The organism is Microvirga aerilata, from assembly GCF_016743775.1.
Taxonomy (GTDB): domain Bacteria; phylum Pseudomonadota; class Alphaproteobacteria; order Rhizobiales; family Beijerinckiaceae; genus Microvirga; species Microvirga aerilata.
The window spans coordinates 1-115343 of sequence record NZ_JAEQMY010000013.1 but is presented as its reverse complement, the minus strand read 5'-3'; the positions used below and the strand labels follow the sequence as shown (position 1 = coordinate 115343).

The following is a 115343-nucleotide window of genomic DNA, read 5'->3' as shown; positions in this document are numbered from 1 at the left end:
TCCTTCATCTCCCGCCGCTTCCTTTCGGCGATCCCCACGCTGTTCATCATCATCACGATCTCGTTCTTCCTGATCCGGCTCGCTCCAGGCGGACCGTTCGATCTGGAAAGGCCGCTCGAGGCCAAGGTGATGGAAAACCTCAATCGCATCTACCAGCTCGACAAGCCGCTGATCGAGCAATACTGGCTTTATCTGGCCGCGGTCATGCGGGGCGATTTCGGCCCCTCCTTCATCCTGCGCGACTTCTCGGTTGCCGAGCTGTTTGCCCGTGGACTGCCGATCTCCATGACCCTGGGAGCCCTGGCCCTGTCCTTCGCCATCATCGTCGGCGGCACCCTGGGGGCGATCGCCGCGCTGCGCCAGAACAGCACCATCGACTACATGGTCACCGGCATGGGCGCGCTTGGCCTGACCATTCCCAACTTCGTCGTGGCGCCGATCCTCCAGATCGTCTTCGGCTTGGCCCTGGCCTGGCTGCCCGTGGCCGGCTGGGCGAACGGCAACCTGCGCAATCTCATTCTCCCGGTAATCGTCCTGGCCCTGCCGCAGATTGCGGTCGTGGCCCGCATGACCCGTGCGGCCATGATCGAGAACCTGCGCTCGAACCACATCCGGACCCTTCGCTCGCTGGGCCTGCCGACGCGGGTGGTCCTGGCCCATGCCCTGCGCGGCGCGGCCCTGCCCGTGGTGTCCTATCTCGGCCCTGCGGCAGCGGCGCTGCTCACCGGCTCGGTGGTGGTGGAAACCATCTTCGGCCTGCCGGGCATCGGACGCTACTTCGTCGAGGGCGCCCTCAACCGCGACTACACCCTCGTCATGGGCACGGTCGTCGTGGTGGCCGTCTTCGTTCTGCTCTTCAACCTCGTGGTCGATATCCTTTACGCCCTTATCGATCCGCGCATTCGCTACGAGTGAGGCCTCCCATGGCTGAAGGCGCCGTACTTCCCGTCGAGACCATGACGGGTCCCATCACCGGACGCTCCCTCTGGGCCGAGGCCCGCGGGCGTCTCATCCGCAACCGGGCCTCGCTCACCAGCATTATCGTGCTGGCGTTCATCGCGCTTGCCTGCATTTTCGGACCCTTTCTCACGGGCCATCCCTTCGACCGGGTCTACCCGGATTACGTGAAGGTTCCGGCGAGCCTCGAGGCCTATCCGAAGGCCGACCAGATCGAGCCGCAGATCGAACGCATCGGGGCTCGCGTCCGGGCCAAGACCGAGAACGTCGCCGTCGACGGCGACGTGGTTCATATGAACCTCGTAAGCTCCAGCACCCGCCCGATCGACGAGCGGTTGCTGGCCTATTTCGAGCGCTCCGACCTCTTCGGCCCCGCACGGGTGGTCGAGCGGCAGGAGGAGGGCCGGCGCCTCGTCGTCGATGTGCCGCTCAAGCGGCAGTACTTCCTTTTCGGCACGGATACCAACGGGCGCGATCTCCTGACCCGCACCATGATGGCGGGCCAGGTTTCGCTCGCCATCGGGCTGCTGGCAACTTTCGTGGCGATCCTCATCGGCGTGATCTACGGCGCCACATCCGGCTATCTCGGCGGGCGGGTCGACCTGGTGATGATGCGCATCGTCGACATCCTCTACTCGCTGCCCTTCATCTTCTTCGTGATCATGCTGGTGGTGTTCTTCGGCCGCAACTTCGTGCTGATGTTCATCGCTGTCGGCGCCGTCGAATGGCTCGACATGGCCCGCATCGTCCGGGGCCAGACTTTGTCCATCAAGCGGCAGGAATACGTGCAGGCCGCCGAGGCTCTGGGCGTCGAGACGAAGGGCATCATCCGCCGCCACGTGATCCCCAACACCCTCGGGCCGGTGGTGGTCTACATGACGCTTCTGGTGCCGAAGGTGATCCTGCTGGAGAGCTTCCTGTCCTTCCTCGGACTGGGTGTCCAGGAGCCCAACACCAGCCTCGGCGTCCTGATTTCCGAGGGCGCCAAGAACATCCAGGGCGCCACCTGGATGCTGCTCTATCCCTCCCTCACGCTCGTCGCCATCCTGTTCTGCCTGAACTTCATCGGCGACGGCCTGCGCGATGCTCTCGATCCGAAGGACCGCTGACATGGCCGAACCTGTTCTCTCGGTCCGAAACCTCGATGTCCGTTTCCGCACCGGCGACGGCATTCTTCACGCGGTAAAGGGCATCGATCTCGATATCAATCCGGGTGAGACCGTTGCCATCGTGGGCGAGTCCGGGTCGGGCAAAAGCCAGACCATGATGTCCGTGATGGGCCTGCTCGCCTCGAACGGCTGGGCCGAGGGCTCGGTCAAGTACAGGGGCGAGGAGCTGGTCGGCCTCTCGCCCGGCACGCTCAACCGCTATCGCGGCTCCAAGCTCACCATGATCTTCCAGGAGCCCATGACCTCGCTGGATCCGCTCTACCGGATCGGCGACCAGCTCGCCTTACCGCTGACCACCCATGGCGGCTTGAGCAAAAGCGCGGCGCGCAAGCGCGCCATCGAGCTTCTGGAGCTGGTTCGCATCCCGGATCCGGCCCGCCGCATCGATGCCTATCCGCATGAGATGTCAGGCGGCCAGCGCCAGCGCGTGATGATCGCCATGGCGCTCGCCAACAACCCGGACGTGCTCATCGCCGACGAGCCGACGACGGCGCTCGACGTGACGGTGCAGGCCCGCATCCTGGAGCTGCTGGCGGATCTCCAGAAGCGCCTCGGCATGTCCATCGTGTTCATCACCCACGACCTCGGCGTCGTGCGCCGCTTCGCCGACCGCACTTACGTGATGAAGCGCGGCGAGGTCGTCGAAAGCGGCCGCACGGAGGATCTCTTCGCGGCCCCGAAGCATCCCTATACGCAGATGCTGATCGACGCCGAGCCGACCGGGCGCAAGGAGCCTGTTGCGGCCAATGCCCCGGTGGTGCTCGAGGCCAAGAACATCGGGGTTCAGTTCAGCCTGGAAAAAAGCTTCTTCGGCAAGACCACCCATGTGCTTCGCGCCGTCGACGACGTGAGCCTGACCGTGCGCGCCGGGGAGACGGTGGGTGTCGTGGGCGAGTCCGGCTCCGGCAAGTCGACGCTGGGCCGCGCCATCCTGCGGCTGCAGCCGGCCTCCGGTCTCGTGCGCTTCGAAGATCGCAATCTCATGCCCCTCGACCGGGGCGGCATGCGTCCCTTGAGGCGCCACCTTCAGCTTGTGTTCCAGGATCCTTTCGGCTCGCTCTCGCCCCGCATGACGGCGGGCGAGATCGTGACGGAGGGGCTTCTCGTTCACGAGCCGGGCATCTCCCGCAAGGAGCGGGACCGGCGCGCCGCCCAGGCCTTCGAGGAGGTGCGGCTGGATCCGGCCTGGCGCAACCGCTTCCCGCACGAATTCTCGGGCGGGCAGCGCCAGCGCATCGCCATTGCCCGCGCGATCATCCTGCATCCGAAGCTCGTCGTTCTCGACGAGCCGACCTCGGCTCTCGACCGTTCGGTCCAGAAGGAAGTGGTGGAACTGCTGCGTGACCTCCAGAAGGCCCACGGATTGGCCTACGTGTTCATCAGCCACGACCTTGCGGTGGTACGCGCCCTCTCGGACGAGATCATGGTGATGAAGAGCGGCAAGGTGGTGGAGCGCGGCAACGCCGAACAGATCTTCGACAATCCGCGGGAGGAATATACCCGCGATCTGATCGCCGCCGCCTTCCTGACCGAGCGCGGCATCGTCGAGCCGAGGACCGAGCCCCTCGCCGGATAGGCTTGGAACCAGACTGCCGGGCGCGGATTTGACTCCGCGCCATGGCAAAGCTCGCAGCCTATCGCGCCAAGCGCGACTTCACCAAAACCTCCGAGCCGGCGGGCAATGCGGCCCGGCGGCAGGGATCGTCCTTCGTCGTCCAGAAGCACGACGCCTCGCGGCTGCACTATGATTTCCGGCTCGAGCTCGACGGCGTCCTGAAGAGCTGGGCGGTGTCGAAGGGCCCGAGCCTCGTCAAGGGCGAGAAGCGCCTTGCGGTCCATGTGGAGGATCACCCGCTCGACTACGGGGATTTCGAAGGGTCCATTCCCGAAGGTCAGTATGGCGGCGGCACGGTCCTGCTCTGGGATCGCGGAACCTGGGAACCGGAAGGCGACCCTAACGAGGGGTATGAGAAAGGACGCCTCACCTTTCGCCTGAACGGCGAGAAGCTGCAGGGCACCTGGCATCTGGTCCGCATGGCGAAGCGCCCGCGTGAGCGCCAGGAATCCTGGCTGCTGATCAAGGCCGAGGATGGTTTTGCGCGCTCTGAGGACGCCCCCGATATTCTTGAAGAAGCGCCCCTCTCGGTGAAGACCGGCCGGTCCCTGGAGGAGATTGCACCGGGTCGTGCCGGCAAGAGCCCGGCCAAGAAGAGCCCGGCCAAGCAGGCCGCGCCTGCGAAGACGAAAAGCCCGGCTCAACCGTCCTCAGCCGCCAAGGACAAGAAAGCCAGCGGGATCGCAGTGGCGGGCGTGCCCCTCACCCATCCGGAGCGCGTGCTGTGGGAGGATCAGGGCGTCACCAAGCAGGAGCTGGCCGCGTTCTATGCCGGCATTGCCGACTGGCTTCTGCCGCATCTGGTCAACCGCCCGCTGACCCTGATGCGCTGCCCTGGAGGGGCGCTGAAGAAATGCTTCATCCAGCGCCATTCCTGGGCCGGCATGAGCGATCTCATCCACCGCAGCATGGTGAGCGACGGCGAAGGCGAGCAGGAGGTCCTGTCCGTCCGCGACATCCGGGGCGTCGTCGCCCTCGTGCAGGCCGGCGTTCTGGAAATGCATGTCTGGGGCGCGACCCTGGCCGATCTGGAACGTCCCGACCGCCTCATCTTCGATTTCGACCCCGGCGAAGGGGTGGAGTGGCCGCGCGTCGTTGAGGGAGCGCTGGCCGCTCGCGAGCGCCTGAAGGCGATGGGGCTGGAAAGCTTCGTGAAGACCACAGGCGGCAAGGGCCTGCATGTTGTCGTGCCCTTGAAGCCGAAAGCGCCATGGAAGGACGCGCTCTCCTTCACCCGGGAGATCGCCGAGGCCATGGCGGGGGACGAGCCGGAGCGCTACACGACCACCTCCGTCAAGCAGGAGCGCGAGGGGCGGATCTTCATCGATTACCTGCGCAACAACCGGGAGGCGTCAGCCGTCGCGCCCTACTCGACCCGCTCCAGACCCGGCGCGCCGGTGGCGACGCCCTTGGCGTGGGAGGAGTTGTCAAACAGCATCAAGCCGAACGGCTTTACCGTAGAAAACCTGAGCAAGCGTCTCAGCACGCTCAAGCAGGATCCTTGGACGGGGATTGGAAACGTCGATCAGGTGCTCCCCGAGCGCGGGACTTCGAAGAAGCCGGCACGCAAGCGGTAGGCTTCAGAAGATGGGGGCCTTGAGTCCTTCCGCGTCGAGCGCCGCCTGCACGGCGGGACGCGCCAGCACCCGCTCGGCCAAGGCATTCAGGTTCGGGATGCTGCGCGGCGGGCGCGGCATGCCCCTGCCCCAGCGGATCAGCATGAACAGCAGGAGATCGGCCGCGGAAAAGCGGCTGCCCAGAAGCCATGTCCTGTCGCCGAGCTGTTTGGAGATCACGTCGAACATGCGGTTGAGGCGCTCCCCGGCCGCCTGCTTGACAGCCGGTGCCGCGGCCTCGTCGGCGACGTGCTCATGGGGATAGAACCAGGCGCGATATTCCGCCTGCGGGGTGTTCGTGAGGTGGATCATCCACTTGTAGAACTCGGCCCGCTCCGCTGTGCCGACGGCCGGGGCAAGGCCGGCCTGCGGGAATTTGTCGGCCAGATGCAGCGCGATGGCGGCGGTCTCGAACAGAACGAGATCGCCGTCGACCAGCACCGGAATGCGTCCGTTGGGGTTGAGCTTCAGGTACTCGGCGCTCCTCTGGGCGTTCTGCCCCCGGTCTACGAGGCGCAGCTCGAACTCCTGACCGATTTCCCGCAGCATCATGTGCGGCAGAAGGCTGGCGTTGCCGGGGAAGTAGTAGAGCGCGAGCATCGTTATCGCCTTTCGACTTTTGACGGACCATCGTTGGTAAGAGCCTTCCGACAAACCGTAAAGGGGCTACCGGCAACCATCCCAACCTTCCTTTCATGCCGGCCCGCCCTATCGTTCTGAGACGAACAGGGAGGCCGGAGATGATGACGGAGCAGGCGCAGGCTTTGATCGACAAGCTTCAGGTCAGGCCCGGGGAGAAGGCGAGGCTTCGGGACCGCGATCCACGCGACAAATCCCTCTTCGGCGACCAGGAGCAGACAAAAGCGGAGACGGCGGCCATCGCCAAGGATATCGACGCCCTCCAGGACCGTCTTTATGCGGAAGGATCCCGGGCGCTCCTCGTGATTCTCCAAGGCACGGACACCTCGGGCAAGGACGGCACGATTCGCAGCGTGTTCAACGCGACGGGCCCCTTGGGCGTCTCGGTCCACGCATTCGGGCCGCCCACGAAACTGGAGCTGGAGCACGATTACCTCTGGCGCGTTCATGCCGCCTGCCCCCGGCGCGGCACGATCGGCATCTTCAACCGCTCCCATTACGAGGACGTTCTGATCGGCAAGGTGCGGAAATTCGCGCCGGAAGCGGCCATCGAGCAGCGCTACGAGCAGATCAACGCCTTCGAAAAGATGTTGGTTGAGAACGGCACGACCATCCTCAAGTTCATGCTGCACATCTCTAAGGATGAGCAGAAGGAGCGCCTTCAGGCCCGCCTCGACGATCCCACGAAGAACTGGAAATTCAACCCGGGCGATCTCGACGACAGGGAGCACTGGGACGACTACCAGGAAGCTTATGAGACGATGCTCAACCGCTGCTCGACCGAGTGGGCGCCCTGGCACGTCGTCCCGGCGGACCGGAAATGGGTTCGCAACGCGGCCATCGCCGCCATCGTCAAGGGAACGCTTGAAGCGATGGACCCGCAATATCCGGAAGTCTCCTGGAAACCGGGAGACTTCACGGTTGCATGAAGCGAAGCCGCGCTACTGCTGAAGTCCCGGATAGGCCCAGAGCCCCGAGACGCGCATGAGGTCGCGGTAGACCACCATCCTCTCGTCCTTGGAGACCTTCACGGCTTCCTCCAGCGAGGGCGCATCCAGGGCAACCACCGGCAGGATGGGCGCGGAGAGGTCGTATTGCCGGAAGGCATCCTCGAGCAGCGTGCGGGCCCGCCGCATATGGCTGGAGCTCGTCACCAGGATGACCGCATCGGCGGTGTGGCGCTTCAGGAGATTGGCCACGTTCAGCACGTTGCCCACCGTGTCCTTCGACTTGTCCTCGATCAGGATGCGGTCCCGGTCGATGCCGCGTTCGACCAGCCACTTGGTCATCACGTCGCCCTCGGTGACGCCGGCCTGAGGCTGCCCGCCGGTGACCATGATCCGGGCCGTCGGGTTGGCATTGGCCGCTTTAAGCGCCACGTCGAGGCGGTCGAGGAGCGGCTTTTCGGCGGTGCCGTCCTTGGCAAGCGCATAGCCCAGGGTGACGATCATCACCCGGCCGGGAACCGTCGGCACCTCCGTGTTGGGGCGCTCCGCCATGATGGCCTCCGCCCGGGCAAAGCGCTGGCGATAGGCCTCCGCCCGCCCCCGGTCGAGGCCGGCGAGAGCCTGATCGGCCAACGACGCCTCGTCCGTCCGGCCCTCGATGCGGGCCAAGGCGGCGAGCCAGGCCTGCGCGTCGAAGGAGGCCGGGTGCTTTGCCAGAATGTCCTCATAGGTGGCGCGGGCGCCGGCGAGGTTCTTCTGGAGGATCTGGGACGAGGCGACGGCGAACCGGAAGTCCAGGCGCTCCGGCGCCAGGGACGATGCCTCGGCGAACGCCTTTTCGACCACGTCGTAGCGGCCGTGCAGGGTGATTCCCTTGAACACCTCCGCTTCCGCCTTTTTCACGTCACCGCCCGACCAGTAATACTGCATGCCGGTATCGACGAGCGTCTTGATCCGGCCCGTGTTGCCCGGGTCGAAGGCGCTGGCCGTAAAGGGCGCACACAAGGCCAGCGCGGCGGCTGCGCCAACAATCGCGATCTTCCGCATATCGAACGTCTCCATCAGTTGCCCGGGCATTCAAGCTGAAGCGGGCGACAATCGCATGTCAATCCACCGGAGGCTTGCCCGAACAGGTGAACTCTCGGATGGAAGTGAACTTTCGGATAGAAGTGAACTTTCGGATAGACTTGCCGACGGGGCGATTAAGCGCGACAATAATCCTCATGAAAAGCATTCTTGTCCCGATTGAAGATCACGGCGTCGTGGAGCCTCAGCTGGAGGCCGCCCTCCAGCTCGGCCGGGTGTTCGACAGCTATATCGAGGGGATTGCGATCACCCCCGATTATCCGGTGGTTCTCCCGGTGGATATCGCCATCGGGGTTCCGTCCCCCATCACTCCGGAAAACCGCATCGAGATGGCCCGCGCCTGCCGCGAGCGCTTCGAGGCCTTCATGACCATGAAGCAGGTTTCGCGCTCCACCGCGGGCGTGACCGGGCTGAGCTCCGGCTGGCGGCAGGACGGCCTGATGGAGGACGCTTTCCTGGGGGCCTACGGGCGGGTGTTCGATCTCGTGGTGGTTGGACGGCCCGATGGATCGAACGGCCAGACGCGCCTCTCCACCGTCGAGGCGGCCCTGTTCGAAACCGGCCGCCCCGTTCTGATCGCTCCCACCACCGCGCCCCGCACCCTTGGCGAGACCGTGGTGATTGCCTGGAACCGGAGCACGGAAACGGCCCGCGCGGTGCTGGGATCGATGCCCCTTCTCAGGAAGGCGCGCCGCATCGTGGTACTCGAGCTCGACGACTGGGGCGTTCCCGGACCGTCCGGATCGGAGCTCGCCCGCTCCTTGCGGATGCACGACCTGTCGGCAGAGGCGATCACCGCGCCCGACCCCTCCAACCGGCCTGGAGAGACGATTCTCAAGGAGGCCGCCGCTCTCGGCTGCGACCTGCTGGTGAAGGGGGCCTACACCCAGAGCCGCCTGAGGCAGATGTTCTTCGGGGGCGCCACAAGCCATATCCTGAGCAACACGACCATGCCCGTTCTGATGGCTCACTGACCGGGAGCACCGACCCATCATGTTCAGGGATGTTGCCGTTGTTCTCGATGAGCGCTTCCAGCGCCTGTTCGTTGGATCGGCCCGCCTGGAAAAGCTGACGGAAGGGTGCCGCTGGGCGGAAGGACCGGCCTATTTCCCGGCCGGGCGCTACTTGGTCTGGAGCGACATCCCGAACGACCGCATGATGCGCTTCGACGAGACGTCGAACGCCGTCAGCGTCTTTCGCCATCCGGCAGGCTTTTCCAACGGCAACACGGTGGACCGGCAGGGCCGCCTCGTCACCTGCGAGCACGGCAACCGCCGCGTGACCCGCACCGAGCATGACGGCACCGTCACGGTGCTCGCCAGCCGCTACCAGGGCAAGCGCCTCAACAGCCCCAACGACGTGGTGGTACGATCCGACGGGTCGATCTGGTTCACGGACCCCGCCTACGGGATCGATTCCGACTACGAGGGGCACAAGGCGGACAGCGAGATCGGCGGCTGCCATGTCTACCGCATCGATCCCCAGACAGGCGAGATCCGCATCGCCGCCGACGATTTCGTGCGACCGAACGGGCTCGCCTTTTCGCCCGACGAAACGCGTCTTTATGTGGCCGATACCGGCGCTACCCATGTGAAGGACGGACCGCGCCATATTCGCGTTTTCGATGTCAATGAAACCGGCGATCTGTCCGGCGGGGAGGTGTTCGCCACCTGCACCCATGGCCTGTTCGACGGGTTCAGGCTCGACGAGGAGGGTCGGATCTGGACCAGCGCCGGAGACGGGGTCCACTGCTACCACAGCGACGGCACCCTGATCGGCAAGATCCTGGTGCCCGAAGGGGTCGCCAACGTGGTGTTCGGCGGGCCGAAGCGCAACCGGCTTTATATCTGCGCCACCACATCCCTGTATTCGATCATGCTGCCGGTGAACGGCGCCAAGACGTTTTGAGGCATCGGATCGTGCGGGGTCGCTCCCGTCCGGAGAAGAAAATCCATGGCGCTCGGCGCGTGAGCGGATCCCCTTCCCTCGCCTGCGGCTCGCCGGGGATGACACCGGAGCGCTAATCTTGTGGCGCTGACCTCTCTGTCATTCCCGGCCGGAAGCGGCAGAGCCGCTGGAGGGGAAGGGAATCCACACCCACACGCTCGGCGCATGGATCCCCTTACTCTCGCTGACGCTCGCCGGGGATGGCAGCGCGGCGTGTGCCTCTAATCACTCACACCGCCGCGTCCCTGCACGGTCATGAGAGTGGCGGTCAGCAGGGCGATGTGCTTCTCCTGCCCCTCATGAATGGCGAACACGTCGGTTTGTGCAAGGGTGAGCGTCCTTCCCGCCTTGACGACCTTGCCCCGTGCCACGATGCGCTCGCCGATGCCGGGCGCCAGAAGGTTGATCTTGAACTCGGTGGTCAGGACCCCGGCGTCGGGCGGCATCAGGGTCAGGGCCGCATAGCCGGCAGCGGAATCGGCAATGCTGGCCAGCGCCCCCGCATGCACGAAGCCGTGCTGCTGCGACACGGCCGCAGAGGTGGGCAGCGAGATCTCCACCTGACCCGGAGAAACGCGAATCAGGGATGCCCCCAGCGTCGTCATCAATCCCTGGCGCGCAAAGCTCGCCTGCACTCGTGTCGCGTAGTCGGGATTCTTCGGGGCGGGTCCGCTCATGGTGGTTCCTCGGATGCGTTTCAGCCAAGTCAGCCCTGAAAAGCCTTGGAATCAAGACCGTTTTCCCTCATTGATCCCGCCCATGAGTGATCCTGCATCGTCCTCCGCGCAGAAAGTGCGCTCAGGCGCGCTTGTCGGCATCGGCCTGATGCTGCTCGGCGTCTTTATGTTTGCCATGAACGACGTCATGGGAAAGTGGCTTGTGGCCACCTATTCCGTCGGGCAGGTTCTGCTCCTGCGCAGCGTCTCGGCGCTCGCCGTGCTCCTGCCCCTCATGCGCCGGCAGAAGGTGCCCTTCGCGATTCCGCCCCAGCCGGGGCTTCATGCGGTGCGGATCGTCCTTTCGACGCTGGAGGTCGCCTGCTTCTACTGGGCCGTCACCTATCTGCCGCTGGCGGATGTGATGACCTATTACCTCGCCGGCCCGATCTATGTGGCGGCCTTCGCGGCCTTCTGGCTCGGCGAGAAGATCGACAAGCCTCGCATCATCGCCATCGGCCTCGGCTTCGTGGGCGTCCTGATCGCCCTGCGCCCGTCGACCGCCACCCTGTCCCTACCGGCCCTCATCGCGCTGGCGGGCAGCCTCTTCTACTCGCTGCTCATGATCACCACCCGCAAGCTGCGGGAGACGCACGATGCCACGCTGGTCCTCGGCCAGATCCTCGGCGCGCTGATCTTCGGCCTCGTTGCCGCACCGCTGGCCTGGGTCACGCCCGGGCCGCTCGACCTGGCGGGCCTCTTCCTGCTCGGCATCGTGTCCATGGTGGCGCATGTATGCGTCAACCGCTCCCTGAAGCTTGCTCCCGCCTCCGTGGTGGCGCCGTACCAGTACACCCTGATCGTGTGGGCCATCGTGCTGGGCTATCTGGCGTTCGGCGATGTCGTCGGGTTCTGGACGCTCGTGGGCGCCGCCGTCATCTGCGGCGCGGGGCTGGCTCTCCTGCTCCTGGAGCGCGAGGCCGCGCGCCGCGGGCGCGAGGCTAAGGACATCGAGAAGCCCGTCCTGCCGGAGGCATAGGCGGCCTCGGCAGGCTCATTCTTTTTGACGAGGGATGGTCCGTGAGTCGCGCTTGACATGCTGCACTGCGAAGCCGTCAATGGCGCAATAAAACACGGGGAGTTCGATGCGCCTGAAGCTCAAAATCGCTGCCGCTACGGCAGGAATTTTCTTTGCCTCCGCGGCCTTTGCGCAAGACATCAAGATCGCTCTGATCGCCGGCAAGACCGGGCCGCTCGAGGCTTACGCCAAGCAGACCGAAACCGGCTTCATGATGGGCCTGGAATACGTCACCAAGGGCACCATGGCGGTGAGCGGCCGCAAGATCAGCGTGATCGTGAAGGACGACCAGCTCAAGGCGGATCTGGCCAAGACGCTGCTGGAGCAGGCCTACAACGACGACAAGGTGGACCTCGCCGTCGGCACCTCCTCCTCGGCTGCGGCGCTCGCCATGCTGCCGGTGGCCGAAGAAAACGAGAAGGTTCTGATCGTGGAGCCGGCGGTGGCCGACGCGATCACCGGAGACAAGTGGAACCGCTTCATCTTCCGCACCGCCCGCAACTCGACGCAGGACGCCTATGGCGCAGCAGCGGCCATTCCGGCGAGCGGCGATGTTTCCATCGCGACGCTGGCGCAGGACTATGCCTTCGGCCGTGACGGCGTGGGGGCCCTCAAGAGCGCGCTCGCCCAGATCCGCCCGAATGCGAAGGTGGTGTTCGAGGAATACGCTCCGCAGAACGCCACGGACTTCACCGCCTCCGCCCAGCGCATCTTCGACGCGCTCAAGGACAAGCCGGGCAAGAAGATCATCAACATCATCTGGGCCGGCCAGCATCCGCTGCCGAAGATCGCAGACCTGAAGCCCGAGCGCTTCGGCATCGAGATCGCGCCCGGCGGCAACATCCTGCCGGCCATGCAGATCTACAAGAACTATCCCGGCATGGAAGGCGCCGTGTACTACTACTATGCCTTCCCGAAGAACCCGATGAACGACTGGTTCGTCGCCGAGCACCAGAAGCGCTTCAACGCACCGCCGGACTTCTTCACCGCAGGCGGCTTCGCTGCGGCGTCCGCCGCCGTCACGGCGATCCAGAAAGCCGGAGGCACGGACACCGAGAAGCTGATCGCCGCCATGGAAGGCATGACTTTCGAGACGCCGAAAGGCCCCATGACCTTCCGCAAGGAGGATCACCAGGCCCTGCAGGAGATGTATCACTTCAAGGTCAAGGCCAGCGGCAAGGATGCGAACGACCTGCTCGATCTCGTTGCCACCATCCCGGCCGACAAGATGCCGATCCCGGTTCGCAACAAGCGTTAAGCAGACCTGTGACATCCTTGGCAACGACAACGCCCGCGCTTGAAACGCGCGGGCTTACCATTCGTTTCGGCGGCCATGTGGCGGTCAATGACGTGTCGTGCCGGTTCACTCCCGGCACGCTCACGGCGATCGTCGGCCCGAACGGCGCCGGCAAAACCACCTATTTCAATCTCATCTCCGGGCAGCTGCGCGCCTCGTCCGGGCAGGTGATCGTCGAGGGCGAGGACATCACGGGCCTCGCCCCCTCCGCCCGGACCCGGCGCGGCCTCGGTCGCGCCTTCCAGCTCACCAATCTCTTCCCGCAGCTGACCGCCCTGGAGAATGTGCGCCTCGCCGTTCAAAGCCGGGCCGATGCGGGCTGGTCGCTCTCCCGGGTGTGGAACACCCGCCGGGACCTGATCGAGAAGGCGGAATCCGTGCTGGAGCGCGTGCGCCTTGCGGACAAGCGCCATGTGGCGCCCAAAGCCCTCTCGCACGGCGACCAGCGCAAGCTCGAAGTGGCGCTTCTCATCGCCATGGAGCCCAAGGTCTTCATGTTCGACGAGCCCACCGCCGGCATGAGCGTCGACGAGGTGCCGACGGTGCTCGAGCTCATTCACGACATCAAGCAGCGTAGCGACGCCACCGTGCTTCTCGTGGAGCACAAGATGGACGTGGTGCGCTCGCTGTCCGACCGGATCATCGTGCTGCACAACGGCACCCTCGTGGCCGACGGCGAGTCCGCCGCGGTCATCGCCTCGCCTGTGGTGCAGGAAGCCTATCTGGGCGTGGAGGTCACCCGTGACTGAGCCCCTCCTGCACTTGCGCGACGTGCACACGCATATCGGCCCTTATCACATCCTCCACGGCGTCGATCTTGCGATTCCCCAGGGCGAGCTGACCGTGCTGCTCGGCCGCAACGGGGCCGGCAAGACCACGACGCTGCGCACCATCATGGGCCTGTGGCAGGCCTCCTCCGGCCAGATCCGCTTCGACGGCCGCGACATCACGGCGGCTTCCACGCCCGACATCGCGCGCTCCGGCATCGCCTATGTGCCGGAGGCCATGGGCATCTTCACGGATCTGACCGTGCGCGAGAACATCGTGCTCGCCGCCCGCAGCGGCCCGGTGGACAAGGCCCGGCTCGATTGGATGCTGGGGCTCTTCCCGGCTCTGAAGCGCTTCTGGAACCTGCCGGCCGGCAATCTCTCGGGCGGGCAGAAGCAGATGCTCGCCATTGCGCGCGCCATCTCCGAACCGCGCCGCCTCCTGCTCATCGACGAGCCCACCAAGGGCCTCGCGCCCGTGATGGTGCGCAGCATGATCGAGGCCTTCAAGGCGCTGAAGGCCGCGGGCGAGACGATCCTGCTGGTGGAGCAGAACTTCCATGCCGCCTCGGCGCTCGGCGACAACGTCGCGGTCATGGACGACGGACGCATCGTGCATTCAGGCCGCATGAGCGAACTGGTGGCGGACAAGACCCTGCAACAGCGCCTGCTCGGCCTCTCCCTGGATGCCCACCAATGAGTGACATGGCTGCCCCATCCACCGCGCCGGACGAACTGCCGCGTGCGAAAACCGATTGGCTCCCCCTTCTGCTGATCCCGGCCCTTGGCCTGCTGACGCTGCCCTTCGTCGGCAGCCCCTCGACCTGGGTCACGCTCACCGTGGCGGGCCTTGCCATGGGCATGATGATTTTTCTCATGGCCTCGGGGCTCACCCTGGTGTTCGGCCTGATGGACATCATCAACTTCGGGCATGGGGTGTTCATCTCGCTCGGAGCCTACGCCACCCTCATCGTCCTCGGTCCCCTGTCCGGCTGGGCGCAGGCGGATTCCCTTGGGCTGAACCTGGCCCTGCTGGCGCTGTGCATCCTGGCCGCCATGGCGGTCACGGGGGTGGTGGGCGCGGTGTTCGAGCGGGTGATCGTGCGCCCGGTCTATGGCAGCCACCTGAAGCAGATCCTGGTCACCATGGGCGGCCTGATCGTGGCCGAGCAGGCGATCCACGCCATTTGGGGCGCCTCGCCCATCCCGATCCCGCTGCCGCAATCCCTGCGCGGCGCCTTCGTGCTCGGCGACATCGTCATGGAGCGCTACCGCGTGGTCGCCGTCGCCATCGGGCTCGTGGTGTTCATCGGCATGCAGCTCCTGCTCAACCGCACCCGGATCGGCCTCCTGATCCGGGCCGGCGTCGAGAACCCGGAGATGGTCGAGGCGCTGGGCTACCGCATCCGCCGCCTCTTCGTCAGCGTGTTCGTGGCGGGCTCCGCGCTTGCGGGCCTAGGGGGCGTCATGTGGGCCTTCTACCGCCAGACGCTCACCGCCGGCATGGGCATGGAGGTGATGGTGCTGGTGTTCATCGTGATCATCATCGGCGGCCTCGGCTCGGTCGGCGGCTGCTTCGTCGGCTCCATCCTGGTGGCGCTTGTCGCCAACTATGTGGGCTTCATCGAGCCCAAGCTGGCGCTGATCTCCAACATCCTCGTCATGGCCCTCGTGCTGATCTGGCGTCCCCAAGGCCTCTTTCCGGTAGCCCGTCGATGAGCTCATCCCCTGCCCTCGCCCTTCCCTTCGACGAGACCCGCCGCCGTGGCGGGATCATGAGCCGGGTGCTGTCCTCGGATCTGCCGCGCTCCAAGGCCCTCACGGTCATCCTGCTCGGGATCCTGCTGCTGCTGGCCGCCACGCCGTTCCTGTTCTCCGGCAGCCAGCCGGTGAGCACGGCGGCGAAGATCTGCGTGTTCATCGTCCTGGTGGCGAGCTACGACCTGCTGCTCGGCTATTCGGGCATCGTGTCCTTTGCCCACACCATGTTCTTCGGCATCGGCGGCTACGGCATCGCCATCGCCCTCGAGCGCCTGGGAGCGACCTGGGGCTCGGTGCTGATCGGATTGGCGGCGGCCCTGGCGCTGTCGGCCTTTCTGGCCGTTGCCATCGGGCTCCTGTCCTTGAGGGTTCGGGCGATCTTCTTTTCCATGATCACCCTTGCGGTGGCGTCCGCCGCGGCCGTTCTGGCCTCGCAGCTGTCAAACGTCACGGGCGGCGAGGACGGGCTGTCGTTCCAGCTGCCGCAGGCGCTTCGCCCGGCCTTCCGGCTCCTGTCCGAGCCGGTTTTCGGCACCGCCGTCAACGGCCGCCTGCTGGCCTATTATCTGGTCTTCTTCGTCTCGCTGCTCGTCTTCTTAGGGCTGCTGCGCATCGTGAACTCGCCCTTTGGGCGCGTCCTGCAGGCGATCCGCGAGAACGAGTTCAGGGCCGAGGCCTTGGGCTACCGGGTGGTGGCCTACCGCACGGCCGCCTCCGTGATCTCGGCGCTCGCCGCCACCATCGCCGGCGCCCTCATGGCGCTCTGGCTGCGCTACAACGGGCCGGACACGACGCTGTCCTTCTCGATCATGATCGACATCCTGCTCATGGTGGTGATTGGCGGCATGGGCACCATGTACGGGGCCGTGATCGGCGCGGCCCTCTTCGTCCTCGCGCAAAGCTATCTCCAGGTGCTGATGGGCGCCGGAAGCGCGGCGCTGGCCGGGATCCCGCTTCTTCCCAACCTGATCCATCCGGACCGCTGGCTCCTCTGGCTCGGCGCCCTGTTCATCATCAGCGTCTATGCCTTTCCGGGCGGCATCGTCGGCCGCCTGCGGCAAGCCAGGCAATAGGGACGCCGCGGGAAACTTAGCCGATTGCCGTTCGTTTCCTCCTGAAGAGCGGAGGAAGCGTCAATGAGCCGTGCCTTTGTTCGCGAAGCCGAAGGCGGAGAGGCCTTCGAAGACCTGCCCGACCGGGCGATCAGCCCGCACCATCTCGTCACGCCCGAGGGCCTCGCCCAGATGGACGCGGCCATCGAGACCCTGCAGCAGCGCCTGACCGACGCCCAGGCCGCAGGCGACAAGGCCGAGGTGGCGCGCCTTTCCCGCGACCTGCGCTACTGGTCCGCCCGCCGGGTCTCGGCGGAGGTCGTGCCGCCGCCCACGGACACGGCCCATGTGCGCTTCGGTGCCCGCGTGACCTTCGAGCGCGAGGACGGACGCCGGCAATCCTACCGGATCGTCGGCGAGGACGAGGCCGATCCGGCCAAGGGCAGCCTGTCCTACGTCTCGCCCCTGGCGCAGGCCCTCATGGGCAAGGAGGTCGGCGATGTGGTGCCTGTCGGGCAGACCACCGCCGAAATCGTCGAGATCGGTGTTTGAGGAGATGCCTCTACCGCGCGGCTGGAACGATGGCAGTCGCCTCGATCTCGAGCCGGGCGGCCTTCTCCACGAGGCGCACCACCTGAACGAGCGCCATCGCCGGATAATGGGTGCCGAACACCTCCCGGTAGGCGCGGCCCAACTCGCGCAGATTGGCCAAGTACTCCTCGATATCGACCACGTACCAGGTCAGGCGCACGAGGTGCCGGGGCTCGGCTCCCCCCTCCGCCAGAATGGCCCGAATGTTCTCGAGAACCTGGCGGGCCTGCGCCACGAAGCCGTCGGCGAAAGCGCCCGTCTCATCCCAGCCGACGATCCCGCCGGTGACAAGAACCCTGCCCTCGCCCATCATGCCGTTGGCATAGCCCTTGGGGACGGGCCAATGCTTCGGATTGAGCACTTCAGGCCCGTCGTCGAGACCGGGCATGGGCGTGCCCCCTAGAGCGGCTGTCATTGCTGTTCCTCCGTTCGCTGACGGGCCTCGTGCATCTTCAGGAGTTCGCGCGCGATCACGATCTTCTGGACCTCGGTGGCTCCCTCATAGATGCGCAGGGCCCGGATCTCTCGATAGAGCTCCTCGACCTTCACGCCCTTGGTGACGCCAAGTCCCCCGAAGATCTGCACAGCCTTGTCGATCACCCCTTGGGCGGATTCCGTCGCATTCATCTTGGCCATGGCGGCCTCACGGGTCACCCGCGCCGCGCCCTGATCCTTGGTCCAGGCGGCGCGATAGACGAGGAGCGCGGAGCTGTCCACGCCGGTTGCCATGTCGGCCAAGGCGGCCTGCGTCATCTGCAGCTCGCCAAGGGGCGCTCCGAAGAGCTTGCGTGAGGATGCATGCCGCAAGGCCTCCGAGAGTGCGCGCCGGGCAAGGCCGAGCGCGGCTGCCCCCACGGTCGAGCGAAAGACGTCGAGGGTCGCCATGGCAACCTTGAATCCCTCCCCCGGCCCGCCGATGCGCTGTGCCAGCGGCACGCGGCAGCCCTCGAAGCGCAAGGTTGCAAGCGGATGAGGCGCGATCACGTCGATGCGGTTCTCAACGCTCAGGCCCGGCGTTTCGGCATCCACCACATAGGCCGACAATCCCTTCGCGCCGGGGGCTTCGCCCGAGCGCGCGAACACCACGTAGTGATCCGCGATCCCGCCATTGGAGATCCAGGTCTTCACCCCGTCGATTCTCACGTGGTCCGGCCCGTCCGGCACCGCCGTGGTGCTCATGGCGGCAACGTCCGAACCCGCCTCCGGCTCGGAGAGCGCGAAGGCCGCGATGGCTTCGCCGCGCGCGACTGGCGGCAGATACTGCGCCTTCATCGCGTCGGACCCGAACAGGGTGATCGGCCCCGTGCCGAGGCCCTGCATGGCGAAGGCGAAATCCGCCAACCCGTCCTGGAAAGCCAGCGTCTCGCGCGCAAGGCACAGGGTGCGCACGTCGAAGGCCGACGTGAGGCCGCCATAGGCCTGCGGCACCACGGCCTTGAGCCACCCGCCTTCTCCCAAGGACCGCACGAGGCGGCGGCAGGATTCATCCACGTCGTGATGATCGACGAGGGGCTTGACCGACGAGGCCGCCCATTCACGCAGACCATGGGCGAACTGCCGGTGCCTTTCCTCGAAGAAGGGCCAGGAGAGGAAACTCGCGTCGATCACGTCAATCTCCCTGGAATACCGGCTTCTCTTTGGCCGCGAATGCCCGGTAGGCCCGGGCGAAATCCTCCGTGGTCATGCACAGGGCCTGCGCCACGGCCTCGGCCTCGATGGCCTCCTCGACCGACATGGCCCATTCCATCGCGAGCATGCGCTTCGTCATGGTGTTGGCATAGGTGGGTCCGGTGCCGATCGCCTGCGCCAGGGTTCCGGCTTCCGCCAGCAGCTCGCCGGCTCCGACGAGGCGGCTGAAGAAGCCCCATCGCTCGCCCTCCTCGGCGCTCATGAAGCGTCCGGTGTAGAGCAGCTCCGAGGCGCGGCCCTGGCCGATGATGCGCGGGAGAATGGCGCAGGCGCCCATATCGCAGCCCGCCAGGCCGACCTTGTTGAACAGGAACGCCACCTTGGCGCCGGGTGCCGCAAGGCGGATGTCGGACGCCATGGCGATGATGGCGCCCGCGCCCGCGCAGATGCCTTCGACGGCGGCCACGATCGGCTGCGGCGCGGCCCGCATGGCCTTCACCAGCTCGCCCGTCATGCGGGTGAAGGCGGTCAGGCCCTTCGTGTCCATCTCCACCAGGGGGCCGATGATCTCGAACACGTCGCCGCCCGACGAGAAGTTGCCCCCGGCGCCCACGATGACGATGGCCTTGACGGCGTCGTCCTTGGCGCAGGCGTGGAAGAAGTCCGTCAGCTCGCGGTAGCTTTCGAAGGTGAGCGGGTTCTTCTTCTCCGGGCGATTGAGGGTCACCGTCGCAACAGGCCCCTCCACCGACAGACGGAAGTGCTGCGGCTCATAGCCCTGCAGCGGCAGCGTGACGGAATTGGCGAACTGCCTCACTGGCCTTCTCCCATGATGGTGTTGCGTGCCGAAAGCTTGGTCTTGCCGAGAAGGCGCATGAGGTCGGCCCGGTCCTTGCTCGTGAGATCGCTGAACAGGTCGGCGATCCAGAGCTCATGCTCCGCCGCGATGGCGCGAAACTCGGCGCGGCCGCTCTCCGTCAGCCTGATCACCATCGCCCGCCGGTCCAGGGGCGACACGGAGCGGTCCACATGGCCGGAGGTGACGAGACGGTCGACGAGCCCGGTGAGATTGCCGTTCGACACCATCATGCGCTTGGACAGGTCCGACAGGGTCATGCCCTCCGGGGCCTTGTCGAGCTGGGCCATCAGGTCGAACCGGGGCAGCGTGACGTCGAAGCGCTCCCGCAGGCGGCGGCGCACCTCCCCTTCGATCAGGGTGGAGCAGGTGAGAAGCCGCAGCCAGAGGCGCAGCTCCTCCCGGTGATCCTCCGGCATCTCGACGGCCTTCGTCTCGGCGTCGAGCGGAATGCTCTGGTCGTCCATCCTAAATTTCTCCACCGGCCACCACGATGGCCTGGCCCGTCACCGAGCGCGCTCCCTCGCCACAGAGCCAGAGCACCGCGTCCGCAATCTCCGACGGGTCGATGAGCCGTCCCTGCGGGTTGTGCTTCACGAGTTCGCCCAGCGCCTCGTCGCGCGTTCGGCCCGTCTTGGCCATGATCCGTTCGAGGCTCTCTGCCACAAGGTCGGTATCCGTGAAACCCGGGCAGACCGCATTGACGGTGACGCCGGTCTTTGCCGTCTCCAGGGCCAGGGCGCGCGTGAAGCCGATGACCGCATGCTTGGCGGCGCAATAGGCGCTCACATAGGGATAGCCCTTGAGCCCTGCGGTCGAGGCCACGGCGACGATGCGTCCGAACCCCCGCTCCGTCATGGAGCCCAGCACGGCCTGCGCCATGTTGGTGACGCCGAGGAGATTCACGTCCAGCATCTGCCGGAAGACCTCGGGCCCGGATTTCATGAAGGGCGCCGAGGCGGCGGCTCCCGCATTGGCAACCATCAGGTCGATAGGCCCATACCGGCCGACAGCCTCCTGAACGGCCGCCTGCACGGCACGATGATCCGTGACGTCGGCCACGGCGGCCGCATGGGCGTCACCCTCCACGATGGCCTGTTCCAGGCTTGCAGGACTGCGCCCGAGGACCGTGACGGTCGCGCCCGCCTCTACCAGACGCGCCGCGACGGCCCGCCCGATGCCCCGGCCGCCGCCCGTGACCAGCGCGTGCCGCCCCTTGAGAGTTGTCATGGTCATGTCATTCCGCCGCGAGAGGCTTCTCGCCGGCCTCCATCTTCAGCTCGGCCCGGGTCTTGGGCTTGGCCTTCACCTTGAGGTCTTCGAGATCCTGCCGGTCGCGCACCGCGTTGCGGAAGATCTGGTCCTTGCCGGCGAGATATTGCGGCGGGCAGTGAATATCCTTCGCCCCATACCAGGCCGCGGCCTTCATGGTGAAGAACGGATCGACCAGATGCGGGCGTCCGAGCGCCACGAGATCGGCACGGCCCGCGGCAAGGATCGTGTTCACCTGATCGGCCGCCGTGATGTTTCCGACGCACATGGTGGCGACCCGCGCTTCGTTGCGCACCTGGTCCGAGAACGGCGTCTGGAACATGCGCCCGTAGATCGGCCGCGCCTCCCGCACGGTCTGCCCGGTCGACACGTCGACGAGATCGACCCCGTGCTCCGCAAAGGCGCGCGCGATCTCCACCGCCTCTTCGCCGGTGATGCCGCCTTCGGCCCAGTCGGTCGCGGAGATGCGCACCGACATGGGCTTGTGCGCGGGCCAGGCCTCGCGCATGGCGTCAAACACCTCCAGCGGAAACCGCAGCCGGTTCTCAAGCGAGCCGCCATACTGGTCCGTGCGCCGGTTCGTGAGCGGGGAAATGAAGCTCGCAAGCAGGTAGCCGTGGGCGCAGTGCAGTTCGAGCATGTCGAAGCCGGCGCGCTCGCCGCGCTTGGCCGCATCGACGAACTGCGCCTTGATCAGCTCCATATCCTCGCGCGTTGCCTCGCGCGGAACCTTGCTGTCGGGGAAGTACGGGATGGGCGAGGCGGAGCAGATGTCCCAGGCGCCCTCCTCCAGGGGCCGGTCGATGCCCTCCCACATCAGCTTGGTGGCGCCCTTTCGGCCGGAATGGCCGAGCTGCAGGCAGAACTTCGAGCCCGAATTGGCATGAATGAAACTGACGATCCGCTTCCAGGCGGCCTCCTGCTCGTCGTTCCACAGGCCGGTGCAGCCCAGGGTGATGCGGGCCTCCGGCGACACGCATGTCATCTCGGTGAAAACCAGCCCGGCTCCGCCGGTGGCGCGCGCGCCGTAATGGACGAGATGGAAATCGTTCGGCACCCCGTCCTTGGCCGAGTACATGTCCATCGGCGACACCACGACCCGATTGGCGATCTCCATTTCCCGCAGGCGGAAGGGCTGGAACATGGGCGCGCTCGGGATCTCGACTGAGACGTCGAACCCCTGCTGTCTCACCTGACGGGCGAAGGTGCGGTCCACCGCAGCCACGAAGTCGGGCGCGCGCAGGCGCAGGTTGTCGTACGTGATGGCCTTGGCGCGGGTCATGACGCCGAAGGCGAACTGCACCGGGTCGAAGTCCCAGAAGCGGGCCACGTGCTCGAACCACACGAGCGACACGTCCGCCGCATGCTGGGTCTTCTCCACCTCCTCGCGCCGTCCGGTCTCGTAGAGGGACAACGCGCCCTCGACCGTCCCATCGCGGCGGATGGCCTCGTAGAGCGCGATGGCATCCTCCATGGCGAGCTTCGTGCCGGAGCCGATGGAGAAATGCGCCGAGGCCTTGGCGTCGCCCAGGAGCACCTTGTTGCCCATCACCCAGCGCTTGCTCCGGATCATCGGGAAGTTGCGCCAGATCGAGCGGTTGGTGAGGATGCGATGCCCGCCGAGGAACCAGCCGAAGATCCCCTCCATGAGCGCTGCCGACTCGGCCTCGCTCTTGTGGTTCAGCCCCGCCCGCTCGAAGGTTTCCGGATCCGTCTCGAACACCCAGGTGGAGCGGTTCGCCTCATACTGGTAGGCATGGGCGATGAACGGCCCCCACTCGGTTTCCTGGAAGATGAACGTGAAGGCGTCGAGCGGCTTGGTGGAACCCATCCAGGCGAACTTGTTGGGGCGCAGATCCACCTCCGGCTGGAAGTGCTCCGCATAGCGGTCCCGGAAGCGGCTGTTGATGCCGTCGGCCACGACCACGAGGTCGGCATCGGCAAACAGGCTCTCGTCGTCCACATCGACGTCGTAGCGCAGCCGGACGCCGAGTTCCTCCGCCCGGTCCTGGAGAATCATGAGCAGCGTCCGGCGCGAGCAGCCGCAGAATCCGTTGCCGCCGATCCGGTGCTCCGTTCCCCTGAAATGGATCGCGATGTCGTCCCAATAGGCGAACTCGCGCGTGATCCGCTGATAGCTCGGGAGGTCGTATTTCTCGAAATTGTCCAGGGTCGCATCGGAGAACACGACACCGAAGCCGAACGTGTCGTCGGCGCGGTTGCGCTCATAGACCGTGATGTCCGATTCGGGCCTGAGCTTCTTCAGCAGGATCGCGAAATAGAGTCCCGCAGGGCCGCCGCCGATGATCGCCGTTTTCATGACTACCTTACCTGAGAGGCCTGCCTCCCTGAGAGGCTGGATGAATATATTTTAAGCTTAAAGTAATTTTTGTTCAAGCCGTACGACCGCGGTCAAACCGCCTCCCGGACCCCGGCCGCGCCCGCTTGGCTCCGCTCCTCCTGGGCGATGCGGCGCAGCGCAAACCGCTGGAGCTTGCCGGTCTGGGTGCGCGGCAGGGCATCGGCATATTCGATGATGCGCGGATATTTATAGGGAGCGATCTCCGCCTTCACATGGTCCTGAAGAGCCTTCGTCAGCTCCGTGCCCGGCTCATGGCCCGGGCGCAGGACCACATAGGCCTTGACGACCGCGCCCCGTTCGTCGTCGGGAGCCCCGACCACCCCGCATTCCGCGACGGCCGGGTGGGTCAGGAGCGCCGCCTCCACCTCGGGGCCGGCGATGTTGTAGCCCGAGGAGATGATCATGTCGTCGGAGCGGGCCTGGTACCAGAAATATCCTTCCTCATCCATGAGGTAGGTATCACCGGTGATATTCCAGCCATCTTCCACATATTTGCGCTGCCGCTCATCGGCCAGGTAGCGGCACCCGGTCGGCCCGCGGACCGCCAAGCGGCCGATGCTGCCGGGAGGCAGGGTCCGCCCCTCATCGTCCACCACCCGCGCCTCATAACCCGGAACGGGCTTGCCCGTGGCACCGGGCCGGATCTCGTCCTCCCGTGCGGCGATGAAGATGTGCAGCATCTCGGTTGCGCCGATGCCATCCATGAGCTTGATGTTCGTGGCGGCCTTCCAAGCCTCGAATGTGCCCTTCGGCAGGGGCTCGCCGGCCGAGACGCATTTGCGCAAGCTCGAGATGTCGTAACCGTCGAGCTTCGCCAGCATCGCCCTGTAGGCCGTCGGCGCCGTGAAGCAGACCGTGGCCTTGTACTGCATGATCGCCGGCAGAAGATCGTCGGGGCCGGCCTTCTCCAGCAGAACGGTTGAGGCGCCGACCCTCATGGGAAACAGCACGATCCCGCCGAGGCCGAAGGTGAAGGCCAGGGGCGGCGAGCCGATGAAGCGATCGCTCGCCTCGGGCCGCAGCACATTCCCCGCATAGGCATCGCAGATCGCCAGCATGTCACGGTGAAAATGCATGGTGCCTTTCGGCTCGCCTGTCGTGCCCGAGGTAAAGCCGATGAGGCAGACATCGTCTGCCGCCGTGTCGACGGCTGCGAATTCCGGCGAGGCTTCGGCGATCAGTGCCTCCAGACTGTTGGGCTTGCCCGATCCCCAGTACACCACATGCCGCAGATCCGGCGCTATTGCCTTCGCGCGCTCCAGTTCCTCGGCCAGACGGTGATCGCAAAGCGCAATCGTGATCTTTGCCTTCGTCAGGGGATACGCGATTTCCCTGGCACGCAGCAGAGGCATGGTGGCGACGACCACGCCGCCGGCCTTCAGCACCGCCAGGTAAGCGGCCACCATCATGGGATTGTTGGCGGAGCGCAGAAGAACGCGATTGCCGGGCACGAAACCAAGCTTGTGAACCAGCACATTGCAGATTCGATTCACGCGATCCTGGAGCTCGCGGTAGGTGAGCGTCTCGGCCGGGCTGATCAGGCAGGGCTCATCGCCCCTTCCCTCATCAACCCACCGGTCGAGAAACGCCACGGCGCAGTTGAGGCGTTCGGGATACTGCAGCTCCGGGCGCGTGAACAGGAAAGCCGGCCATTGATCCTGGGGCGGCAGGTTATCCCTTGCGAAGCTATCCACATGAGCCGTGTCCGCCATCGTCCGCTCCTCTGTTCTTTGGTTCAGCAAAAGAACTCCGCGTCGTGCATCCCGGCCTGGATTTCGCCGGTCACGCGCCTGTCGTTCCGCCTGTTTTCCCCTGCGAAACATTCCGCTTGAAGAACCTGGAAAATATTTTAATCTTAAAACAATCCTTGGCAATCCCAAAGATTGGGGACGCCGCCGGGCAAGCTCCAACAAAGGGAGTATTCGGCAGAATTTTTTTGCGGCAGAGTATGCCGCCTTTCCCGGCGAGGCGCCTCAAGTCCCGCCAGGAACAATCACGCAGCACGGCAAAGTGCGCAGGGAACAGCCACTCGGGAGACCATGATGAATGCAACGATCAAAACCCTCGGCCTTGCGGCGGCCTTTGGCCTGGCTGCGGCGCCAGCCCTGGCGCAGGAGAAGCTGAAGGTCGGCCTGCTCCTGACCCTTTCCGGCCCCTCGGCCGTGCTCGGCCAGCATGCCCGGGACGGCTTTCAGCTCGCCGTCAAGGATCTCGGCGGCAAGCTCGGTGGACGCGACGTCGAGGTGATCGTCGTCGATGACGAACTGAAACCGGATGTGGCTGTGACCAAGGTCAAGGGCCTCCTGGAGCGCGACAAGGTCGACTTCGTCGTCGGGCCGATCTTCTCGAACGTGGCGGTCGCCACCCACAAGCCGATCGTCGATGCGAAGACCTTCTACATCAGCGTGAACGCCGGCCCCTCCAACCTCGCCGGCAAGAGCTGCAATCCCTATTTCTTCGCAACCTCCTACCAGAACGACCAGAACCATGAGGTTCTCGGCAAGGTGGCGCAGGATCGCGGCTACAAGAAAGTCTATCTGCTCGCGCCGAACTATCAGGCCGGCAAGGATGCGCTCGCCGGCTTCAAGCGCCACTACAAGGGCGAGATCGTGGAGGAGTCCTACACTCCCTTGAACACGCTCGACTTCCAGTCCGAGCTCGCCAAGATCGCCTCCATGCAGCCGGATGCGATGTTCACCTTCATGCCGGGCGGCATGGGCGTGAACCTGGTCAAGCAATATCGCGCGGCAGGCCTTGCCGATCGCATCCCATTCCTCTCCGCCTTTACGGTAGACGAGACGAACCTGCCCGCGCAGCAGGACGCGGCCATCGGCATGCTCAGCGGATCGAACTGGGCGCCCAACATGGATACCCCGGAGAACAAGAAGTTCGTTGCAGCCTACGAGGCCGCCTACAATGCGGTTCCGGCATCCTACGCCATGCATGCCTATGATGCGGCCCTGCTGATCGACGCCGCCCTCAAGGCAACCGGCGGAAAGACCGATGACAAGGAAGCTGTGCGGGCTGCAATCAAGAAGGCCGAGTTCAAGTCCCTGCGCGGCGACTTCAAGTTCGGTGCAAACGGCTTCCCGGTCCAGGACTTCTACCTGGTAAAGGCCGCCAAGCGTTCCGACGGCAAGCTCCAGACGGAGATCGCCGAAAAGGTGTTCGACGACTACACGGATGCCTATGCCAAGGAATGCACGGCAACGAACTAAGCCTGTTCGCGTGGCTCGGTCTGTCTCACGCTCGGCCGGTGACAGACTGAGCCTCATCCAACCGATTGACGACTACGCTCTCGTCCGGAGGGCGCCGAGCGGAGGCTCGATCAATGCAGGCGTGCTGCCAGTGACGTGCCCATGAATGCGACCCTGCTCTTCGTCCAGGCCCTGAACGGCCTTCAATTCGGGCTCATCCTCTTCTTGATCGCAGCAGGCCTGACCCTGGTGTTCGGGGTGATGGATTTCATCAACCTGGCTCACGGCGTTCAGTACATGGTCGGCGCCTATCTGGTGGCGGCTTTCAGCGCCTGGACCGGAAGTTTCGGCTGGGCCCTTCTCCTTGCCCTTCCCACGGCGCTGGCTTTCGGCCTCCTTCTGGAGCTTCTGATCTTTCGGCACCTCTACGACCGGGATCACCTCGACCAGGTGCTCGCCACCTTCGGCATCATCCTGTTCCTGAACCAGGGCGTCAGGTTCGTGTGGGGCGCCGCTCCCTTGAGCGTGCCCGTGCCCGAGATTTTCTCGGGCTCCGTCGAGATCGCAACCGGCCTGCTCTACCCGGTCTACAGGCTGGCTATCATCGCGGCCGGCTTGGCGGTCGCTGGCCTGCTCTATGTTCTCGTCAGCCACACCCGCGTCGGCATGCTGGTGCGGGCCGGTGCCAGCAATGCCGCGATGGTGTCGGCGCTCGGCGTCAACATCCAGCGGCTGTTCATGGTGGTGTTCGGCTTCGGCGCCATGCTCGCGGGCTTTGCCGGCGCGATGGTGGCGCCGATCCTGTCGGTCGAGCCCGGTATGGGTGACAACATCCTCATTCTCGCCTTCGTGGTCATCGTCATCGGCGGCATCGGCTCCATTCGCGGCGCCTTCCTGGCGGCGCTCCTGATCGGACTGGTGGATACGGTCGGCCGCTCCTTTGCGCCCAACCTGCTGCGTCTCATTCTCGACCCCGCGGCCGCAAGCCAGACCGGCCGGGCCATTGCCCCCATGCTGATCTATATCTTCATGGCTGCGGTTCTGTTCTTCCGGCCTTCCGGCTTGTTTCCCGTGAAACGTTAGGGCGCGGCCATGACCGAACTCGCCGAAACGCCGTCCGCTCCCGCGCCCTCGCTCACCACGCGCCTTGAGCTGATCCCCATCGTCCTCTTCGCAGCCTTTGCGGCAGCACCTCTCCTGGCTACGTCCTCCGGCGCGGAGGGCTATGTTCTGTCCCTCCTCACGCGGGTGATGATCTTCGGCATCGCCGCCATGGCGCTTGATCTGATCCTCGGCTACGGCGCCCTCGTCAGCTTCGGCCACGCGGCCTTTCTGGGCCTTGGGGGTTACGCGGTCGGCATTCTGGCGAGCCACGGCATCGAGGATGCGCTCATCCAGATCCCCGTGGCCCTTGCCGGGTCGGCGGTTTTCGCGCTCGCCACAGGTGCGATATCCCTGCGGACGAAGGGCGTTTATTTTATCATGATCACGCTTGCTTTCGGGCAGATGCTGTACTTCCTCGCCACCTCGCTTGCGCCCTATGGCGGCGACGACGGCATGACCCTATCGTCCCGCAGCCTCGTTGCCGGGTCAGGGATCCTCGAGAACGATTTCGCCTTCTATTGGGTCTGCCTGTTCTGCCTCCTCGGCACCTACGCATTCTCGCGAGCCCTCGTGGCCTCCCGCTTCGGGCGCGTTCTGCGCGGCACGCGGGAGAACACCACCCGCATGGAAGCCGTGGGCTTTCAGCCCTTCCGCTTTCAGCTTGTCGCCTATGTGATCAGCGGCATGATGGCTGGCCTTGCGGGGTGCCTGCTCGCAAATCAGGCGGAGTTCGTGAGCCCCGCCTTCATGACATGGCAGCGCTCGGGCGAGCTGATCTTCATGGTCGTGCTCGGCGGTTTGGGCTCCCTCCACGGCGCGATTATCGGAGCGGCCGCCTTCCTGCTTCTGGAGGAATTCCTGCCGGAAATCCTGCACGCGGCAGGCTTCTTCCTGAGCGAGGAGACTCGATCCCACCTTGCAGAGAACTGGAAGATGGTGTTCGGCCCCCTTCTGATCCTTGTGGTGCTCTTCGTCAGAGGCGGGATCATGGGCCTGCTGCGGAGGCCTCATCATGGCTGAGCCCCTTCTCGAACTCCGCCATGTGCGGAAAGCCTACGGCGCCCTCGTTGTCACGGACGATGTGAGCCTGTCCGTCGAGCCCGGCGAGCTGCATGCCATCATTGGCCCCAACGGAGCAGGCAAGACGACCCTCATCCATCAGATCTCAGGGACGCTGCCCCCGGACTCGGGCCAAGTCCTGTTCGGGGGCGAGGACATCACGCGGCTGCCAATGCCGCGACGGGTCAGGCGCGGGCTTGCCCGATCATTCCAGATCACGTCCATCCTTCCCGGCTTCTCCGCCCTTGAGAATGTCGCGCTCGCGGTCCAGGCACGCTCCGGCTCGAGCTTCCGCTTCCTCGGCAATGCCGCCCAGGAGAAGGCCCTGAACGGGCCGGCCATGGAATGCCTGGATCTGGTTGGCCTCAGTCCCCGCGCTTACGTTCCGGCAGGCCTTTTGTCTCACGGCGAGAAGCGGCAGCTGGAGCTGGCCATCGGCCTTGCGACCGAGCCGAAACTGCTTCTGCTCGACGAGCCTTTGGCGGGTACCGGCCACGACGAGTCCCAGCGGGTGGTGGAAACCTTAAGGCGCTTGAAGAGCCGCCTCACCATCGTGCTCATCGAACATGATATGGACGCCGTCTTTTCCCTTGCCGACCGTGTTTCGGTGCTCGTCTATGGCCGCGTGATCGCGACCGATACGCCGGAGCGGGTCAGAACCAATCCGGAGGTCCGCGCCGCCTATCTGGGCGAGGAGGAGCTGGTCTGATGCTGTCCGTCCGCCACCTCCAAGCCTCCTACGGCGCTGCCCAGGTTCTGTTCGACATTTCCCTTGAGGTTTCTGCCGGTGAGGTGGTGACGTTGCTCGGCCGCAACGGCATGGGAAAAACCACCACTGTGCGCTCCATCATGGGCCTGCTGCGGCCGCGCGGCGGCGAAGTGCGCTTCAATGGAGCCGCCGTCACGGGGCTTGCGCCGTATCGCATCGCGCAGACCGGCATCGGCCTCGTACCGGAAGGCCGGCAGATCTTCCCGACCCTGACGGTAGAAGAAAACCTCGTCGCAACAGCGTCGGCCCGCACGGGCTCACGCCGGTGGACGCTGGACGCCGTCTACGATCTGTTTCCGCGCCTGAAGGAGCGCAGAAGCAATCTCGGTACGCAGCTCTCAGGCGGCGAGCAACAGATGCTGGCAATCGGACGCGCCCTCATGACGAACCCGAGGCTGCTCATCCTCGACGAAGCAACCGAGGGACTGGCCCCCCTCATCCGTGCAGAAATCTGGACATGCTTGAAAAGACTGAAGGGTGAGCGCCAATCGATCCTTGTGATCGACAAGAACGTCAGCGCCCTGGCGAGTTTTGCCGACCGACACGTGATCATCGAAAAGGGCCGTTCGGTCTGGACGGGCACGAGCGCAGAACTCATGACCGATTCCAGTCTGAAGGAGCGGTATCTGCACGTTTAACAGGGGCTGAAGTGATGGAAGCCGAAGAACCGAACTTCGAGGCGGAGTATAACAACCGAGCGCGTGTACCGGATCATGCCGTTCATATTTCCGGCTCCCAGCGGGATGCAGGTGCCTACCGCGAGACGGCGCGCTGCGATTTGGATCTGCCTTATGGACCGGGCGAACGCCATCGGCTCGACTTCTTCTATCCGCAGGGCGGCGACATCGGCGGGCCGATTGTGATGTTCGTTCACGGCGGCTACTGGCAGGCCCTGGACAAATCGTCGTTCAGCCATCTGGCGCGCGGCGCCAACGAGCGGGGACTCACAGTTGCGGTTCCAAGCTACAACTTGGCTCCGGCCGTCACGCTCGCGAACATCGTATCCGATGTCGCGCGTGCGGCCGACTTTGTCATGCAGCGGTCCGGGCGTCCGCTCGTGGCCACAGGCCATTCGGCGGGTGGACATCTGGCTGCCTGCCTGATGGCGCAGCCGGACAGTCTGCCGAGACCCATCCGGACCGCCATGCCGATCTCAGGCCTGTTCGACCTGCCCCCGCTTGTCTCCACCTCGATCAACAAGGCTCTCGGGCTCACGGTCGAGGAGGCCCGGCGCTTAAGTCCGCTTGCGTGGAAGCCACCTGAAAACGGCCGCCTCGTTGCCGTCGTCGGCGGAGCAGAAAGCAGCGAGTTCCTGCGCCAATCGCGCGCCATTGTGGAGCAATGGGGCAAGGCTGGAGTGGCAACCCGATACCACGAGGTTCCACAAGCGCATCACTTCGATGTCATCGCAGGCCTCGCCGACCCATCCGATCCACTCGTGGATACCCTCGTTGAGCTGGCCGCCGAGGCATAGCCCCTCCGCAGGATCTACGGGGAGGTGTGGGCCACGCGGGCGAACCTGGCGACGGGCAGATCGGCGACGGGCTCGGCTGTCCTCTCGCCGGAAGCTGTGATCCAGCCGCGGCCTGCCTGCCTTGCATGGAACACGTGGCCGGTCTGGGCAGGGCTCAGAATCGCGGAAGTCAGGTTGTCGAGCACATATTGACCTTGGGAGGTCGATACCGTGAGCACTGCATGAGCTTCACCTTGTGACGTGGCTCCGACGGTGATCGAAAGCGAAGAAGCCGGCCAGCCCCGCTCGATCAGCATCTTGCGCTTGAGCAGCGCGAAGTCCTCGCAGTCACCCTTGCCGCTGGTGGGTAGTGCCCACACATCCTCGCGGCCATACTGCTCCAGATCGGAGACCTCCCGCACCGTGCTGTTCACATGGCTGTTCACCTGCTGCAGCTGCGCCATCCGCTCTGATGTCAAAGAAACCTGACGGCTCGGCTTCGCCAATGCGGCGCCAGCGTAAAGTCCTGCAATACCGGCGAGCATGATTGCCGCCGACTTCCGCGTCATCGAAGTCATCGAAGTGCCCCTGGTGCGAGTCTTTTAAACTCTGTCGGAACCATGAACCTGGTTCAGCGGTGTATTCTTCTTGCCTGCCTTTAGAGCGGGACTTTAAGCCTATAATGAGGCAGCTTGGCTGTTTAGCGTGGAGGATGGACGATGCCCGGAATTCTGGCTCTCCTGCTGGTGGCAGCAATGCTCTGGGCGGGCCCTGTGCGGGCCTCGGACGAAGCTTGGCAGTCCCTCCGTCAGGGCGGCGCGGTTGCGCTGTTTCGCCATGCCCGGGCACCTGGCACGGGAGATCCGGCAAACTTTCGACTTGAGGATTGCACGACGCAACGCAACCTCTCGGCAGAAGGCCGGCAGCAGGCTAGAGCCATAGGAGAGCGGTTCAGGAGCCGGCAGATCCCCGTTGAGCGGGTGCTCTCAAGCCGCTGGTGCCGCGCCCTGGAAACCGCGCGCTTGGCGTTCGGTGATCGGACGGAACCGTCACCTCCCCTGGATTCGTTCTTCTCGGGGCGTGATCAGGAAGAGGCGCAAACACGGGCTGTGCGCCAGATCATCGAGAACTGGCGCTCCAGCGGCGTCCTTGTGCTTGTCACACACCAGGTCAACATCACAGCCCTCACCGGCGTTTTCCCCGGCGAGGGCGAAATGCTTGTGCTCAGGCCGAAATCAGGGGCAGGTTTCGATCTCGTGGGAAGGATCAAGCTCTGAGGATCAGCTGTCGGCCCTGAGCTGATCGACGACGCCCTGGCTCATATAGGGGTGGCCCGCTTCATTGAGGGCCCTATCCAAAGCCTCGACAGCAACAAGGATTTTTGTGAGCTCCTCCGCCATCTCGATGGAAGGAAGCGGGGCTTCGGAAATTTGCCGCGCCATTTCCCTGCGTCGCTTCACAAGGCTCTCGCGCGCTGCATTCAACTCCTTGATTTCCTCGGACGTCATAGGCTCCTCATCGTCAGGATGGTTTCAACATTAAGTCCTGTGAGCCGAATACGTTCACGGCGGACCGGCCTCAAGCGGATCCTGGCAGATTGACACCCCTTATGCTTGGAGACGGTTCAGCAGTTCGCTGATGCGCTTTTGACGCATCTCCGCTTCTTCCTCCGAGACCGCGAAAATGAGACGCTCGCCACTCCAGCGTAGTGCGCCGTCGGACGTTTCGATCATTTGCTGCAGGGAAAGCTCTTCCGAAGCTCCAGGCCGGAAGGTCAAGGCAATCGCCTGAGGGCCTGCATCGATGCGCGCAATACCGGCGCGCCGGCAGGCTTGCTTCAACTCCGTCAGGCGAAGGAGATGGCGCACCGGCTCCGGCATGGGACCGAACCGATCTTCGATTTCAGCCTCAAGATCGTCGGTCGTCTCCGATTGATCGAAGCGGGCAAGGCGGGCATAAAGATCGATCCGTATTTCGGGCTCATTCACATAAGTCTCCGGGATCATGCCTGTCACGCCGATGTTGAGATCGGGCGTCCAGTCATCGTCGAGAGGCTCACCGTGCAATGCGCGCTTCAGCATGTGCTGATAGAGCTCCGTTCCGATCAGCTTGACATGCCCGGTCTGCTCCTCGCCGAGGATCGCCCCTGCCCCACGCTGGTCGAGATCCCGTGCGCTGATCGCGAAACCGGCCCCGAGCCGGTCGAGGGCCTCAAGAGTACGCAGGCGCTTCTCTGTTGCCTTGGGCAACGCCTGGCCAGGCTCCGTCAGCAGATAGGCGGTGCCGCGGATGCGCCCCCGTCCGACACGTCCGCGCAACTGATGCAATTGCGACAACCCGAACCGGTCCGCCCGCCACACCAGCATGGTGTTGGCGCGAGGCACATCCAGGCCGCTCTCGATGATGTTGGTGGCGAGAAGAACATCACCTTCGCCATCGGCAAAGCGGACCATCGCATCGTCGGCCTCGGCGGGAGGCATCTGTCCATGGGCGACGAAGACCACGAGTTCCGGCACGAGCTTTGCCAACTGCTCGCGTGTGGGCTGAATGTCTTCAACCCTGGAGCAGACCACGAAACTTTGCCCGCGGCGGCGGCGCTCGCGCATGAGGGCCTCCCGAACCGTTGCGGGATCGAAAGGCGTGAGAAAGGTGCGGATCGGCTGCCGGCGGGCCGGCGGCGTCGCGATGATGCTCAATTCCTGCAAGCCCACCAATGCAGCTTGCATCGTGCGCGGGATCGGCGTTGCGGTCAGCGTCAGAACGTGACCTCCTGAGGCCAGCTCCCTGAGCCTCGCCTTGTGGGCGGTCCCAAAACGCTGCTCCTCATCGATCACCACAAGGCCGAGGTCTTTGAAAGTCACGCCTTTGGCCGCCAAGGCATGGGTGCCGATCACGATTCGGACAGAGCCATCCGCAAGCCCCTTCTTGACCGCTCTCGCCTCAACGGGCTTCACGAGGCGGGAGAGATGGCCGATCTCGATTCCAAGCCCGGCAAATCGCCTCTGGAAGCTTCGCACATGCTGGCGCGCCAGAACCGTCGTGGGAGCAATGATAGCCACCTGCTTGCCTGCCAGCGCCACGGCTGCGGCAGCGCGCAAGGCCACCTCCGTCTTGCCGAAGCCAACATCGCCGCAAACGAGGCGGTCCATGGGATGCTCCGACGAGAGATCCTGCAGAACATCCTCGATGGCGCGCACCTGATCAGGGGTCTCGGAAAAAGGAAAGCGTGCAGCGAAGCGCTCGTACTCGCGGCGCGGCGGAACAAGCGGCTCCAGCCTTATCGCCTTTCGAACCTTCACCAGTTCGGACAGGCGCTCGGCTGTTTCCTGGATCTCGGCTTCGATCTTTTCACGACGGGAGGACCATGCATCGCTCTTCAGCTTGTCCAGCGTAATGGATTCGGACATTGCGCCATACCGCCAAACGCGCTCCATCTCCGTTGCCGGGATCATCAGTACGGCATCGCCCGCGTAGCCGAGCCTGATCGTATCGCCTGTACCTGCATCACCTGCCGTTATCGTCTCGATTCCGTCCAGAGAGCCGATGCCATGATCCATGTGGATCACGGCATCTCCGATTTGGAAGCGCGTATCAGTCAATTGGAGGGCAGCGGAACTGACCTCCTGTTCCGGGCCGCTGCTTGCGCGGCTACCCAGAACATCACCTGCCGTGACGACGGCAATGCCACCGCGTTCATCGATGAAGCCGCTCTTGATATCGGCTTGCAGCGCAAACCAGCCTTTTGGCGGTCCATCGAGAACATCGCTCCAGCTGCCCGCGCGCTCGGGATCCGCCTCCAAGGATTGAACCCTGCGCCTCAACCTGCTCAGGTCCGCTTTGGCCGCCGCGACAAGTACGATCTTTCGGCCTTCCTGCTGCTGATGCTGAACAAAGTCCATAAGGGCGCGGGCCGGCCTTGAGGCGGTGACGAATCGCGGCACGGCACTGTTCTTTGCGTCCTCCGCAGAAGCAGCATGGATGAAGATCAGGCGACGCTCGGACAGACGGCTTGTCCATTCGTCATCTTCGATGAAAAGCCGCTCTGGGGAAACGGCAGTTCCTCTGACAGTTCCTTCCACGCGCAGCTTGGTGCGGCTTTCATGCGCATCTGCAATCTGCTCCAGAACCAGCTGGCGCCTCTCCTCGGCTCCTGCCTCAACCACCACCGCAGCACCGGGCCAGTAATCGAACACCGTTTCGAGGGCTGAATAGTAATCAGGCAGGCGGTGCTCCATCCCATCGGATCGTTCAACCGGCTCGGTGTTGTCCGCGGCGTCCTTGAGGAAGATCTCCGATGCAGGCTCCAGCACTAGGCTGTCTACCTCCTCCTCGGTCCGTTGCGACACCGGGTCGTAGGAGCGGATCGCCACGATGGACTGCCCATCATGCTCGGCTCGGTAAGGCAGGAGGCTATTTGCAGGAAAGAGATCGATCACCTGCCCCCGGATAGCCGCCTCGCCCGGCTCATCCACTCGCTCGTCCAGGATGTAGCCCGCGCGGTCTAGATAATCCTCGAGCGCCTCTTGCGAGAAAGGCTCACCTGCCTTGAGGTCATAGGAGGCCACCTGCCAGATGTCCCGCGGGGGCACGCGCTGGACGATGGCGGCAGCGCTCGCGATGAGCAGGCGTGGAGCCTCGCTCGGCTCGGTCATGCGCCGGAGAACGGACATGCGGCGACCCATCGCCTCGCGGGAGGGAGGCGCGCTGTCATAGGGAAGACAATCCCAGGGGGGCAGGAGATAGATCTCCAGATCGGGAGCCAGCCCCCTCAACGCCTCTGCCAGCTGCTCGGCCCGGCGTTCCCCTTCTGCCACGTAGATCATCCCGCCCGGTCCAGCCTCCCCGATCCGTTCAAGCAGGCGGATGGCATGGAGCCCCAGGGATTCCGGCAAGGTCAGATCGATCCGCCGGATATCCTGAGAGGGGGCGGGCGCGGCATGCATGGGGAACTCGTATGATGGAGGCTTTGAACGGGATACAACGCCCGGCCGGGCTGCCAGTTGCAGGCCTTTTATCGCGCGCTGCCGCCGTGAAGCACTTTGTAAACCAAGATCCCCCATAGTTCAGGCATGACCTATGGGAATGTATCGCGCATCTGCTTCTGTTTGGCTCTCCTCTCGTGCTCCGCTCCAAGTGGCGTGTCGGGAGCCCTTGCGGCTCCTGGAATTGCCGCCCCGGGCGGTTTGGCGCCGGCATCGGCAAGCGTTCAGCCGTCATCCGCCGCAGGACCCGCCCTGCCACAGAAAGTGACGACCCCGTCCACGCTCAAAGGTCCTGAGCAGACTGCTCCTGCCCCTGCTGCGGCGCCTGCTGTTGCCATCTCGCAGGACCCTCGCCCAACGCTCGACGCAGGAACCTTCATCAACACGATGCGTGCGGCGTGGACGTACAAGCGCATTGCCGAAGCGGGAGGGTGGCCGACCTTGCCGGCAGGGACAATCCTGAAGGCCGGCGACAAGGGACCCCTCGTCACGAGCCTTCGGCAGCGCCTCGCCATGGAAGGCGACCTTCCCCCAACCTCCAGTGCAAGCGCAGCGTTCGACCCGGAGTTGGCAGCGGCAGTAAAGCGATTTCAAGCCCGCCATGGCTTGCCGGAGTCCGGCGCCGTGCGTGCGAGAACCCTGGAGGCGCTTAATACTCCCGCACTCACGCGCCACCGCCAGCTCACCGCCTCGGCTCAGCGGCTGGCAGGCTCCACATTCTCCTTCGGGGAGCGCTACGTCGTCGTGAACATCCCGTCCGCGGCCGTCGAAGCGGTCGAAGCCGGACAAGTGGCCCGACGCTATGTTGCGGTCGCAGGCAAGGCGGACCGTCCCTCTCCTGCCGTCGAAACCCGTGTGACGGCCGTCAATCTCAACCCGACATGGACCGTTCCGGTCTCGCTGATCAAGAAGGACATCATCCCTCACGTGCGGAAGGATCCGGCTTATCTGGAGAAGATGAAGATTCGGATCTTGGACGCCAAAGGTCAGGAGGTGGATCCCAAGACGCTGGACTGGTCGACCCAAAGCGCCGTCAACTACACCCTGCGCCAGGACCCCGGCGCGATCAACTCGCTTGGACAGATCCGCATCGACATGCCGAACAAGCATGCGGTCTACATGCACGACACGCCCAAGAAACAGCTGTTCGCTCAGGACGCACGCTTCCATTCCTCAGGCTGTGTGCGGGTCGCCGATGTCGGCGACTTCGCGGAATGGCTGCTCCGTGGAACGAAAGGGCAGTCGGGCGCCTGGACGCGAGCGGGAATCGACGCCGCCATCGCCAGCACGACCCGTCAGGACATCCGTCTTGACCGGCCTGTGCCCGTCGCTTGGATCTATCTGACCGGATATGCCACGGCGGACGGCACGGTGCATTTTCGCGACGACGTTTATGGGCTCGACCTGCCGAAGAGCGACCCTGCACCCGAGCCGCAGATGGTCGACGTGCCCGCGACCTCCTCGACTAAGCCGAAGCGCTTGTGAGGCTTCTCGGGTTGTAGGGCCGCGTTAGCCTCAAAGGCTCTTCCTGCGCAGCATTCGTCCGGAGGATGACATAGGCCTGCGGGACCTGCGCCATTCGAAGACGGCATCCTGGAGCATATCGATTGCGGCGTCTGCTTTGACCCGCGATGCTGCAATCGCGGCGGGGTCCCGATCGGCGAAGCGGTCCGCTGCCTGCGCAAGCCGCCTGCAGCGTTCCTCCACGAGGCGTCTTGCCTCCTCCAACCGGGCGTTGGGTTCCTCCGGCTTCACGATCTCGTCGCAATAGCGCAGAACATCGCCAGCGAGGTTCTCGCCTGAATACAGGCCTGAATAGTTATGGATCAGGCTGCGGACGAAACCGAGGGAGTAACGGATTTCTTCCCTTAAAATGTTGTCGTTGCTCATCGCGCACTTTCCGAAAAGAAGCTGAATTCCTGCTTGCTTCGGCGATGGTCCGATATGACGCGGAGATCTTAAATAAGTTGTTAGCTCTGCTTATCCGCTTGCAGACCACCCGAGGGGCTTGGCGGAAGCGGAGCATGTCCAGGGCCATGCTCGGTGACGGTGAGCGTGGAAAACCAGACCTTTTGCAGGAGAGGGCCGGCAACAATTCCGGCGATGAAGGCAAAGGCGGCCATGACGAGGCTAATTCGGCCGCAAAGACTCAGCAAATCCTTCGATGTCATGAATCCATCCTTCGTCTGCTTCGCTCCACGAAACCTTAAGAGAGGTTTGCGCGGGAGCCAATAGACGAAAGCACTAGATTGACTGATCGACCAAGGCGGCGCGCTTGAACAACGAATGAGAACGCCAGGAAATATCAGAGTTTTTCCACAGGACCTTGGCCACAAATTATTTTTGGAAGAAGCCTTCCGGCAGCCCGGCTCACCCGCTGCCGAAACGTTGTATATTCATATGCCTTGAAATCAACTTCGTTCGGTTCAAGGCCGGTCGCCTCCGATCAGCGCCATGCCTGTGTCTGAACATTTCAGCCTCCCTGGAATTGAACATGGGAGCCACGGGATTTGTTCGATGCCCTATTCCACCGCCTATCGTGCCGCGACCCGTCACCAGGAACTCGGACCGGATTTCTACGATGCCGTTCAACCGGCGAAGTTCCCGGAGCACATCCTGCGCTACCGCAACCATTACTGGGCCGAAAGAGTTGGCCTTGGCTCTCTGACGGATGAGGAATGGATCGAGCATTTCGGCCGGTTCACGCCCCTTGCCGGGAGCTTCGAGCAACCGCTTGCCCTGCGCTACCACGGACATCAGTTCCGAACCTACAACCCGCATTTGGGCGATGGCCGAGGCTTCCTCTTTGCGCAGCTCCAGGACGTCGAGGACGGCAGGCTTCTCGATCTCGGCACCAAGGGCAGCGGGCAAACACCATGGTCCCGTCGGGCCGACGGGCGTCTGACGCTGAAGGGCGGCATGCGGGAGATCCTCGCCACCGAGATGCTTGAGGCTCTCGGTGTCGAAACGTCCAAAACCTTCAGCCTGATCGAAACGGGCGAGGAGCTCGACAGGGGCGATGAGCCCTCCCCCACGCGCTCATCGGTCCTGGTTCGCCTCAGCCACTCCCACATCCGCATCGGCACTTTTCAGCGTCTTCTGTATCTCGATGACAAGGACAACATCCGTAAGCTGCTCGATTATACGATTCGAACCTATATGCCGGAGGCCTGGCGTGAGGACGAGGCCGCACGCGCGGCGGCATTCCTTGAGGAAGTCTGCCGGCGCGTCGCCCGCATGGGCGCGCAATGGATGACGGCAGGCTTCGTGCACGGCGTCCTCAACACCGACAACATCAACGTCACGGGCGAGAGCTTCGATTACGGCCCGTGGCGCTTCCTGCCCGTTTACGATCCGGCCTTCACGGCAGCCTATTTCGACGAGACAGGGCTTTATGCCTTTGGGCGTCAGCCAGATACGCTCCTGTGGAACCTGTTCCGCTTGGCGGAATGTCTTCTGCCCCTCGCCGAGCAGAGCAGCCTGGAGCAGGCGCTCGCCGCCTTCGAGCCTGCGCTTCACCGGGAATTCGCAGGCGCAATTCTCCGCCGTCTTGGGCTCCAATCGAGGGGCTTTGAGCAGGATGGTGCCTTGGCAAAGGCTTTATGGACTTTCCTGCATGAAACCAAAGCGCCCTTCGAGCAGACCTTCTTCGACTGGTATGGCGGCCTTGCAAGCCTCGAACGGGCCGGGCAAAGCCCCTCGGCGGGCCTGTACGCCCAAGCGGCATTCGAGCCGGTCCGCGCCTGTCTCGAGGATTTTGCGGCGGCACCCCAGATGCGTCTGGATCACCCCTACTTCTCCCGTACGGAGCCCTGCACAATGCTGATCGAGGAAGTAGAGGCGCTCTGGGCTCCCATCGCGGGCAGCGATGATTGGTCGGCTCTCTTGGGGAAGCTGGCGGATATCCGCCTCATGGCAGAGGCTTATGGAGTGGAGCGGTAAGACATTTTCCGCGAGAGACCCGCACCTCCCGATAAAAGCTCCGGCGCAGTGCCGCGTGCCAATATTCCTACGGCCCTTAGCCGTGCAGCTTGGACAGACACATCCAGCCACCGGGCGTAAGACAGTAATCTGAAGTAGTTCTGCCGGCTCACCCTCTGTAGTGAAGTCTATGCCCCGGCTTGTTCAACTATATATAATAACTTGAGCATTAGCTTGGCCATTGCATAGCAAAAGCCTCAACAAAGTTCCCATTCTCAACAGAAGAGTTTTTTACCTATATACCGGAACGTTATTCCTACACATGCGTCTTCTAGCCAAGCAAGTCGCCTCGACGCGGCTTCTCATCAGAATTGGCTCTTATGTAGGTGAACATCATGAAGCGTTCGCACGCTCTCGCTTTGTCTGGCGCAGCCTTGTTCCTCGCTCTGTCGACCCCATCGTATGCTCAGGTCATGCGGTCGGCTCAACAATGTGTGCCGGCAGTTGCCGACGCATCCATGTATCACAACTGCCGCCTGCGGGTGGTTCAGGGTCAGGAAGTCTGCCGCTGCGCTATCCGCCCTCAGGCTCTCCGCAGGATGGATCGCCTGAACGATCGCGATCAGAGCGACGCCGTGACCGGCTCGATCACTGGCCGCCCCACCATTAATTCCGGTCCGATCGCCGGCCCTGGAACGGCAGGTCCGGGCCGTGGTGGCGCTGGAAACGTCAATGGCGGTGCGGGAAGCCCCGGCCGTGGCGGCGCCGTTGCAGACAGCGGAACCGGCGGCAGCACCGGCGGAACCGGCGGCAGCACCGGTGGGTCCACCGGCGATGGCTCCACAGGTGGCACCGGCGGAACGGGCAGCGATGGCGGCACCGGAGGTAACGGCGGAACTGGTGGCAGCGGCGGCAACGGCGGAAGCGGAGGCAACGGCGGCACCGGTGGAAGCGGAGGCAATGGCGGAACCGGCGGCGGCACCGGTGGCGGAACCGGCGGCGGCGGCACCGGTGGCAGCGGCGGTAACGGTGGCGGCGTCGGCAACGGCAATGGTAATGGCAACGGTGGCGGCCATGGCAACAACGGCCATGGCAACGACCCCGATGGCAACGATTCCTCCAACCCTGGCGGCTCCAATAACGGTGACGGCAGCGACGCGGATGGTCCTGCCGGCAACGGCGGAGGCAATGGTGGCGGCCACGGGAATGGGCATGGCAATGGCAACGGCGGTGGTCGCGGCAACAACGGCCATGGCAACGACGCCGATGGCAACGACTCGTCCAACCCTGGTGGATCCAACAATGGCGACGGCAGCGATCAGGACGGCCCCGCCGGAAATGGCGGCGGCAACGGTGGCGGCAACGGCAACGGCGGCAATGGCGGCGGCAACGGCAATGGCGGCAATAGCGGCGGAAAGCGCTAAAGCCACATAGGTGCTGACCTTCAAGGCCCTTGGCTGCATTGTGCAGCCAAGGGCTTCTCGATAGGTCTAGCAGGCCGCAGCAACGACTGCGGCACAGTCATTCACAAGAGTCTCGTTCGATACGCCAAGACGTCGGACCGAGCGCTTGAACCGGAAGCACCCGGATGGTGAACAGCAAGGAGCATCCCAGTCTCTAGCTTAAAGCGAGAATGAACCCGGTTGCTGCAATGCCGGCGCCGGCAAGACGGACGACGATCGTTCTATTCAGCGCGACCACGCCAGCCGCGATGCCGGCCCCATGAAGCGTCATGCTCGCGAGAGAAAAGCCTGCCCCATAAGCGACCCCATCAGCGTCTGCCGGAATTTCGGCGCCGTGGGCATAGCCATGGAATACGGCGAAAGCACCCACGAGCACCATTGCTGCGCTGACCGGCCACCGCCAGCCCAAGGCGACAACAACGCCGAGGATGATGACGGAGGCGGCGATGCCACTCTCGACGGCAGGAAGCTCAGCCTCGAGCAGGCCTAACCCTCCACCCATCAGCATCATGGCAATGAAGCTCACCGGTAAAGCCCATAGCGCCCGCCCGCTCAGCAACGCGGCAAAGAGGCCGACAGCCAGCATAGCCAGCGTGTGATCGATCCCTCCGAAAGGATGCAGGAAACCTGAGGAAAAGCCCGAAACAGCATGCTCGCCTACGTGAGCGAGAGCGGGTGTCGTGACTGCAAGCAGGATGGCCGCAAAAATAGAACGCCTGATCATCATGAAGACTCCCCTTACGCAGCAGCGGCTAGGCCGCCGGATTGTTCGATGAATTTCGCGACAGCATCCACGCCGACGCCATCGCGGATGTTGCTGAATACATAGGGGCGTTGCCCGCGCATGCGCTTCGTATCCGCTTCCATGATGCCGAGATCGGCGCCCACATAGGGAGCGAGATCGATCTTGTTCACCACGAGAAGATCCGAGCGGGTGATGCCAGGTCCGCCCTTGCGCGGGATTTTCTCGCCGCCGGCCACGTCGATGACGTAGATGGTCAGATCTGCGAGTTCCGGCGAGAAGGTTGCGGCCAGATTGTCACCGCCGGATTCCACCAGCACGATGTCCAGCGCGGGAAAGCGCTTGCGCATGGTGGCTATGGCCGCGAGGTTGATGGACGCGTCCTCGCGGATCGCCGTATGCGGGCATCCGCCGGTCTCGACCCCCATGATCCGCTCCACCGGCAACGCGCCGGCGACCGTCAGAAGACGTGCGTCCTCCTTGGTGTAGATGTCGTTGGTGATGGCGCAGATGTCGTAGCGCTCGCGGAACGTCTTGCAGAGCGCCTCCATCAGTGCCGTCTTGCCTGAGCCGACCGGCCCGCCGATGCCGACCCGGAGGGGTCCCGTATGTGAGATCATGATCGGAAAAGCCTCGTGTATTGGTTTTCGTGATGGAACGAGCCGAGATCAGCTCGAAAGGTCGAGCCGCCGATATCATCGAGCGACAGAACAAGGGCTTGCCGTGCGACCTGCTGCACGGTTCGGGCCAGAGACGCCGTCACACGAATGCCGGTGGTCTGCCCAATGGGTGCAAGCCGGATAGCGGCGGAGACCAGGGTTTGCACAAGCCCGAACAGGTAGGCTTCCGATGTGACCGGCAACGAAATCGCATGCGCCGCCGCCGCCATGCCTATGGCGACCGGAAAGGCAACATCGCCTTCAAGGGACAAGAGCCGCGGCGAAGGCCAAGCAGCGAGCGTGGCGTCGAGAAAGCTGCGCCCCTGCTGGCTTGTTTCGAGATAGAGTTCCGCAGACGGCGACAACGCAAGAGCCAGCTCGTTCGTGGCCTCGAGGGCCGTGCTGTTCCCCGCTTCCACGGCCCGATAGGCGTGGCTCAGGAGAATGGCATCGTTGCGCCCCACTCCCAGGGTCAACAGATCGGTCAGCCAGGTGACGAGCGTTTCCTCGTTGAAAACGTCGCCGGCCTCCACGGCCCATTCGAGGGTATGGGAATAGGCATAGCAGCCCACAGGATAGGAAGACGAGAGCCAAGCGAACAGGGGCAGGACCGAAGTCTCCGCTGCCCGTTCAGGCGCATTGGGCCAAGCCTCATCCATGGGCATGGCCATGATGATGCGCCGCATGAGCCCCATGCTCGTGGTGATGGTAGGCGCCTCGCACGGGACGAAACGGGCGCTCCACGACAGCAACCTTGGCTCCCAATCCTTCAAGCATATCGACCAGAACGTGATCGTACGCGATGTAGATCGCACCAGGCGTAATTTCGGCCGGAACATGCCGGTTGCCGATATGCCAGGCGAGGGTCAGGAGGTCGAGAGGCATCTCCGTCCTGATCTCGACCAGTCGCTCGGGGGCAGCCCTCACCTCGACGAGCCATCCGGTTTCCAGCCGGATGGCGTCGCCATCCTCCAGAACATCGGCTCTGTCGAGATCGAGCAGGAAGGCCGTGCCGCCATCGGCATGGAGCATGATGCGGCGGCGGTGGCGGTCGCCATGATCGAGCGTGATGACGTCGACGATGCGGTCCTGCTCGACGGCATTGCGGCGGATGATGGATGTGGCGCGGATCATGCTAGAACAGGAAGTAGCGTTGAGCCATGGGAAGGATCCTCGCCGGTTCGCAAACCAGCAGTTCGCCGTCGGCGCGAACGTCATAGGTTTCGGGATCGACCTCGATGAAAGGTGTCGCGTCGTTCAAGACCATGTCCCTCTTGCCGATGCCGCCGCGCACGTTCTCGACCGCGACGAGTTGCTTCTGAACCCCCAGCTGCGCCGCAAGCCCATTCTCAGCGGCCACCTTCGACACGAATGTGAGCGAGGTGGCGGCCAGCGCCCGCCCGTAGGCGCCGAACATCGGCCGGTAGTGCACAGGTTGAGGCGTGGGGATCGAAGCGTTCGGATCGCCCATCAGGGCCGCAGCGATAGCCCCGCCCTTGATGACGAGATCCGGCTTCACGCCAAAGAAAGCCGGCGTCCAGACGACAAGATCGGCGAGCTTTCCGGCCTCCACCGAACCGATGTGCTTCGAGACTCCATGGGCGATGGCCGGGTTGATGGTGTATTTTGCTATATAGCGGCGCGCGCGGAAGTTGTCGTTGTTTCCCGTCTCGCCAGGCAGCGAACCGCGCTGAACCTTCATCTTGTGCGCCGTCTGCCAGGTGCGGATGATGACCTCTCCCACGCGGCCCATGGCCTGGCTGTCGGAGGACATCATCGAGAGCGCGCCGATATCGTGCAGGATATCCTCCGCCGCTATGGTCTCCTTGCGGATGCGGCTCTCGGCGAAGGCAAGATCTTCAGGGATCGACGGCGAAAGATGGTGGCACACCATGAGCATGTCGAGATGCTCGTCGATGGTGTTCACCGTGTAGGGCCGCGTCGGATTGGTGGAGGATGGCAGCACGTTGGGAAGCCCTGCCACCTTGATGATGTCGGGAGCATGCCCGCCCCCGGCGCCTTCCGTGTGGAAGGCGTGGATCGTGCGGCCCTTGAAGGCGGCGATCGTGTCTTCCACGAAACCGGACTCGTTCAGCGTGTCGGTGTGGATCATCACCTGCACGTCGTAGGCATCGGCTACCGATAGGCAGCAGTCGATGGCGGCAGGGGTCGTGCCCCAGTCCTCATGGAGCTTGAGCGCGCAGGCTCCTGCCTGGATCATCTCCTCCAGAGCCCCTGGTTTCGAGGCATTGCCCTTGCCGGTGAAGGCCAGATTCATGGGAAAGGCATCCGCCGCCTCGATCATGCGGGCGATGTGCCATGGGCCGGGCGTGCAGGTGGTGGCGAAGGTTCCGGTGGCCGGTCCCGTCCCGCCGCCGAGCATCGTGGTGATGCCGGACATGAGCGCCTCTTCGATCTGCTGCGGGCAGATGAAGTGGATGTGGGAGTCGAAGCCGCCGGCGGTGATGATCTTGCCCTCACCGGCGACGATCTCCGTGCCGGGGCCGATGATGATATCCACATTCGGCTGCACGTCCGGGTTGCCGGCCTTGCCGATGCCTGCGATCAGCCCGCCCTTGATGCCGATATCGGCCTTCACGACTCCCCAGTGGTCTAGGATCACCGCGTTGGTGATGACCGTATCGACGGCGCCCTCGGCCCGGGTCGCCTGGCTTTGTCCCATGCCGTCACGGATGACCTTGCCGCCGCCGAACTTCACCTCTTCGCCATAGGTGGTGAAGTCCCGCTCCACCTCGATCACGAGGGACGTATCGGCCAGGCGAATCCGATCCCCCTTGGTCGGGCCGAACATGTCCGCGTAGCCGGCGCGCGGGAGAGAGGCAGGCTTTCTTCCATTCGACATCAGAGCGCTCCCATCACGCCTTGGCGGAAACCGTAAACCTGGCGCTTGCCCGACAACGGCACCAGGACAACCTCGCGGGTGGAGCCGGGCTCGAAGCGCACGGCCGTTCCGGGAGCGATGTCGAGGCGCATGCCGCGTGCCTTTCCGCGGTCGAACGAAAGGGCCGGGTTGGTTTCGAAGAAGTGGTAATGGCTGCCGACCTGAATGGGCCTGTCGCCCGTGTTGGCGACAGTTACGACCGTGCGCTCGGCGCCCTCGTTGAAGAGGATCTCGCCCTCCTGAGCGATGACCTCGCCCGGCACATCCTTGGATGCGGCGCCGCGGATCGGATGATGAACGGTGACGAGCTTGGTCCCGTCTGGAAAGGTGGCCTCCACCTGCACGTCATGGATCATCTCGGCCACGCCTTCCATCACCTGATCGGCGCCGATCACATGGGCACCTGCCTCCATCAGCTCGGCAACGGAGCGCCCGTCGCGCGCGCCCTCTACCACGGTGTCGATAATCAGCGCAATGGCCTCCGGGTGGTTGAGCTTTACGCCGCGCTCCAGGCGCCGGCGCGCCACCATGGCTGCCATGGAGATCAGGAGCTTGTCTTTTTCACGTGGTGTGAGTTGCATGGTTCGACCCTAGCTGAGCCAGACACGAGGCAGGGGTTCGCCGCGAAAGGCGAGGAGGAACGGGAGGGCAGCAGCGCGCAAGGCGCCGATCGTCTCGGCACAGAAGCGCACGGCCAGAAGCCCGTTCCAGGCACTTGCAGCAGCATCGCAGCCGTTGCCGGATGGCAGATGCGCGCGCACAGGTTCGAGACGCGCTTCGGCATCCGGCGCTACATGGATCATCGTCGCGAGGGCGCGAGCCCCCTTTCCGACGCTTGGCTTCTGCAGCAGATCTGCGATCGGGCCATCGAGACGCAACGTGTCCGCATAGACGAGACGCTGCCCGCGCCTGATGCGCCAGCGATCCTCGAACAGGCCATGCGTGATATGCTCGCTTCGGGCCTCGCGTCCGAACACAACGGCCTCGAACAGGGTCAGGCTCGCATCCCCGGGCATGGACGCATCCAGCCGCCGCGCGAGCCGCGCCCTATCGAACAGGATCGTCTCCTGCGGCAGCCAATCGAGCCTCGCTCCAGCACCCAAGACCAGCCCGACGGAGAGCTCCGCCACGGGCCCGTCCGAGCGGTAGACCTTCTCGGCGGCAGGTGTCGTAACCGTCACGGAGGCGCCCGCCTGAGCCTCGATCTCCACAGAAAAGCGATCACCGCAGGCAATGCCTCCGGCCGTGTTGACGAGGACCCCGTCCAGCCCCCGCCCCTCGCCTTTCGGGAGCCTGATCCTCATGGATCCGCTCTCTTCGATCCGCATCGGGCGGGTGCGACCGTTCAACCCCGCTGCGCTGAAGGCAACGCGGCCGATGGCGCGCTGGCGCTCTGGAACGATAGATCCGGGGACGCCTTCAAAGGGCCAAGCGTTGACGTACATCGTCCCCCTCAAGCGCCGAGCGGTTGCCGTGCTGTACGATTTCGCCGCGCTCCATCACCACGAACCGGTCGGCCAGTTCGCGCGCAAAGTCGAAATACTGCTCGACCAGAAGGATCGCCATGCTCTTGCGTTCACGCAAGTAAGCGATGGCTCGGCCAATATCCTTGATGATGGATGGCTGAATGCCCTCGGTGGGCTCGTCGAGCACGAGAAGACGCGGGCGCGTCACGAGGGCGCGTCCGATGGCAAGCTGCTGCTGCTGCCCGCCCGACAGATCACCACCGCGCCGCCCCAGCATGGACTTCAGAACTGGAAAAAGCTCGAACACCTCGTCCGGTATTCTTCGCTCGCCGCGCCTCAAAGGTGCAAACCCGGTCTCCAGATTTTCCCGGACGGTCAGGAGCGGGAAGATCTCTCGCCCCTGAGGCACATAGGCGATCCCGAGCGCTGCTCGCTCGAAGGGTTTCAACCGTGCGATATCCTGGCCGTCGAACAGGATGCTGCCGCCGGAGATCGGCCTGTGTCCCGCAACTGCCCGCAGAAGAGATGTCTTGCCGACCCCGTTCCGCCCGAGCACGCATGTGACCTCGCCTGTCAATGCGGCCACGGAGACACCTCGCAGGGCCTGAGCCGCGCCGTAGTGTAGAGACAGGTTTTCGACCGAAAGCATCGTCATCGCCCCAGATAGACCTCAACCACGCGCTCGTTGGCGCTGACAGCATCGAGGGAACCCTCGGCGAGCACCGAGCCCTCATGAAGGCATGTCACTTTCACGCCGAGATCGCGCACGAAGGTCATGTCATGCTCCACCACAACAACCGACTGCGTTCTGGCGATATCCCGGAGAAGATCTGCCGTATCGGCTGTTTCCTGGTCCGTCATGCCTGCCGCCGGCTCGTCGATGAGCAGGAGCTTGGGCTGCTGGGCCAAGAGCATTCCGATCTCCAGCCACTGCTTTTGCCCGTGAGACAGCTCCCCGGCCTTTCGGTGCCGGGAACTCGTGAGGCGCACCCGCTCCAGAAGAGCGTCGACCCTCTCCCGCTCCTGCGCCGTGCGCCGCGAAAGCAGGGTTGCGAAGGGGGAGCGCTTCTCCTTCAAGGCCAGGAGCAGGTTGTCCTCGACGGAATGCATCTCGAATACGGTCGGCGTCTGGAATTTTCGCCCGATGCCGAGTTCGGCGATGGCGGCCTCATCGAGGGCGGTCAGATCATGCGAGCCTTCGAACAGGGCGATCCCTTCGTTGGGGCGCGTCTTGCCGGTGATCACGTCCATCATCGTGGTCTTGCCGGCTCCGTTCGGGCCGATGATGGCGCGCATCTCGGCATGGTCTATGGCAAGCGACAGGGCGTTCAACGCCCGAAATCCATCGAACGAAACGGAGACGTTGTCGAGGTAGAGCAGCGCTGGGGTTACAGGTGCTGTCATGGCTTACTCCGCCGCCTGTGCAGTGGCTTCAGGCACGCGGGCTGGCCGAAGCCGCCGGCCTGAACGCTCCCAGATATCCTTGGCAGCCCCGAGGATGCCGCGAGGCATGAGAAGCGTGACGAAGACGAAGAGACCGCCCAGTGCAAAGAGCCAGAACTCGGGCAGAACACCTGTGAACCATGTCTTGCCGGCGTTGACCACCAGCGCCCCGAGTATGGCGCCGGCCAAGGTTCCACGACCGCCAACGGCAACCCAGATCACCACTTCGATGGAGTTGGCAGGCGCGAACTCGCTCGGGTTGATGATGCCGACTTGCGGCACGTAGAGCGCACCCGCCACGCCGGCGAGCATGGCCGAGAGGGTGAAGACGGCCAGCTTGTAGTGCTCGACGCGGTAGCCGAGAAACCGGGTGCGGCTCTCGGCATCGCGCACCGCCACCAGCACCTTGCCGAATTTTGAGCTCACCACCCAGCGGCAGAGCAGATATCCGCCTGCAAGCGCCGCGACAGAGAGAACGAAGAGACCGATCCGGGTCGATGCAGCCTGAAGGGGGAAGCCCAGGATGTCCTTGAAATCGGTAAGTCCGTTGTTGCCGCCAAAGCCCATATCGTTGCGAAAGAAGGCCAGCATCAGCGCGAAGGTCATGGCTTGTGTGATGATGGAAAGATAGACGCCGGTGACCCGGGAGCGGAAAGCAAACCAGCCGAAGATGAACGCCAAAGCACCAGGCACGAGCAGCACCATGAGAGCCGCAAGGGGGAGCCAGTCGAAGCCGTGCCAAAACCAGGGCAGCTCCTTCCAGTTCAGGAACACCATGAAGTCCGGAAGGACCGGGTCGGAATAAACGCCGCGCGGCCCGATCTGACGCATGAGGTACATGCCCATGGCATAGCCCCCCAACGCAAAGAAGGCTCCGTGACCGAGAGAAAGGATGCCGCAGAAGCCCCAGATCAGGTCCACCGACAGCGCCAACAGGGCAAAGCAGATGTACTTGCCGAACAATGGCACCAGATGATCGGACACGTGGAGCACCGAGCCCGGCGCAGCAAGAATGTTCAAGGCGGGCACCAGGATGGCCACGGCGGCGAGCAGCGCCAGAACGACGATGCTTTGCCGGTCAAGCAGAGGTTGGTTCGTCATGCTTCGACCGCTCTTCCTTTCAGCGCGAAGAGCCCGCGCGGACGTCTTTGAATGAACAGGATGATCGCTACGAGGAGCAGGATCTTGCCCAGAACGGCGCCTGCATAGGGTTCAAGCAGTTTGTTGGCGATGCCAAGCGTCATGGCGCCCACCAGCGTGCCCCAGAGGTTTCCGACGCCGCCGAACACGACCACCATGAAGCTGTCGATGATGTAGCCCTGCCCGAGATTGGGGCTGACATTGTCGATCTGCGAGAGGGCGACGCCTGCGATGCCGGCGACACCAGACCCAAGTCCGAAGGCCAGTGCATCGATGCGGCTGGTGCGAATGCCCATGGAGCCTGCCATGCGCCGGTTTTGTGTAACGGCGCGGACATAGAGGCCAAGGGACGTATACCGCAGCACGCCAAGCAGGGCAGAGAAGACCAGAAAGGCGAAGACGACGATGGTGATGCGGTTATAGGTGAGGCTCAAGCCCGCGACGTCCAAAGCGCCGCTCATCCAGCCGGGCGTTCCCACCTCGCGGTTCGTAGGGCCGAAGATCGTGCGCACACCCTGCTGTAGAATGAGGGACAGACCCCAGGTCGCAAGCAAGGTCTCGAGAGGCCGCCCATACAGGAAGCGGATGACCGTGCGCTCGATGAGAATGCCGATTGCGCCTGCGACCAGGAAGGCGAGCGGCAGGGCAATGAAGAGCGAGGCTCCGAACAGGCCAGGAGCATGGGTGCGGATGAGTTCCTGCACCAGGAACGTCGTATAGGCGCCGATCATAACCATCTCGCCATGAGCCATGTTGATGACGCCCATCGTGCCAAAGGTGATGGCAAGTCCAATGGCGGCAAGCAGCAGAACCGAGCCCAGAGACAAGCCGTACCAGACGTTCTGGACTGCGTTCCACAGAGCAAGACGTGTACGTATGCCGTCTGCAGCCTTGCTGGCCGCCTCCGCGATGTCGGAAGGCGCGCCGGGCGGCAACGTGGTCAGCAGGGCCAATGCGTCCTGATCGCCACGGATGTGCAGGGTCTCGATCGCCGCCAGCCTCTCCGATGAGGATGCATCGGGCCTGCTGAGGAGAATGGCCGCGCGTGCACCCTCGAGGGCATCCCGCACGGCGACGGCGCTCTCCTGCGCGATAGCCTTCTCGAGAACAGGCAGCGCCGCCGCATCACGGGAGCGGAACACGGCACGAGCCGCCTCGAGGCGCGCTCCCGCATCGGGGCTGAGAAGGGTCATGCCGCCGAGGGCGGCCTCGATCGCGCGGCGGACACGGTTGTTGACCCGGACGGGCTTGAGGCCGGCGGCAGGCTCCACCGCACCGCCGGTCGCGGCATCGATGAGCCGGCCGGAAACGTCGCGGAGATAGACCCGGCCTGCCGCGACAAGAAGGCGTCCGTCACGCAGCGCCTCGACGACATTCAACGCAAGAGGGTGCCCGCTGCCCGCAACGCCGCTGACAGCCGCCTCGGTATCGGCATAGCTGTCGGCTGCAAACTTCGGCAGCGCATCTTCATAAGGCCCCGCCATGGCGGCGGATGCCATGCCGATCAGCAGGACAAAGGCCTGCAGGATGCTGCGCAAGCTGGTCATCAAATGAACTTCGAACAGAGGGATGTCGAGGGCGGCGGCAAGGCCGCCCTCTTCAGGTTCAGACGATCACGCGCCGCACTTCTTCGTGACGGTGTTGTAGTTGCCGCACTTGAGGTCCTTCCAGTCGGCAATCAGGTCCTTCGAGCCTTCGAGGTACTTGGACCAGGCCTCACCGGAAACGAGACCGTCCGTCTGCCAGACCGTATCGAACTGACCGTCTTCCTTGATCTCGCCGATGAGAACAGGTTTCGTGATGTGGTGATTGGGGAGCATCTTGGAAACGCCGCCCGTCAGGTTCGGAACCTCGATGCCGACGATGAAGTCGATCACCTGGTCGGGATCCGTGGTGCCGGCCTTCTCGACCGCCTTCACCCACATGTTGAAGCCGATGACGTGGGCTTCCATAGGATCGTTGGTGACGCGCTTCTCGTTCTTGGTGAAGGCCTTCCACTTGGCGATGAAGGCCTTGTTGTCAGGCGTCTCGACGGACTGGAAGTAGTTCCAAGCGGCCAGATGGCCGACGAGAGGCTTCGTGTCGATGCCGGCGAGTTCTTCCTCGCCCACGGAGAAGGCCACCACCGGGATCTCCGTCGCCTTCACGCCCTGGTTGGCGAGCTCCTTGTAAAAGGGGACGTTCGCGTCGCCATTGATGGTGGAAACGACAGCCGTTTTCTTGCCGGCGGAGCCGAACTTCTTGATGTCGGCAACAATGGTCTGCCAATCGGCATGGCCGAACGGCGTGTAGTTGATCAGGATGTCTTCGGACTTCACGCCCTGGGACTTCAGATAAGCCTCAAGAATCTTGTTGGTCGTGCGCGGATAGACATAGTCGGTGCCGGCAAGCACCCACCGCTCGACCTTCTCCTCCTTGGCGAGGTAGTCGACAGCCGGAATAGCCTGCTGGTTCGGCGCTGCGCCGGTGTAGAACACGTTCCGCTCGCTTTCCTCGCCTTCATATTGCACAGGGTAGAACAGGATGCTGTTGAGTTCCTTGAACACCGGCAGGACGGACTTGCGCGACACGGAGGTCCAGGCGCCGAACACGGCGGAGACCTTGTGCTGACCGATCAGCTCGCGTGCCTTCTCGGCAAAAAGGGGCCAATTGGAAGCCGGATCGACGACAACCGCCTCGAGCTTCTTGCCGAGCAAGCCGCCCTTCTTGTTCTGCTCGTCGATGAGCATCAGCATGACATCCTTCAGCGTGGTCTCGCTGATCGCCATGGTGCCGGACAGAGAGTGCAGAACGCCAACCTTGATCGTTTCCTGAGCCTGCGCGGATCCAGCCATCGCGCCTGAAACCAGCGCGGCGGATGCCAGCGCCATCAGGTTTCTGCGGGTCATCTTCAACATCGACATAGGTCCTCTCCCTTGGCTGCCCTGTTACAGGTGCAACGTCGGGTCATTAGGCAAGAACCGTGCCAGCGATGCTCTTGGACTGAATTCAGATCCTCCATGCAGTCGTGGATGCGGATGAACGAACAGGATCATAGCTGCGGTGCCTCAAAAAGCGGCACCGGCTCAAGAATAAGGCCGCAACACTCTATCGGTGCGGCCGAACATGCCAAAGCAAAAGGGCTGAACCCGGTTCAGCCCTTTTGATATCGTTAGCAGTTGTCGGATGTACCCTTATGCAGCAGCGGCCGCCTGCCGGGCCCGATCGTACACTTCCTGGTATCGGGAAGCGGACCTGTCCCACCCATGAGGTCTGTTCATCGCAGCGCGTCGCATGGTCGTCAGCCGGGAACTGGAACGGAACGTATCCAGTCCTCTTCTGATGGCATCCATGAAGCGGTTCAGCGACGGCTCACCGAAGAGGAAGCCGTTGACGCCATCCTCGATCGTATCGGCAAGGCCGCCTGTCTTGTGAGCAATCGGCAGGGAGCCGAACCTTTGCGCGTACATCTGGCTGAGACCGCAGGGCTCGAAGCGCGAGGGCATGAGCAGAAAATCACTGCCTGCATACATGCGGCGAGCATCTCCTTCGTCGTAGCCGATCTTCACGCCCACGGATCCAGGATGGCGCTGTGCCAGTGACTGCAACTCGGCCTCGAACCGCGGCTCCCCCTGTCCGATGACGGCAATCTGTCCGCCCTGGGATACGATGGTCTCCGCAGCCGAGATTGCGAGATCGACCCCCTTCTGGTGCACCAAGCGCGAGACGACCGCAAAGAGCGGTCCGGTCGACAGGGCAAGACCGAAATTCTCGCGCACGTTGTTGGCGTTGGCGCGCTTGCCCCGGCAATTCTCGGCCGAGAACGGGCTTACCAGGTAAGGATCCGTGCTCGGATCCCAGCTCTCGTCGATGCCGTTGATGATGCCGTCGAGGCGCCCCTCATCGGCACAGGTCCTGAGAAGCCCATCGAGGCCGCAGCCGAATTCGGGCCGGGTGATCTCCCTCGCATAGGTGGAGCTCACCGTCGTGATGTGGGAGGAGTAGAAGATGCCTGCCTTCAGGAAGGAGAGCTTGCCGTAGAACTCGACGCCATTGATCTGAAAGGCGTTGTCGGGAATGCCCAGATACGACAATCGATTGCGGTCGAAGAGCCCCTGGTAGGCAAGGTTGTGAATGGTCAGGATCGTAGGAATATGCTGCCCGCGCCATGCAAGATAGGCGGACGCGAGACCGGACGGCCAATCATTGAGGTGCAGCAGGTCGGCGCGCCAGAGCGGATCGCCGGCCCCGGACGCAATGTCGGCCGCGGCCAAGCCAAGGCGAGCGAACCGGACATCGTTGTCGCTCCAGTCGACGCCGAAGCTGTCCACATAGGGTGAACCGTCCCGGTCGTAGAGTTCGGGGCAGAGGAGAACATATACGGTCAAGCCATCCTGCGTCGTGCCACGACCCAAGCCGCAGGCAGGAATACCGAAGGATGCAGGCAAGCGGGCAATTTCCTCCACATCGCCAATCTGCGAAAGAACTTGACGGTAACCCGGTATCAGAATGCGCACGTCGTAGTGATGACGCAGGGCGCGCGGCAGAGCTGCCGACACCTCGCCGAGCCCACCCGCCTTGATGTAATCGGCGATCTCGGATGTGACGAAAAGAATGGATTGGCGTCGTTTAACGGAAATGGAAGGTTGCGAACCGCTTTGCAGTTCGGCATGCGCATGCGTCGGGAAAGCCTTGCCGGCTTCCAGTTGAAATGATTCCACGATTTTAGCTCAGCGGCGCGATCCCCACCGACCCCCCGCGCCATAGGCAGTCGGGCGTTTAACGCAGTGACCCTGGGGAAGGTTCCGACGAAAAACGACAAAATTTCTAGCTAACCCGAAATGGGTAGAGGATCGCGTTTTAAGGTCTTCTGAGCAGCCAGCTTAGCAGTTGTCGGGGGACCATGCCGGACCGCCTTGCAAAGCGTTTCTGGAAAGCCGCTCCAGAAACTTGGCTGTTTTTTTGAAAGCGCGCCGGAACATTGCTCCATGATCCTCGTTCGCAAGTGCTTTCCCTGCTTTTGGAGATCCGATGCGGCGAGTTCACGCCATGCCCTTTGGGGCTGAGACAACCCCCGAAGGCGTCCGCTTTGCCCTATGGGCGCCCACGGCCCGCGAGGTGCGTCTCGTCCTTGACGCTGATGAACAGGCGCTCACCGCCGATCAGGACGGGTGGTATCGCCACGTCTCGGCTGAGGCTCATCCCGGGAGCCGCTACGGCTACCGCATCGACGGCAGCCTCGTCGTGCCCGATCCTGCCTCCCGGTTCCAGCCGGACGACGTGCACGGCCTCAGTCTCGTCGTGGAACCGCAATCCTACGAATGGTCGGACACCACCTGGGCCGGCAGGCCCTGGGAGGAAACCGTCCTCTACGAGGTTCATGTGGGAACCGCCACGCCGGAGGGCACCTATTCGGGCTTGATGAACAAGCTCGAGGCCCTGCGGGACCTCGGCATCACGGCCATCGAGCTTATGCCGATCGCCGAGTTCCCGGGCCGGCGCAACTGGGGTTATGACGGCGTTCTGCCCTATGCGCCGGATGCCGCCTATGGCACGCCCGAGGATCTGAAGCGCCTCGTCGAGCGCGCCCACGCGCTTGGGATCATGATCTTTCTCGATGTGGTCTACAATCACTTCGGGCCGTCAGGAAACTATCTCCACGCCTACGCCAAGACATTTTTCACGGAGCGCCACCCGACGCCCTGGGGGGCCGGGATCAACGTGGATGGCGAGGGCAGCCGCGCGGTGCGCGACTTCTTCTTCCACAATGCCCTTTATTGGCTCGAGGAATATCATATCGACGGTTTGCGCTTCGATGCCGTTCACGCCATCAGCGACGACAGCCATCCGCATTTCATCGAGGAACTGGCGACCCGTATCCGGCAGGAGATCCCCAACCGCCACGTTCATCTCGTGCTCGAAAACGAAGCCAACCAGGCTCGGTGGCTCGGCCGGGAAGCCGACAGGCGGCCCAGGCTCCACACGGCGCAATGGGCGGACGACATTCACAACTCCTGGCACGCCCTTCTCACCGGCGAGAACGAGGGCTACTACGAGGATTATGCGAACCGGCCGCTCCACCATCTCGGGCGGGCGCTGGCGGAAGGCTTCGCCTATCAGGGCGATCCGTCGCCGCACAAGGACGGCGTCATCCGCGGCGAGCCATCGGGCCATCTGCCGCCCACGGCCTTCGTGTCTTTTCTCCAGAACCACGATCAGGTGGGCAATCGCGCGTTCGGCGAGCGCCTGTCGCAGCTGATACCGCCTGAGCGCCTGGCCCTCGCCCAGGGGATTTTTCTTCTCTCTCCCCATATTCCGCTGCTCTTCATGGGAGAGGAGTGGGCGGCTTCGGCGCCGTTCCAGTTCTTCGTGGATTTCGAGAACGACCCGGACCTCGCCAAAGCGGTCCGGGACGGTCGCCGGGGCGAGTTCAAGCGCTTCAAGGCGTTCACGGATCCGGAGATGTCCCAGCGCATCCCCGACCCGACCGATCGAGCAACCTTCGAGTGCTCCAGGATCGACTGGTCGGAGACCATGCGTGCTCCGCACCAAGATATTCACCAGCAAACCCGGGCGCTGCTCGCACTGCGGCAATCGGAGATCGTCCCCCTGCTCAGGGGCGACTATCGCGGCTCTCGTTATAAAGTTTCGCCGGAAAACACCCTGGACGTCACCTGGACCTTTGCCGATGGCGCTCTCCGCCTTCTTGCAAATTTCGGCAGCGGCCCCATGAACGAGAGCACCGACGAGGCTTCTCGCGTGCTGTGGTCGAGCCCCGGGCTCGCCCGGTCGACAACGGATCTCCAACTTCCACCCTGGTCAGGGGTCATTCTGAAAGGAACATCGGCATGAGCAAGCTGAACGCTCTGCTGGAGCGGATGGCCGCAATTGTCGGTATTTCTTCAGACTACACCGATGCGTTTGGAAACAGTGTCCAAACCACGGCAGAGACACGAGTGGCCCTTCTCACTGCGCTGGGCCTCGATGTCTCGTCGGAGCGTGCAGCACAGGAGAGCCTTGCGCGCCTGGAACGCCTGAAGGCCGGCGTCATCCCGGCCGTGATCCCGGTCGAAGCGGGAAAGCCGGCGAAGCTCCGCCTGCGCGGGTCGCCCGGACAGCTGGCCTGGACGCTCACCGAGGAAGGCGGCCAAGTCCGTGAAGGACGCCTGCCCAAGGGTGCGGGCACCCTGGACATTCCTGCCCTGCCCATGGGCTATCACCATTTCCGGCTCGGCGACCTGGAGGCAACGGTTATCGCTGCGCCCGACCAGTGCTGGGCGCCTGAATCTCTGGGGCAGGACACGCGCCTGTGGGGAGCCACGGCCCAGATCTACTCTTTACGTTCCGAACAGGACCTTGGGATCGGCGACTACTCCGACGTGGCGCTGACGGCCGAAAGTGTCGCCAGCTTCGGCGGCGCCTTCCTGGGCCTCAGCCCCGTCCATGCTCTCTTTGCGGCTGACAGGACGAAGATCTCGCCCTACTCCCCATCCTCCCGGCTGTTTCTCGAATCGATCTATATCGACCCGACAGCGATGGAGGGCTTCGCCGAAAGCGGTGCCGCGCAGCTTCTCGAAGCATCCGACGTTCAGGAGCGTCTTGCCCGGTTGCGAAGCGCGCCTTTGATCGACTACGCGGAAGCCTGGGCCGTCAAGCGCCCCCTTCTCGACGCCCTGTGGAGCCACTTCCAGAGATCCGGCAACCGCTCCGCCTTCGAGGCTTTCCGGCAAGCGGGTGGCAGTTCACTGGAAGCTCATGCCACATTCGAAGCGCTCTCCGAGCATTTTCGCGGCGAGGGACTCTTCTGGACCGGCGAATGGCCCGAGGCCATCCGTTCGGTGCATTCGGACGAGGTGAAACGGTTCCGCTCGGACAAGGCCGAGCGCGTCGCGTTCCATGCCTGGCTGCAATGGCTGGCTGATCGCCAACTCGGTCAGGCCGCCGAGCGGGCCCGGGCCGCGGGCCTGCCGATCGGACTCTACCGGGATCTTGCGGTGGGTGCGGACGGGGGCGGATCGGAGATCTGGGCGACCCCGGATCGCTATGCCCCGAAGCTCAACATCGGTGCGCCTCCCGATCCGCTCGGACCGCAGGGTCAGGATTGGGGCCTGCCGCCCTTCAACCCTCTCACCCTGGAAGAGCAAGGCCTCGCGGCCTTCCGCGATCTGGTTTCGGCCAACATGCGCCATGCGGGCGCAATCCGCATCGATCATGCGTTCCAGCTCCAGCGCCTCTTCCTGATCCCCTCCGGGGCGCCGGCATCGCAGGGCGCTTATGTGGATTATCCCTTCGAGGCCATGCTGGCGGTCCTGCGGGTCGAGAGCCACCGTGCCAATTGCCTTGTCATTGCGGAAGACCTCGGCACCGCGCCGGAGGGCTTCTCGGACGCCATCATGGAGTCCGGCGTTCTCAGCTACCGGGTCCTGCCTTTCGAGCGCGAGGGATCGGCTTTCAAGACGCCGGAGCAATATCCCCGCTCGGCTCTTGCGGTCATCACCACCCACGACCTGCCGACCTTGATCGGCTGGTGGCGCGGTCTCGATATCGACCTGCGCCAGACGCTTGGAATCTTCGATCCCAAGACCGCCGGCAACGAACGGGTGTCGCGCGCCGCCGACAAGCGGCACCTTGCCGAGGCTCTGGCCCGCCAGGGCCTTCTTCCGTCCGCCGACGTCCCGGACGAAGCCCCCGTGGAGGCGACCGTCCGTTACCTCGCCCGCACCTCCTCCGTGCTGACGGCCCTGCAGATCGAGGACGCGTCCGGCGAGTTGAACCAACCCAACATGCCCGGCATGGATGTGGGCCACCCCAACTGGCGCCGCCGTCTCACGAACACCGTCGAGTCCATCGCGGCGCCCGGCAGCCTGCTGTCGAAGCTTGCCGTGGCGCTGACCGAGGAAGGGCGGGATGCCCGCTCGCGCCGCAGCGCGCTCGCGGCCCCTCCTCCCCGCGCCACGTACCGGCTGCAGTTCCACAAGGACTTCACCTTCGACGACGCCGTGAAGATCGTGCCCTATCTGGCGAAGCTCGGCATCAGCCATGTCTATTCCTCGCCCATCCAGACCGCGGCTCCCGGCTCCACCCACGGCTATGACATCGTCGATCATTCGGCCATCAACCCGGAGCTCGGCGGCGAGGAAGGCTTCCGGCGGCTGTCGGAGGCCATAAGGGAGCAGGGTCTCAAGCTCCTGCTCGATATCGTCCCCAACCACATGGGCGTGGGCGGCCAGGCCAATGGCTGGTGGCTCTCCGTGCTCGAATGGGGACGGCTCTCGCCGGTGGCCGAGGCCTTCGACATCGATTGGGAGCGGCCTGGAGCCGATGGCAAGCTCATCGTGCCGTCCCTGGGCGGCCTATACGGCGAGGTTCTCGAGCGGGGCGAACTCCAGCTGAAGTTCGACCCCGATGAGGGAAGCTTCAGCGTCTGGCATTGGGAGCACCGCTTCCCGATCTGCCCGACCACCTATCCGGTCGTGCTCGATCATGCCCTTGCAGGGCTCAACGATGCCGCCAAGGCCGGAGAGATCCGCACGCTCGCGGAACGCCTGAGGGCCATGGCCGGGCAGGCCTCCGTCCCCAGCGGCCTGCCGCAAGAGGCGGAGGAGTTGAAGCGCCGGCTGGCCGAGGCCGCAGCCGCCACGCCGGCCCTGCGCAAGGCCATCGACAATGCCGTCACGGCCATCAACGGCAAGCCGGATCAGCCGGAGAGCTTCAACACCCTGCACCGGCTCCTGGAGGCGCAGGCCTATCGGCTCTCGTACTGGCGGGTGGCATCGAGCGACATCAACTACCGCCGCTTCTTCGACATCAACACCCTGGCGGGGATGCGGGTCGAGATTCCGGAGATCTTCGAGCGGACGCACGACCTCATCGTGCGCCTCGTGGACGAGGGCCTGATCCATGGCCTTCGGATCGACCACATCGACGGCCTCGCGGACCCCGAGGGCTATGCCCGCGCTCTTCAGGGGAAGGTGGGACCCGGCTTCTATGTTGTGGTCGAGAAGATCCTGGAGCCCGGGGAGGAGCTTCGCCCCTGGCCCGTCGCCGGAACGTCGGGCTACGACGTGCTCAACATCATCGACGGCGTGCTGGTGGACAACAAGGCCGGCGATGCGCTCGAGCGCCTCTACCGCGAGGCATCGGGCCTTGCCGGCTCCTATGAGCAGCTACTTGAGCAGGCCAAGGTCGAGATCACGGAGAAGAACTTCGCGAGCGAGCTCGAGGTTCTGGTGTCGGACATCAAAACGATTGCCGATGCCGGGCGCCGCACCCGCGACTACACCGCCTTCGCCCTGCGCCGGGCGCTGGTGGAGATCATCGCCGCCTTCCCGGTCTACCGCAGCTATCTCGGCGAGGGCGAACCGGCGCCTGAGGACGTGCGCCTGATCGAGGAGACGATCCAGGCGGCCAAGGGGTCCAGCGCCCTGCCCGACCGAACGGTGCATGACTTCATCGCCGCGGCTCTTCTCGGCCGGGTTCAAGCCAACGATGCAGGCGACATCCGCCGCTTCCGTCGCCGCTTCCAGCAACTCACGGGTCCGGTCATGGCCAAGAGCCTGGAGGATACCTTGTTCTACCGCTACGGGCGCCTGATCGCGCTCAACGAGGTGGGCGGCGATCCAGGCCATTTCGGCCTCGCGCCGGATGCGTTCCATCGCCTGAATGCGGATCGCGCCCGCAACTGGCCGCATGCGATGATCGCCACGGCCACCCATGACACCAAGCGCGGCGAGGATGCGCGCGCCCGCCTGCTCGCATTGTCGGAGAGGCCGGAGGAGTGGGCCAAAGCCCTCGACCTTTGGCGCGAGACCGCCGCCCCTCACCTTACCCGGGTGAACGATGCGCCGGCTCCCGACAGCAACGATCAGGTGATCCTGCTCCAAGCGCTCCTGGGCGCTTGGCCGCTGGAACTGCTGGAAGCAACCGACGGCAAGCAGCTTGCCTCCTTCCGGGAACGCATGGAGGGCTACCTTACGAAGGCCCTACGCGAGGCCAAGCGGCATACGAGCTGGGTCGATCCGAACGAGCAGTATGAGGCTGCCGCTCTCAAGCTGCTCCAGGCGGCGCTCGATCCAAAGGGCTCCTTCCTGGAGCGCTTCCGGCCCCTCGCGCGGCGCCTCTCGGCGCTCGGCATGCTGAACGGCCTGTCGCGCACCGTTCTCAAGATGACCCTGCCTGGCGTGCCCGATATCTATCAGGGCACGGAGTTCTGGGACTTCTCGCTGGTCGATCCCGACAACCGGCGGCCGGTGGACTACAAGGGACGCGCCAAGGCCCTGGAGCGGAATGCGCCTCTCGATGACCTGATGGAGAGTTGGAGCGACGGCCGCGTCAAGCAGCGCATTCTCTCGACCCTGCTTCACGACCGCGGCCGATCCCCTGCCCTTTACGGCGAGGGAGACTACCGTCCCCTGGCGGCGGAGGGAGCCCGCTCGTCCCATGTTCTGGGCTTCGTGAGGGAACGGGGCACGGACGCCCTTGCGGTGGTGGTCCCCCGCCTTTGGGCCAGCCTGACGAATGGAGACGATCCGTCCGTGAACGCCGACATCTGGGGCGATACGACGATTGCCCTCCCCGAGGGCAGATGGCGTAACGTGATAACAGGAAGCGAGGTCGAAATCGGCAGGAGCCGGACGGGGATCGGCGATCTCATCGGGCCTGTGCCGTTTGCCGTTCTGAGACGGCTCGGGACATGAGGGGTCCGCATTAACAAAGCGATCCGAATCCCTCCTGATCGGGATCTCTCCGTCTGGTCTGAGCCATCGCCTGCACCATAATGAAGAACTCCTGAAAGAGACTGCAGCGCCTGCCCGGGGGATGCCGCCCCGGGCGCGGCTATGGGACAAATCGCATGAAGGGGGACGTCAAATTGGCTGAGCACCGCGAGGGACCGCAGAGCGCATCCACGCGCCCGGCTGAACCGCGATCGGTTGCGGAGATCGTCAACACGGGCGATCCCTTCTCGGTCCTTGGCCCCCACGAGACCTCGCCGGGCAACTGGGAGGTTCGCGCGATCCTGCCGGACGCCGAGGCGGCGGCGGTGCTGGACCGCGATGGGCAAACGGTTCTCGCCGCCATGAGCATGAGACTTCCCGACGGCTTCTTCGTCGGCTCGTTCAGCGCGCCCGGCCGGCCCGATTACCGGCTTCGGGTCGAGCGCAATGGCACCACGGAGATCCGGCACGACCCCTACAGCTTCGGCACTTTTCTCACCGACGACGATCTCGTGCATATCGGCGAGCCGACGAGCGATGCGGTCTACACGAAGCTCGGCGCCCATCATCTGGATCTGGGCGGCATTCAAGGCTTTCTGTTCACCGTCTGGGCTCCCAACGCCCGCCGGGTCAGCGTGGTCGGAGACTTCAACGGATGGGACGGGCGACGCCACCCCATGCGGCGGCGGCACGAGGGCGGCATCTGGGAGCTGTTCATCCCCGACGTAACGCGGGACCAACGCTACAAATTCGAGGTGATCGGCCTTCACGGCAACCTGCTCGCGCTGAAGGCCGACCCGATTGCCTTCGCGGCGGAGCATCCGCCTGCGACCGCCTCCATTCTCAAAGGGACACCTGACTTCGAATGGCAGGATAGCGCCTGGATGGAGGCGCGGGCGGCGCAGAACCACCGCAAGGCGCCCATGTCGATCTACGAGTGCCATCTCGGTTCATGGGCGCGCGTGCCGGAGGAAGGCAACCGCTATCTCACCTACCGCGAACTCGCCGTTAGGCTCATTCCCTACGTGAAGAATCTCGGCTTCACGCATATCGAGCTCCTGCCGATCACCGAATTCCCGTTCGACGGATCCTGGGGCTATCAGCCCATCTCTCTTTATGCGCCCACGAGCCGCTTCGGCACGCCGGAGGATTTCGCGGCCTTCGTGGAGGCGGCCCATGCCGCCGGGATCGGCATCATCCTCGATTGGGTGCCGGCGCATTTTCCGAACGACCCGCACGGGTTGTCGTTCTTCGACGGCACGCATCTTTACGAGCATGCCGACCCGCGCCTGGGCTTCCACCAGGACTGGGGCACCTACATCTACAATTACGAGCGCAAGGAGGTGGCGAGCTTCCTCGTGGCGAATGCCCGCTTCTGGCTGGAGCGCTACCATCTCGACGGGCTGCGGGTCGATGCGGTCGCCTCCATGCTCTACCTCGACTACTCGCGGAAAGCTGGGGAGTGGATTCCCAACCGCTACGGCGGCAACGAGAATCTCGGCGCCATCGACTTCCTGCGCAAGATGAACGAGGTCGCCTATGCGACCTCGCCGGGGGCCGTCACCATCGCGGAGGAGTCGACCGCGTGGCCGGGCGTCTCCCAGCCGACCTATACGGGCGGATTGGGCTTCGGCTTCAAGTGGAACATGGGCTGGATGCACGACACCTTGCGCTACATCAGCAAGGACCCGGTCTTCCGGCGCCATCATCACCACGACCTGACCTTCGGTCTGCTCTACGCCTTTTCGGAAAACTTCATCCTGCCCCTGAGCCATGACGAGGTCGTGCACGGCAAGGGTTCGCTCATCGGCAAGATGCCCGGTGATCAGTGGCAGCGCTTTGCCAATCTGCGCGCCTATTACGGCTTCATGTGGGGCCATCCCGGCAAGAAGCTTCTGTTCATGGGCTGCGAGATCGCGCAGGAGCGCGAATGGAACCATGACGGAAGCCTCGACTGGCACCTCCTGGAGGATCCTTACTACAAGGGCGTCCAGACGCTCATCGGCGATCTCAACCACGCCTACAGCTCCATCCCCGCCCTGCACGAGCGAGACTGCGACGCGAAGGGTTTCGAGTGGATCGTGTCCGACGATCGCGACAACAGCGTCATCGCATGGATGCGGCGCGGCGATGCCGAGAACTCTGTTGCGATCGTTGTGTCCAACTTCACGCCGGTGCCTCGCGAGGGATACCGCATCGGCGTCCCGTTGCCGGGCTTCTACCGGGAAGCGGTCAATACGGACGCGGCCCAGTATGCAGGCAGCAATATGGGCAACATGGGCGGCGTGACGGCCGACAGGACGGCAAGCCATGGCCGCCCGTGTTCTCTCACGCTCACGATCCCGCCGCTCGCAACGCTTATTCTCGTTCTGGAACAGGACGCGTCTGAGACTAACATATAGTACCGCTTGCGAGGGACTTCCTGACAAGTTGCGCGTTGGTGGAGTCAAGGCTCCTCCACCGTTTCCTTCCCGAGATCCGCGATGAACGACAAAGTCGATACCCGTCAAATTCCAGCTGCTGAAATCGTCGCTCCGCAAATCATGCGCCGGTCGCGTGTGCGGGAAGGAATGCCCTATCCCCTCGGAGCAACCTGGGATGGGCTAGGCGTCAACTTCGCCCTTTTCTCCGCCAATGCCACGAAGGTCGAGCTGTGCCTGTTCGACATCGACGGCAAGCAGGAGCTGGAGCGCATCGAGCTGCCCGAATACACCGACGAGGTCTGGCACGGATACCTTCCGGATGCTCGCCCCGGCACGACCTACGGCTATCGCGTCTACGGCCCTTACGAGCCCACGGCCGGGCACCGGTTCAATCCCAACAAGCTTCTGCTCGATCCTTACGCCAAGCAGCTCATCGGCGAGCTGACATGGAATCCGGCGCTGTTCGGCTACACGATCGGTTCGCCCGATGCGGACCTGTCGTTCGACAAGCGGGACAGCGCGCGCTTCATCCCCAAATGCCGTGTTGTCGAATCCGCCTTCACCTGGGCGCGCCACCGCCGGCCACAGGTGCCGTGGGAGCGCTCGGTGATCTACGAGACCCACCTGCGCGGCTTCACCATGAAGCACCCGGCGGTGCCGAAGGAGTTGCGCGGCACCTTCTCGGGCCTCATGCAGCATGAGGTGATCGACTACATCAAGAATCTCGGCGTCACGGCCGTCGAGCTGCTGCCGATCCATGCTTTCGTGGACGACAGCTATCTGATCGACAAGGGCCTGCGGAACTACTGGGGCTACAACAGCATCAGCTTCTTCGCGCCCCAGCAGCGCTATCTCGCAACGCCCTTCGTGAACGAAGTGAAGGAGATGGTAAGCCATCTTCACGATGCGGGAATCGAGGTCATCCTGGATGTGGTCTACAACCACACGGCAGAGGGCAACGAGCTCGGACCGACGCTGTCCTTCAAGGGCATCGACAACGCGTCCTATTATCGTCTCGCGCCGGACCGGCGCTACTACATCAACGACACCGGCACCGGAAACACGGTCAACTTGAGCCATTCGCGCGTGCTGCAGATGGTCACCGACAGCTTGCGCTACTGGGCGCAGGAAGTACATGTGGACGGCTTCCGGTTCGATCTTGCCACCATCCTGGGCCGCGAGCCGCACGGGTTCGAGGAGGATGGGCGCTTCCTGGATGCCTGCCGCCAGGACCCGATGCTGAGCCAGGTCAAGCTCATCGCGGAGCCTTGGGACTGCGGCCCGGGCGGGTACCAGGTCGGACGCTTCTCGCCCGGATGGGCGGAGTGGAACGACCGCTACCGCGACACCGTGCGCGCCTACTGGAAGGGCGAGGACGGCAAGCTGCCGGAGCTGGCCTCCCGCATCACCGCCTCGGCCGACATCTTCAACAAGCGCGGGCGCAGGCCATGGGCCTCGGTGAACTTCGTCACCGCCCATGACGGCTTCACGCTCAACGATCTCGTCTCCTACAACGACAAGCACAACGAGGCGAACGGCGAGGACAACAAGGACGGGCACAACGACAACCTGTCCTGGAACCATGGCGTCGAAGGTCCGACCGACGATCCGGACATCCGCTCCCTGCGCCTGCGCCAGATCCGCAACATGCTCGCGACGCTGCTGTTCTCGCAAGGCACGCCCATGCTGCTCGCAGGCGACGAGTTCGCGCGCACGCAGCAGGGCAACAACAATGCCTATGCCCAGGACAACGAGATCTCCTGGATCAACTGGGAGGACATCGACGAGGACGGCCTCGAGCTTCTCGAGTTCACGCGCAAGCTCATCCAGCTGCGCCAGAACCTGCCCATCCTGCGGCGCGGACGTTTCCTCAGCGGAGTCTACAACGAGGAGCTCGACGTCAAGGACGTGACCTGGCTCACGCCCTCCGGGGACGAGATGACCCCGGAGCACTGGGAGGATCCGAACGCCCGCTGCATGAGCGTTCTTCTGGACGGACGTGCGCAGCCGACCGGCATACGCCGGCGCGGCACGGACGTGACCCTGCTCCTCATCCTGAACGCCCACCATGACGTGGTGAAATGCACGTTGCCGGAGGTGATCGGCGGCGAGGCATGGATGTGCCACATCGATACCAATCAGCCGGATCTGGAAGCGCCGACGGAGTTCCGGTTCGGCAAGGAATACACCGTGACGGCCCATTCCCTGCTGCTGTTCCAGCTCAAGCCCGTGAAGCAGCAGAGGCCGGAAAAGAGGAGAAGCGCCTGATCGGGCGCTTCCCGCCGGTCATACGGTTTGAAGGCTGGAGCGATAAAGGTTCGCGTATTGCCGCGCCGGCCGGCTCCAGCCCAAATCCGCCGCCATGCCGTTGAGCTGCAGGCGCTGCCAGGCGTCCTTGTCCTGCCACAAGGTCTTGGCGCGCTCGAAGGCGTCGATGGCGCCGGTGAGATTGACGGGCCCGAACTGAAGGCCGGTTGCCGCGCCGGTGGCGATGGCGATCTCGTTGGCGTCGATCACCGTATCGGCCAGTCCGCCCACCCGTGACACGACCGGAACGCTCCCATAGCGCATGGCGCAGAGCTGCGTCAGGCCGCAGGGCTCGAAGCGCGACGGCACGAGGAGCGCATCGCTGCCGCCCTGGATCTGATGGGCGAGAGCCTCGTCGTAACCGAAGAAGCAGCCGACCTGCCCCGGATAGACCACCCGCGCGGCCTGGAAGCTTCCTTCCAGCGTCGGATCCCCTGCTCCGAGCAGGGCGAGCTGCGCCCGGCCGGCAAGGAGGCGCGGCAGGCCGGCGAGAACGAGGTCGAGGCCCTTCTGCTCCGACAGCCGGCTGACGACCCCGAACACGATGGCGTCCGGGTCGGGCCGCAATCCCAGGCGCTCCTGGAGAGCCGCCTTGTTGACCGCCCTGGCCTGCAGGTTCTCGCGCCCGAAGGGCTTGGCGAGGTGGGGATCCGTTGCGGGATCCCACACCGCGTCGTCGATGCCGTTGAGGATGCCGGAAACGATGCCGGAGCGCGCGCGCAGGAGACCGTCGAGCCCCATCCCGCCCTCCGGCGTCTGGATCTCCTTCGCATACGTGGGCGAGACGGTCGTGATGCGGTCCGCAAGCTGGAGGCCGGCTTTGAGAAAGCCGATCTGCCCGTAATACTCCACCCCGTCCACCGTGAAGACGCTGGTCGGCAGCCCGAGCTCGAACAGCAGGTCGGCCGGGAAGATGCCCTGGAAGGCGATGTTGTGGATCGTCATGACGGTGCGCGGCCGGGGACCGTCGGCAAGGCTCAAATAGACCGGAGCAAGGCCGGCCTGCCAGTCGTGCGCATGAATCACATCCGGCACGAAACCCGGGGCCAGCCCCTGCCCGATATCGGCAGCAGCCCGCCCGAGGGCCGCGAAGCGCCGGGCATTGTCCGGCCAGTCCCGGCCATTGGAGGCCAGATAGGGCGAGCCCTGACGCTCGAAGAGATGGGGAGCGTCGATGACGAAGAGATCGAGCGCCCCCGCCCGACCGGACAACAGGCGCGCCGGCCCGCCGAAGAAGCCGGGATACTGGTGAACGACCTCCGGGCGCGCGAGGGCCTTCGTTACCGCCGGATAGCCCGGGACCAGCGTGACGACCTTGACGCCCTCCTGCGCAAGCGCGGTGGGCAGAGCGCCGACGACGTCGGCGAGGCCGCCTGTTTTGATGATGGGATAGATCTCCGACGCGACCGACAGAACGTTCAGGGGCTTCATCCCACCAACCTGTCGATCATGGGCTTCGTGATGAGGCAGATCCCCCTGTCGGTGCGCCGGAAGCGTTGGGCATCCAGCTCAGGATCCTCCCCGACCACCAGGCCCTCGGGAATGCGCACGCCGCGATCGATCACCACGTTCTTCAGCCGGGCCCCTCGGCCGATATCCACATAGGGAAGAATGACGGCGCCATCCACGTCCGCATAGGAATGGAGATGCACGCCCGTGAAGACCAGCGACTTGCACAAGGAGGCTCCAGAGACGATGCAACCGCTGGAGACGAGCGAGTTGATGGCGTGTCCCCGACGGCCTTCCTCGTTGTGAACGAATTTCGCCGGCGGCCATGTTTCCGAGAACGTGGAAATCGGCCAGTCGCGGTCGTAGAGGTCCAGGGACGGAACGATCGCGGTGAGGTCGATATTGGCCTCCCAGTACGCGTCGACGGTGCCGACATCGCGCCAATAGGCTTCCGCCTCGCTGCCGCCGGCCTCGGCGCCCGACTTGACGCAGGAATTCGTAAACCGGTGCGCAACCGCTTTTCCGTGCTGCACCAGATAAGGGATGATGTCCTTGCCGAAGTCCCGGTTGGAGCCCGGCGTTTCCGCATCGCGCCGCAGCTGCTCGAAGAGAAATTTCGTGTTGAAGGCGTAGATGCCCATGCTGGCGAGCGCCATGTCGGGGGTGCCGGGAATGCCCGGAGGATCGGCGGGCTTTTCCAGGAACGAGACGATGCGGTCGGTCTCGTCCACGCCCATCACGCCGAAGCCGGTTGCCTCCATGCGCGGCACCTCGAGGCAGCCGACGGTGACGTCCGCGCCGCTGTCCACATGCTCCCGCAGCATGATCTCGTAGTCCATCTTGTACACATGGTCGCCGGCCAGGATGATGATGTACTCGGGCGCGTTGCTCGCGATGATATCGATGTTCTGATACACCGCGTCGGCCGTTCCTTCGTACCACATGGTCTCCGAAACGCGCTGGCTGGCGGGCAGGATGTCGAACGTCTCGTTTCGCTCCGCCCGAAAGAAGTTCCAACCGCGCTGCAGGTGGCGAATGAGGCTATGCGCCTTGTATTGGGTTGCCACGCCGATGCGCCGGATGCCGGAATTCAGCGCATTCGACAGGGCGAAGTCGATGATCCTGGTGTTGCCGCCGAAATACACGGCTGGCTTCGCGCGGATATCGGTCAGCTCCATCAATCGGCTGCCGCGACCTCCAGCGAGGATGTAGGCCATGGCATGACGGGCAAGGGGTGCGTGGGAGACGCTGGAGTTGGGCAAGACGGGGTCCTCACATCAAGGGCAATGAGCTGCCCCGTTATGTAGACGCTGAAATCGGCCGCAAGTTCTCTTGGTTCCGTTCGACTTCAGCGGAGTTTTTCGCCCCGAAGCCTTCGACCCGTCAGTGGATCGAAGGCTTCCACCGGCCCATCAGGTCACGCGGGTCGTCCGCTTGCGCTTGGGCGCTTCAGCAGGAGCAGGAGCCGAAGCTGGAGCTGGAGCATCCGCGATCTCGGCCGGAGCCGCAGCGGGGCTGCGCTTCTTGCGCGTCTTGGGGGCTGGAGCTGCTGGACTTGAAAGAATCTCGTCGGCCGTCATGCTCGTCATGCCCAGCGGAGCAGGATCCATGATGGGCAAAGGCCCGCTGTGTTCCTGAGCCCCTTCGACCGTGCCGGCATCGCCGAGGATCTCCTGCTCGGCCTGGTACCAATATTCGTCGGCGCGGCCCGGAAGGCTCCCATGCCGCATCCAGAGTTCATACGCCCGCTCCCGGATCTTTTCTTCAAGCTGCTTGTCCATGGTCGCCCTTCGCTTCTCACCTCGTGCCCCGATCCGATTTGCGCGAATGCAGGCGGCTCTCACCACAGCCGACCACAATGTTGCGCACTTACCGGATACGAACTGCCTAAGTTATTAGTCAGATCTCCCGATTGGCAACGGTTGCGGGATGAATCTGCCGCAATTGTTCGCCTGGAGTTCGGGCGGCAGCGGCTGATTTTTGGGCAGCGGCTCCGCTCCTCTCGTGCCCATGGCGAAACTGATCACGTCAGGTCCGCTCTGGCGCCGTGAAGCTGACCACCCTGTACACGTACCATATGGCCAGGATCGCGACGACGACGTTGGAGACGGGGTTGAGCCATTCGGAGACCCGTTCGTACTGGCCCTGGAGCAAGTAGCCGGCGCCGGCGAGCAAGGCCGTCCAAAGGCTGGTCCCAAGCGAGCTCCACAACATGAAGGTGGGCGTCGGAATGCAGTTCACGCCGGCCGGCACCGAGATCAGGGTTCGGATCGTCGGCACGAGACGCCCCAGGAACAAGGCCACCGCCTGATGCCGTTCGAAGAAGGCGCGGGCCTGGTCGATCTCCTCCGGGTGAAGGGTGAGCCAGCGCCCATGCCTGGCGGCGAAGCGCTTCAGGCGCTTGGGCCCGATCCATCGGCCGATCAGGAACCAGAAATACGCACCCGCCAGCGAACCTACGGTTCCGGCAACGATCACCCCTGCGATGTTCAGCGAACCCTTCGCCGCCGAGAAGCCCGCCAGCGGCATGATGAGCTCCGACGGGATCGGCGGGAAAAGGTTCTCCAGCAGCATGAGAAGAGCAATGCCGGCATAGCCCGCCTTATCGATGAGGGTGAGGATCCAATCGAACACGCTTGTCCACCAGTTTCGAGGGTTTATCTTGAGATGTGCCGGACGGGCTGAAGCCGCAGGCAAGTCCGGGGGGCAACGCTTTGACGGCGCTCTGTTTCCACCCGGAACCTTGGCTGCAGTCCCGAGTTGCCAAGATATTCCTGTCAGGGTCCTGGTTGGCGTGCAGCTTTTGGAAGAAACGACGAGCAGTCAAGCAGCCGGCGCTGCGCATGAGGCAGCGCGGCTCCCTGCAGGCCCGATCCTCATGCCTGGCCGGAACTGCTGGCGCGTGGCCGAGGCCCGGCGGGCAGCGGTCCTGGTCGATGGCGCGTCCTATTTCGCGGCGCTCGAAGCCTCCCTGCGTCAGGCCCGGCGGTCGATCCACATCGTCGGCTGGGATTTCGACGGCAGCATCCGTCTCCGGCCCGATGTCGGCGCCGAGGAGTCGCCGCCCCTGGGGCCCCTGCTCCGTGCCCTGGTCGAGGAGCGGCCCGAGCTCGAGGTGAGGATACTCGTCTGGAGCGTTGCCGTCGTGCATGCGCCGGGCGCCCCCGGCCCGCTGATCTTCGGGGCCGACTGGCAGGATCACCCCCGGCTCCAGGTCAAGCTCGACACGCACCACCCGGTCTATGCCGCCCATCACCAGAAGATCGTTTGCATCGACGACAGCCTCGCCTTTGTCGGCGGCATGGATCTGACCGTGGAGCGCTGGGACACCAGCCGCCATGCCTGCGACGATCCCGTGCGGCTGAAGGAGGATGGGGGCATATACGAGCCCGTTCACGATCTTCAGATGGCGGTCGACGGCGAGGCGGCCGGATCCGTCGCCGCGGTGTGGTATGAGCGCTGGAAATTCGCCACAGGCGAGGAGTTGACCTCCGCTGCGTCTGCCGGCACGGATCCATGGCCTACAGGCCTTGTCCCCGAGTTCACGAATGTGCCGGTCGCCATTGCCCGCACCTATCCGGCCTGGGGGGACCAGCCTGCCGCGCATGAGGCGGCAGCCCTGACCCTGGACGCCCTCTCGGCCGCGAGGAAAACCATCTACATCGAGGCCCAGTACATGACGGCGCCTCAGATCGGCGACGTCCTTGAGCGGCGTCTCGCCGACCCGGAAGGGCCGGAGATCGTCGTCATCCAGACCCACGAATCCCACGGCTGGGCCGAGGAGCTGGTCATGGGCACGAACCGGGACCGGCTGATCCGACGCCTGCGCAAGTGCGATCGTCACAACCGCCTGAGGGTCTATTACCCGGTCATTCCCAACGGCACAGGCGGGGAATGCCAGGTTCTGATCCACGCGAAGCTCATCATCGTGGATGACGTGTTTCTGCGCATCGGGTCGTCGAACCTGAACAACCGCTCCATCGGTCTCGACAGCGAGTGCGACCTTGCCATCGAGGCGACAACGGATGAGACGCGCCGGACCATCGCCCGCCTGCGGGATCGGCTCCTGGCGGAGCATCTTGATACCTTGCCTGACGTCTTCGCGCGGAGCCTGGAAGCCGAGAACGGATCCTTGATCCGGGCCGTCGAGCGACTCAACCGGGGCGAGCGCGGCCTTCGGGTGTTCGGGGCCATGTCGGATGACGGTCCGGATGCACCGGCCCCGGGCACGAGCCTCCTGGACCCGCTGGAGCCCTTCGAGCCCATGTCGCTGTTTCGCCGCCGCAAGGCGTGAGGCTCAGGCCTTGGCGCCGGTCGCTTCCTCGTAGAAGCCGCTCCTGCGCCGCTCGAACAGCTCGGTTGCCGCAAGCAGGATGCCTCCCAGGACGAGCGGGACCAGGAAATAGACGAAGCGGAAGACCAGGAGCGGGCCGATCAGATTGTTCTGCGGCAGCAGATACATGACAACGCTCTCGATCACCCCCAGGCCGCCGGGAACATGGCTCACGAGGGCCGTCGCGTTGGCAATCACATAAACGGACGCCACGCCCAGATAGGCGACTTCGGCCACGGCCGCGAGGGCCTGATGAAGGCAGGCCGCCACGAATGCGAAGTTGACCGAACCGATCAGGACCTGGCCCAGGGCCAGCCGAAACGGCGGCATGTCGAGAGACCATCGCCCGATCCTCAGAGGCTTGCCGACGAAAGCCGACAGGATCAGGTAAGCCGCCGGCAGGGTGAGGCAGCCGATGCCCATGGCCGCCACCACGGGGCGCGTGAGGCCCGTAATCTCCATGGCAAGGCCCGAGCGCAGCAGCAGTGCCGCCCCGCCCAGGACCAGGAGCCCCAACCCCACCGTGATGCCGCAGAAGAGCACGACCCGCGCGACCTCGCCCGCGCTCAGGCCCCAGCGGCTGTAGAAGCGATAACGGACCGCGCCGCTGCTCAGGGCGGCGAGCCCGATGTTATGGCCCAAGGAGAGCGCCGTGAACGAGGCAAGCGCCGCCCTGCGGTAGGGCAGCGGGCGCCCGACATAATGCAGGGCCAGGTAATCGAAGCCCGTCAGGGACAGGTAGCTCGCCGCCGCAAATCCGATGGCTCCCAGGAGCCTGGGAGCCGGCACGGCCGCAACGGCGGCAACGAGCTGGTCCAGGCTGTAGCGGCTGAGGGTGCGATAGAGCAGGAATGCCGCAAGGCCGATGGCAGCCGCAGCGATCAAGAGCTTCCAGTTCCGCATACGCTCCTCTCATGTCGGGCGGCAGGCTTTCGGCAGACTGCCCCGCTTCATGAAGCTCAACGCAGGGAGAGGGGCTGCGATCCGTCAGCCCTGTGCCGCATGCCCTCTATCCTTGTGCATAGGCGACACTTGGCCGGTGTCCTCGGCTCTGGAGGATCTGGATCTCGACCAGGAGGGGCAGGTGATCCGATGCGGCTCGAGCCAGTGGCGTTCGCAGGGTCTCTACCCGCAGGACGCGGATCGAGCGGCTGACGAACACATGGTCGATGCGCAGGAGGGGTAGCCGTGACGGAAAGGTCGCCTTGGGCCGCGAAAGCCGAGGGGCCGCTTGAGCATCCCAGAGATGCGAGGTCAGGCGCCGATAGGCCCGGGACCGGGGCGAGGCATTGAAGTCTCCCAGCAGGATCACGGGCTCCCGACACGCCCGATGCCCGAGCCAGTGAGGCCCGAGAAGGGCGTCGATCTGGGCCAGCCGCTCATGCCGGCGCAATCCCAGATGGGTATTGATCACCTGAACGTCCGTGCCGCTCAGATTGACCGATGCCCATAAGGCGCCCCGCGGCTCCAGGGACGGTTTTCCCGTCAGGCCCGGCAGGGCAGCAGCCTTGACCAGCTGCGACGGCCTGCGGGTCAGGATGGCGTTTCCGTATTCCTCCTGGTGAACACGCAGGCTGGCGTGGAAGTGCACATGCATCCCGAGAGCCTGGGCGATCGCATGGGCCTGATCGATCCCGCCCGTCCGCGCGCGCCCGACGTCGAGCTCCTGAAGGGCGACGACGTCAGGCTCGCAGGCGGCGATCACGTCCGCAATCCGGGTGGGAGAGAGTTGGCCGTCCGTACCGAGGCAGCGATGCACGTTGTAGGTTAGAATGCGCGGCACCTCGCCCCCTTCTCTTTTACGCCCATGCTTGAAGCGGCCGACCCGAAGAGGGCCTGCCCGGTGCAGTTCGTAGGCAACTCGCACCGGCAAGGCTTGGATCCAGGCAAGCCTGACATTTAGACCGGAGGATGGCTGCGTGGGAGGAGCCGCAAGGCCTGGAGCCGGGGCTGAAAAAGGAACGGGAGCCGTGCGTACATCCGGCAGCGGCTCCCGTCTATCATGGCCAGTCGCGGCAGCGACCGGATTGCCTACTATAGCCCGAGACGGTCCTGTGACGGAGGCGCATAGGAGGTAGCATGGCTCCTCCCGTTGAGAAGCCAAGGGCATCCACAAGCATTATTGCATCGGAGCCCGAACCTTTACGGCGCATCGGTGCCGCGCCTCAAAAGGGTTTGCGCCCCGGCGCCGGCGCGCTATGGCATGCCGGAGCATGGCGATGGAGCTGACATGACCGAACTGATCTCCCTCCAGAAAGACAAGATCCGCGTTCTTTTGCTCGAAGGGGTGAACGACAGCGCGGTCGATCTGATCAGGGCGGCCGGCTACACGAACATGACGCACCTCAAGACGGCTCTCGACGAGGCCGACCTGATCGAGGCCCTGCAGGGCGTTCACCTCCTCGGCATCCGATCCCGGACGCAGCTGACCGGCAAGGTGCTGGCTGCGGCAAACAGGCTGATCGCGGTGGGATGCTTCAGCGTCGGCACCAACCAAGTCGATCTGGAGGCGGCCCGGCAGGCAGGCATTCCGGTCTTCAACGCCCCGTTCTCCAACACTCGCAGCGTGGCCGAACTCGTGATCGGTGAAATCGTCATGCTGCTGCGCCGCACCTTTTCCAAATCCGCCGCGGCCCATCAAGGACGATGGGACAAGTCCGCCACCGACAGCCACGAGGTTCGCGGCAAGACCCTCGGCATCGTGGGCTACGGCAATATCGGGTCGCAGCTGTCGTATCTCGCCGAGGCGATGGGCATGCGGGTCATCTTCTTCGACCAGACCGACAAGCTTCGCCACGGCAACACGGAACCGGCCGACAGCCTTCATGCCCTGCTGGCGCAAAGCGACATCGTCAGCCTCCATGTGCCCGAGACGCCCGCCACCCATGGCATGATCGGCGAGGCCGAGATCGGCGCCATGAAGAAGGGCGCCTACCTGATCAACAACAGCCGCGGCACCGTCGTCGATCTCGATGCTCTTGCGGCCGCCCTCAGGGGCGGACATCTGCGGGGTGCGGCGGTGGATGTCTTCCCGGTCGAGCCGGCCTCGAACAAGGACGCCTTCGTGTCCCCTCTCCAGGGCCTGGACAACGTTATCCTGACACCTCACATCGGCGGCTCCACGGAGGAAGCCCAGGAGCGCATCGGCGCGGAGGTGGCCAAGAAGCTGGTCGAGTACTCCGATGTGGGCACGACGGTGGGCGCCGTGAACTTCCCGCAGGTTCAGCTGCCCTCCCGCCCGGCAGGCACCCGCTACATCCATGTTCACCGGAATGTGCCGGGCATGCTCGGGCGCCTCAACAACGCCTTCTCCCATCGCGGCCTCAACATCACGGCCCAGCACCTGCAGACGGACGGCGAGATTGGCTATGTTGTCATCGAGGCCGAAGGCTTGCCGGAGCAGAGCCGGGAAACTTTGCACGAAATCCGCACGTTGGACGGCACCATCCGGGCTCGCCTGCTCTACGCACGGGGCTGAGCTCGTCCACAGGCGCTTGACGAGCGGCAGGCTGCAAAACCCAGCTTCCTGAAGCATTCTGTCCCAAGACATGCTACCGTGAGCGGCGCCCTCCGAGAGGCGTCGGTGGCCATGGCCGCAGGAGCAGAAGTGAGAACGTGATCGCTGGTGTTCTGGTTAAAGTGCGCAACCTCCTGCAGAAGACAGTGTCCAAACTCGCCCGCGCCGCAGGCATGCCCAATGTCGTCACCCACGAGACCGAGGTGGTTCTCGGCGCATCATCGCCTTCAGCAAGGAGCAACGCCGACGATGCCGACCGCGCCCCGTCCGCATCGATCTCTATGAGCAATACGCTGAAACGCCAGGCTGTCTTGGAGTCTTGGCCTGCATCACCATTCGCAGATTTGGGACAACCAACAGACATGAACGCTTCCTTGGATACCCTGGCAGAGCAGATGCTCACTCTGGTGGAAATCGTCTCTGCCCAGGAAAAGGACATCAAGGCCCTCAAGGAGCAGTGCCGCAGGCTGGAGGAGCATGATCAAGCCATCGCGGTTGCCTTCTCGACCTTCTTCCATGTTCTGTCGGCGGGACGTGTCGCGAAGCTCAGCGAAATCGCCAGCATCCTGAACCACATCATCAAGGTCGCCGAGCAGGAGGGGCGTCCGGCGGAAGCCATCAGGTTCCTTCAGGATCTCGCATCCATGCTCCCGGGCGACCAGAGCTGAGGGGCCGGATCCGATATTCGTGCGTCGCCGCAGACTCGGCCAGAGCCGAGATAATTTACCTAAAATCCCGGCAATTTCGGGCCTGCTTAATCCGTTGTTAACGCTGTTGCGACGAAACTGGGAAAGCTGCCGCATTGGAACCGTCGGACGCCTCAGCCTGAGCATCTCGGTCTATCCGCTCAGCTGATCCATCACGGATGGCGGGCCACAGGGTGAGGGTGCTGCCGATGTCATCGGATAGGGCTGAAGTCGCAATCGAAACCGCCATCGCCAAACATGTTGCAGCCTCCTTTGTACCGAGTGGGGACAAGGACAGATCCGAGGCGCCAGTCGCGCAGATCCGCAATCGCATCATCGACAGTTTCGAGCCCCGGGACCTGACCGGCGAGCAGGATAACCGACCTCCCGCTCTCGTCAGCCTCTACCAGCGCATCGCAGCGGCGTTCTCCCACGTCGGGACCGCTGCTCCCGTGCAACAGGACAGGTCATCACAGCTGGTCCACCTCAAAGGCTCCCTGGAGAACCTGCGCAGATCTCAGCCTGCCATGGGCCAAAGCCATCTGATGCAGCACGCGAGGGCCCGCCTGTTGGACGAGCGGCAGCAGCTCCTCATGAAAAACGAACTCACCGAAGGCTTCGGGCGGATCGAAACCTGGATTCTGTCGATCGCGTTTCTGGTGCTGGTTCTCCTGCAGACCGTCAGCATCCTCTGGGCCCTGCCGATCCTGGCCCTCAGCGTCTGCCGGTCCTGGCATCTGGACAGGCAGTGCAAGCGCCGGCTCAAGAAAATCTCGGAGATCGATGCCTTGATAGAGCGGATCGCCTTGGCGTCCCGAGGGACACCAGGCTTGAACGCCTCGTAAGGTGCAGCTCACCGGCTGACATTTGGCCGGCGTTACTCCTGCTTCAAGACCGCGGACGCGATGGCGATGTCCTGAACGGCCAGCCCGGAGAAGGTGGAAACGGTCACCTGATGCGGCATCGTCCGCCCCTTTGTCCGCCCCAGAACGATTTCGCCGATCTCGACGACCCGGTTCATGGCAGAGCCGTCCTTGCCATAAGCATGCCAAAGCTCTCCGCGCGACTGCGCTTGGTTCCGGCTGTCGGCGACAACCAGATCGGCCTTGTGGATGATCGCTTCAGCGAGTTCCTGCTTGTCGGCGCTATCCGCCCCGATGGCCGTGATATGGGTGCCGGGCTGGATGTCGTTCCATTGCAGGAGCGGCGCGGAGCTTGCCGTCGCCGTGACGATCAGGCGGCAGCGGTCGGCAACCTCCGAGGGCGACTGCGCGACATGGACCTCGAAGTCCCTGTTCTGCATCCGCTGAGCATAAGCGGATGCCCGCTCAGGGCTGCGCCCCCAAACGACGATGTTCCGGCAGCGCCTAACGGATTGCAGCAGCTGCACCTGAAGTTCAGCCTGGATCCCGGTTCCAATCACGCCTATCGCGTCCACCTGTTCGGGAGCCAGGTGCTTGGCCGCGACGGCTCCTGCTGCGGCCGTTCGCAGATCGGTCAAGCGTCCTCGGTCGTTGAGCACCGCATTCAGCTCTCCCGTATCCTTCTTGAAGACGAGCAGGAGCCCATCGCTGCTGCTGAGCCCGTTCTGCGGATTGTTCCAGAAGCCCGATGCGATCTTGATGACGTAGGTATCGCCACCTTTGAGATAGCCGTACTTGATGTGAACTTCACCGGGGGGATCCGCAAACAGAAGTTCGCCCGGAAGCGGCACCACCGCCTCCCCCCTGGAGAATGCCGCGAACGCATCCTCCATGAGACTCACGAGATCGAGCCCTTCAAGACGCTGCTCGATTTGTTCTAGGCTGAGAAACGACGTTGGAGTCACTGGTTCCACTCCATGGAAGGGACGGGAGCACCGCTTTCAGATTGCATGATCCACCGCAATCACGATCAAGGTGTCGTCGCGCTGGACAAGACCCTGCCCGTGCAGGCAGAGCAGAAGACCGGACTGAGGCGCCACCACCGGCGCTGGGGCCCGCTCGATCCGGTCGATGAAGTGCAGGCGACCGATAACGTCGCCGCGCTCGACTGGAGATCCGAGATCGAGCACAGGCTCGAACACCCCCGCGTCGTTGGCATGCACATAGTAATCTGCGCCGGGAACGGATACGACACGTGAGGCTCGCACCCCGGCTTCATTCACGGACGGCGCAGCCATGTTGCCGAGATGGCGGAGAACACGCAGCACTCCGCTGTAGCTGACCTGGGCCGTTTCGCGGGTGATGATGCCGCTGCCTCCAAGCTCGCTGGAGAGCATGAGCTTGCCCGATCTCTCCACCACATCGTCGAGCATGACGTCGGCATGAGGCTCCCGGATCACCACGGTCAACGGAGCGCCGAAGGCCTGCGCCGCCGCGAGGAAATCGCGTGTGCGGTCAGGCTCCGGCTGCTCATGAACGAACGCGCAAAGCTCGAAGCGCAAGGATCGCCCGCCGGAATGAAGGTCGATGACGTTGTCGGCTCTCGGCACAAGTTCCGTCGTGATGAAATGTGCGATGCGCTGCGTGACAGACCCATGTGGATTGCCGGGGAATTCCCGGTTGAGATTGCGCCCGTCGAGGGGCGACAATCGTGCTCCCGCCGTCACGGCGGGCAGGTTGATCGCCGGAATGATGAGGAGCGTGCCGCGAACATCCTCGATGGCCGTCAAGTGTGCGAGGTTTGAAAGGGCAGCCGGCCCCTCGTACTCGTCGCCGTGGCTGCCTCCGAGAAGCAGAGTGGTCGGCCCGGGCCCGTTTCGCAGAACGAAAACCGGTACGCGCAGGTTTTGCCACGCGCTTGCGTTCGTTGAGCTCGGGACGTTGATATAGGAGGCCTGCCGGCCTTCCAGTTCCCAGTCGATATCGAGAGTGGCCATGATCCCCTGGACCTCAGCCGTTCACGACGGAGAAGATTTTGTTGCGGTCGAAGTTGGCGCCGCAGAGCACAATCACGTTGTTCTGCCCCTTGCAGCGGTCGGCAACCTTGAAGAAGCCGGCCAAGGCCAGGGCCGCAGCACCTTCGACGATCTGGTTTTCCTTGAAGGCAAGCTCCTTCAACGCGAAGCCGATCTCGTCCTCCGTGCATGTGACGACTTCGTCGACGACAGCCATCGAAAGCGGCAGCGTGATGCTATCCTCGTCTATTCCCCCGGCGACACCATCCGCCAGCGTGTCGAAATGCTCCGTCTCGACCACGCGGCCCGCCGCCATTGACGCAGCCAGTGCGGCCGAGTTTTGCGCCGCGATCCCGTAGACCCGCGTGTTGGGGCTGAAGCTCTTCAGAACGGAGCCGATGCCGCTGATCAAGCCGCCGCCGCCCATGGCGATGAAGACATTGTCGATCGAGCTTGCCTGCTCCAGCAGCTCCAGCCCGATGGTCCCCTGCCCTGCGACGATCTCAGGATCGTTGTAGGGCGAGACATAAACAAGATCGCGTGCCACCGCCTCCTTTTGGGCATGGAGTTCCGCCAATCCGCTTTCGGCGCCGTGCAGCACGACATCCACGTTGAAGGAGCGGATTCGTTCGAGCTTGGCCTTCGCGACGGTTTCGGGCAGCACCACCGTCAGCGCCTGCCCAATCAGCGCCGCGGCCTGCGCCGAAGCGATTCCGTGATTGCCGGACGATGCCGTGATCACGCCGCGATCGATGCCCAGAGAGGTCATCTTGCTCGCCGCGCCGCGAATTTTGAAGGATCCCGTGAGCTGGAAGTTCTCGGCCTTGAAGAAAACGGATGAACCTGTGTCGCGGCCGATCTGGCGCGAGGGCAGGAGCGGTGTTTGATAGATATAGCTACGGATGCGCTGACGCGCCTGAACCGAGCGTGCAGCAGCTTCAAGGACATTGTTCTTCATGGTTTCAGTTCCAAAGTTTTTGCCGGAATGGTTTTTCAACGGACGATCGACCGACCTTGCCGCATCATACTGTCGGCTCGCTGCGCCAGCATCCCGAAGAGCGAAGCAGCGAAACGGACCGTCGCCTCGAACTGCCCTACGATGATGTTTTCGTTGGGGGAGTGCAGCATCGCGCCATGATGGGTAAGACCGATCCCCACGATCTCGGCGCCCAGCTGTTCGACGAAGGGGTGGGCCGTGCCTGATGCCGGCGAGCTCGGTTGCACGATGGGCGGCTTGCCGAAATGCCGCTCCAGGAGATCCTTCGCTTCCTGCACGAACCAGTGGCTCGTGGATGACCGGACCGGCTTGACGTTCGCATCGTGGACGATGAGCTCGACATCCTCGAAGCCACGGCGATCGAGATGCGCCCGAAGTAGGCTGACGATGGCTTGCGGATCCTGGTCCGGAACGAGGCGAAAATCGATTTTGACAGCACCTTCGGAGGGCAGAACCGTTTTTGCGCCCTCCCCGGCGTAACCGCCGGAAAATCCGTTGACGTTCATGCAAGGGGCGAAATTCATCGCATGGTAGAAGGTGATCTCGTCGATCCCGTCGAGCATTCGTTGTCCGCCGGTCGCCTGCACGAGGCTGTCGAGGGAGAACGGCGGATCACCCACATGATCGGCCTCACCTCGAACGGGCTGCCGGACGGCATCGTAGAAGCCGTCGATGGTGATCCTTCCCGATCCGTCCCTCAGAGAGGCTGTGGCTGCGGCAAGACGCCAGAGCGGGTTGTCGAAGACGGCACCGAGGCTTGAATGGAGATCGGCTTTGGCGGTCCTGCAGCGCAGCTCGACGGCCATGACGCCTTTGAAGCCGCAAAGGATGATGGGACGCCCGCTGGAGTCGATCTCGCCGTATTCCCACCAGCAGACATCGACTTCGTCACCCGAAAAGCGCTTCTTCAGAAACGCTTCCAGCGATGGGCTGCCGATCTCCTCCTCGCCGTCCACCAGCCAGATGAGCCTGAACGGCAAGGGGTCCGGGTATTGCTCCCGGAACAGGCGCCAGCCCGCCAGGCGGCTGACGAACTCTCCCTTGTCGTCGGCCGCCCCACGCCCATGCCAGCGTCCGTCCCGCTCGGACAGCTCGAAAGGCGGGCTGTGCCACTGGGCAACGGGATCCTCGGGCTGCACGTCGTAGTGATTGTAGATCATCACCGTGAGTGGGCCGCTGCCGGTCTCCCCCACCACGAAAGGACCGATTTCTCCTGGGTGGGTTTCGGTCTGGAATCCGGCTCCGGCGAGAAGGTCGCGGACAGCGCTCGCGCACTCGGAAAGGTTCTGCCCTTTCGCGCTCACCGACGGAATGGCAACAAGGCGCCCGAGGTCGTCCTTCGCCCGCAGGAGGTGATCATCGAATGTCATGATCGCGCTCATCGCTGCCGGATTCTACGATGCCAAGTCGCGCCGGGTGAGGAACCTGTCCAGTCTAGCCAACCCCTCCACCAGGTGCTCGGTCTTCACGCCGATTCCGACACGAATGTGGCTCTCGATCCCGAACCAGCTTCCGGCAACGACGAAAACGCTTTCCTCCTCGCGAAGCTCGTTCGAGAGGGCTTCCGACGTCATGTCGAAGTCATAGCGGAGAAAGGCCATTCCGCCGGCGGCCGGGCGCTGCCAGGACCAGCGGTTGCGCTTCTCGACCCAGCGCTCCACGATATCTGCATTCTCGCGGAGCAGTGCACGTCCGCGTGCCAGGATGCGCTCGCGGTTGTTCGCCTCCATGACCGAAGCGCCGAGGATCTGACTCAGGATGCCGCTTCCGATCGTCGTGTAGTCCTGCCGCTTGGCAGCCTCCTCGACAGCCTCCTCCGGCCCGACGATCCAGCCCAGGCGCAGGCCAGGGCAGGCAAACGACTTGGACAGGCTGCTTGTGATGATGACGCGCGGATACTCCCCGTAGAAGGTTTCCGTTTCCGCCCCGTCGATCTCGCCGCCGCGATAGATCTCGTCGACCAGGAGCCAGGCGCCGTTTTCGCGCGCCGCATCCAGCAGCGCCTCGCGGCTGCGGCGTGACAGGACCGCGCCGGTTGGGTTGCCCGGATTGGTGACGGCGATCAGCTTCACGCCGCCGGCGACCGCCTCCTTCAGGGCAGCCGGATCGACCTGCCAGCCCCCATCGGCCAGAAGCGGGAGCCGCTGAATGTTCATGCCCAGCGCGCGCCCGAGCCCGTCGACCTGCATGAAGTTGGGAACGGCGAAGAGCACCTTGTCGCCGGGATCGATCATCGCCATCAGCGTGATCATCGTGGCCTCCGACGAGCCGTTCGTCACGAGCACGTTGGAAGCGGAGGCGCCCGGATACCAACTCGCGATCGCCGAGCGGAGGTCGGGTCGGCCGTCCGTCCAGCCGTAGCCGAGGGGCAGGCGCAGCAATGCCTGCGCCTCGTCGGTTGGCAAGATTTCCTCGATGGTGCAGGGATGAACGCCGCTTTCCGTCAGGTTGATCTCGACTCCGTTCTCGAACAGCGTCTGGTTCCTCTCCATGAGGAATGTATCAAACTGCACCAGGATTCTCCTACTCGCTGAATGAAAAGTACGGCAGGCTGCTCGAGTCAGCCCGCCGCTTTCTTGGTCGGCTTGACGCGAAACCGTTGTTAGCCTTGGGGCGTGACGTCGAGCTTGAACCACTTCTCGGACAGACGCTTGACCGTGCCGTCGGCAATCGCCGCATTGATGGCCGTATCGAACATCGTCTTCAGGTCTTGGTTCTCCTTGCGCAGGCCGACGCCGACGCCGCGGCCGAGCGGGCCTCCCGAGAAGCCCGGACCGGCGATGGCATAATCCTTGAACTCCGGCTTATCCAGCGTTCCCTGCAGAGCGGTCGCATCTCCGATGACCGCATCGACGCGGCCTGCGGCCAGGTCGAGATCGTACTGCTCCGTCGTCTTGTACTCGCGGATCTCCACGGCACCCTTCAGATACTGGTCGGCAAAGTTCGCATGGGTCGAGGACACCTGCACGCCGACGGTCTTGCCTTTCAACGCTGCGCGCACGCCTTCGAGGGCCTTCTCGGCCTCAGCCTTCTGCGTGCCCAGATTTAAGCGCGTGACCGGCCCAAGAGCCTTGTGCGCATCGGAGTTCTTCTCCACAACGATGCCGTTGCCGGCATCCGCATAGGACCGGGAGAAGTTGATCGTCTCGAGACGCTTATCGGTGATGCTCATGCCGGCCATGATGGCGTCGTACTTCTTGGCCGTGAGCGCCGGGATGATGCCGTCCCAGTCCTGGGCCACGATCTCGCACTTCACCTTCATGCGGCCGCACAGATCGTTGGCCAGATCGATCTCGAAGCCTTCGAGCTTGCCGCCCGCGCCCGTGAAGTTCCAGGGAACATAGGCGCCTTCCGTGGCAATCTTGACCGTACCCCACTTGCCGTCCTGGGCCTGAACCACCGCAGGCACCAGAGCAACGCCAAGAGCCGCGAGAGCGAGGCGAGCAAACTTTTTCATCGTCTGAATTCCCTTTGGACACCGGAATGATCCGACCATGGCAGGTGGCGAATTGCACCGTCAAGTCCAAATTGGACTTTTTAGTCCAATCCTCTGATGTTACAGAGGGTTCAGTCCCGTTCATAAGCCGAGGAAACGATGAAGATCGAAGAGTTTACGCTCGAGCGCATCCAGTCGCTGTACGAGAACACGGTCGAGTACAACCTGTCCGACAGCGGCGTGCATCCTTATTCGCTCCGGGAGCTCCTGACAGCGGACCAGCAGAACCGGCTGCTCGATGTCGAACTCGGCTATGGCTGGACGAACGGGCGCGTGGAGCTGCGGCAGGCCATCGCCGATCTTCACGCCAACCGCAATCCTGACCATGTGATCGTCACCAACGGATCGGCCGAGGCGAATTTTCTTCTCGTGATGTCCGTGCTGGAGCCCGGCGACGAACTCGTGGTGTTCGTGCCCAACTACCTGCAGATCTGGGGCTGGGCCCGCGCCATCGGCGTGAGCGTGAAGGAGGTTCTCCTTCGCGAGGAGCTTGGATGGACCCCGGATCTCGACGACGTGCGCAACGCCATCTCGAGCCGCACGAAGATGATGACGATCTGCAACCCCAACAATCCGACGGGAAGCGTCCTGTCCCGCGAGACGATGGACGGTCTCGTAGCCATTGCGCGGCAGCACGGCATCTACCTTCACGCCGACGAGGTCTACAAGGGCGCGGAGTTGGAGCAGGACGAGCCTCCGAGCTTCGCAGATCTTTACGAGAAGGCCATCATCACGAGCGGCCTGTCGAAGGCCATGGCCCTCCCGGGCCTGCGCATCGGCTGGCTGGTGGGACCCGCCCAGGAAATCTACGCCTCCTGGCAGCGCAAGGACTACACCTCGATCACCACCGGGGCCGTGAGCGAGTTCGTCGCGGAGATCGCCGTGCAGCCGGCCAAGCGGCAGGAAATCCTTTCCCGCAGCAAGCGCATCCTGCGTGAGAACCTCGCTCTCCTGCAGCGCTGGGTCGACGCGAACGGCGATCTCTTCTCGTTCGTGCCGCCCAAGGCCGGCGGCATGGCTTTCATCCGCTATGCCATGGCGATGAACTCGACCGAGCTGGTGCATCGCCTGCGCGAGGAGCGCGGCATCATGCTTCTGCCGGGAGACGTGTATGGCATGGACCATTACATCCGCATCGGCATCGGCGCGCCCGCGCACCACCTCGAAGCGGGGCTCGAGCGGCTTGCGCAGTTCGTTCGCACAGAGCTCACATGAGCCAGGGCCGCAAAGCGCTCGCAAGGATGGCGATGGCGCCGGAGCTGGCAAGCTATGCCCCCGTATGCGACGCCATCGCCCTGCTCTTCCGGCCCTACGCGGAGGTGGTTCTCCACGATCTCTCGACCGAGACCGTGGTGTACCTCTCCAATCCGTTCTCCAAGCGCGAGCTCGGCGAGCCCTCGCTCCTGAACGAGATCGACTTCAAGCCCTCCGACATCATCATCGGGCCCTATGAAAAGGTGAACTGGGACGGCAGGCGCATCAAATCGGTCAGCGCCGTGCTGCGCTCGCATGAAAAGGCTATCGGCATCCTCTGCATCAACGTGGACGTCTCGCATTTCCATGCGGTCATGCAGACGCTGAACGCTCTCGTGTCCATTCCCCAGGTTCCGGAGAAGCCGGCATCCCTGTTCAAGGAGGACTGGCACGAGCGCATCAACGAGTACATCCTATCCTGGACGCGGGAGCGGGGGCTGTCCGTGACGGACATGAGCCGGGCCCAGAAGCAGCAGCTCGTCACCGATCTCGCCGGCGACGGCGCCTTCGGCGGCCGCAATGCGGCGGCCTACATCTCCCGCATCCTCGGCCTAGGGCGCGCTACCGTCTACAACTACCTTCGCAAGAAGGATCACGCCTGAGAGCCCAGCAGCGCATCGCGCACGGCCTGCCAGCTCTCCCGATCTGGCGCGCTGATGAGACCGCCGCCGCGGTTGACAGGGCGATAGGGCGAGCCGTCGAAATGCGCCGTATAGCCTCCGGCCTCGCGGTAGATCAGCCAGCCCGCCGCATGATCCCACGGCATCACGCTGGACGAGAACGAGAAGTGCAGGTGGCCGGCTGCAATCAGGCGGTAGGTATGAGCGGAGCAGCGCAGATCCGCCGCCATGGCAACGCGCGGCAGGTTCCCTGTGACCACTGGCCGGAGCTCCTCCGGCAGGTAGCGCCATGACACGTTGCCGGCCATCTCCGCCAACCGCACGGCGGAGGCCGCCTGCAGGGGGCTCGTGCTGCCGTCGGGGCGCTGGATCCAGGCTCCCTCTCCACGAACGGCTATCGCCCAATCGTCGGAGATCGGATCGAGAACGATGCCGCAAACAACCTCCCCCCGCATCACCACGGCGGCCATGACGCCGAACAGCGGCAGGCCTGAGGCGAAGTTCAAGGTGCCGTCGACGGGATCGAGGATGAAGGCGAGATCGGCGTCCCCCAGGCCGTCGAGCAGTTTCGGGTCGCGGCTCACCCCCTCCTCCCCAACCACGAGCGCCCCCGGGAACAGGCGAAGAAGCTCGGCTTCGATCACCCGCTCCGCAGCCTCGTCCGCATCCGTCACGAGATCGAGCTGAGACGTCTTCGTGCGGATCGCGCCGGCGGACAGGTTGCGGAAACGCGGCAGGATCTCCGCTTGAGCGGTGGTTCTGAGGAGTTCCGCAACGGTGAGGGCATCGGCTCGTGAGAATGTCATAGGGCTCGTCGTGTCCTTCCTGTCGGCATGTTCTTTGAAAGGCTGCATCACAGCATCTCCAGCGGACGTTTCCGCCGGGGCGGCGGAAATTCGGCATCGATGACCTGCAGGTCTTCCGGGCTGAGCTGAATTTGAGGAGCGGAATGATTGCTCCTGACGTGATCGGCGCTGGATGCTTTCGGGATCGCGATCACTCCAGGTTTCTGGAGCAGCCAGGCAAGCGCGATCTGGAAGGGGCCTGCCCCATGCTTCTGCCCGATCGCCTGCAGGGCGCCGGAGCGGGGGAGCCGGCCCTGCTCGATGGGGCTGTAGGCCATCAGCGGCATTCCGCGTGCCGCCATCCACGGGATCAGCTCGAATTCAGGGCCGCGCCGCGAGACGTTGTAGAGCACCTGGTTGGTCGCGCAGTTCTCTCCTCCGGGCACCTGGAGCAATTCCTCCATGTCCTCGATGTCGAAGTTGCTCACGCCCCAGTGGCGGATCTTCCCCGAGCGCCGAAGCTCCTCGAAGCCGGCGACCGTTTCCTCCAGCGGCACGGACCCGCGCCAGTGCAGGAGATAAAGGTCGAGCCTGTCCGTCCCGAGGCGCTTGAGACTGCGCTCGCAGGCCTGCACGACGCCCCGGCGGCTTGCATTGTGCGGATAGACCTTGCTCACGAGGAAAAGCCGCTCTCGCCGATCGGCTAAGGCTTCGGCCACAAGCTCTTCGGCCGCGCCCTCTCCATACATCTCGGCGGTGTCGATCAGGGTCATCCCAAGCTCGACGCCAAGGCGCAGCGCCTGGACCTCCCCTGCCCGGCGATTGCCGGCCTCCGCCATCTGCCAGGTGCCCTGCCCAAGCGCCGGAACGGTTTCGCCGGCCGGCAGCATCACATCTCGGTTCACCCTGTCCCTCCGCCTGCGGATCGGCACCCTCTCACGATTCGGAATGCTGCTCCAGGGAGCAGCCCTGGAGCATTCTCGGCCGAGCTGACCGGTTCGCCAAAAATGCGGCCCAGCAGAGAGGAGAAGCGGTTCCACGTCTGTGGAAACAGTTCTAGGGTCGGAACGATGCGGTGCCGAAGGAGTTCCTGCCCGTTCTATCCCGGAGAGCCAGATGGATCGTGAAAGCGCGAAGAAGCGGCCTCACGCCTTGAGCCGCGATGCGCTGCAAAGCGGGTTTGTCGATGAGATGATCGCGCGCTCGAGCGTTCCGATTCCCGTGCTGAGCGAGGACGAGAGGCGCGCCTCCCTCGAAGAAACCCTTGCGGCCCAGCCTGCACCGGGAGACGTCTGGCTGTTCGGCTATGGCTCCCTGATCTGGAACCCGGCATTTCACTACGTCGAGCAGCAACCTGTCCTGATCCGGGGCTGGCACCGGCAGTTCTGTCTTTCCACGCCCATCGGGCGGGGAACGCCGGAGCGTCCGGGTCTTGTTCTGGGTCTCGACCGAGGAGGCTCCTGCCGGGGCGTCGCGTTTCGGATTGCCGAAGCCGAGGCGAGGACCGAGCTTGAATTGATCTGGCGGCGCGAGATGGTCACCGGATCCTATGTGCCGCGCTGGGTAAGGCTGCACGGTCCAGGCATCCCGGACAACAGCTTCGCCATCGCTTTCACCATCAACCGCGAAGCCCGCAACTACGTGCGTCCGGTCTCGGAGGCCGATACGGCCCAGGTGATTGCAACCGCTGCCGGCGCTCTCGGCTCATGCCGGGACTATCTCTTCGACACGGTCCATGGGCTGGAGGGCTTCGGAATCCGGGACCGGCACCTGAACCGGATTGCCCGTCTCGTACGCCAAGCCCGGAGCTGATCGGCCGGGGTTACTGAAGGCGCGGCGTCTTCATGAAGCGACCGCGGTCGGCAGACCTCAAGGTGACATCGAACATGTCGCCCTCCCGCTCGAGCGTCAAAGGAACGTCCACGCCGGCCGGTCCCAGAGCCCAGATCGCCCGGTAGAACTCCGCTAGGGATGTCACGGCCTGACCGGCAACCGCGTGCACCTGATCACCGGCCCGCAGACCGGCTCTCTGGGCCGGAGCGTCTCCGGCCAAGCCGATGACCGTGATTTGATCGTCCTCGGCCTCCGCCACATAGAACCCGAGCCATGGCCTGGGCTGGCCCTTGACCCGGCCCAAGGTCAGGAGATCGTCGAGGATGGGCTTCAGGATATCGATCGGCACGCTCATGTTGAGCGGCACCACGCTCCCGCCGGCGGCCTGATGCTGGAGCTGGAGCGAGCCGATGCCCACGAGATCGCCGCGCGGCCCGATGAGGGCCGTGCCGCCCCAGTTCGGATGAGCGGGTGCGGTGAAGATCGCGGAGTCGATCAGGTACTCCCAGTAACCGGCGAATTCCTGGCAGGCCACCACCTGCGCGGCAACCGAGTGGTGCTGCCCCCCGCTGCCTGCGACGACCACCGGATCTCCCGAGGCCAGGCGCCGGGAGTCGCCAAGGGCCAGCACCGGCACACCCAGCGGCTCGAGGGCCTGCACCAAGCCGAAACCGCTCTCGTAGTCGTAGGCGAGCACATGGGCCTGCACGACGCGTCCCCGGTTGGTGGTGAGCCAGACCTCCTCGGCCTCCGCGATCAGATATCCGATGGTGACCACGAGGCCGTCATCCCGGATGACGACACCCTGCCCCGCCCGTTCGGTGCCGAGCGTCTCGGCCGTGAAGGCATCGTCGGGAGCCCTTGCGCGCAGCGACACGACGGCATCCAGGGCCTTTCCCAGGTCGTAATTGAGTGTTCGCGGGTCGGGCTGGAACTCGGGCGGGATTTCCCATTCGTCGGGAGATTGCATGAAAAACTCCTCACACCCTATGCCGAGCAGGCCCTCTCGCAGTCGGGATACTGCACCACTTCAAGATGGCAGGAAATGCCGCGCCTTCAACAGGCCCCCCCCTTTTGCCGCACAAAAGGGTGTGAACTTGGCTGGAAGCCAAGTTGGTCGAGCCTACGTCGCTTCAGCCTGGAGCCCGGGAGTTGCTGGCAGGGACTCAATGTCCGAAGGGCGCTCTACGCCGCCTCCAGAGACCTGGCTCCCGCTCCCTCGCCCTCTGCGATCGTGGACTGCTCCTGCGGGTTATCGAGCATGCTGATGGCTTGGCGCGCATAAAGGCGGAACTCGTGCTGGAGAACGCGCGGCGCACTCTCCCAAATGCCCCCCTCGATCCGAGCACGAAAAAACGCCCGAGCGATTTGCTCGACCTGTTGATCCACTTGATTCATCTGTGCCCCTACAGAGAAAGCTCTGTTGCCTCTTCACTGCACGAGAGGCCGCTTTTTGCGGCTCACTCGTGGCTGGATGTGACTAGATTGTCTGATTTGCAGTGCCGTGGCTGTATCGAAAATGCTACGACCGGACTGCAAAACTGTTGTTCTCTTCTTCGCGCAACCTGCGCTCCGGACGGGACGATTTCGCCGATACTGTGTTACTCTACGGTACTTGGACGATCGTTCAGCCAAGTGCGCGGTCAGCGGCGACCGATTACTGCCGAATTCGGACGGCTCTGTTCTTTCAATCGAGATTAGTCGGTCTCAGGCCGCAACCGATGGGCCCTGCTGCACGTTGAATTTGGCGATTTGATGAGACAAGGTCATGTTAAACAATATTTCGGCATCTCACGGTAACCAGGCAGCTTTGCAGGCGCGCAGCAACGTTCCTCCGCTTCCCCGCTCCGTCCAGGAGCATCTCGGTCAAACCCTGCGGGCTGATTATTATGAGCGAGGGGACAAGCCTCGCTACCTTGGCGATCCGGCCCTGCCGCTTGAGTTCGATCCTTATCTGTATCGCCTCGAACAGAAGGAGCGGGCTCTCAGGATCGTCCGCATCCGGGAAAACGGCGCCAAAGCCGTAGCCGACGCCCTCTCCGACCTCATCCGGTAAACCGCACTTTCTCAGCGGATCCCGACCTGAGGGTGCAGGCCTATTTTCGTCTCACGCCCACGCTTCTCTTGAAGGAATGGTTCGGGTGGCGCCAGCGATTGTACCGGCGCCCCCACCAGATGGCTGCCCTGCGCCTGAGCCTGCGGGCAAGCGGCAGATCCACGGAAAGCACCATCAGCCCCAGAGGGATCATCCAGAACCCGAGGATGGGCAGGAACCCGACGAACCCGGCGAGGATCAGAATGACGCCGAGCGCGATCCGAAGCGGCCGTGATTGCGGCAGACGGATCTGCTTTCCTGCGAATCCAATGCGTTTCCGGCTCATCGGCGGCACGCCCTAATGTGCGAGGGCGCCGCCAAGCTCATCTTCGATATAGATGTTGATGATCTCGTCGAAGCTTTGTTCGGCTCTAAAGCCAAGGCTTTCGGCTCGGCGAGCATCGAAGCGGCGCGGCCAGCCCTCAACGATGCGCATGATGTACGGGTCGAGCTCGTGGTGAATCCTCGCCACATAGCGCTCTCCGGCCACGCGCCGAAGAGCCTCGATCTGTTCCGCAACTGTCACCGAAACGCTCGGCATCGTCATATTGCGCCGAGGACCGATTTCGGCCGTATCGAGCGTCGCCGCATGCATCAGGAAGTTCACGGCCGAGCGAGGCGACGCGTGGGAATGGCGCACGTCCACGGGCACGGGCAGAACCACCTCCTGCCCGTTCAAAGGCTCGCGGATGATGCTTGAGAAGAAGCCGGATGCTGCCTTGTTGGGCTTTCCCGGCCGCACGCAGATGGTGGGAAGACGAATGCCGATTCCGTCGAAGAAACCACGCCGCGAGTAGTCCGCCAGCAGCAGCTCCCCCATGGCCTTCTGAGCGCCGTAGCTCGTGAGCGGAGTCAGGAAGAACTCGTCGCCGATCGCATCCGGGAAGGGTGCTCCGAAGACCGCAATGGAGGACGTGAAGACGACACGCGGCTGGTACCCGTCTCCGACAAGGCGAATGGCGTCGAAGAGGAACCGGGTGCCGTCAAGATTGATCCGATACCCCTTGTCCAAATCCGCTTCGGCCTCGCCGGAGACGATTGCGGCGAGGTGAAAGATGACGTCGGGGCGGCCGGCGACGAGCTTTTCCGCCTCCCCGGGGATGGAGAAGTCGGACGTCAATGTCTCGACCGAAAACGGGGTGTCAGGACGCTGAGGCTCGACGACATCGTGCAGGACCAGACGCGCGATGGCCCGCCCGCCCAAATGGCCGTCTGCGACGAGGCGCTCGGTGAGCTTGCGGCCAACCATGCCCGCAGCTCCAAGGATCAGGATCTGCATCGTTCAAGCCCTCCGCTTCGATCATCGTATGACAGCCACGATCCCCGCATGGCCATCCCACCTGAACTGGCGAGGAGAAAGCGATGGCGGTTATCTGGCAAATGCTGCCCAGCTCTCAACAGACGCATTCTGAAAGAGGCTCGGCTCTTGAAACCCTTCAAACGGATAGCTGCGCCGCTCAGTTTCCTGAGCGGCGCAGCTGGTCTCAGGCGCGACGGATTACTTTCCGCGAACCTTGTCGATTTCAGCCTGCATCATCTTCACGGTTTCCGGGCCGATCGTCGCCGCATGCTTATCCCACACGGACCGCGCCTGCTCGCGCATGCGCTGGGCCTCCTGGGCATTCAGCTCGTTGACGACGGTTCCCTCTCCCTTGATCTTGTCGAGCGAGGCCTGCGACAGCTCGCGGATCACCTTGCGCTGTTCATCGCGAGAGACCACGGCGCAATCCCGAAGAGCAGCCTGCTCGTCCTTCGACAGCCCGTCCCAAAGCTTCTTGGAGTAAAGCACCAGGAAGGGCGTATAGGCGTGGCGCGTGACCGACAGGTATTTCTGCACCTCGTAGAACTTGGAGGTGTCGATGGTCACGAAGGGATTCTCCTGGCCGTCAATGGCCTTTGTCTCAAGCGCCGTGAACACCTCGCCGAACGCCATCGGAACGGCATTGGCGCCCATGTTCTTGAACGTGTCCAGGAAGACGTTGTTCTGCATGACGCGAACCTTGAGGCCCTTGAAGTCCTCCCACTTCTCGACCGGGCGGCGCGAGTTGGTCAGGTTGCGGAAACCGTTTTCCCAATAGGCCAGGTTGACGAGCCCGACCGTCTCCAGCTTGTCACTGATATGCTTGCCGAAGCTGCCGTCCAGGATCGCGTCGGCTTCCTTCTCATTGGCGAAAAGGAACGGCAGATCGAACACCCCGAGATCGGGCAGGATGCCGATGAGGGGCGAGCTCGACGTGACGACCATCTCCTGCGTGCCCGAGCGCAGGGCCTGGGTCGCCTGAAGGTCTCCACCCAGAGCGTTGCCCCAGAAGCCCTGCACCTTCATCTTGCCACCGGATTTGTCGGCAAGGCAGGCCCTGAACTTGTCGACGCCCTTGCCGTTCGGGTGATCCTCGTTCACGCCGTTGGACAGGCGGATATTGCGCTCGGTGAACTGAGCGGAAGCAGGGACAGCTGCGAAAAAGGTTGCCGCAACGCCTGCCGCAAGTGCGAATTTCAATGTTTTCATAGGTGTTTCCTCTCTTTGAGTTTTATTCTTCATCCGGTTCATCGGCCTCGTAGCCAGGCAAGAGGGACCATTACCAGGTCGGGGAAGACGATGAGCAGGACGAGCACGAAAATCTGAGCCATCAGGAACGGATTGACCCCGCGGATCACCGCCCCCATGGGGACGCGGGCAACGCCGCTGACCACATTGAGCACGATTCCCACAGGAGGTGTAATCAGGCCGATGGCATTGTTGATGATGAACAGGACGCCGAAATAGACCGGATCGATCCCGGCCTGCTTGACGATCGGCATGAGAACCGGCGTCAGGATCAGAACCGTGGGCGAAAAGTCCAGAGCGGTGCCGACGATGACGACCAGGAACATCATCGCAAACATCAGAGCCGTCTTGTTGCCCATCAGAGGCTGAATGAGACCGCTGATCTCTCCCGGAATATTCGCCTGAGTGATGAGCCAGGCGGAAACAAGCGCTGCCGCGACAAGGAACATCACCACCGCCGTCGTCTTGGCGGCCGTGAGAAAAACCCCATACAGCATCGACGGCTTCAGCTCACGGTAGACGAACATGCCGATGACAAGGGCATAGACGGCGGCCAGCACGGCGGCTTCCGTGGGTGTCACAATGCCCCATTTGATGCCGCCGAGGATCAGAACAGGCATCATAAGCGCAAAGAAGCCATCGATGAAGGCCTTGCCGCGCTCGCGCATGCTGGCCCGTGGAGCCCGCTCCAGCTTGTCTCTTCTGACAACGATGGCCCATGCGACCACGAGCGAAAGGCCCATCATCAAACCGGGTACGACACCGGCCAGAAAGAGCTGGGAGATCGACACGTTGGCTGCAACACCGAAGATGATGAAGCCGATGGAAGGCGGAATGACCGGGGCAATGATGCCGCCCGCCGCGATGAGGCCTGCGGAGCGAGGGATATCATATCCGGCATTCCGCATCATCGGGATGAGAATAGCCGCAAGCGCAGCAGTGTCGGCAGCGGCCGAACCCGACAAGGCAGCGAGGATCAGCGCAGCGACGATGGCCACATAGCCCAAGCCGCCGTGGATATGCCCAAGGCATGCGAGGGCGAAGTTGACGATGCGCTTCGAAAGCCCCCCGACATTCATCAGCTCCCCTGCCAGAAGGAAGAAGGGAACGGCCAGAAGCTGGAAGTTGTCCGCGCCGATGATCATGTTCTGAGCAACGATCTGGCTGTCGAAATTGCCAAGCCAGAGCATGAGGGCCAGTGCGCAGACGATGAGCGCAAAAGCGATCGGCATGCCGAGCGCCATGGATCCTAGAAGCGAGGTGAGGAAAACAACAATGGTCACTCGAGACGTTCCCTCAGAGCATGAGCCGCATCATCACTGTAGTCGCCGGCAAAAGCCCTGAGCTCCTGCTCGCTCATCCGCCCGCTGACGACGCGAAGGATCCGGAGGGCTGCCAGGAGGCCCAAGCCCAGGCTCGCAAAGAAGCCGACCCCGTAGATCCAGAGCATCGAGATTTCGGTGATGGGCGCATAGTTCGTGGCATTGATCTCGGCCTGTTGCCAGGTGCCCCAAAAGAACACGGCGCAGCAAGCGATGATGAACAGATCCGACAGGACCATGCAGAGCTTGCGCCCTTTGTCGCCGAGCCGCGAGACCAGAGTTTCGACCCCCAAATGGGCATGCTCACGCCCGACCACGACAGCTCCGATGAACGTCAGCCAGACGAAAAAGTAGCGGGATAACTCTTCTGAGACATCGATCCCGGTGTCGAAAAGATAGCGCAGGACGACATTGCCGAAGACCATGACGACCATGGCCGCCAACAACAGCACCAGCAGACCTTCCAGGCCTTTGAAGAAGATAGCGCTTAGCCTGTTCACGGCTCCTCCCACCTCGGGCTCTCCAGAATGATATTGATTCTGTTCCCCCTCCCGGACTCTTCAAGTCCGGCAAAGAGCGAAGATTTTCGCGATCTAAGGCTTAGTTTCACAAAGTGTCAATTCGCCCGTTGGTCAAGCTCGCGGCAGCTCTACCTCAATCGGGCATGAACAGCGACGCGCCTGCTCCCTTTCGCATCATGTAACATCTTACACGGGAGAAAAACGCTCGCGCTCATCATCACGGCGGCTATCATAAACAACCCTGTCTGCTCCGCTGCCCCTGGTGGAAGCTCTGTTGCGTCAAACCAGTTGACCTGAAAGGCGCAACTGCCATGAGGATCCGATGAAGATCACGCAGATCGAAACAATTCGCCTTCAGGAATTCGCCAACATCATCTGGATCCGAATCCATACGGATGACGGGCTTTGCGGCCTTGGCGAAACTTTCATGGGCGCCGCTGCCGTGGAGGCTTACATCCACGAAACGACGGCGGCCAAGCTTATAGGCCGCGACCCTCTCCAGATCGAAGGCATCAACCGCGATCTCCAGAACTATCTGGGCTGGCGCTCTGCCGGGGTGGAGACGCGCGGCAACTCCGCCATCGACATCGCCCTGTGGGACATTTTCGGCAAGGCTCACGGCAAGCCCGTCTGCGACATGCTGGGAGGGCGCTCGCGGGACAAGATCCGGGTCTACAACACCTGTGCCGGCTACCGCTATATTCGGGACAGCCGCGCTCAGAAGGTAGCCAATTGGGGCATCGGCGATGCGGAAGGAGCCTACGAGGATCTCGAAGGCTTCCTTCACCACGCCGATGAGCTGGCTCATTCCCTGCTGGAGCAGGGCATCACGGGGATGAAGATCTGGCCGTTCGATCTCGCCGCCGAGCGCAGCCATGGCTACGATATTTCACCCGATGAGCTGCGCACGGCCCTCGAACCCTTTGCCAAGATCCGCAGGGCCGTAGGCGACAAGATGGATATCATGGTCGAGTTTCACTCCTTGTGGAGCCTGCCCATGGCCAAAAAGCTTGCGGCAGCCCTCACCGAGTTCAACACCTATTGGCACGAGGATCCCTTCCGCCTCGACAATATCGGCGATCTGAAGGAATACGCCCGGCACTCCAAGGCATGGGTTTGCGCCTCGGAGACGCTCTCCTATACCCACGCGTTCCGGGAGTATCTCGAAACAGGCGTGGCAGGCGTGGCCATGCTCGACCTCTCCTGGTGCGGCGGCTTGACGGAGGCACGCAAGATTGCGGCTCTGGCAGAAGCCTGGCATGTGCCGGTAGCCCCCCATGACTGCACCGGCCCTGTGGTGTACGCCGCTTCCTGTCACTTCTCCCTGCATGCGCGCAATGCGCTCATTCAGGAGAGCGTCCGGGCCTTCTACACCGGCTGGTACACCGAGCTTGTCACGGAGCTGCCCGTCGTCACACGAGGAGAGGTCACAGTGAACATGAAGCCTGGCCTAGGCCTCGAATTGCTGCCGGATCTCTGGAAGCGACCGGACGCGATCGTGCGTGTCACTCAAAACGCCTGAATGCAGCTTGGGCGTTTCTCCCGGTCCGCTCAGCAATCACCACCCCATTCGCGAAGACAGAAAAACAATGAGCAATGTGATCGAGGCTCTCGCAGCTGCCTTGGGAACCCAGGTTCGCACCGGGTCCGATATCCCGTCCCGCAACCATGCCGATGCGAGCGGGTTGCAACCGACTCAGCCTCTGGCTTTGATCCTTCCCCAAACGACAGAGGATATCGCGGCGGCCCTGAAGATTTGCCACCAGCACCGCCACCCGGTCGTCACTCAGGGCGGGTTGACGGGGCTTGCGGGCGGTGCGCATCCGGAGACTGGGGAAATCGCTCTTTCTCTGGAGCGCATGAACGGGATCGAGGAGATTGACCAGGCCAGCGCTACGTTGACGGCCCTTGCCGGCACGCCGCTCGCCACCATCCAGCAGGCCGCCGATGAAGCAGGCTTCCTGTGCGGGATCGATCTGGGAGCACGGGGCAGTTGCACCATCGGCGGCAACATCGCGACCAATGCAGGCGGCAATCAGGTGGTGCGTTATGGCATGGCGAGGCGCAACACCTTGGGCCTCGAAGTCGTCCTTGCGGACGGCACCGTGATACGCTCGCTCAACAAGATGCTGAAGAACAATGCCGGATACGATTGGACCCAGTTGTTCATCGGCAGCGAAGGGACGCTTGGCGTCATCACGCGCGTGGTCATCGGCCTGCACCCGAAGCCGCAAGGCATCCAGACGGCTCTCTGCGCGGTCAGCAGCTTCGATGACGCCCTCGTGGTGCTGCGCAAATTCCAGCAGGCTCATCCAGGGCGCCTGCTGGTTTTCGAGGCCATGTGGCGGGAGTTCATGACGGTTGCAACCGGGATCTGCGGCTTGCCGGCCGCTTTCGAAGCCGAGCACGACGTGACCCTGCTGATTGAAGCCGACATGGGAGAGGATCCCGCAGGAACGGAAGCCTTCTCGCTGCTCCTCGGCGAGTTTTATGAGCAAAACCTCATCAAGGATGCGGTGGTTGCCCAATCGCGTGCAGGCAGGAACCGCTTCTGGGCCTATCGGGAAACACCCTATGAATACGGTCGCTTCCTGCCGGAGGAGATCCGGTTCGATGTCAGCGTCCCTCTCAACCGGATGACCGAGGCGGTCGAACACCTGCGTCAGGAGATGCCGAGGCATTGGCCGGATGCTGTCTACGTGGTCTTCGGCCATGTGGCCGACAGCAACATCCACATCAACGTCGCCATTCGCGATATGGATGACGGCATCAAGAAGGGCGTTCAGAAGCTCGTCTATGATCTCGTGTCCGGGCTTGGGGGATCCATCTCAGCCGAGCATGGCATCGGGCGGATCAAGCGCCCGTACCTCCCCTTGAGCAGGACCGAGCCTGAGCGTGAACTGATGGCCAAGATGAAGCAGATGCTCGATCCCGAGGGCATCCTGAATCCGGGGCGAGTGCTATGAGCGTTGGGGGTCTCTTCGATCTAACGGGGCGCGTTGCTCTGGTGACGGGGTCAAGCGCAGGCATCGGCCTTGCTCTGGCTTTAGGCTTGGGTCAGGCGGGGGCGAGGGTTGTGCTCAACGGCCGCCGGCCCGACAAGGTAGCGGACGCCGCACGGACGCTGCGCCACGAAGGCCTCAGCGTATACGAGATGGCCTTCGATGTTACCGACAGCGCTGCCGTCAAGGACGCCGTCGAGACCATCGAGACCTCCGTCGGGCCCATCGACATTCTGGTGAACAATGCCGGAATGCAGCGCCGAGCCCCACTGGAGGAATTTGCGGAGGATACGTGGCATGAGTTGATGACGGTCAATGTCGACAGTGTCTTCTACGTTGGCCAGGCCGTCGCCAGAAAGATGATTCCCCGTGGACGTGGGAAGATCATCAACATCTGCTCGGTTCAAAGCGAACTCGGCCGCCCGTCGATTGCTCCCTACACGGCAAGCAAGGGAGCGGTGAAGATGCTGACGAAGGGCATGGCCATCGATTGGGGCAAGCACGGCCTGCAGGTCAACGGCATCGGGCCGGGCTACTTCAAGACGGAACTCAACCAGGCCCTCGTCGATGATCGGGCTTTTTCGGATTGGCTGATCGCCCGTACGCCCTCTCGCCGTTGGGGTGAACTCAAGGATCTCGTCGGAGCCGGCGTCTTCCTCGCCTCGGACGCTTCGAACTTCGTCAACGGGCAGATCATCTATGTTGATGGTGGAGTGACAGCTTCTCTCTGACCCAGTTGCTGCCGCAGCGCATGAAACTGCCCGGCCCGAAGCAGATGCCCTGCGAAACCCATCGTTAAAGGTTCGCCCGGTAGATAGGCCCTGGTGGGTTGCCTTCTTTTTCGAAGATGTTTAGCAACGGCACCTGTGATTTGCCGGCCCAGCTACTTGGGAGGTGCCTCATGCCCCACGGAGCATACTGCGTTGCATTCAAACACAACCGCTGGACCGTTTCGCAATTCGGCCGAGATCTTGGGTCCTTCTACTTTCGCGCCAAGGCATTGAAGTTCGCCATCGAGTCGGCGTGCTGGTCCATGGTGTCCAACGACCCAACCGTTTTCATCTTCGATCGCACCGGCGACTTCTACACCGCTTGGCGTGGCGACAGAGACACGCTCAGCATCGACTCTTAAAGGTTGACCTATGCAACAGCAACGGAGCGAGGCGGCGCCACGTCGGCCCGATCAGGCTGCGGCAGTTCCATCAATGACCTGATTTTTTCTGCGAGATCCGCTGCTCGGTACGGCTTGTAGAGAAGATTGAGACCCTCAACCGTATCTTCGCCGTCGAAATAGCCTGTGGTCAAAAGAACCTGGATTTCCGGCCGCTCCTGCTGAACGAGGCGCGCCAGATCGACTCCAGAAAGTTCACCCGGCATTCTGACGTCCGAGAGCACGAGACTCACGTCCTTGCTCAACTTCAGCAATTCCGCGGCTTCATCGCCATTCTCCGCTTCGATCACCTGGAATCCTAGGGAATGCAGGGTGGAGATCGCCACCTGACGAACGGCCGGATTGTCCTCGACGACCAGCACGGTTCGTCCTTCGCCGAAAGGCTGGGCCGAACCGGGCTGAGCCTCCGACGCGCTTGCAGCAGCTTCCTGAGATCTTGGCAGGAAAATCCGGATCGTCGTGCCGGCGTTCGGAGTGCTGTCGACTTCTACATGGCCATGGCACTGCTGAACGAAACCGTAAACCATGCTCAAGCCCAGGCCTGTTCCCTTCCCGCTTTCCTTGGTGGTGAAGAAGGGCTCGAACACTTTCTCCAGAACCTCCGGCGGCATCCCGGTTCCGGTGTCGCTGACGGAAATCACCACAAACTCACCGCTGGGATGGGACCTTCCCTCCTCCGTGACCCGGTTCTCGACAGAGATCGTAAGATCGCCGCCCTCCGGCATGGCGTCCCGCGCATTCACGGCAAGATTCAGGAGAGCGGCCTCGAACTGGGCTCGGTCGACTTGAATCGGCCAGATGCCTTGCTGGGATTGCAGCTTTGCGTTGATGCGCTCGCCCAGCGTTCGCCGCATAAGTTCCAGAAGGCTCGGCATTAGAACACTTACGTCGATGGTCGAGACCTGGAGCGCCTGGCGTCGTGAGAAGGTCAGCAGGCGGTATGTCAGGTCGGCGCAGTGTTGCGCGCTTTCCAGGGCCATGCGCACACGCCGCTCGGCCTTCTCGTTGCCCTGAATGGTTTTCTTCAGGAGATCAAGATTGCCGATGACGACGCTCAGCATGTTGTTGAAGTCGTGCGCTATGCCTCCGGTGAGACGCCCGACGGCTTCGAGCTTGCTGGCGTGAAGCAGGTTCTGCTCCATCTGCTTGCGCTCGGTGATATCGAACCACATGCCGAAGAACTCCCTCGGCCGTCCCTCGTCATCGCGCATCAGCACGGTTTGGTCGAGGAAGTGCCTCTCCACGCCGTCCGCGCAGCGCCAGCGGTATTCGAGATTGACCGCGCCATCCTCTTCCAGACGCTGCAATTCCGTGAGAACCCGCTCCTGATCCTCAGGATTGATCCGCGAAGACCAGAAGTCGGAGCGCTCGAGAAAAGCCTCGGGACGAAAGCCGGTAATGCGCTCGATGCTCTCGTTCGTGAAGTGAAGCTGCCGGTGATTCTCCTCGACGGAGGCCGTATAAAGCGCGATCGGCAGCGATTGCAGAACAATCGCCTGATGCTCCTCGCGACGGCGCAAAGCCTGCTCCGTTCTCAGCTTCTCGCTGCGAACATGCAGGTTCTCCATCAGGAGGCGGCGCTCCTGCTCACCTTGTCGGCGGATCTCTTCCGTCTTGCGGTAAAGGTCGACGAAGATGTCGACCTTCGACTTGAGGATCAGTGGCTCGATGGGCTTGAACACATAATCGACCGCACCTGCCGAATACCCTTTGAAGACGTGCATGTCGTCTTTGTTGAAGGCCGTAAGGAACAGGATCGGCACGCGCGAGGAGCGCGGCCGGTTCCGGATCAGGCCGGCAACCTCGTATCCGTCGAGCCGCGGCATCTGCACGTCAAGCAGAATGACCGCGAAATCCTCCTGGAGAACCTGCCTCAAGGCCGCCTCTCCGGAGTCGGCCTTTACGATTTCGATCCCGGGGGAGCGCAGCACCTCTTCGACGGCAATAAGATTCCGGGGATCGTCATCGACCACCAGAATCTTTGCCAAGATCGGGTCAGCCGGCAGCCGGGCCGAAACCAGATGGAATGCATCTGAGTCCGAGCTCGCCTCCACCGGTCTAACGTCGTGCATCATGAGTTCAGTCCGGTTTCTGCCACGCCATTGGAAACAGCATTCCTGTCCGGGGTATAAGTGCTCCGACTGAGCTGAACGCGCAAGACCGCGAGAAGTTGATCGATGTCCACAGGTTTCGACACATAGTCCGTGGCGCCTGCTTCAATGCATTTCTCGCGATCACCCTTCATGGCCTTCGCCGTAACGGCGACGAGCGGAAGGTTGTGATAACGCGGGATGCGTCGAATTTCACGCATGGTCTCGTAACCGTCCATCTCCGGCATCATGATGTCGACCAGCGCCACGTCGATCTCAGGAGTGGCCTGAAGCTTCTCGATCCCTTCGAGACCGTTTTCCGCGAAGACAACCGACATCCCATACTGTTCGAGTGCGCTCGTCAGCGAGAAGATGTTGCGCATGTCGTCGTCGATGACCAGAACCTTTCGACCCTCGAGCGAGTCGTCGGCCCGGCGCTCTACGATGATATGCTTGTCTTCAGGAATGGCGCTGATCGTCTTGTGCAGGAACAAGGCCGTATCGTTCAGCAGCCGCTCGGACGAGCCCTCCCCTTTGACGATGAGGGTCGCGGCAATACCTTGCAGCCGCCGCTCCTCCGCCTTTGTCAGATCCTGCCCCGTATAAATGACGATCGGCAGCTCCTCGCCACTCTTTGTGTTGCGGATGCGCTCGATCAGCTCGACACCGGGAAGATCAGGCAAGCCGAGATCGACGATAGCGCAATCGAACTGCCGCACCTGAATCGTCTCCAACGCCGCTTCGGCCGTGCCCACGGCAGTAACGTCCACCTGCTCGTTCTTCATGAGCTCGGACAAGCTCATGCGCTGGTTGTCGTCGTCCTCGACGAGGAGCAGCTTCTTCACAGGCCTGTCGATGAACTCCTTCGTGCGGTTCAGCGCCCCCATCAGAGCCTCCCGGTCCACAGGCTTCTCGAGGAACCCGAAGGCGCCCGCTTTGAGGCCGCGCTTCTTCTGATCGTCAACCGAGATCACATGGATCGGAACATGCCGGGTCCTGGGGTCATGCTTCAGGAGATCGAGCAATGCCCAGCCGTCCATGTCGGGAAGGCCGATGTCGAGGGTGATCGCATGCGGCTTGTACCGGTGGGCCAATGCCAGAGCGGACGCTCCGTCCATGGCGATGAGCCCCTTGAAGCCTTCCTCGCGTGCGAGTTCCAGCAACACCGAGGCGAACATGGCGTCGTCTTCGATGATGAGGACAACCCGATCCCCTGTCGTGATCGCATGGCGATCGTCCAGCGAGGCTGAGAGCGCCATCGCAGCCGATGGCTGCCGGATCATCGTGCCTGAGCTGTCATCGGAAGGAGCATAGTTCGTCGCACCATCGCCATTGGCCTTGCTAAAGGACCCTGCACCTGCATTTCCGTGACTTGCAGGCGGCTCTATCGGCAGGAAGAGCGTGAAGGTCGAGCCGCTTCCCGGGGTGCTGGAGACCACGATCTCACCGCCGAGGAGGCGCGCGATTTCACGGCTGATCGACAGCCCGAGACCCGTTCCGCCGTACTTGCGGCTTGTGGTTCCGTCGGCCTGCTGGAAGGCTTCGAAGATGATGCGCTGCTTCTCCTCCGGAATGCCGATCCCGGTGTCGGTGACGGACACCGCGATCCATTGGCTGCCGGCGCGCAGAGGCGATCCCTCGGCCGTGCCGATCTGAAGGGTGACGCCGCCTCGCTCCGTGAACTTGAAGGCATTCGACAAGAGATTGCGCAACACCTGCTGCAGGCGTTTCGAATCCGTCCTGATCGTCGGCGGAAGCTTCTGGTCCACGTCGATATGGAAGTCGAGCTTTCTCTCCTCCGCAACCTGGCGGAAGGTGCGCTCCATATTCTCGACGAGATCCCGGAACCCGACGCTTGAGACTTCCATGCTCACGGTGCCGGACTCGATCTTGGATAGATCCAGGATGTCGTTGATGAGCGATAGCAGGTCGGACCCTGCCGCATGGATCGTCTTGGCGAACTCCCTCTGCTTGTCGGTCAGGTTGCCGTCCGAGTTCTCTGTCAGAAGCTTCGAGAGAATAAGGAGCGAGTTCAGAGGCGTCCGGAGTTCGTGGCTCATGTTGGCCAGGAACTGCGACTTGTAGCGCGACGTCAGCGAGAGCTGCTCGGCCTTCTCCTCCAGCGCGGTTTTCGCAACCGAGACCTCCTGGTTCTTGGTCTCGACCTCGCGCTTCTGGATTTCGAGCAGACGGGCCTTGTCTTCCAGCTCCTCGTTCGTCTTCTGGAGCGCTTCCTGCTGCTGACGCAGGAGCTCCTCCGATTGGCGCAGGGTCGCGGCCTGCTGTTCCAGCCGATCGTTCGTCGTTCTCAACTCCTCCTGCTGGCTCTGCAGCTCGGTGGTGAGGAGCTGCGACTGCTTCAGCAGGCCTTCCGTGCGCATGTTCGCGGCAATCGTGTTGAGAACAATACCGATCGACTCGGTGAGCTGCTCAAGGAAGGATTGATGGGTCTCCGAGAAGCGGCTGAACGAGGCAAGCTCGATCACGGCCTTCACCTCCTGTTCGAACAGCACCGGAAGAACGATGATGTTGAGCGGCGGCGCTTCACCAAGAGCAGAGCTGATCGTGATGTAGTCGCCCGGCACGTTGGTGAGAAGAATGCGCTTCTTCTCGTAGGCGACCTGGCCAACCAGACCCTCGCGAAGGCGGAAGCGGTTGTTTAGGTGCTTTCTTTCCGTGAATGCATAGGAAGCTACCATCTCGAGCATCGGTTCGTTGCCGTCGCTCTCGACCGTGTAGAACACGCCCTGCTGCGCGTTCACGAGCGGGGCGATCTCCGACAGGATCATGTTCGACACGGTGGTGAGGTCGCGCTCGCCCTGCAGCATTCGGGTGAACTTGGCGAGATTGGTCTTGAGCCAATCCTGCTCCGCGTTCTTGAGCGTCGTATCGCGCAAGTTGCGGATCATCTCGTTGACGTTGTCCTTGAGCGAGGCCAGCTCGCCCGAGGCTTCCACCGAAATCGACCGGGTCAGATCGCCCTTGGTCACGGCGGTGGCCACATCCGCGATGGCGCGCACCTGGGTGGTCAGGTTCGCCGCGAGCTGGTTCACGTTGTCCGTGAGGTCACGCCACAGGCCCGCTGCGCCAGGCACCCTTGCCTGACCGCCGAGCTTGCCCTCGACGCCCACTTCGCGGGCGACGTTCGTCACCTGGTCGGCGAAGGTCGCGAGCGTATCGATCATCTCGTTGATAGTCTCGGCGAGAGCCGCAATCTCGCCCTTGGCATCCACGGTGAGCTTGCGCTTGAGGTCGCCCTCGGCAACCGCGGTCACGACGCTGGCGATGCCTCGCACCTGACCGGTGAGGTTGTTCGCCATCATGTTCACATTGTCTGTGAGGTCCTTCCAGGTGCCGGCGACGCCGCGCACCTGCGCCTGACCGCCGAGCTTGCCCTCGATACCCACCTCGCGCGCCACACGGGTCACCTCGGAGGCGAAGGAATTGAGCTGATCCACCATGGTATTGATGGTCGATTTCAGCTCCAGGATCTCACCACGCACATCCACGGTGATCTTTTTGGACAGGTCGCCATTGGCGACCGCTGTCGTGACTTCCGCGATGTTACGCACCTGACCGGTGAGGTTCGCGGCCATCATGTTCACGTTGTCGGTGAGGTCCTTCCACACACCACCGACACCGCGCACCTGCGCCTGGCCGCCGAGCTTGCCTTCGGTACCCACCTCGCGCGCCACGCGGGTCACCTCGCCAGCAAACGAATTGAGCTGGTCCACCATGGTGTTGATCGTGGACTTCAGCTCCAGGATCTCGCCTTCGACAGCCACGGTGATTTTCTTGGACAGGTCGCCGTTCGCAACCGCAGTCGTGACTTCCGCGATGTTGCGCACCTGGCCGGTGAGGTTCGCGGCCATCATGTTCACGTTGTCGGTGAGGTCTTTCCACACGCCGCCGACACCGCGCACTTGTGCTTGGCCTCCAAGCTTGCCTTCGGTACCCACCTCACGCGCCACGCGGGTCACCTCGCCCGCGAATGAATTGAGCTGATCCACCATGGTGTTGATGGTGGATTTCAGCTCCAGGATCTCACCACGCACATCCACGGTGATCTTTTTGGACAGGTCGCCATTGGCGACCGCTGTCGTGACCTCGGCGATGTTACGCACCTGACCGGTGAGGTTTGCCGCCATCAGGTTCACGTTATCCGTGAGATCCTTCCAGGTGCCCGCGACACCTTCGACTCGGGCTTGTCCGCCGAGCTTGCCTTCGGAGCCCACCTCCTTGGCCACGCGGGTCACTTCGCCCGCAAAGGAGTTGAGCTGATCCACCATGGTGTTGATCGTGGACTTCAGCTCAAGGATTTCTCCTCTCACCTCCACGGTAATCTTCTTCGACAGGTCGCCGTTTGCGACCGCGGTCGTGACCTCGGCGATGTTACGCACCTGACCGGTCAGGTTGGCGGCCATGAGGTTCACATTGTCTGTGAGGTCTTTCCAGGTGCCCGCAACGCCGCGCACCTGCGCCTGGCCTCCAAGCTTGCCTTCGGAGCCCACCTCCTTGGCGACGCGTGTCACCTCCGAGGCAAAGGAGTTGAGCTGGTCCACCATGGTGTTGATGGTGTTCTTGAGCTCCAGGATCTCGCCGCGAACCTCCACGGTGATCTTCTTCGACAGGTCGCCGTTCGCGACGGCCGTGGTGACATCGGCAATGTTACGAACCTGCGCGGTGAGGTTCGAGCCCATCATGTTCACGTTTTCGGTAAGGTCCCGCCAGACGCCGCCGACGCCCTCCACCTGCGCTTGACCGCCGAGTTTGCCTTCGGAGCCCACCTCCTTGGCCACACGGGTCACCTCGGACGCAAAGGAATTGAGCTGGTCCACCATGGTGTTAATCGTGGATTTGAGAGCAAGGATCTCGCCCTTCACATCCACGGTGATCTTCTTCGACAGATCGCCCCGGGCAACGGCGGTGGTCACTTCCGCGATGTTACGCACCTGGCCGGTGAGGTTCGCGGCCATCATGTTCACATTGTCGGTGAGGTCTTTCCACACGCCGCCCACGCCGCGCACTTGAGCCTGTCCGCCGAGCTTGCCTTCGGAGCCCACCTCTTTCGCGACGCGGGTCACTTCGGACGCGAAGGAGTTGAGCTGGTCCACCATGGTGTTGATGGTGTCCTTCAGCTCAAGAATTTCACCTTTCACGTCGACGGTGATCTTCTTCGACAGGTCGCCGTTTGCGACCGCTGTCGTGACCTCCGCAATGTTACGCACCTGACCGGTGAGGTTCGCGGCCATCAGGTTCACGTTCTCAGTGAGATCCTTCCAGGTGCCGGCGACGCCCTTGACCTTCGCCTGGCCTCCCAGCTTGCCTTCGGAGCCCACCTCGCGAGCCACGCGGGTCACCTCGGAGGCGAAGCTGCCAAGCTGGCCGACCATGGTGTTCACAACCTTGCCGATGCGCAGGAACTCGCCGCGCAAGGGGCGTCCGTCGCTTTCGAGGCCGATGGTCTGGCTCAGATCGCCCTTGGCCACGGCGCCGATCACGCGCGCCACTTCGACGGTGGGCTGAACGATGTCGCCGATCATGGCGTTTACGGAGTCGACGCACTCGCTCCAGCAACCGGTTGCTCCCGCAAGGCGTCCGCGCTCCTCGATCCGGCCCTCTTTACCGACGACCTTCGCCACCCTGTCGAGTTCCCGGGCGAGGCCCTGGTTCAGATCCGCGATGTCGTTGAATGCCTCTGCGATTTCACCGTCGATTCCTGTCATGTCGGACGGCAGGCGGGCGGAAAAATCGCCACGGCGGAAGGCACGCAGGGTCTTGAGAAGCAACTTGGGATCAAGCTGCATGGTGGCAGAATCGACTTGTGACATACGGAAGCCCCCCGTTACGCTGTTCCAGGCCTACTCTCACCCGGATCCCCAATGCGCCGATATTCCAAAGCTACTTTGTTCGTCTGGATGGAATTCGACCCTGTGTAACGCGCATCTCTCCAGGAGGTTCCACATGGAAGCGCGAAATTTTTCGGCCCCTAATAAGAAAGGGAGCACAGGGTTAACAGGGCAAAAACGCCTGCCTTGCCGGCGCAACTGGCGTTCCTGCTGCCGCCGCTTATCCATATGGAATGTGATCACTAAAAGGCTGCCTATATGGCAGCAATCCCGGTCAGCCCGAGGCCCGGCACACCGATGGTCTTGGACCGGCGCGTCTGCATGAAATGGAAAACAGTCGGCCTCGTCGACCACTGGGGCTGACGAGGCCGTAAAGATAAGGATCGGGTTTTCGCAGCACCGACCTATGTTCGAGCCGCGGAAAGCTTCTCAGATTTGAGCGACGAAGTCCTCGCGCATGGGCGTGAACACATCGAGGAGCACACCGGCTTCGATGGCGACAGCGCCATGAACCGCCCCTGACGGCACAAGAAAGCTGTCGCCCTGCTTCAGGCGCTCAGTGCGTCCGGCAACGGTGACGTCGAAGACGCCCTGCTCGACGAGGCTGCACTGGATGTGTGGATGCGAGTGAGGGGTGCCGATGGCGCCGGCCTCGAAGATCACACGCACCATCATCACCTCCGGATTGTAGGTCAGCACTTTTCTCCGGACGCCCTCGCCGGCGGGCTCCCACTCGATGTCGCGGTCGAATGCAAAGGGTTGGCCGTTACGGTTCATTGTTCCTCCAGAATACTCTTATCGCGCCAGCCAGCCGCCATCGACGGGCAGAACGACGCCATGGATGTAGTTCGCAGCCGAAGACGCCAGGAACACGGCAGCGCCACCGAGATCGCCCGGGTCGCCCCAGCGACCTGCCGGGATCCGGCCCAGGATTTCGGTGCTTCGCTTCGGGTCGTCGCGAAGCGCTTCGGTGTTGTTGGTAACGAAATAGCCCGGCGCGATGGCATTCACGTTGATGCCTTTTGCCGCCCATTCGCAGGCAAGCAGCCGCGTGAGGCCTGCAAGGCCGCTCTTGCTTGCCGTGTAGGACGGGATTCGAATTCCGCCCTGGAAAGACAGAAGCGAGGCGATGTTGATGACCTTGCCGCCTCCCCCATCCGCCAGCATGGTCCGGGCCACCGCCTGGGTCAGAAAGAACGTGGACTTGAGATTGACGTTCATGACGTCATCCCAGTCCTTCTCACTGAACTCGATGGCGTCGGCCCGTCGGATGATGCCGGCATTGTTGACCAGGATGTCGATCCGGCCACTCATCTCCATGCTCTCACCGATGATGCGCTCGATGGGCTCGAGGGTCGCAAGGTCCGCCTGCACACCATGGAACCTGGCGCCGGCCTCGCGGCATAGGCCCTCGGTCTCCTCCATGCTGGAGCGCCCCACCCCGACGATGGATGCGCCCGCCTGGGCCAGCGCAACCGAAATCCCTTGCCCGAGGCCTGTATTGGCCCCGGTCACAACGGCAGTCTTGCCTTTCAGATCGAAGGAAATCATCGCCCGTCCCTCAGCGCAAGGCGTCCATGGGCACCATGTCCATATCGGTGAAGTCTTGGTTGTCGCCACCCATGGCCCAGACAAAGGCGTAGTTGCTGGTGCCGACGCCCGAATGGATCGACCAGCCGGGAGACAGGATCGCCTGCTCGTTGGCAACGACGAGATGCTTGGTCTCCTGGGCCTCGCCCATCAGATGAAACACGCGCGCATCCGGCTGCAGGTCGAAATAGACATAGACCTCCGAGCGGCGATCGTGGAGGTGAGCCGGCATGGTGTTCCACATGCTGCCCGGCTTCAGCTGCGTCATGCCGAGCACGAGCTGGGCGGAGCGGCACACCTCCGGGTGAATCATCTGGAAGATGGTCCGGACATTGCCGTTGGAGGCGTCTCCCAGGTCGACCCGGCGCGCGCGGTCGAGGCCGATCTTCACGGTCTCGAAACGCGCATGAGCCGGAGTGCTGACGAGGTAGAACTTGGCCGGGGTGCTTCCGTCGGCGCTCTCGAAACGAACCTCCTTGGTGCCCATGGCCACATAGAGAGCGTCGCGCGGCCCGAGTTCATGGACCTGCCCGTCCGTTGTGACACGACCTGCTCCGCCGAGGTTCATGACGCCGAGCTCTCGCCGATCGAGGAAGTTGGGCGACCCTATCTGCTTGTGCGACTCCAAGATGAGCGCGCCGGAAACCGGGGTCGCTCCCCCGACCACCAGCCGGTCGATATGGCTGTAGGTCAGCTTGATCTCATCGGGAACGAAAAGCTTCTCGATCAGGAAATGACGGCGCAGTTCCTCCGAGCTGAAATGGCGAACGGCTTCGGGGTGGCATACCTGCCGGATTTCGATGGTCATCGGTATCTCTTTCGATGGAAGGAACGGGAACAGCTCAGCGGAACAGCGCCGGGAGCCAGAGCGAAAGGCCAGGGATGTAGGTGACGAGGAGCAGGACGAGAACGCTCGCTCCCAGGAAGGGCCAGATGGTCTTCATGGCCTCGCCGATGGCGATCTTGCCCACTGCGCAGCCGACGAAGAGAACAGAACCCACAGGCGGCGTGTTGAGGCCGATGCCGGCGTTGAGAATCAGGATGACGCCGAAATGCACCGGGTCGATGCCGAAGGCCTTGATGACGGGCAGGAAGATCGGCGTGCAGATGATGATCATCGGCGCCATGTCCATGAAAGTGCCGAGCACGATCAGGATGACGTTGATGAGCAGCAGGACGACGATGGGGTTGTCCGAAACGGCTTGCATCAGCGCGATCGTCGCCTGCGGTACCTGGAGGAAGGCCATAAGCCAGCCGAAGGCACTGGCCGTGCCGATGACGAGAAGGACCATGGCGGTCGTGCGCACCGCGCCGAGGGTCGCCTCGACGAAGTTCTCCCAGTTCATCTCACGGTAAACGAAGAGCGTCACGAGCAGGGCATAGACCACCGCGATGCAAGAGCTCTCCGTTGCGGTGAACACGCCGGAGCGCACGCCGCCGAAGATGATGAAGATCAGCAGGATGCCAGGCACGGCCGAGGCGAAGAAATAGGCCAGCATCCGCAGACCCGGGAACGGATCGGCCGGATAACCCCGGCGAACGGCGACCACATAGGCCGTGATCATCAGCGCAACCGCGAGCAGGAAGCCGGGGATGACGCCGGCGGTGAAGAGATCCGCCACCGAGATCGTGCCGCCCGCCGCGATCGAATAGATGATCATGTTGTGGGACGGCGGGATCAGGAGCGCGATGATCGCGGCGTTCACGGTGACGTTGACGCTGTAATCCTTGGCGTAGCCGCGCTTCTCCATCTGCGGAATCATGATGCCGCCGATGGCCGATGCGTCCGCGATCGCGGATCCGGAAATGCCGCCGAAGAGGGTGGAGGCCACGACGTTCACCTGCCCGAGGCCGCCGCGCAGATGGCCGACGAGGCCGGCCGCAAGACGGATCAGGCGATCGGCAATGCCACCCCGCATCATGAGGTCGCCCGCATAGATGAAGAACGGGATCGCCATCATGGCGAAGGCGTTCATGCCGGAGTTGATCTGCTGGAACACCACCACAGGCGGCAGTCCCATGTACAGAATGGTCGCGAGCGAAGCGATGCCCAGGCAGAACGCAACCGGGGTGCCGATGAGAAGCAGCAGCGTGAAGACGCCGAAAAGAACCCACATCTCCATGGCATCAATCCTTCACAGCAACGAGATGAGGCTCGTCCACCCGCACGAGCGGCACTTCTTCCCCGAGGGACAGGAGGCGAACGAACTTCTCCAACGAGAAAAGGGCAATCAGGAAACCGCCGACCGCGAGCGGCACGTAGTCCATACCTTGCGGGATCGGCAATCCGGGCATCGCCGCTGACCAGGTCTCCGCTGCAAGCTCTGCGCCGTACCAGGTCATGGCTGCACCAAATAGGAAAACCAGCACCTCGGTGGCGCCAAGCATGAGGCGGCGCAAACCATGGGGCGCGTAGTGAAGGCCGATCTCGAAGCCGAGATGATTGCCGTCCCGGACTCCCACGGCGGAGCCGAGAAGGATGAACCAGCTCATGAGCAGCAGCGAGGCAGGCTCAGTCCAGCTGGGGGACTGGTTCAGCACGTATCGGCCGAACACCTGCCAGCCGACAAAGGCAGTCATCAGAACGAGGCCGATCCCGGAAATCCATAGCGCCGCCCGGTTCACGACGGCTAGAATTCGGGATAGCGCGGCAAGACCAGCGCGCATCGATCATAATCTCCAGCGGTGAAAAAAGGGCCGGCCGAAGCCGGCCCAGGTTGGTTCGGGAGGACCGAACTCAGTTCGTCGCCTGGATGCGTGAAACGAGATCCTTCACCTTCGCATCCTTGGCGTATTTCTCGTAGACGGGCTTCATCGCATCGATGAAGGGCTGCTTGTCGACGTTGTTGATCTGGCTGCCGCTGGCCCGGATCTTCTTCTCGGCTTCCTTCTCGCGGGCTTCCCAGAGTTCGCGCATCTTGACGACCGACTCCTTGGCCGTCTCGCGCACAGCCTTCTGGTCTTCCGGCGAGAGCTTGTCGAAGCTCCTTTTCGACATCACCAGCACTTCCGGCGACATGGAATGCTCGGTCAGGGAGTAGTACTTCGCCACTTCGAAGTGACGGAAGGAGTCGTAGCTCGGCCAATTGTTCTCGGCACCGTCCACGACACCGGTCTGCAGGGCGGAGTAGACCTCGCCCGGAGGCATCGGGGTCGCATTGGCGCCCAGCGCGTTCACCATGTCGAGGAAGAGGTCGGACTGGATCACGCGGACCTTCATGCCCTTGAGATCGGCAGGCGAGTTGATGGCGCGCTTGGAGTTGTAGAAGGACCGCGCACCCGAGTCGTAGAAGGCGAGCGCCACCAGGCCGTGGGGTTCGAAGGCCTTCAGGATCTGCTCGCCCACAGGTCCGTCCATGGTCTTGCGCATGTGGTCGACCGACCGGAAGATGAAGGGAAGTCCGGGGATGAGGGTTTCAGGGATCAGGTTGTTGAACGGACCCATGTTGATCCGGTTCAGGTCGATCACGCCGAAACGGGTCTGCTCGATCGTGTCCTTTTCCTGCCCGAGCTGGGCCGAGTGGAACACCTGCACCTTGTAGCGGCCGTTCGTCTTCTTCTCGAGCAGGGTGCCGAAATGCTTCACCGCCTCAACGGTCGGATATCCATCCGGGTGGATATCCGCGGAGCGGAGGGTCGTCTGGGCACCTGCGGTGCCGCTCATCAGGGCCGTCCACAGGCCAAGGGTGACCGCAGCAAGAGTTCTTCTCGTCAGCATAGTATTCCTCCTAGGGCTTCCTCATGTGCTCTACTGTTACCGATCCGGCTTCCTGCCGAATCGGTATTCGGCTCGGGCGGTCCACCCACCTGAGCCGGGGCCAGATGCAGCTTGGCGCTGCTTAACTGGTCGACGCTTGTATGGTAGTATGCACTAATATATAACGCAACTCGCCAAAAGAATGAGATCCGCCGTGAACACGCCCTTTCCAGTTTCCCATGGCTCCGCAGCCCAGCGCATCGAAAGCGAGTTGCGCCGGCTGATCGTTGCCTTGGAGCTTCCCCCTGGCGTCCGGCTGTCGGAAAGCGATATCGCCGAACGGCACGGCGTTTCCCGTCAGCCGGTGCGTGAGGCCCTGATCGGCCTTGCCCGCACGCGCTTGGTGGAGATCCAGCCCCAACGCGGCACGGTCGTGGTGAAGATATCGGTCAGGAAGATGATGGAGGCGCGCTTCGTGCGTGAGGCGATCGAGACCGCCGTCGTGCGCCGGGCGTGCTCATCCTTCGACCGGCAGAGCCGGGAAAGGATCAACGATCTGCTCGAGATGCAGGAACAGGCCGCGCGGCGCGACGATCACGCTGCCTTCCAGCGCTATGACGAACTGTTCCACATTGCGCTGGCTGAGGGCGCCGGTTGCCCGCTGGCATGGGAGGCTGTCCAGGACATCAAGGCCCACATGGACCGCGTCTGCCAGCTCACCCTCCCTGGGCCGGAGGCCATGCTGCCATTGATCGAGCAGCACCGCACCATCATGTCGGCTATCGATGCCAAGGACGAGGACAACGCTGCCGAGGCCATGCGCCGGCATCTCACGGAAATCCTACGAGCCCTGCCCCAGGTCGAAGCCGAGCACCCGGAACTCTTCAGCTCCTGATCGAAGCCACTGAGGAATCCATCGGCCTCTTCATGCTTCGTCGATCATGCATAGGAAAAGCCTCATGCCAGCTTCAGCCCCTATAGGGAGTTTTCCTTAAGGTGAATTCCTGAGCATGAGGCAGAACATGGCGGAGCGTCGGGCGAACGAGCGGTTTTCCACCTCTCTGGAAGGGCAGATCGCATTTCGGAAAGGCCAAGCGCCCATCGACTGTGTCGTGTGGGACCTTTCCGAGACCGGCGTGCGCATCGTGGTCTCGGACACCGCCGAGATCCCGCTGGAGTTTGCGTTGTGCATACCAGGCGAGAGTGCGGTTGCGGGCGTTCGGCTCGTTTGGACGGACGGCACACACTACGGGGCGGTATTCACCGCCTAGAGCACCCGAGGCCCTTTATTTCGATCACATCGCACCTTCGACGCGGCCGGTCATAGGGCATGGCTTTTCAGCCCGCAGGGGCCCGGCCGGCTTGATGCTTCGTAGAGAGCGGGTTTACCGCACAACCTGCCTGGACTGCAGCGACCGGGACGAGGTTGCGCGGGGCGGGCACGGCGCGAAGGTGCTGTCATGCGGATGCGGGTTCCAGGTCCGGCCTGACGAGGGCGATGCCTTGAGCGCCCCCGACCACCGCATACGGAAATGCGTGGCAGCCTTCAGGTCCTTGAACCCGACAAGCCCCCAACTGCCTAGCAGGTGGTAGAAATCCCATGTGCCGCCATGCTGCTTGAGCCATTCCAGAACCTCATGGCTGAGGTTGCTTTTTGTCTCGTTCCAGACATTCCAGTCATTGACCGTCACGACGAAAGGCCAAAGCTTGGAATAAGCTTCGAGGCCATAGCAGGCCGACAAGGCCATTTCCTCATCACGCCACGTGTCTGCGATGATCGCCTTCAGCTCTTCCACATTGGTCATGGCATGCATCTCACGTCATATGCCGGCGCATGAAAGCCGCGCTTGAGCTGGCCTGGCGTCCGGGGACTTGGATCGAGATTGCCGGCAAGCTGCCGGATCCCTGTCATTTGCAGGACGACGATGTACCTCGATTGAGCTACATGACAAAGCTCTTTTGAGCCAAATCCCGGCCCTCACAAGGCATGAATGGCGAGGCAGAAGGTCTCACGCGAACCGTAATGGCGGCCTTTTGGGCTCTGCCTCTGCCGCATCAGCTCCAGGCAACCGATTACCGGGCGAGAACTGCTGCGGCTTCCTTCGTGGTTTCCACGGCTTGAGACACCCTTCCAACCGCAGCCGAGATCGTGCCGATGTTGCTGGAGATGTTGCTGACGGCATGAGCCGCACCTTGCATGTTCGACGACATCTCCTGCGTTACGACACTTTGCTCTTCAACGGCAGCAGCTGCACTGATCACGTGATCCCTCATCGTCTCAACGGAGGTCTGGATCTTGGCAAGCGCCTGGACAACTCCGCTTGAGACGCTTTGAACGGCGTCGATTTCGCTTGTGATCTGCTCGGTCGCCCGAGCAGCCTGCGAGGCCAGGTTCTTCACCTCGCTCGCCACGACCGCAAAGCCTCGACCGGCTTCCCCGGCGCGAGCCGCTTCGATTGTCGCATTGAGAGCCAGCAGGTTGATCTGGCCCGCAATGTTCTGAATGAGGCTGACGATTCCCCCCATCGCAGACGCGGCGGCCGAAAGCTTGTCCGTGAACTCGGTCGCGTTTGTCGCTTCCGTGAACGCTATGTCCGTGGCGGCGCGGGAGTTGGCCATGCTTTGAGCAATCTCGCCGACCGATGCAGCCAGCTCCTCGGCGGCCGCCGCCATCATCTGCACATTGCCGGACGTGCTTGTCGCAGCGTGTGTGGCGTCGCTTGCCTCTTGCCGGGACTGGCTCAGCGCCGCATCGATTTCGCCGAAATTACTCTCGATCATCTGGCGCAGATTGACCAGCAGATTGACCTGCTGGGTCACGTCGGTTGCATACTTCACGACCTTGTAGGGGCGCCCGCTCGGATCCAGAATGGGATTGTAGCTGGCCTCGATCCAGACCTCCCGGTTGCCCTTGCCGATCCGCTTGTACTGTCCCGACTGATACTCCCCAGCCTGGAGCCTGCGCCAGAACTCCAAGTATTGGGGGCTGTTCCGCATGGTGGGCTCGACGAAGATGCTGTGGTGCTTGCCCGCGATCTCCTCGAGAGAATAGCCGAGAGCGGCCAGAAAATTGCCATTTGCATCGAGGATGTTGCCCTCCAGGTCGAAGGCGATCACAGCCTGAGACTTTCCGATGGCCTCAACCTGGCCCCGCAGGTCAGCCTGCTCCTGCATCTGCCTGGTGATGTCGGTGGCAAACTTGACGATCTTGAAGGGCTTGCCGTCCCGGCCGAGGAGAGGGTTGTAGCTCGCCTCGATCCAGATTTCCCGGCCTCCCTTGCCCAGACGTCTGTATCGACCGGCTTGGTACTCGCCGGCCCTCAACCTTCTCCAGAATTCCGCATAATCGCGGCTTTCCCGCAGAGCAGGCTCGGCAAAGAAGCTGTGGTGCTTTCCTCTGATCTCCTCGAGCGTATAGCCCGTGACATCAAAGAAATTGTTGTTTGCGGCAAGTACAATGCCTTCCAGGTCGAATTCGATAACAGCCTGTGAGCGGCCTAGAGCAGCCAGCTTATACCAAGTCCCACTGATCAGAACTGATGCGCCCATTCACGCAAGCCGATGGACATGATGGTCCAGGGCTGATCTGC

General features: G+C 63.3%; 101 protein-coding genes (1 of these 101 running past the window's edge). 42 read left to right on the top strand and 59 right to left on the bottom strand.

Features of this window, described 5'->3' with window-relative positions; all coding sequences use genetic code 11:
- The 4 genes in view from oppB to ligD are tightly spaced (at most 41 nt apart) and all read left to right on the top strand, a layout consistent with a single transcriptional unit that may run on beyond the window.
- Positions 1-915: the 3' portion of an oligopeptide ABC transporter permease OppB gene (gene oppB / locus JKG68_RS11625; RefSeq protein WP_202059453.1), read on the top strand. Its footprint begins 6 nt before the window's first position; only the last 915 of its 921 coding nucleotides appear in the window; its start codon lies off the left edge, out of view; the stop codon is at positions 913-915.
- Positions 916-923: 8 nt separating this feature from the next.
- On the top strand, positions 924-2066 hold the full coding sequence (locus JKG68_RS11620) for an ABC transporter permease subunit (RefSeq protein ID WP_202059451.1): 1143 nt from the start codon (positions 924-926) through the stop codon (positions 2064-2066).
- A 1-nt stretch (position 2067) separates the two neighbouring features.
- Complete coding sequence (locus tag JKG68_RS11615) at positions 2068-3702, top strand: ABC transporter ATP-binding protein (protein WP_246515339.1); 1635 nt, start codon at positions 2068-2070, stop codon at positions 3700-3702.
- A 41-nt stretch (positions 3703-3743) separates the two neighbouring features.
- Positions 3744-5318: a non-homologous end-joining DNA ligase gene (ligD, locus tag JKG68_RS11610; RefSeq protein WP_202059447.1), complete on the top strand. Its 1575-nt coding sequence runs from the start codon at positions 3744-3746 to the stop codon at positions 5316-5318.
- 3 nt (positions 5319-5321) lie between these two features.
- Here the strand turns inward: ligD and JKG68_RS11605 are convergent, their stop codons facing one another.
- Positions 5322-5957 (bottom strand): glutathione S-transferase family protein, encoded by a 636-nt coding sequence (locus JKG68_RS11605; protein ID WP_202059445.1) that lies wholly within the window; start codon positions 5955-5957, stop codon positions 5322-5324.
- A gap of 140 nt (positions 5958-6097) precedes the next feature.
- Between JKG68_RS11605 and JKG68_RS11600 the strand changes: the two genes are divergently transcribed.
- Positions 6098-6925 carry a polyphosphate kinase 2 family protein gene (locus tag JKG68_RS11600; protein WP_246515337.1) on the top strand — a complete coding sequence of 276 codons (828 nt, stop codon included), beginning with the start codon at positions 6098-6100 and terminating at the stop codon, positions 6923-6925.
- A 12-nt stretch (positions 6926-6937) separates the two neighbouring features.
- Here the strand turns inward: JKG68_RS11600 and JKG68_RS11595 are convergent, their stop codons facing one another.
- Positions 6938-7990 carry a YdcF family protein gene (locus tag JKG68_RS11595; RefSeq protein ID WP_202059443.1) on the bottom strand — a complete coding sequence of 351 codons (1053 nt, stop codon included), beginning with the start codon at positions 7988-7990 and terminating at the stop codon, positions 6938-6940.
- Positions 7991-8166: 176 nt separating this feature from the next.
- Here JKG68_RS11595 and JKG68_RS11590 point away from each other — a divergent pair, with 176 nt between their 5' ends.
- Together JKG68_RS11590 and JKG68_RS11585 are read left to right on the top strand one after the other, a co-directional pair.
- On the top strand, positions 8167-9003 hold the full coding sequence (locus tag JKG68_RS11590; protein WP_202059441.1) for a universal stress protein: 837 nt from the start codon (positions 8167-8169) through the stop codon (positions 9001-9003).
- Between the two features lie 19 nt (positions 9004-9022).
- Entirely contained in the window at positions 9023-9937 is a 915-nt protein-coding gene (locus tag JKG68_RS11585) for an SMP-30/gluconolactonase/LRE family protein (RefSeq protein ID WP_202059439.1), read from the top strand.
- A gap of 260 nt (positions 9938-10197) precedes the next feature.
- Here JKG68_RS11585 and JKG68_RS11580 read toward each other — a convergent pair whose 3' ends face one another.
- A complete protein-coding gene (locus tag JKG68_RS11580; protein ID WP_202059437.1) occupies positions 10198-10653 on the bottom strand; it encodes a PaaI family thioesterase in 456 nt (151 codons plus the stop codon).
- Between the two features lie 82 nt (positions 10654-10735).
- Between JKG68_RS11580 and JKG68_RS11575 the strand changes: the two genes are divergently transcribed.
- The 7 genes from JKG68_RS11575 (at position 10736) to greA (ending at position 17139) form a co-directional block, all read left to right on the top strand.
- Positions 10736-11671, top strand: a complete 936-nt coding sequence (locus JKG68_RS11575; RefSeq protein WP_202059435.1) for a DMT family transporter — start codon at positions 10736-10738, stop codon at positions 11669-11671.
- A gap of 106 nt (positions 11672-11777) precedes the next feature.
- The gene (locus tag JKG68_RS11570) at positions 11778-12968 is read left to right on the top strand and encodes a substrate-binding domain-containing protein (protein WP_202059433.1); all 1191 of its coding nucleotides are present in this window, start codon (positions 11778-11780) and stop codon (positions 12966-12968) included.
- A gap of 17 nt (positions 12969-12985) precedes the next feature.
- Positions 12986-13756 (top strand): ABC transporter ATP-binding protein, encoded by a 771-nt coding sequence (locus JKG68_RS11565; protein WP_202059431.1) that lies wholly within the window; start codon positions 12986-12988, stop codon positions 13754-13756.
- On the top strand, positions 13749-14474 hold the full coding sequence (locus JKG68_RS11560; protein WP_202059429.1) for an ABC transporter ATP-binding protein: 726 nt from the start codon (positions 13749-13751) through the stop codon (positions 14472-14474). The genes JKG68_RS11565 and JKG68_RS11560 overlap by 8 nt, the downstream gene beginning before the upstream one ends.
- On the top strand, positions 14471-15493 hold the full coding sequence (locus tag JKG68_RS11555) for a branched-chain amino acid ABC transporter permease (RefSeq protein WP_202059427.1): 1023 nt from the start codon (positions 14471-14473) through the stop codon (positions 15491-15493). Before JKG68_RS11560 ends, JKG68_RS11555 begins: the two co-directional genes overlap by 4 nt.
- Positions 15490-16608, top strand: coding sequence for a branched-chain amino acid ABC transporter permease (locus JKG68_RS11550; RefSeq protein ID WP_246515335.1), 1119 nt, complete (start codon positions 15490-15492; stop codon positions 16606-16608). The genes JKG68_RS11555 and JKG68_RS11550 overlap by 4 nt, the downstream gene beginning before the upstream one ends.
- Before the next feature lie 63 nt (positions 16609-16671).
- Positions 16672-17139, top strand: coding sequence for a transcription elongation factor GreA (greA, locus tag JKG68_RS11545; protein WP_202059426.1), 468 nt, complete (start codon positions 16672-16674; stop codon positions 17137-17139).
- A 10-nt stretch (positions 17140-17149) separates the two neighbouring features.
- Here greA and JKG68_RS11540 read toward each other — a convergent pair whose 3' ends face one another.
- The 7 genes from JKG68_RS11540 to JKG68_RS11510 form a co-directional block, all read right to left on the bottom strand.
- Positions 17150-17593 carry a RidA family protein gene (locus tag JKG68_RS11540; protein WP_202059424.1) on the bottom strand — a complete coding sequence of 148 codons (444 nt, stop codon included), beginning with the start codon at positions 17591-17593 and terminating at the stop codon, positions 17150-17152.
- Positions 17590-18786 (bottom strand): acyl-CoA dehydrogenase family protein, encoded by a 1197-nt coding sequence (locus tag JKG68_RS11535; protein ID WP_202059422.1) that lies wholly within the window; start codon positions 18784-18786, stop codon positions 17590-17592. Before JKG68_RS11535 ends, JKG68_RS11540 begins: the two co-directional genes overlap by 4 nt.
- Position 18787: 1 nt before the next feature.
- Positions 18788-19624: an enoyl-CoA hydratase family protein gene (locus JKG68_RS11530; protein ID WP_202059420.1), complete on the bottom strand. Its 837-nt coding sequence runs from the start codon at positions 19622-19624 to the stop codon at positions 18788-18790.
- Positions 19621-20130 (bottom strand): MarR family winged helix-turn-helix transcriptional regulator, encoded by a 510-nt coding sequence (locus tag JKG68_RS11525; protein ID WP_202059418.1) that lies wholly within the window; start codon positions 20128-20130, stop codon positions 19621-19623. The genes JKG68_RS11530 and JKG68_RS11525 overlap by 4 nt, the downstream gene beginning before the upstream one ends.
- Before the next feature lies 1 nt (position 20131).
- Complete coding sequence (locus JKG68_RS11520) at positions 20132-20899, bottom strand: SDR family NAD(P)-dependent oxidoreductase (RefSeq protein ID WP_202059416.1); 768 nt, start codon at positions 20897-20899, stop codon at positions 20132-20134.
- A 1-nt stretch (position 20900) separates the two neighbouring features.
- Positions 20901-23255, bottom strand: a complete 2355-nt coding sequence (locus JKG68_RS11515) for a bifunctional salicylyl-CoA 5-hydroxylase/oxidoreductase (protein ID WP_202059414.1) — start codon at positions 23253-23255, stop codon at positions 20901-20903.
- Between the two features lie 92 nt (positions 23256-23347).
- Positions 23348-25009: a benzoate-CoA ligase family protein gene (locus tag JKG68_RS11510; protein ID WP_202059412.1), complete on the bottom strand. Its 1662-nt coding sequence runs from the start codon at positions 25007-25009 to the stop codon at positions 23348-23350.
- A 330-nt stretch (positions 25010-25339) separates the two neighbouring features.
- Between JKG68_RS11510 and JKG68_RS11505 the strand changes: the two genes are divergently transcribed.
- The 6 genes from JKG68_RS11505 (at position 25340) to JKG68_RS11480 (ending at position 30900) form a co-directional block, all read left to right on the top strand.
- Positions 25340-26515, top strand: a complete 1176-nt coding sequence (locus JKG68_RS11505; RefSeq protein ID WP_202059531.1) for an ABC transporter substrate-binding protein — start codon at positions 25340-25342, stop codon at positions 26513-26515.
- Positions 26516-26656: 141 nt separating this feature from the next.
- Positions 26657-27577 carry a branched-chain amino acid ABC transporter permease gene (locus JKG68_RS11500; RefSeq protein ID WP_202059410.1) on the top strand — a complete coding sequence of 307 codons (921 nt, stop codon included), beginning with the start codon at positions 26657-26659 and terminating at the stop codon, positions 27575-27577.
- Between the two features lie 9 nt (positions 27578-27586).
- A complete protein-coding gene (locus tag JKG68_RS11495; protein WP_202059408.1) occupies positions 27587-28618 on the top strand; it encodes a branched-chain amino acid ABC transporter permease in 1032 nt (343 codons plus the stop codon).
- Positions 28611-29366, top strand: a complete 756-nt coding sequence (locus JKG68_RS11490; RefSeq protein ID WP_202059406.1) for an ABC transporter ATP-binding protein — start codon at positions 28611-28613, stop codon at positions 29364-29366. Before JKG68_RS11495 ends, JKG68_RS11490 begins: the two co-directional genes overlap by 8 nt.
- Complete coding sequence (locus JKG68_RS11485; RefSeq protein WP_202059404.1) at positions 29366-30064, top strand: ABC transporter ATP-binding protein; 699 nt, start codon at positions 29366-29368, stop codon at positions 30062-30064. Before JKG68_RS11490 ends, JKG68_RS11485 begins: the two co-directional genes overlap by 1 nt.
- A 14-nt stretch (positions 30065-30078) precedes the next feature.
- Entirely contained in the window at positions 30079-30900 is an 822-nt protein-coding gene (locus JKG68_RS11480) for an alpha/beta hydrolase (RefSeq protein WP_202059402.1), read from the top strand.
- Positions 30901-30914: 14 nt separating this feature from the next.
- Here JKG68_RS11480 and JKG68_RS11475 read toward each other — a convergent pair whose 3' ends face one another.
- Complete coding sequence (locus tag JKG68_RS11475) at positions 30915-31457, bottom strand: transglutaminase-like cysteine peptidase (RefSeq protein WP_202059400.1); 543 nt, start codon at positions 31455-31457, stop codon at positions 30915-30917.
- A gap of 141 nt (positions 31458-31598) precedes the next feature.
- Here JKG68_RS11475 and JKG68_RS11470 point away from each other — a divergent pair, with 141 nt between their 5' ends.
- Positions 31599-32156: a histidine phosphatase family protein gene (locus JKG68_RS11470; RefSeq protein ID WP_202059398.1), complete on the top strand. Its 558-nt coding sequence runs from the start codon at positions 31599-31601 to the stop codon at positions 32154-32156.
- 3 nt (positions 32157-32159) lie between these two features.
- Here the strand turns inward: JKG68_RS11470 and JKG68_RS11465 are convergent, their stop codons facing one another.
- Positions 32160-32387: a hypothetical protein gene (locus JKG68_RS11465; RefSeq protein ID WP_202059396.1), complete on the bottom strand. Its 228-nt coding sequence runs from the start codon at positions 32385-32387 to the stop codon at positions 32160-32162.
- Positions 32388-32486: 99 nt separating this feature from the next.
- Positions 32487-35822 carry a transcription-repair coupling factor gene (gene mfd, locus JKG68_RS11460; protein ID WP_246515333.1) on the bottom strand — a complete coding sequence of 1112 codons (3336 nt, stop codon included), beginning with the start codon at positions 35820-35822 and terminating at the stop codon, positions 32487-32489.
- A gap of 303 nt (positions 35823-36125) precedes the next feature.
- Between mfd and JKG68_RS11455 the strand changes: the two genes are divergently transcribed.
- Positions 36126-37346 (top strand): L,D-transpeptidase family protein, encoded by a 1221-nt coding sequence (locus JKG68_RS11455; RefSeq protein ID WP_376773138.1) that lies wholly within the window; start codon positions 36126-36128, stop codon positions 37344-37346.
- A gap of 30 nt (positions 37347-37376) precedes the next feature.
- Here the strand turns inward: JKG68_RS11455 and JKG68_RS11450 are convergent, their stop codons facing one another.
- A complete protein-coding gene (locus tag JKG68_RS11450; RefSeq protein WP_202059392.1) occupies positions 37377-37751 on the bottom strand; it encodes a hypothetical protein in 375 nt (124 codons plus the stop codon).
- A gap of 80 nt (positions 37752-37831) precedes the next feature.
- The gene (locus tag JKG68_RS11445) at positions 37832-38032 is read right to left on the bottom strand and encodes a hypothetical protein (protein ID WP_202059390.1); all 201 of its coding nucleotides are present in this window, start codon (positions 38030-38032) and stop codon (positions 37832-37834) included.
- A gap of 346 nt (positions 38033-38378) precedes the next feature.
- Between JKG68_RS11445 and JKG68_RS11440 the strand changes: the two genes are divergently transcribed.
- Positions 38379-39803 carry a protein adenylyltransferase SelO gene (locus JKG68_RS11440; RefSeq protein WP_202059388.1) on the top strand — a complete coding sequence of 475 codons (1425 nt, stop codon included), beginning with the start codon at positions 38379-38381 and terminating at the stop codon, positions 39801-39803.
- A 374-nt stretch (positions 39804-40177) separates the two neighbouring features.
- Complete coding sequence (locus JKG68_RS34225) at positions 40178-41206, top strand: hypothetical protein (protein ID WP_202059386.1); 1029 nt, start codon at positions 40178-40180, stop codon at positions 41204-41206.
- A gap of 193 nt (positions 41207-41399) precedes the next feature.
- On the opposite strand, the gene JKG68_RS11430 is transcribed toward JKG68_RS34225, so the two are convergent.
- The 13 genes from JKG68_RS11430 to glgA (JKG68_RS11370) all read right to left on the bottom strand — a co-directional run bounded on the left by JKG68_RS11430 (position 41400) and on the right by glgA (JKG68_RS11370) (position 54240).
- A complete protein-coding gene (locus tag JKG68_RS11430; RefSeq protein ID WP_246515331.1) occupies positions 41400-41972 on the bottom strand; it encodes a HupE/UreJ family protein in 573 nt (190 codons plus the stop codon).
- A gap of 11 nt (positions 41973-41983) precedes the next feature.
- Positions 41984-42610 carry an urease accessory protein UreG gene (gene ureG / locus JKG68_RS11425; protein WP_376773139.1) on the bottom strand — a complete coding sequence of 209 codons (627 nt, stop codon included), beginning with the start codon at positions 42608-42610 and terminating at the stop codon, positions 41984-41986.
- Complete coding sequence (locus JKG68_RS11420; protein ID WP_312890779.1) at positions 42604-43332, bottom strand: urease accessory protein UreF; 729 nt, start codon at positions 43330-43332, stop codon at positions 42604-42606. The genes ureG and JKG68_RS11420 overlap by 7 nt, the downstream gene beginning before the upstream one ends.
- Entirely contained in the window at positions 43298-43780 is a 483-nt protein-coding gene (locus JKG68_RS11415; protein WP_202059382.1) for an urease accessory protein UreE, read from the bottom strand. Before JKG68_RS11415 ends, JKG68_RS11420 begins: the two co-directional genes overlap by 35 nt.
- Before the next feature lies 1 nt (position 43781).
- Positions 43782-45509: an urease subunit alpha gene (gene ureC, locus JKG68_RS11410; protein WP_202059380.1), complete on the bottom strand. Its 1728-nt coding sequence runs from the start codon at positions 45507-45509 to the stop codon at positions 43782-43784.
- Positions 45509-46129 carry an urease subunit gamma gene (locus JKG68_RS11405; RefSeq protein WP_202059378.1) on the bottom strand — a complete coding sequence of 207 codons (621 nt, stop codon included), beginning with the start codon at positions 46127-46129 and terminating at the stop codon, positions 45509-45511. Before JKG68_RS11405 ends, ureC begins: the two co-directional genes overlap by 1 nt.
- A 9-nt stretch (positions 46130-46138) precedes the next feature.
- Positions 46139-46993 (bottom strand): urease accessory protein UreD, encoded by an 855-nt coding sequence (locus tag JKG68_RS11400; protein ID WP_202059376.1) that lies wholly within the window; start codon positions 46991-46993, stop codon positions 46139-46141.
- Positions 46968-47663 (bottom strand): urea ABC transporter ATP-binding subunit UrtE, encoded by a 696-nt coding sequence (gene urtE / locus JKG68_RS11395; RefSeq protein ID WP_202059374.1) that lies wholly within the window; start codon positions 47661-47663, stop codon positions 46968-46970. The genes JKG68_RS11400 and urtE overlap by 26 nt, the downstream gene beginning before the upstream one ends.
- A gap of 2 nt (positions 47664-47665) precedes the next feature.
- Positions 47666-48418, bottom strand: coding sequence for an urea ABC transporter ATP-binding protein UrtD (gene urtD, locus JKG68_RS11390; RefSeq protein WP_202059372.1), 753 nt, complete (start codon positions 48416-48418; stop codon positions 47666-47668).
- Positions 48419-48421: 3 nt separating this feature from the next.
- On the bottom strand, positions 48422-49558 hold the full coding sequence (gene urtC / locus JKG68_RS11385; RefSeq protein WP_202059370.1) for an urea ABC transporter permease subunit UrtC: 1137 nt from the start codon (positions 49556-49558) through the stop codon (positions 48422-48424).
- Positions 49555-51144, bottom strand: coding sequence for an urea ABC transporter permease subunit UrtB (gene urtB / locus JKG68_RS11380; protein ID WP_202059368.1), 1590 nt, complete (start codon positions 51142-51144; stop codon positions 49555-49557). The genes urtC and urtB overlap by 4 nt, the downstream gene beginning before the upstream one ends.
- 66 nt (positions 51145-51210) lie before the next feature.
- Positions 51211-52467, bottom strand: a complete 1257-nt coding sequence (gene urtA / locus JKG68_RS11375; protein WP_246515348.1) for an urea ABC transporter substrate-binding protein — start codon at positions 52465-52467, stop codon at positions 51211-51213.
- A 303-nt stretch (positions 52468-52770) separates the two neighbouring features.
- Complete coding sequence (glgA, locus tag JKG68_RS11370) at positions 52771-54240, bottom strand: glycogen synthase GlgA (RefSeq protein ID WP_246515346.1); 1470 nt, start codon at positions 54238-54240, stop codon at positions 52771-52773.
- Between the two features lie 367 nt (positions 54241-54607).
- On the opposite strand from glgA (JKG68_RS11370), the gene treZ reads away from it, so the two are divergent.
- The 4 genes from treZ (at position 54608) to glgX (ending at position 65981) form a co-directional block, all read left to right on the top strand.
- Positions 54608-56428 (top strand): malto-oligosyltrehalose trehalohydrolase, encoded by a 1821-nt coding sequence (gene treZ / locus JKG68_RS11365; RefSeq protein ID WP_202059366.1) that lies wholly within the window; start codon positions 54608-54610, stop codon positions 56426-56428.
- Entirely contained in the window at positions 56425-61272 is a 4848-nt protein-coding gene (locus tag JKG68_RS11360; RefSeq protein ID WP_202059364.1) for a malto-oligosyltrehalose synthase, read from the top strand. The genes treZ and JKG68_RS11360 overlap by 4 nt, the downstream gene beginning before the upstream one ends.
- Before the next feature lie 155 nt (positions 61273-61427).
- The gene (glgB, locus tag JKG68_RS11355) at positions 61428-63692 is read left to right on the top strand and encodes a 1,4-alpha-glucan branching protein GlgB (RefSeq protein WP_202059362.1); all 2265 of its coding nucleotides are present in this window, start codon (positions 61428-61430) and stop codon (positions 63690-63692) included.
- 81 nt (positions 63693-63773) lie between these two features.
- On the top strand, positions 63774-65981 hold the full coding sequence (glgX, locus tag JKG68_RS11350) for a glycogen debranching protein GlgX (RefSeq protein WP_202059360.1): 2208 nt from the start codon (positions 63774-63776) through the stop codon (positions 65979-65981).
- A gap of 18 nt (positions 65982-65999) precedes the next feature.
- Here glgX and glgA (JKG68_RS11345) read toward each other — a convergent pair whose 3' ends face one another.
- From glgA (JKG68_RS11345) to JKG68_RS11330, 4 genes are all read right to left on the bottom strand, one after another.
- Positions 66000-67451: a glycogen synthase GlgA gene (gene glgA / locus JKG68_RS11345; RefSeq protein ID WP_202059358.1), complete on the bottom strand. Its 1452-nt coding sequence runs from the start codon at positions 67449-67451 to the stop codon at positions 66000-66002.
- Positions 67448-68731, bottom strand: a complete 1284-nt coding sequence (gene glgC, locus JKG68_RS11340) for a glucose-1-phosphate adenylyltransferase (RefSeq protein ID WP_202059356.1) — start codon at positions 68729-68731, stop codon at positions 67448-67450. Before glgC ends, glgA (JKG68_RS11345) begins: the two co-directional genes overlap by 4 nt.
- A gap of 150 nt (positions 68732-68881) precedes the next feature.
- Entirely contained in the window at positions 68882-69250 is a 369-nt protein-coding gene (locus JKG68_RS11335) for a DUF2934 domain-containing protein (protein ID WP_202059354.1), read from the bottom strand.
- 247 nt (positions 69251-69497) lie between these two features.
- Positions 69498-70103 carry a DedA family protein gene (locus tag JKG68_RS11330; RefSeq protein ID WP_202059352.1) on the bottom strand — a complete coding sequence of 202 codons (606 nt, stop codon included), beginning with the start codon at positions 70101-70103 and terminating at the stop codon, positions 69498-69500.
- A 244-nt stretch (positions 70104-70347) separates the two neighbouring features.
- Here JKG68_RS11330 and JKG68_RS11325 point away from each other — a divergent pair, with 244 nt between their 5' ends.
- Positions 70348-71763, top strand: a complete 1416-nt coding sequence (locus tag JKG68_RS11325) for a phospholipase D-like domain-containing protein (protein ID WP_246515329.1) — start codon at positions 70348-70350, stop codon at positions 71761-71763.
- 3 nt (positions 71764-71766) lie between these two features.
- On the opposite strand, the gene JKG68_RS11320 is transcribed toward JKG68_RS11325, so the two are convergent.
- Positions 71767-72705: a putative bifunctional lysylphosphatidylglycerol flippase/synthetase gene (locus JKG68_RS11320; protein ID WP_202059348.1), complete on the bottom strand. Its 939-nt coding sequence runs from the start codon at positions 72703-72705 to the stop codon at positions 71767-71769.
- Between the two features lie 106 nt (positions 72706-72811).
- Positions 72812-73669 (bottom strand): endonuclease/exonuclease/phosphatase family protein, encoded by an 858-nt coding sequence (locus JKG68_RS11315; RefSeq protein ID WP_312890783.1) that lies wholly within the window; start codon positions 73667-73669, stop codon positions 72812-72814.
- Between the two features lie 363 nt (positions 73670-74032).
- On the opposite strand from JKG68_RS11315, the gene serA reads away from it, so the two are divergent.
- The 3 genes from serA (at position 74033) to JKG68_RS11300 (ending at position 76850) form a co-directional block, all read left to right on the top strand.
- Positions 74033-75280 (top strand): phosphoglycerate dehydrogenase, encoded by a 1248-nt coding sequence (gene serA, locus JKG68_RS11310; RefSeq protein WP_202059347.1) that lies wholly within the window; start codon positions 74033-74035, stop codon positions 75278-75280.
- A gap of 137 nt (positions 75281-75417) precedes the next feature.
- On the top strand, positions 75418-75987 hold the full coding sequence (locus JKG68_RS11305; protein WP_202059344.1) for a hypothetical protein: 570 nt from the start codon (positions 75418-75420) through the stop codon (positions 75985-75987).
- 227 nt (positions 75988-76214) lie between these two features.
- Entirely contained in the window at positions 76215-76850 is a 636-nt protein-coding gene (locus JKG68_RS11300; protein WP_202059342.1) for a hypothetical protein, read from the top strand.
- Positions 76851-76882: 32 nt separating this feature from the next.
- Here JKG68_RS11300 and JKG68_RS11295 read toward each other — a convergent pair whose 3' ends face one another.
- The 6 genes from JKG68_RS11295 to JKG68_RS11270 form a co-directional block, all read right to left on the bottom strand.
- Positions 76883-77833, bottom strand: a complete 951-nt coding sequence (locus tag JKG68_RS11295) for a Rossmann-fold NAD(P)-binding domain-containing protein (protein ID WP_202059340.1) — start codon at positions 77831-77833, stop codon at positions 76883-76885.
- Positions 77834-77869: 36 nt separating this feature from the next.
- Complete coding sequence (locus JKG68_RS11290; protein ID WP_202059338.1) at positions 77870-78865, bottom strand: succinylglutamate desuccinylase/aspartoacylase family protein; 996 nt, start codon at positions 78863-78865, stop codon at positions 77870-77872.
- Positions 78866-78878: 13 nt separating this feature from the next.
- Entirely contained in the window at positions 78879-79841 is a 963-nt protein-coding gene (locus JKG68_RS11285; protein ID WP_202059336.1) for a pyridoxal-phosphate dependent enzyme, read from the bottom strand.
- Positions 79842-79876: 35 nt separating this feature from the next.
- Positions 79877-81250: a M20/M25/M40 family metallo-hydrolase gene (locus JKG68_RS11280; RefSeq protein WP_202059334.1), complete on the bottom strand. Its 1374-nt coding sequence runs from the start codon at positions 81248-81250 to the stop codon at positions 79877-79879.
- Between the two features lie 24 nt (positions 81251-81274).
- Complete coding sequence (locus JKG68_RS11275) at positions 81275-82393, bottom strand: aminotransferase class I/II-fold pyridoxal phosphate-dependent enzyme (RefSeq protein WP_202059332.1); 1119 nt, start codon at positions 82391-82393, stop codon at positions 81275-81277.
- Positions 82394-82482: 89 nt separating this feature from the next.
- Entirely contained in the window at positions 82483-83337 is an 855-nt protein-coding gene (locus JKG68_RS11270; protein WP_202059329.1) for a lysine/arginine/ornithine ABC transporter substrate-binding protein, read from the bottom strand.
- A gap of 138 nt (positions 83338-83475) precedes the next feature.
- On the opposite strand from JKG68_RS11270, the gene JKG68_RS11265 reads away from it, so the two are divergent.
- Positions 83476-84591 (top strand): aminotransferase class I/II-fold pyridoxal phosphate-dependent enzyme, encoded by a 1116-nt coding sequence (locus JKG68_RS11265; RefSeq protein WP_202059327.1) that lies wholly within the window; start codon positions 83476-83478, stop codon positions 84589-84591.
- The gene (locus JKG68_RS11260) at positions 84588-85232 is read left to right on the top strand and encodes a helix-turn-helix transcriptional regulator (RefSeq protein WP_202059325.1); all 645 of its coding nucleotides are present in this window, start codon (positions 84588-84590) and stop codon (positions 85230-85232) included. Before JKG68_RS11265 ends, JKG68_RS11260 begins: the two co-directional genes overlap by 4 nt.
- On the opposite strand, the gene JKG68_RS11255 is transcribed toward JKG68_RS11260, so the two are convergent.
- Positions 85223-86056, bottom strand: a complete 834-nt coding sequence (locus JKG68_RS11255; RefSeq protein WP_202059517.1) for an inositol monophosphatase family protein — start codon at positions 86054-86056, stop codon at positions 85223-85225. The two genes, JKG68_RS11260 and JKG68_RS11255, sit on opposite strands and share 10 nt — an antisense overlap.
- A gap of 47 nt (positions 86057-86103) precedes the next feature.
- A complete protein-coding gene (locus JKG68_RS11250; RefSeq protein ID WP_202059515.1) occupies positions 86104-86925 on the bottom strand; it encodes an aldo/keto reductase in 822 nt (273 codons plus the stop codon).
- Positions 86926-87151: 226 nt separating this feature from the next.
- Between JKG68_RS11250 and JKG68_RS11245 the strand changes: the two genes are divergently transcribed.
- Positions 87152-87847 carry a gamma-glutamylcyclotransferase gene (locus tag JKG68_RS11245; protein WP_202059323.1) on the top strand — a complete coding sequence of 232 codons (696 nt, stop codon included), beginning with the start codon at positions 87152-87154 and terminating at the stop codon, positions 87845-87847.
- A gap of 10 nt (positions 87848-87857) precedes the next feature.
- Here JKG68_RS11245 and JKG68_RS11240 read toward each other — a convergent pair whose 3' ends face one another.
- A complete protein-coding gene (locus JKG68_RS11240; protein ID WP_202059321.1) occupies positions 87858-88838 on the bottom strand; it encodes a S1C family serine protease in 981 nt (326 codons plus the stop codon).
- Positions 88839-89053: 215 nt separating this feature from the next.
- Entirely contained in the window at positions 89054-89266 is a 213-nt protein-coding gene (locus tag JKG68_RS11235) for a hypothetical protein (protein WP_202059319.1), read from the bottom strand.
- Positions 89267-89636: 370 nt separating this feature from the next.
- Between JKG68_RS11235 and JKG68_RS11230 the strand changes: the two genes are divergently transcribed.
- The gene (locus JKG68_RS11230) at positions 89637-89924 is read left to right on the top strand and encodes a hypothetical protein (protein WP_246515324.1); all 288 of its coding nucleotides are present in this window, start codon (positions 89637-89639) and stop codon (positions 89922-89924) included.
- Between the two features lie 40 nt (positions 89925-89964).
- On the opposite strand, the gene JKG68_RS11225 is transcribed toward JKG68_RS11230, so the two are convergent.
- The 5 genes from JKG68_RS11225 to JKG68_RS11205 form a co-directional block, all read right to left on the bottom strand.
- On the bottom strand, positions 89965-90249 hold the full coding sequence (locus tag JKG68_RS11225) for a PGPGW domain-containing protein (protein WP_202059317.1): 285 nt from the start codon (positions 90247-90249) through the stop codon (positions 89965-89967).
- 12 nt (positions 90250-90261) lie between these two features.
- Positions 90262-91242 (bottom strand): D-erythronate dehydrogenase, encoded by a 981-nt coding sequence (gene denD / locus JKG68_RS11220; RefSeq protein ID WP_202059315.1) that lies wholly within the window; start codon positions 91240-91242, stop codon positions 90262-90264.
- A 219-nt stretch (positions 91243-91461) separates the two neighbouring features.
- Positions 91462-92472: a TRAP transporter substrate-binding protein gene (locus tag JKG68_RS11215; RefSeq protein ID WP_202059313.1), complete on the bottom strand. Its 1011-nt coding sequence runs from the start codon at positions 92470-92472 to the stop codon at positions 91462-91464.
- 38 nt (positions 92473-92510) lie between these two features.
- A complete protein-coding gene (locus JKG68_RS11210) occupies positions 92511-93794 on the bottom strand; it encodes a TRAP transporter large permease subunit (protein ID WP_202059311.1) in 1284 nt (427 codons plus the stop codon).
- Positions 93791-94333, bottom strand: coding sequence for a TRAP transporter small permease (locus JKG68_RS11205; RefSeq protein WP_376773136.1), 543 nt, complete (start codon positions 94331-94333; stop codon positions 93791-93793). Before JKG68_RS11205 ends, JKG68_RS11210 begins: the two co-directional genes overlap by 4 nt.
- A gap of 343 nt (positions 94334-94676) precedes the next feature.
- On the opposite strand from JKG68_RS11205, the gene JKG68_RS11200 reads away from it, so the two are divergent.
- From JKG68_RS11200 to JKG68_RS11185, 4 genes are all read left to right on the top strand, one after another.
- Positions 94677-95876: a mandelate racemase/muconate lactonizing enzyme family protein gene (locus JKG68_RS11200; protein WP_202059309.1), complete on the top strand. Its 1200-nt coding sequence runs from the start codon at positions 94677-94679 to the stop codon at positions 95874-95876.
- A 67-nt stretch (positions 95877-95943) separates the two neighbouring features.
- Entirely contained in the window at positions 95944-97320 is a 1377-nt protein-coding gene (locus JKG68_RS11195) for an FAD-binding oxidoreductase (protein ID WP_202059307.1), read from the top strand.
- A complete protein-coding gene (locus JKG68_RS11190) occupies positions 97317-98087 on the top strand; it encodes an SDR family NAD(P)-dependent oxidoreductase (protein ID WP_202059305.1) in 771 nt (256 codons plus the stop codon). The genes JKG68_RS11195 and JKG68_RS11190 overlap by 4 nt, the downstream gene beginning before the upstream one ends.
- Positions 98088-98257: 170 nt before the next feature.
- Positions 98258-98488 carry a hypothetical protein gene (locus JKG68_RS11185; protein ID WP_202059303.1) on the top strand — a complete coding sequence of 77 codons (231 nt, stop codon included), beginning with the start codon at positions 98258-98260 and terminating at the stop codon, positions 98486-98488.
- Positions 98489-98496: 8 nt separating this feature from the next.
- On the opposite strand, the gene JKG68_RS11180 is transcribed toward JKG68_RS11185, so the two are convergent.
- From JKG68_RS11180 to JKG68_RS11145, 8 genes are all read right to left on the bottom strand, one after another.
- Positions 98497-100599 (bottom strand): response regulator, encoded by a 2103-nt coding sequence (locus JKG68_RS11180; protein WP_202059509.1) that lies wholly within the window; start codon positions 100597-100599, stop codon positions 98497-98499.
- The gene (locus tag JKG68_RS11175; RefSeq protein WP_202059301.1) at positions 100599-106448 is read right to left on the bottom strand and encodes a hybrid sensor histidine kinase/response regulator; all 5850 of its coding nucleotides are present in this window, start codon (positions 106446-106448) and stop codon (positions 100599-100601) included. The genes JKG68_RS11180 and JKG68_RS11175 overlap by 1 nt, the downstream gene beginning before the upstream one ends.
- Before the next feature lie 447 nt (positions 106449-106895).
- Complete coding sequence (locus tag JKG68_RS11170) at positions 106896-107243, bottom strand: cupin domain-containing protein (RefSeq protein ID WP_202059299.1); 348 nt, start codon at positions 107241-107243, stop codon at positions 106896-106898.
- Between the two features lie 18 nt (positions 107244-107261).
- Positions 107262-108017: a 2-dehydro-3-deoxy-D-gluconate 5-dehydrogenase KduD gene (gene kduD / locus JKG68_RS11165; RefSeq protein WP_202059297.1), complete on the bottom strand. Its 756-nt coding sequence runs from the start codon at positions 108015-108017 to the stop codon at positions 107262-107264.
- 10 nt (positions 108018-108027) lie between these two features.
- Entirely contained in the window at positions 108028-108864 is an 837-nt protein-coding gene (kduI, locus tag JKG68_RS11160; protein ID WP_202059295.1) for a 5-dehydro-4-deoxy-D-glucuronate isomerase, read from the bottom strand.
- Between the two features lie 34 nt (positions 108865-108898).
- Complete coding sequence (locus JKG68_RS11155) at positions 108899-110179, bottom strand: TRAP transporter large permease (RefSeq protein WP_202059293.1); 1281 nt, start codon at positions 110177-110179, stop codon at positions 108899-108901.
- A gap of 4 nt (positions 110180-110183) precedes the next feature.
- Entirely contained in the window at positions 110184-110723 is a 540-nt protein-coding gene (locus JKG68_RS11150) for a TRAP transporter small permease (RefSeq protein ID WP_202059291.1), read from the bottom strand.
- Between the two features lie 70 nt (positions 110724-110793).
- Positions 110794-111774, bottom strand: a complete 981-nt coding sequence (locus JKG68_RS11145) for a TRAP transporter substrate-binding protein (RefSeq protein WP_202059289.1) — start codon at positions 111772-111774, stop codon at positions 110794-110796.
- A 193-nt stretch (positions 111775-111967) separates the two neighbouring features.
- On the opposite strand from JKG68_RS11145, the gene JKG68_RS11140 reads away from it, so the two are divergent.
- Both JKG68_RS11140 and JKG68_RS11135 read left to right on the top strand, forming a co-directional pair.
- Positions 111968-112648 carry a GntR family transcriptional regulator gene (locus tag JKG68_RS11140; protein WP_312890778.1) on the top strand — a complete coding sequence of 227 codons (681 nt, stop codon included), beginning with the start codon at positions 111968-111970 and terminating at the stop codon, positions 112646-112648.
- Positions 112649-112775: 127 nt separating this feature from the next.
- Positions 112776-113024 carry a PilZ domain-containing protein gene (locus JKG68_RS11135; protein ID WP_202059285.1) on the top strand — a complete coding sequence of 83 codons (249 nt, stop codon included), beginning with the start codon at positions 112776-112778 and terminating at the stop codon, positions 113022-113024.
- A gap of 114 nt (positions 113025-113138) precedes the next feature.
- Here JKG68_RS11135 and JKG68_RS11130 read toward each other — a convergent pair whose 3' ends face one another.
- Both JKG68_RS11130 and JKG68_RS11125 read right to left on the bottom strand, forming a co-directional pair.
- Entirely contained in the window at positions 113139-113558 is a 420-nt protein-coding gene (locus JKG68_RS11130) for a hypothetical protein (protein WP_202059283.1), read from the bottom strand.
- Positions 113559-113826: 268 nt separating this feature from the next.
- A complete protein-coding gene (locus JKG68_RS11125; protein WP_202059282.1) occupies positions 113827-115302 on the bottom strand; it encodes a methyl-accepting chemotaxis protein in 1476 nt (491 codons plus the stop codon).
- Between the last annotated feature and the right edge of the window lie 41 nt (positions 115303-115343).

What these genes read in the sequence shown, in the direction of transcription:
- JKG68_RS11620 (WP_202059451.1), top strand. Translation starts at nt 924, where the DNA reads ATGGCTGAAGGCGCCGTACTTCCCGTCGAGACCATGACGGGTCCCATC.
- JKG68_RS11615 (WP_246515339.1), top strand. Translation starts at nt 2,068, where the DNA reads ATGGCCGAACCTGTTCTCTCGGTCCGAAACCTCGATGTCCGTTTCCGC.
- ligD (WP_202059447.1), top strand. Translation starts at nt 3,744, where the DNA reads ATGGCAAAGCTCGCAGCCTATCGCGCCAAGCGCGACTTCACCAAAACC.
- JKG68_RS11605 (WP_202059445.1), bottom strand. Translation starts at nt 5,957, where the DNA reads ATGCTCGCGCTCTACTACTTCCCCGGCAACGCCAGCCTTCTGCCGCAC.
- JKG68_RS11600 (WP_246515337.1), top strand. Translation starts at nt 6,098, where the DNA reads ATGATGACGGAGCAGGCGCAGGCTTTGATCGACAAGCTTCAGGTCAGG.
- JKG68_RS11595 (WP_202059443.1), bottom strand. Translation starts at nt 7,990, where the DNA reads ATGCGGAAGATCGCGATTGTTGGCGCAGCCGCCGCGCTGGCCTTGTGT.
- JKG68_RS11590 (WP_202059441.1), top strand. Translation starts at nt 8,167, where the DNA reads ATGAAAAGCATTCTTGTCCCGATTGAAGATCACGGCGTCGTGGAGCCT.
- JKG68_RS11585 (WP_202059439.1), top strand. Translation starts at nt 9,023, where the DNA reads ATGTTCAGGGATGTTGCCGTTGTTCTCGATGAGCGCTTCCAGCGCCTG.
- JKG68_RS11580 (WP_202059437.1), bottom strand. Translation starts at nt 10,653, where the DNA reads ATGAGCGGACCCGCCCCGAAGAATCCCGACTACGCGACACGAGTGCAG.
- JKG68_RS11575 (WP_202059435.1), top strand. Translation starts at nt 10,736, where the DNA reads ATGAGTGATCCTGCATCGTCCTCCGCGCAGAAAGTGCGCTCAGGCGCG.
- JKG68_RS11570 (WP_202059433.1), top strand. Translation starts at nt 11,778, where the DNA reads ATGCGCCTGAAGCTCAAAATCGCTGCCGCTACGGCAGGAATTTTCTTT.
- JKG68_RS11555 (WP_202059427.1), top strand. Translation starts at nt 14,471, where the DNA reads ATGAGTGACATGGCTGCCCCATCCACCGCGCCGGACGAACTGCCGCGT.
- JKG68_RS11550 (WP_246515335.1), top strand. Translation starts at nt 15,490, where the DNA reads ATGAGCTCATCCCCTGCCCTCGCCCTTCCCTTCGACGAGACCCGCCGC.
- greA (WP_202059426.1), top strand. Translation starts at nt 16,672, where the DNA reads ATGAGCCGTGCCTTTGTTCGCGAAGCCGAAGGCGGAGAGGCCTTCGAA.
- JKG68_RS11540 (WP_202059424.1), bottom strand. Translation starts at nt 17,593, where the DNA reads ATGACAGCCGCTCTAGGGGGCACGCCCATGCCCGGTCTCGACGACGGG.
- JKG68_RS11525 (WP_202059418.1), bottom strand. Translation starts at nt 20,130, where the DNA reads ATGGACGACCAGAGCATTCCGCTCGACGCCGAGACGAAGGCCGTCGAG.
- JKG68_RS11520 (WP_202059416.1), bottom strand. Translation starts at nt 20,899, where the DNA reads ATGACCATGACAACTCTCAAGGGGCGGCACGCGCTGGTCACGGGCGGC.
- JKG68_RS11515 (WP_202059414.1), bottom strand. Translation starts at nt 23,255, where the DNA reads ATGAAAACGGCGATCATCGGCGGCGGCCCTGCGGGACTCTATTTCGCG.
- JKG68_RS11510 (WP_202059412.1), bottom strand. Translation starts at nt 25,009, where the DNA reads ATGGCGGACACGGCTCATGTGGATAGCTTCGCAAGGGATAACCTGCCG.
- JKG68_RS11505 (WP_202059531.1), top strand. Translation starts at nt 25,340, where the DNA reads ATGAATGCAACGATCAAAACCCTCGGCCTTGCGGCGGCCTTTGGCCTG.
- JKG68_RS11500 (WP_202059410.1), top strand. Translation starts at nt 26,657, where the DNA reads ATGAATGCGACCCTGCTCTTCGTCCAGGCCCTGAACGGCCTTCAATTC.
- JKG68_RS11495 (WP_202059408.1), top strand. Translation starts at nt 27,587, where the DNA reads ATGACCGAACTCGCCGAAACGCCGTCCGCTCCCGCGCCCTCGCTCACC.
- JKG68_RS11490 (WP_202059406.1), top strand. Translation starts at nt 28,611, where the DNA reads ATGGCTGAGCCCCTTCTCGAACTCCGCCATGTGCGGAAAGCCTACGGC.
- JKG68_RS11485 (WP_202059404.1), top strand. Translation starts at nt 29,366, where the DNA reads ATGCTGTCCGTCCGCCACCTCCAAGCCTCCTACGGCGCTGCCCAGGTT.
- JKG68_RS11480 (WP_202059402.1), top strand. Translation starts at nt 30,079, where the DNA reads ATGGAAGCCGAAGAACCGAACTTCGAGGCGGAGTATAACAACCGAGCG.
- JKG68_RS11475 (WP_202059400.1), bottom strand. Translation starts at nt 31,457, where the DNA reads ATGACTTCGATGACGCGGAAGTCGGCGGCAATCATGCTCGCCGGTATT.
- JKG68_RS11470 (WP_202059398.1), top strand. Translation starts at nt 31,599, where the DNA reads ATGCCCGGAATTCTGGCTCTCCTGCTGGTGGCAGCAATGCTCTGGGCG.
- JKG68_RS11465 (WP_202059396.1), bottom strand. Translation starts at nt 32,387, where the DNA reads ATGACGTCCGAGGAAATCAAGGAGTTGAATGCAGCGCGCGAGAGCCTT.
- mfd (WP_246515333.1), bottom strand. Translation starts at nt 35,822, where the DNA reads ATGCATGCCGCGCCCGCCCCCTCTCAGGATATCCGGCGGATCGATCTG.
- JKG68_RS11450 (WP_202059392.1), bottom strand. Translation starts at nt 37,751, where the DNA reads ATGAGCAACGACAACATTTTAAGGGAAGAAATCCGTTACTCCCTCGGT.
- JKG68_RS11445 (WP_202059390.1), bottom strand. Translation starts at nt 38,032, where the DNA reads ATGACATCGAAGGATTTGCTGAGTCTTTGCGGCCGAATTAGCCTCGTC.
- JKG68_RS11440 (WP_202059388.1), top strand. Translation starts at nt 38,379, where the DNA reads ATGCCCTATTCCACCGCCTATCGTGCCGCGACCCGTCACCAGGAACTC.
- JKG68_RS34225 (WP_202059386.1), top strand. Translation starts at nt 40,178, where the DNA reads ATGAAGCGTTCGCACGCTCTCGCTTTGTCTGGCGCAGCCTTGTTCCTC.
- JKG68_RS11430 (WP_246515331.1), bottom strand. Translation starts at nt 41,972, where the DNA reads ATGATGATCAGGCGTTCTATTTTTGCGGCCATCCTGCTTGCAGTCACG.
- JKG68_RS11420 (WP_312890779.1), bottom strand. Translation starts at nt 43,332, where the DNA reads ATGCGGCGCATCATCATGGCCATGCCCATGGATGAGGCTTGGCCCAAT.
- JKG68_RS11415 (WP_202059382.1), bottom strand. Translation starts at nt 43,780, where the DNA reads ATGATCCGCGCCACATCCATCATCCGCCGCAATGCCGTCGAGCAGGAC.
- ureC (WP_202059380.1), bottom strand. Translation starts at nt 45,509, where the DNA reads ATGTCGAATGGAAGAAAGCCTGCCTCTCTCCCGCGCGCCGGCTACGCG.
- JKG68_RS11405 (WP_202059378.1), bottom strand. Translation starts at nt 46,129, where the DNA reads ATGCAACTCACACCACGTGAAAAAGACAAGCTCCTGATCTCCATGGCA.
- JKG68_RS11400 (WP_202059376.1), bottom strand. Translation starts at nt 46,993, where the DNA reads ATGTACGTCAACGCTTGGCCCTTTGAAGGCGTCCCCGGATCTATCGTT.
- urtE (WP_202059374.1), bottom strand. Translation starts at nt 47,663, where the DNA reads ATGCTTTCGGTCGAAAACCTGTCTCTACACTACGGCGCGGCTCAGGCC.
- urtD (WP_202059372.1), bottom strand. Translation starts at nt 48,418, where the DNA reads ATGACAGCACCTGTAACCCCAGCGCTGCTCTACCTCGACAACGTCTCC.
- urtC (WP_202059370.1), bottom strand. Translation starts at nt 49,558, where the DNA reads ATGACGAACCAACCTCTGCTTGACCGGCAAAGCATCGTCGTTCTGGCG.
- urtB (WP_202059368.1), bottom strand. Translation starts at nt 51,144, where the DNA reads ATGACCAGCTTGCGCAGCATCCTGCAGGCCTTTGTCCTGCTGATCGGC.
- urtA (WP_246515348.1), bottom strand. Translation starts at nt 52,467, where the DNA reads ATGGCGCTGGCATCCGCCGCGCTGGTTTCAGGCGCGATGGCTGGATCC.
- treZ (WP_202059366.1), top strand. Translation starts at nt 54,608, where the DNA reads ATGCGGCGAGTTCACGCCATGCCCTTTGGGGCTGAGACAACCCCCGAA.
- JKG68_RS11360 (WP_202059364.1), top strand. Translation starts at nt 56,425, where the DNA reads ATGAGCAAGCTGAACGCTCTGCTGGAGCGGATGGCCGCAATTGTCGGT.
- glgB (WP_202059362.1), top strand. Translation starts at nt 61,428, where the DNA reads ATGAAGGGGGACGTCAAATTGGCTGAGCACCGCGAGGGACCGCAGAGC.
- glgX (WP_202059360.1), top strand. Translation starts at nt 63,774, where the DNA reads ATGAACGACAAAGTCGATACCCGTCAAATTCCAGCTGCTGAAATCGTC.
- glgA (WP_202059358.1), bottom strand. Translation starts at nt 67,451, where the DNA reads ATGAAGCCCCTGAACGTTCTGTCGGTCGCGTCGGAGATCTATCCCATC.
- JKG68_RS11335 (WP_202059354.1), bottom strand. Translation starts at nt 69,250, where the DNA reads ATGGACAAGCAGCTTGAAGAAAAGATCCGGGAGCGGGCGTATGAACTC.
- JKG68_RS11325 (WP_246515329.1), top strand. Translation starts at nt 70,348, where the DNA reads ATGCCTGGCCGGAACTGCTGGCGCGTGGCCGAGGCCCGGCGGGCAGCG.
- JKG68_RS11320 (WP_202059348.1), bottom strand. Translation starts at nt 72,705, where the DNA reads ATGCGGAACTGGAAGCTCTTGATCGCTGCGGCTGCCATCGGCCTTGCG.
- serA (WP_202059347.1), top strand. Translation starts at nt 74,033, where the DNA reads ATGACCGAACTGATCTCCCTCCAGAAAGACAAGATCCGCGTTCTTTTG.
- JKG68_RS11300 (WP_202059342.1), top strand. Translation starts at nt 76,215, where the DNA reads ATGTCATCGGATAGGGCTGAAGTCGCAATCGAAACCGCCATCGCCAAA.
- JKG68_RS11290 (WP_202059338.1), bottom strand. Translation starts at nt 78,865, where the DNA reads ATGGCCACTCTCGATATCGACTGGGAACTGGAAGGCCGGCAGGCCTCC.
- JKG68_RS11285 (WP_202059336.1), bottom strand. Translation starts at nt 79,841, where the DNA reads ATGAAGAACAATGTCCTTGAAGCTGCTGCACGCTCGGTTCAGGCGCGT.
- JKG68_RS11280 (WP_202059334.1), bottom strand. Translation starts at nt 81,250, where the DNA reads ATGACATTCGATGATCACCTCCTGCGGGCGAAGGACGACCTCGGGCGC.
- JKG68_RS11270 (WP_202059329.1), bottom strand. Translation starts at nt 83,337, where the DNA reads ATGAAAAAGTTTGCTCGCCTCGCTCTCGCGGCTCTTGGCGTTGCTCTG.
- JKG68_RS11265 (WP_202059327.1), top strand. Translation starts at nt 83,476, where the DNA reads ATGAAGATCGAAGAGTTTACGCTCGAGCGCATCCAGTCGCTGTACGAG.
- JKG68_RS11260 (WP_202059325.1), top strand. Translation starts at nt 84,588, where the DNA reads ATGAGCCAGGGCCGCAAAGCGCTCGCAAGGATGGCGATGGCGCCGGAG.
- JKG68_RS11255 (WP_202059517.1), bottom strand. Translation starts at nt 86,056, where the DNA reads ATGACATTCTCACGAGCCGATGCCCTCACCGTTGCGGAACTCCTCAGA.
- JKG68_RS11250 (WP_202059515.1), bottom strand. Translation starts at nt 86,925, where the DNA reads ATGCTGCCGGCCGGCGAAACCGTTCCGGCGCTTGGGCAGGGCACCTGG.
- JKG68_RS11245 (WP_202059323.1), top strand. Translation starts at nt 87,152, where the DNA reads ATGGATCGTGAAAGCGCGAAGAAGCGGCCTCACGCCTTGAGCCGCGAT.
- JKG68_RS11240 (WP_202059321.1), bottom strand. Translation starts at nt 88,838, where the DNA reads ATGCAATCTCCCGACGAATGGGAAATCCCGCCCGAGTTCCAGCCCGAC.
- JKG68_RS11235 (WP_202059319.1), bottom strand. Translation starts at nt 89,266, where the DNA reads ATGAATCAAGTGGATCAACAGGTCGAGCAAATCGCTCGGGCGTTTTTT.
- JKG68_RS11230 (WP_246515324.1), top strand. Translation starts at nt 89,637, where the DNA reads ATGTTAAACAATATTTCGGCATCTCACGGTAACCAGGCAGCTTTGCAG.
- JKG68_RS11225 (WP_202059317.1), bottom strand. Translation starts at nt 90,249, where the DNA reads ATGAGCCGGAAACGCATTGGATTCGCAGGAAAGCAGATCCGTCTGCCG.
- denD (WP_202059315.1), bottom strand. Translation starts at nt 91,242, where the DNA reads ATGCAGATCCTGATCCTTGGAGCTGCGGGCATGGTTGGCCGCAAGCTC.
- JKG68_RS11215 (WP_202059313.1), bottom strand. Translation starts at nt 92,472, where the DNA reads ATGAAAACATTGAAATTCGCACTTGCGGCAGGCGTTGCGGCAACCTTT.
- JKG68_RS11200 (WP_202059309.1), top strand. Translation starts at nt 94,677, where the DNA reads ATGAAGATCACGCAGATCGAAACAATTCGCCTTCAGGAATTCGCCAAC.
- JKG68_RS11195 (WP_202059307.1), top strand. Translation starts at nt 95,944, where the DNA reads ATGAGCAATGTGATCGAGGCTCTCGCAGCTGCCTTGGGAACCCAGGTT.
- JKG68_RS11190 (WP_202059305.1), top strand. Translation starts at nt 97,317, where the DNA reads ATGAGCGTTGGGGGTCTCTTCGATCTAACGGGGCGCGTTGCTCTGGTG.
- JKG68_RS11185 (WP_202059303.1), top strand. Translation starts at nt 98,258, where the DNA reads ATGCCCCACGGAGCATACTGCGTTGCATTCAAACACAACCGCTGGACC.
- JKG68_RS11180 (WP_202059509.1), bottom strand. Translation starts at nt 100,599, where the DNA reads ATGCACGACGTTAGACCGGTGGAGGCGAGCTCGGACTCAGATGCATTC.
- JKG68_RS11175 (WP_202059301.1), bottom strand. Translation starts at nt 106,448, where the DNA reads ATGTCACAAGTCGATTCTGCCACCATGCAGCTTGATCCCAAGTTGCTT.
- JKG68_RS11170 (WP_202059299.1), bottom strand. Translation starts at nt 107,243, where the DNA reads ATGAACCGTAACGGCCAACCCTTTGCATTCGACCGCGACATCGAGTGG.
- kduD (WP_202059297.1), bottom strand. Translation starts at nt 108,017, where the DNA reads ATGATTTCCTTCGATCTGAAAGGCAAGACTGCCGTTGTGACCGGGGCC.
- kduI (WP_202059295.1), bottom strand. Translation starts at nt 108,864, where the DNA reads ATGACCATCGAAATCCGGCAGGTATGCCACCCCGAAGCCGTTCGCCAT.
- JKG68_RS11155 (WP_202059293.1), bottom strand. Translation starts at nt 110,179, where the DNA reads ATGGAGATGTGGGTTCTTTTCGGCGTCTTCACGCTGCTGCTTCTCATC.
- JKG68_RS11150 (WP_202059291.1), bottom strand. Translation starts at nt 110,723, where the DNA reads ATGCGCGCTGGTCTTGCCGCGCTATCCCGAATTCTAGCCGTCGTGAAC.
- JKG68_RS11145 (WP_202059289.1), bottom strand. Translation starts at nt 111,774, where the DNA reads ATGCTGACGAGAAGAACTCTTGCTGCGGTCACCCTTGGCCTGTGGACG.
- JKG68_RS11135 (WP_202059285.1), top strand. Translation starts at nt 112,776, where the DNA reads ATGGCGGAGCGTCGGGCGAACGAGCGGTTTTCCACCTCTCTGGAAGGG.
- JKG68_RS11130 (WP_202059283.1), bottom strand. Translation starts at nt 113,558, where the DNA reads ATGACCAATGTGGAAGAGCTGAAGGCGATCATCGCAGACACGTGGCGT.
- JKG68_RS11125 (WP_202059282.1), bottom strand. Translation starts at nt 115,302, where the DNA reads ATGGGCGCATCAGTTCTGATCAGTGGGACTTGGTATAAGCTGGCTGCT.